Consider the following 84,320-nt stretch of genomic DNA (forward strand, 5'->3'; position numbering starts at 1 on the left):
GGCCGGCGGCGCGCATCGCGGCTCTGACAATCTCGATATGCGCGCCGCAGCGGCAGAGATTGTAGCGCAACGCCTCCAGCACCTCATGTTCGGACGGGCTTGGATTGCGCGTGAGCAGCGCCTTGGTGGTGATGATCATGCCGTTGAGGCAGTAGCCGCACTGCGCGGCCTGCTCGCGGATGAAGGCATCCTGCACGGGATCGGGATGCTCGCGCGTGCCGAGCCCCTCGAGCGTCACGACGTTGCGGCCCTCACAGCCGTCGATGGGAATCACGCAAGACCGGGCGGCGACGCCGTCGATCAGCACCGCGCAGGCACCGCACTCGCCGAGCCCGCAGCCGTATTTCGGTCCGTTCAGTTCGAGATCGTTGCGCAGCACGTAAAGCAATGCGGTGTCGGAAGCAGCGTCGACATCATGGTTCCTGCCGTTCACGGTCAGGCGCATCGCTCTGGTTCTCCCTCGTGTTTGCGCTGCAACGTCGCGCCAAAGCCGCCGCCGAAGATAACGTTTGTATACAAACGTGCAAGCGGTGGCATGCCGCGCTGCAGCGCGTGCCTGCTTTATAAACAGGGGAGCTAGGCAAATGGACTATTATTCGGCAGCGGCAGCTTTTGATTGCAAGGCCGCTTGACAGGTTTCGGGTCCGCGCGCAGGATCATTCGTGTACGAACGATATGAGCAGGCGGCCGGACCCGCAGTATGATCGGCCGCCGCCACAAGTCCAGGCTTGGTCACGATGGCTGACACAATGACCGTCGCCGCCGGCGACAAGATCCGCTGCGATGCCTGCCCGGTGATGTGCTACATCAAGCCGGGCGCGGTCGGCGCCTGCGACCGTTATGCCAATCATGACGGCACCTTGGTGCGCGTCGACCCGCATGTCGTGCTGGAACGCACGGTGGAGCATGGCGGCAAGCTGGTTCCGTTCCAGGCGAGTGGCGATTGGGACGGCAAGATCGTCCGCCAGCCCGATCTCTTCGTCACCGCGATCGGCGCCGGCACCACCTATCCGGACTACAAGCCCGCGCCCTTCATCGTGTCGTCCGAAGTCGACGGCGTCGACATGATCACCGTCGTGACCGAGGGCATCTTTTCGTATTGCGGCGTCAAGGTGAAGATCGACACCGATCGTTATCTCGGCCCTGAAACGGCAACCGTCCGCGCGCAGGGCGAGGCAGTCGGGCATGTCACGACCAGCGAATACGGCTCGCAGATGCTGTCGCTCGGCGGCGTGCATCATTTGACCGGCGGCTCGAAGAAGGAGGGCCGCGTCACCTGCGACACGCTGATGGACCTCTCCAATTGCAAGGCGGTCGAGCTGACGATCGACGGCGGCGCCACGGTGGTGGTGCAGGCCGGCCAGCCGCCGATCGTCAACGGCATGGCAGAAGAGCGGATGCGGGTCGGCTGCGGCTCGGCGACCATCGGCATGTTCGCCAAGCAGTGGCACGGCAAGGTCGACGAGGTCGTGGTGGTCGATGACCACATCACCGGCGTGCTTAGCGAGCACCAGGCCGGCAAGCTGCTCGACATCGCCGATACCGGGATCAAGATGAAGGGCCGGCGCTCGACGCCCGGGCGCTACTTCCAGGTCGCCGATCCCGGCACGGGATGGGGCGGCACCAATATCTCTGATCCGCTGTCGATCCTCGGACCCTTCAATCCGAAGGAGGCGCGGCCCGGCCTGACCATGCTGATGGTTTCGACCACAGGTGAGCATGCGTCCTATTACGTGCTCGATGAGGCGCTGACACCGGTCGCCACCGAGATGCCGCCCGACCTGAAGTTTTCGGTCGAGCGCATCCAGGAGAATTGCGAGCCGGCGCTGTGCACCGTGCTGTTCATGGGCGGCGCGGGCGGATCGCTGCGCGCCGGTGTCACCGACAATCCGGTGCGGCTGACACGCTCGGTCAAGGATTCGCTGACGCGGGTGACCAGCGGCGGCGCGCCGGTTTATGTCTGGCCGGGCGGCGGCATCACCTACATGGTCGACGTCACGCAGATGCCGGGCGGCGCCTTCGGCTATGTGCCGACACCGGCGCTGGTGGCGCCGATCGAGTTCACGATGAAGCTGTCCGATTACGCGGCGCTCGGCGGTCACATGGATTATGTCCGGCCGCTGTCCTCACTGCGGGAGAGCGCCGAGGTTCGCCCGATGCCCCATCTTCCCGGGCGGCGCGCATGAGCCGGCTACCGCAAATCGCGCTTCTTCCCGATGGCAAGCGGCTGCATTTGCAGGATGGTCCGATTGATTTGATTGTCGAGGCCAGCGGTAGGGAGGCCGATGTCCGTGCCGCCTACGGGGCCGCTGCGCGGCGCTTCACCGGTTTGCTTGATGAGCTCTGTGCCGAGTTGACCTTGCTGCGCACCGCTGCCGATCCCCGACACTGTGAATTGAAGGGCGTGGTTGCGGGGCGCATGTATGCCGCGGTTGCGCCGTTTGCTTATGACTGTTTCATCACGCCGATGGCGGCAGTCGCTGGCTCGGTTGCCGAGGAAATTCTCGGCGCGATGCTGCTGATAGCACCGCTCGATCGGGCCTATGTCAACAATGGCGGGGACATTGCGCTGCATCTGGCCCGCGGCGAACAGTTTACCGTAGGCCTGACGGATCGCCCGGACCGTTATGGCGTGATGCGCACCATGGTCATCGATGCGGACACTCCGATCCGCGGTGTCGCGACCAGCGGCCGCCACGGGCGTAGCTTCTCGCTCGGCATTGCGGATGCCGTCACGGTGCTGGCGCGGACGGCGTCGCAAGCGGATGTCGCGGCGACCGTGATCGCCAATGCGGTTGATCTGCCGGGCCATCGCGCAATCCTTCGTATTCCCGCCAACGAGCTGCAGCTGGACAGCGACCTCGGTGCGCGGCTCGTAACTCGCGATGTTGGGCCTTTGGCCGAAGATGAGATCGAGCTGGCGCTTGAAGCCGGCGCCATCCGGGCGCGCGACCTCCTGACGTCGGGATTGATCGAGGGCGCGGCATTGCGTCTACTGGGTGAAGTGCGCCTTGTCGGTGCAATCGGGAGTGTGGCGCCGGCATCGCATGCGTTTGAAAGAACAACGCTACAAAGTATGATGCATGTGTGAGCGGAAGCGAGGCTGACAAGATGAGTGCCGTCATTCGCAAGATCGTCACCGTGGTCGAGGAAACCCATCTCGAGATGGGCAAGACCATCGCACCGCCGACCCGGCGGGCGGCGGCGATCGCCGTGATCGAGAATCCCTTTGCCGGCCGCTATGTCGAGGACCTGTCGCCGCTGATTGCGATTGGCGAGGAACTCGGCGAGTTGCTGTCGAAGCGGGCAGTTGCCGCGCTCGGCATCGATGGCGCCAAGGCGCAGAGCTATGGCAAGGCGGCCGCTGTCGGCGAAAATGGCGAGCTGGAGCATGCGGCCGCGATCTTGCATCCGAAGATGGGCGCGCCGGTGCGGAAGGTGTTGAGCAAGGGTGCGGCACTGATTCCCTCGTCGAAGAAGCGCTCGGGTCCCGGCACGACGTTGGACATTCCGCTCGGCCACAAGGATGCGGCTTTCGTGCGCAGCCATTTCGACGGCATGGAAGTGCAGATCAACGACGCGCCGCGGGCCAACGAGATTATGGTCGCAGTCGCGGTGACCGATAGCGGACGGCCGTTGCCGCGCGTCGGTGGGCTGACTGTTACAGAGGTCAAGGGCGAAGACGGATTGCGATAGTCTCTTTCAAGAAAACTGGAGGTACGGGATGCGTGGTTATGTCGTAGGGGCAGGATTGGCGATCGCGGTTGCGACCATGGGGGGCAATGCCATGGCACAGAGCGGCGAGGTCAAGATCGGCGAGATCAACAGCTATTCGCTGCTGCCCGCATTCACCGAGCCCTATCGCAAGGGCTGGCAGCTCGCGGTGGAAGAGGTCAATGCCGCCGGCGGTATCAACGGCAAGAAGCTCGTCGTCGTCTCCAAGGATGACGGCGGCAAGCCGGCGGATGCGCAGACCGCGGCGAACGAGCTGGTCTCGAGCGAGAACGTTGCGATGCTCACGGGCACCTTCCTCTCCAACATCGGCCTCGCGGTCAGTGACTTTGCCAACCAGAAGAAAGTCTTCTTTCTCGCCGCCGAGCCTTTGACCGACGCCATCACCTGGTCGAAGGGCAATCGCTATACGTTCCGCCTGCGGCCCTCCAACTACATGCAGGCCGCGATGCTGGTGGAAGAGGCGGCGAAATTGCCCGCCAAGCGCTGGGCGACCATCGCGCCGAACTATGAATACGGCCAGTCTGCGGTCGCGGTGTTCAAGAAGCTGATGTCTGAAAAGCGACCCGACATTCAGTGGGTCGACGAGCAGTGGCCGCCGCAGGGCAAGATCGACGCAGGTCCCGTGGTGCAGGCGGTTGCCGCCGCCAACCCGGAAGCAATCCTCAACGTCACCTTCGGCGCCGACCTCGTCAAGCTCGTGCGCGAAGGCAATACCCGCGGTCTGTTCAAGGATCGCAAGGTGGTAAGCTTCCTGACGGGCGAACCAGAATATCTCGATCCGCTGAAGGAGGAGACGCCGGAAGGCTGGATCGTCACCGGTTACCCCTGGTACTCGCTCAAGACGCCCGAGCACGAGGCGTTCCTGAAGGCCTACCAGGCCAAGTACAACGACTATCCGCGGCTCGGTTCGATCGTCGGCTACCAGACCATCAAGTCGGCGGCGGCGATTTTGGCGAAGGCCAACTCGACCGATCCGGAGAAGCTGATCGCGGCGGCAGAAGGCATCGCGGTGCCGTCGCCGTTCGGCGAGATCACCTTCCGCAAGATCGATCACCAGTCGACGCTTGGCGCCTTCATCGGCAAGACCGCACTGAAGGACGGCAAGGGCATCATGGTCGATACGGTCTATCGCAAGGGTTCGGACTATCTGCCTGGCGATGCCGAGATCGAGAAGCTGCGGCCGAAGGATTGATGCGATTTCTCCCTCGCCCCGCTCTTGCGGGGAGAGGCACTGAATCTCTCCCTCTCCCCGTTCTTACAGGGAGAGGGTTGGGGTGAGGGGCTCTCTCCGCGAGCGAGCAAGTGGAGAGTCCCCCTCACCCGAATTCAAGCTGGCGCTTGAATTCGACCTCTCCCCGCAAGCGGGGCGAGGTGAACGAGACTCCAACACGGACCGCCCATGGCCTTCTATGTCGTCCAGTTCCTGACCGGTCTTGCCAGCGCGGCGGCGCTGTTCCTGGTCGCTTCGGGCCTGTCGATCATCTTCGGCGTGACGCGAATCGTGAATTTTGCACATGGCGCGTTCTACATGCTCGGCGCCTATGTCGCTTTCACGCTGACCGAGCGTTTCTCCGGCGCGCTCGGCTTCTGGGGCGGCATCGTCGTGGCCGCCTTGGTTGTCGCTGCGGTCGGCGTGCTGGTCGAGATGGTGCTGCTGCGCCGGATCTATCATGCGCCCGAACTGTTCCAGTTGCTCGCGACCTTCGGCCTCACGCTGATGGTCGAGGACCTCGTGGTGCTGATCTGGGGCCCGGACGATCTGGTCGGCCGCCGGGCACCAGGTTTCAGGGGAGCGGTCGATTTCTTCGGCCAGAACATTCCGAGCTACGATCTGTTCCTGATCGTGCTGGGGCCGGTCGTGCTCGGCGTCCTCTGGTTGCTGTTCCAGCGCACCCGCTGGGGCATCCTGGTGCGGGCGGCGACGCAGGACCGCGACATGGTCGCCGCCCTCGGCGTCAATCAGAAATGGCTGTTCACCAGCGTATTCGCACTCGGCGTCTTCCTCGCGGCCCTTGGCGGCGCGTTGCAGATTCCGCGCGATGCGGTGAACCACGCGATGGATTTGCGCGTCATCGTCGAGGTCTTCGTCGTGGTCGTGATCGGCGGTCTCGGCAGCATCATCGGCGCCTTCGTTGCCGCCGTGCTGGTGTCGGAGCTCAATGCGTTCGGCATCCTGATCTTTCCAAAAATCTCCATCATCCTGGTGTTCCTGGTGATGGCGGTGGTGCTGATCGTCCGGCCCTGGGGGCTGTTCGGCAAGCCGGAGGCACCGGCGCGGCGCACGCCGGGCTTGACGGTCAATCCGTGGCGGCCGTTGACGTCGAACGAACGGCTTGCGGCTATCGCGGCGCTGATCGTCGCCGCCGCGTTGCCGTTCTTCGCCGGCAATTATGCGCTCACGGTTGGCTCGGAGATCGCGATCTTCGTGATCTTCGCGGCCAGCCTGCATTTCCTGATGTCGGTCGGCGGACTCGCGTCGTTCGGCCATGCGGCCTATTTCGGGCTCGGCGCCTATGGCGTGGCGTTGCTCGCCAAGCTGGCGGGCCTGCCGATGATTGCGTGCCTGCTGCTCGGTCCGCTGCTGGGGCTGCTCGGTGCTGCCGTGTTCGGCTTCTTCGCGGTCCAGCTCTCCGGCGTCTATTTCGCGATGCTGACGCTGGCGTTTGCCCAGATCGTGTGGTCGATTGCGTTCCAGTGGGTCTCGGTCACCGGCGGCGACAACGGCATCCTCGGCGTCTGGCCTTCGAGCTGGGTGGCGAGCCCGTCGCATTTCTACTGGCTGTCGCTCGGCGTCGCCGCGCTCGCGGTCGTGATCCTGCGCATCATCGTGTTCTCGCCGTTCGGCTTTGCGTTGCGCGCGACACGAGACTCTCCTCTGCGCAGCGAAGCGATCGGCATCAACGGCAAGCGCATTCAGTGGACCGCCTTCGTGATCGCGGGCACCGTCGCCGGCCTTGCCGGCGCGCTGTTCGCCTATCTCAAGGGTAGCGTCTTCCCGGACAACATGGGCATCTCGCTCTCGGTCGACGCGCTGGTCATGGTGCTGCTCGGCGGTGTCGAGACGGTGTCGGGCGCTGTGATCGGTGCAATCGTCTACAAGGCGCTCAACATCTGGCTGATCAGCAAAACCGATCTCTCCAAGCTGGTGCTGGGCGCCTTTGTCGTGCTGATTGTCGTGGCCTTCCCGAAGGGTATCGTCGGCACGCTGGAGACGATCCTGTACCGCCGGCGCAAATCGACCTCCACGCCATCACCGCTTCTCACCTCGCGCATCGAGACTGCCGAATGAGCATGGCTCCTACATTGCTGTCGGTCGAGGGCCTGACAAAATCCTATGGCGGCGTGCATGCCATGCGCGGCGTCTCGTTCGAACTGCGCGCCGGCGAGATCCTGGCGTTGATTGGGCCGAACGGTGCAGGCAAAAGCACCTGTTTCAATGTCCTCAACGGCCAGATCATTCCGGACTCCGGACGCGTCCGGCTGCTGGGCGAGGAGACCACGGGCAAAAAGCCGCGCGCGATCTGGCGGATGGGCGTCGGGCGCACTTTCCAGATCACGGCAACGTTTCCGACCATGACGGTGCGCGAGAACGTGCAGGTCGCGCTGGTGTCACATGGCCGGCAATTGTTCAATCTGTGGGCCTCGACCGCGAACCAGGCGCGCGACGAGGCCGGGCGGCTGCTCGATCTCGTCGGCATGGGCGCCTATGCCGAGCGGCCCTGCGGCGAACTCGCCTATGGCGACCTGAAGCGGCTGGAGCTTGCGATCGCGCTCGCCAACCAGCCAAAATTGCTGCTGATGGACGAGCCGACTGCCGGCATGGCGCCGCGCGAACGCATCGAGCTGATGCGGCTGACCGCGCGGATCGCGCGCGAGCAGTCGATCGGCGTGCTGTTCACCGAGCACGACATGGATGTGGTGTTCGAGCACTCGGACCGCATCCTGGTGCTTAACCGCGGCACCTTGATCGCCGAGGGTTCGCCGCAGGAGGTCCGCGGCAACGCCCAGGTGCAGGCGATCTATCTCGGCGAGGGCCTGCTCTACGACGCGCGTCACCGCGAGGGAGCACCCGCATGAAGCTCACGGTGAACGACCTCAACAGCTTCTATGGTCCGGCGCATATCCTGTTCGACATCGCGCTCGAGGTCGGCGAGGGTGAGGTGGTCGCACTGCTTGGCCGCAACGGCGCCGGCAAGTCGACCACGTTCCGCTCGATCGTCGGCCTGGTCGAGAACCGCACCGGGCGCATCGTGTTCGAGGGCAAGGACGTGTCGCATGAGCCGACCCATGCGATCGTGCGCGGCGGCCTCGGCTATGTGCCGGAGGAGCGGCGTATCTTCACCGATCTCACGGTGGAAGAAAATCTCGAAGTCGGGCGCCAACCAAAGCGGCCCAACGCGCCGCAATGGGACCGCGATAAGCTGTTCAAGCTATTCCCCAATCTGGGCGAGATGCGCGGACGGCCGGGCGGTCGCATGAGCGGCGGCGAGCAGCAGATGCTGACGATTGCGCGCACCTTGATGGGTAACCCGTCGCTGGTATTGCTCGACGAGCCCTCGGAAGGCCTGTCGCCGAAGATCGTCGAGCAGATGGTCGAGGCGATCCTTGCGATGAAGAAAGAGGGCGTCAGCATTGTCGTCTCCGAGCAGAACCTGCATTTCGCGCGGCTGATCTCGGACCGTGCCTACATCATCGAGCGCGGCCGGATTTGCTACGGCGGCACCATGGCCGAACTTGACGCGCGTCCGGATATCCGCGACGCCCATCTGTCGCTGTAAAGGGCAAGGCGAGACAATGGCCAGGACCAGTGCCCAGAAGCGAAGCGTGAAAGCGGCGAAGCCGGCCTACGTGCTCGACGAGCAGATCGGCTTCATCCTGCGTCAGGTGTGGCAGCGCCACGCCATGATCTTCGCCCGCGAGATCGGCATCAATTTGACGCCGACGCAGTGGGCGGCGCTGTCAAAACTGTCCGAAACCGGGTCGTGTTCGCAGAATTTGCTCGGACGGCTGACGTCGATGGATGTCGCGACCATCAAGGGCGTGATCGATCGCCTGACCGCACGCGGCCTGACCGAGACATCACCCGATCCCGACGACGGCCGCCGCCTGCTCGTGAGCCTGACGCGCGCCGGTCAGCAAACGGCCGAAAAAGCCGCCCCGAATGCGCTGACGATCTCAAAGGAAACGCTGGCGCCATTGGACGCCAAGGAGCGCGACACGCTGATCGCGCTGCTGAGCAGGTTGCGGTGATCGTGCTATCGGCGCCGACGATATCCATCCTTCCGTCATTGCGAGCGTAGCGAAGCAATCCATCCCTCAGTTTGTTGCGGCATGGATTGCTTCGTCGCTTCGCTCCTCGCAATGACGCGTGGAGGCTACTTCGCCACGATCTCCGGCACTCTCCCTGCCGGCGGCGTGTTGCGGCTGCGCTGGGTGCGGACGATGCCATCGATGATGGTCATGCCGATGCCGGGGAGATCACCGAGCTGAACGCTGTGCAGGATGTTCTTGCCCGGCGAATGCTGCGCCATGTCCATCAGCACGAAATCGGCGGAGCGGCCGACCTCGATCAGGCCGCAATCGAGCCCGCGCATCCGCGCGGTGTTGCCGGTCGCGAGGCAGAACGCCAGCTCGGCGGGGAGGTCGCCAAGCGAGGACAGCAGCGAGACCATCCGCAAGATGCCGAGCGGCTGCACGCCGGAGCCGGCCGGGGCGTCGGTGCCGAGGATGACGCGGTGCAAATCGCCCATCTCGCGCGCGGTGCGCAGCGTGAACAGCGCCGAGCGCTCATTGCCGTTGTGAACCAGCTCGAGGCCGCGCTTGCAGCCCTCGCAAATGCAGCGGATCTGGTCGTCGGGCAGCGCCGTGTGGCCGCCATTGATGTGGCCCACCACATCGGTGTCGGCTTCCAGCACCACGTCCTTGTCAATCAAGCCTGAGCCGGGGATCGAGGGACCGCCGGTGTGGATCGTGCTCTGGATGCCGTATTTGCGCGCCCAGCCGACCATCTTGCGCGCGGTCGGGCCGTCCTTGACGCCGCCGAGCCCGACCTCGCCGAGCAGCTTGACGCCGGCAGCAGCCAATTCCTTGAAGTCGTCTTCGACCATTTCGCATTCGATCACCGGCGCGCCGGCGTGAACCTTCACGCCGCCGGGGCGGAGCGTCCAGAACGCGCGCTGGGCGAAGATCGCCATGGCCTTCAGCCCGACGACATCGCGGGGCCGGCCGGGCATGTGCACCTCGCCGGCGGAGATCATCGTGGTGACGCCGCCGTGAAGGTAGCTGTCGATCCAGCCGCTCTGGTTCTGTCGCGGCGTCCAGTCGCCGGCGACAGGGTGGACGTGGCTGTCGATCAGGCCAGGCGCGACTGTCGTCCCGTTGGCATCGACGATCGTGGTGGCGCCTTCGGTGTCGACATCCTTGAAGCGGCCGATAGCTGTGATCTTGCCGTTCTCGGCTGTGATCGTATCGGCATCCAGGATTGGCTTCTCCAGCGCCCCCGACAGCAGAAGCCCGATATTGCGGATCACCAGCTTGCTGGGGCCGGTGGCCTGGGGCGCGTCATGAGCCATGGAATCGTTCCTTCCGTTCACTGAATTACCGGTGAATTTGAGCCCGGCTTGACTTTTCGATCAAGCCGGATTATTCGTTTGTATACGAATGATCGTATACAAACGATCAAGCCGGTCAACGGGCTTCAAATCCTTACTGCTCCAGCAAAATCAGGGATTGGTGTGATGAGCAATTTCAACCAGGAAAGCGTTCTGAGCGTTCACCACTGGACCGACACACTGTTCTCCTTCACCACCACCCGCAATCCCACGTTCCGCTTCCGCAACGGCGAATTCACCATGATCGGCCTCAAGGTCGGCGAGAAGCCGCTGCTGCGCGCCTACAGCGTCGCCAGCGCGAACTACGAAGACACGCTCGAGTTCTTCTCGATCAAGGTGCCGGATGGCCCGCTCACCTCGCGCCTCCAGCACCTCAAGGAGGGCGACGAGATCATCGTCAGCCGCAAGGCGACCGGCACGCTCGTGATCGACAACCTCGAGGACGGCCGCAACCTCTATCTGGTCGGCACTGGCACGGGCCTTGCTCCGTTCCTCAGCGTGATCAAGGATCCCGAGACCTACGATCGCTTCGAGAAGGTCGTGCTGCTGCATGGCTGCCGCAAGGTCAAGGAGCTCGCCTATGGCGAGATGATCACCGAGAGACTGCCGAACGACGAAATGATCGGCGAACTGGTGCGGGAACAGTTGATCTACTATCCGACCGTGACGCGCGACCCCTTCCGCAACCGCGGCCGCATCACCGATCTCATCACCTCGGGCAAGCTGTTCACCGATATCGGCCTGCCGGCGCTCGATGCCGCGCATGATCGTGTCATGATCTGCGGCTCGCCGTCGCTGGTCGCCGACACCCGTACGCTGCTCAACGGCTGCGGCTTCGTCGAGGGCAACCATGGCGAGCCCGCGCAGTTTGTGGTCGAGAAGGCGTTCGCCGAGCGCTGACCTTCGCACTGATCGCCAGCCCCGTCATTGCGAAGTAGCGACGAAGCAATCCATCTTCCGGTACAGCCGGGAGCAATGGATTGCTTCGCTTCGCTCGTGAAGTGATGTGCACTCAAGGCCGGACCGCGGGCGTCTCGATCGCCATTCCTCGCGCCCGCGACATCAGATAGAGTTCGAGCGCGACCAGCTCAGGCGACCCGTAGTCATAGGGCTGCGCCCGAGTACCAGTGATGCAGGCGCGCAGCCGCCGTTGCAACGACCCGAGCGACTGCCATTCCAGCCGGTAGAGCGGATAGCCGGTCGGATGCGCTTGCGTGATCGCGGACCCCGCGAGCTTCTTGTCCCAATTGTCGTCGTGACAGTTGGTGCAGCCGAGATTGAGCTGGCCCTGCCGCTGCATGAACAGCTCGCGACCTTGTTCGACGAATGGCGCGATCTCCGGATCGTCGCCCGCTTCGATCGGCATGCCCCGCGATTGCCGCGCAACATAGGCAGTCAGTGCAAGCAACTCGCGGCTTTCATAGGCGAGCGGGGTCGCCTGCTGGTGATTGGTGCGGCAGAGATTGATGCGCTGTTCCAGATCGACCGGTTTTCCGAAGGCCTTCTCGAACGCTGGATAGTGTGACGCGACGCCCTTCATGCTGACGCGCGCGTCGTTGTGGCAATCGGCACAGGCCTTGTCCGCGACACCAGCCTTGCGCGTCCACAGGGCTTCGCCGTCGAGCACCCAGAGCATGCCGGGATTGGCGGTGTCCTCATCCTGTATCGCCCTGGTGTCCGGGCTCATGAAACTGGTGCCGGAGCGGCGTTCAGACTGCGGGATATCGGCTGCGAGCGCTGTGCCCGCGATCGCAGTGAGGATCGCAATGCAGCCGATGATCTTCATTCGACCAATATCGACGCCGACGCAGTTTCCGAGAATCCCCTGTCGCCGATCCACTCGAATTCGAACTTGCCGCTCTCGGTCACCGTCGTGAAGAAGGTGATGAACGGATTGGCTGATATTGCCGGATAGAGATCGGCGCGAAAGATCTCTGCGCCGTTGTAGCGGCAGGTGAAGCTCGTGATGATGTCACGCGGCACCACCTCGCCCGAAGCGATGTGGCGATAGCCGGTTTCCATGATGTGCGACATCAATGTCTTGATCTCGATGATTTCGCCGCGCTTGGCCCTGGCCGGCACATTGATGAGAGCGGAGGGCATCAGATCGCCTCCTCGGTACAGGCCGCCAGCGTCACCACGACATCGGCGGTTGCCGACCAGAACGTGTCGTCGGAGAGCCGCGCGATGGCTGTGACCTTCTGGCTGTCGGCAAGCCGGATGCGGGTCGACACCTGTGCGCGCCCGGCGCTCGGCTTGAGATAGAAATTGCCGATGTTCGGCTGCGGGTTCTTCTCGTTGAAGACATGGATGCTCTTCACGTAGTTATCAGCCGTCATCGGGCTATCGACGCTGACCGTCATTGGCACGGTGTTGCCGTTCTCGACCAGCGGCGGAATGTCGAGCTTGACCTTGCCGGTTCTCACATTGGCTTCGCCGACGATATTGCGGATCGCCGCCGATAGCATGGCCGGCGTCGCGTCAGCCGGTCGCACGGTCACGATCGAAACCACGCCGAGCGCGGCGGCGCTGCCGGCGAGGCCCAGAAACGTTCGGCGCGTGCTGTGATCCGAATCCGTCATCGTGCTTCCTCAGTTATGCAACGTCGCCAGATACGCCACGATATCCTCGATCTGCTCTGCCGACAGGATCGGCTTGCCGCGCCACGAGGCGCCGACGCGGGTGAGCCCGTCGACACGATAGTAGGACGGCATGATCGTCGCTGCATTGAGGCGCGAGGCGTCCACCAGGCGCAACCGCAACTGTCCTTCCGACCAGCGACCGCCGCTGCCGGCAAGGCTTGGCGCCAGATCGCCCTGGAACGCCAGTTCCGGAAATGGGCCGCCATGGCAGAGGATGCAAGTGCTGGAGCGCTCGACGGTCAAAGCGCGGCCGCGTATCGCGTCGCCCTTTGTTCCCGTCAGCGTATCCGGAATCGCATCACCCGCCACGACGTAGGGACGCAGCCCCTCTGCGCCAGCCGTCGAGCAAGCCACGAACAACGCAGCAGCAGACAATGCCATGAACAAGGGTCTAGCCAAAGGCGTCCCCCGTGATGGTCTTGAACCACTCCAATGCCTGCTCCGCCTCGCGATGGCGCACTTCGCGCGATGCCTCGACCGGGCTCGTGGTCACCTCGCTCTCGGCATACTGGTCCTGTTTCGGCTGGTAGATGCCTTTCAGCGAGAACGCATATCCCGGGGCCACCGTGTTGTAGCATGCGCCGTCGAGCCGCGGCATCTCCAGCGCCTTTCCGGCCAACGCATTGACGATCGCCGCCGCGCAGGCCTTGCCTTGCGCGCTCGCAGCAGACGCGGATTTCGGAATGCCGCCGGCAATGCAGGCATCGCCGATGACATGAACATCAGGCACGAGCTTTGAGGCAAAGCTGACCGGATCGATCGGGCACCAGCCGGTGTGGTCGGCAGCACCTGCGATCTCGGCGATGCGCCCGGCCTTCTGCGGTGGGATCACATTGGCAACCGCAGCGGTGTAGTTGCCGAAGTCGGTAACGATCTCGTTCGTCGCCGGATTGACCGAGGTCACCCTGCCGCCCTGCGACAGCGCGACCCGCTCGATCATACCGGGATAGAGCTCCTTCCAGGTGTTTTCGAACAGCTTTTGCTGCGAGTAAGTGTCCTTGGCGTCGAGCACCAGGACCTTCGAGCGGGGCTTCCGCGCTTTCAGATAATGCGCGATCAGGCTGGCGCGTTCATAAGGCGCGGGCGGGCAACGCAGCGGCGCGGCGGGGACCGCGATCACGACGAGGCCACCATCGTCCATCGATTCGAGCTGCCTGCGCAGCAGCATCGTCTGCTCGCCGGCCTTCCAGGCATGCGGCATCTGTGCGGATGCCGCCTCGTCATATCCGGGCAGGGCGTCGAAACGCAGCTCGATGCCGGGTGCGAGGATCAGCCGGTCGTAGGACAGCGTTGAGGCGTCGCCGAAGCCGATCGTGCGCGCCTGCGCATCGACTTTCTTGGCCGCCTGCGCGACAACGGCGATGCCGTCGGCCACGACTGCGTCGTAGGTGAATTGCTGTGCGGAAAGCTCGCGCAAACCCGCGATCACCTCGTTGCTGAGCGGGCAGGCGGTGAACGTCGTGTTCGGCTCGATCAACGTGATCTGCAGCTTTCGATCGAGCCGTCGCAGCGCCCGCGCGCAAGCGGCGCCGCCGAAGCCGCCGCCGATCACAGCGACGCGCGGTGAGCTTTGCGCGAGTGACGGACATGCCAGCGCCGCCGCGGCGACGACAGCGGCTCCGCGGACGACATCCCTGCGCGTCGGACGACGCGTGACGGTCATGCACGACAATCCGGAAAGAGGGGAGCGGCGGCCGATCGGGCCGCCACTTGTGTTGGATCAGGCGAAGGTGATGTTCTGGTTACGCAGTGGGAATGTCCTGATACGCTTGCCGGTCGCCGCGAAATAGGCGTTGAGCACCGCCGGCGCCGCAACGCCGATGGTCGGCTCGCCGACGCCGCCCCAGAACCCGCCGCTCGGCGCCATCACCGATTCCACCTTCGGCATTTCGTTGATGCGCATCGAGTTGTAGGTGTCGAAATTGGTCTGCTCGATGCGGCCATCCTTCACGGTGCAGCCGCCGTAGAACAGCGCGCTCAGGCCGTAGACGAAGGAGCCCGCGATCTGCCGTTCGACCTGCGCCGGATTGACGACATAGCCGGGGTCGGTGGAAGCGACGATGCGATGCACCTTGATCTTGCTGCCGTCGGTCACCGAGATCTCGGCGGCGCCGGCGACGTAGCTGCCATAGCCCATCACCTGCGCGATGCCGCGATAGACACCCTGCGGCGCCGGCGTGCCCCAGCCGATCTTCTCGGCCACGGCGTTGAGCACGGCGAGATGCTTGGGATGCGTGCCCATCAGCTTGCGGCGGAATTCGAGCGGGTCCTGGCCTGCGGCCTGGGCCAGCTCGTCCATGAAGCATTCGAGATAGATCGCGTTGTGATTGACATTGACGCCGCGCCAGAAGCCAGGCGGGACGTGCGGATTGCGCATCGCATGCTCGACCAGCAGGTTTGGCACCGAATAGCCGATCGCGGCCTCGCCGGATTGCGCGACGCCCTGGAATGCGGCGGGATCCATGCCGTTCTGCAGCGCTTCCGGGCGCACCGAGAACAGGATCGATTGCCCTGACAGCCGGTAGTGCAGCCCGACCAGATTGTTGTCGGCATCGAACGCGCCGGTCAACTTGCATTGCGTGATCGGGTGATACTTGCCGTGCTGCATGTCCTCTTCGCGCGACCACAACAGTTTGACCGGGGTACCCGGCATCTGCTTGGCGATCGCGACTGCCTGGCGGACGTAGTCGGTCATGCCGCGCCGGCCGAAGCCGCCGCCGAGCATCAGCTTGTGCACGTCGACCTTCTCCGGCGGCAGGCCGGAGGCCTCCAGCGCCGCCGCGTAGGCCGCTTCGCCATTCTGGGTCCCGCACCACACCTCGCATTTGTCAGCCGTGTAGAGCGCGGTGGCGTTCATCGGCTCCATCGTGGCGTGGTTCTGGTAGGGGTAGCTGTAGACCGCCTCGACTTTCTTTGCCGCGCTGGCAATCGCAGCTTTCACGTCGCCATTCTGCTGGCCGACATAGGCCGGCTGCGCATTGTCGAGACCTTCGGCCAGCCACTTCGCGATCGTCTCGCTGGAGACTTTTGCGTTGTCGCCTTCGTCCCAGACGATCGGCAACGCATCGAGCGCGGTCTTGGCGTGCCACCAGGTGTCGGCCACGACGGCGACGGCACTATCGCCGACCTGCACCACCTTCTTGACGCCCTTCATGCTGGCGATCTTGGCTTCGTCAAAACTCTTCAGCTTGCCGCCGAACACCGGGCAGTCCTTGATCGCGGCGTTGAGCATGCCCGGCAGCTTGACGTCGATGCCGTAGATCATTTTGCCGGTGGTCTTGTCTGATGTGTCGAGCCGCTTCAGGCCCTTGCCCGCGATGGTCCAGTCCTTCGGGTCCTTCAGCTTGACGTCGGTCGGCGGCTCGAGCTTGGCGGCGGCTTCTGCGACCTTGCCGTAGGTGGTGGTCTTGCCGGACGGCGTGTGCGTGATCACGCTGTTGGACGCCTTGCATTCCGAGACCGGCACCTTCCAGTCGTTGGCGGCGGCCTGGATCAGCATCATGCGCGCCGCTGCGCCGCCCTTGCGGACATAGTCCTGCGAGGTGCGGATGCCGCGGCTGCCGCCGGTCGAGAAGTCGCCCCAGACGCGCTTGCGGGCGACGCTCTGGCCGGGCGTCGGGAATTCGGTCGTGACCTTCGACCAGTCACATTCCAGCTCCTCGGCGACGAGCTGGGCGAGGCCGGTGAGCGTGCCCTGGCCCATCTCGGAGCGGGCGATGCGGATCACCACCGTGTCGTCGGGCTTGATCACGACCCAGCAATTGACCTCGGGCGAGCCGTCGGCGGCGCGCACCACGGATGGCCCACCGAAGGGAAGGTCGAGGCCGAGTGCGAGGCCGGCACCGGCGGTGGTCGCGCCAACCACGAAGGCGCGGCGATTGAGCTTTGGCATGATGTGCTGATTCATGGCTGCCTCCTTATGCGCTTGCGGCAGCATGGATCGCCTCGCGCACCTGCTGGAAGGTGCCGCAGCGACAGATATTGGTGATGGCGTCGTCGATGTCCTGATCGGTCGGCTTGGGGTTCTCCTTCAGGAGCGCCGCGACCGCCATGATCATGCCGCTCTGACAGTAGCCGCATTGCGGCACGTCGTTGGCGATCCAGGCCAGCTGCACCTTGTGCAGGGCGTTGTTGGCGCCGAGGCCTTCGATGGTGGTGATCGCCTTGCCTGCGGCTTCGCTGACCGTGACGCCGCAGGAGCGCATCGCGACGCCGTCGATATGCACGGTGCAGGCGCCGCATTGTGCGATGCCGCAACCGTATTTGGTCCCCGTCAGTCCGACATTCTCACGAATCGCCCACAGCAGGGGCGTGTCGTCCTCGACGTCGACGCTGATTGTCTTGCCGTTGATATTGAGGTTTGCCATCGCTTTCCCCTGATTGGTCCAATCCTCCGATTGAACTTCAGCGCGATGTTGGCCTTGAAACTGGAACGGTTCAAATCAAGAAAACGCGTTTGCAGCGCGGGAAGAGAATTGATGGGCCGGGGTTGGGAAAGGAGCGCCGTTCGCAGCGCGCAGCTATGGCTTTGCGACCCTGAACTCGTCGAGGATCTGGTGACAGACGGGTCCCGCCTTGGTGCACCATGCGCGCTGTGCCGCCGCGGCTTCCGTTTGGAGCGCCCTAATGATCGCAGGATTGGTGTCGATCGTGACGCCATTTTCGCGCATGCGCTGATAGTTGTCCTCCAACCTGCTCGACAATGTGGCCCATAGCTCAGCTTCAGTCCGGCGGCCGGCGGCGTCGACGACAGCTCTCAGGTCCGGACTGAGGCCGTCGTAGGCGGCCTGATTGACGCTCGCGACCGACATTGGCAGCGAATAGGTGATCTCGCTGAAATAGGGGAGAAACTCCCAAAGCTTGCGGCCGGCGCCACCATCTCCGGAGGATAGCACGGCATTGATGCTGCCGTCGGACAGTTTCGGCATCGTATCCGCGAAGCTGATCGACATGGCTTTGGCGCCGACGCTGGCGAAGACCTGGCTGGACGTCTTGTCGTAGGTGCGGATTGAGAGGTCGGCGAGATCGGATGGCGCCTTGAGGGAGGTTTTCGACCAGATGCCGGAGGCTGGCCATGGTGTCAGATAAAGCAGCCGCAAACCCCTCTTCTGCAGCGCGGTCGCAAGATAGGGCCGCGCCACGTCGGCAAGCCGCCTGGCGTCAGCATTCGACGTGACCAGGAATGGCAGCGAGGTCAGGGCGAAGATCGGGTCTTCGGCCTCGAGTGCGCTCGCAAAGGCGTCGCCGGCCTGCACCTTACCTTCCACAATCGCGGCGAGCATATCGGCGGATCGAATCCCGGCGCTCGCGTCGAAGCTCGGCTTGATCTGGAGTTTCCCGGCGCTGGCTTCGGCAACGTGTCCTGCGAAGGTCGTCAGGCCAAGTCCCGGCATGGCACTCCTGGGATATTCCGTCGGCATGTCCCACACCGCCTGTGCGCGGAGATGGGCCGGCAGCAGCAACAGCAGAAATGCTCCGGCGAGCAAGCGGACACGTCGCACTGGTTCCCCCTACACGTCGGCCCGCTGTCTGATCATACCGAGCGCGGCGCTCCGACCGCCAGACGCAGGAAACTCATGACGGCGCCGAGCGCCGCAAAGCCGGCGCCAAGTGCGAGCGCGACGGTCGCGCCCTCGCGGCCGGCCAGCGCAAAGCACAGCGCGGCGAGGGCGGCGCCGGTGGTCTGCCCGGTTAACCGTGCGGTTGCGACGATGCCGCTGGCGCTGCCGCTGCGGTGGGGCGGGGCGCTTGACATAATCGCCTTCATGTTGGGCGTCTGGAAGAAGCCGAATCCGAGGCCGCAGATCATCGTACGCCAGATGATGTTGGCGACGCTGGGCTCGGTCGGCAGGGTTGCCAGCAGCACCATGCCAATGCCGAGCAGCACCATGCCGATGCCGCCGAGGATGCCGGCTGGATAGCGGTCGGAGAGGCGTCCGCCGATCGGCGCCATGAAGGCGACCACCAGCGGCCAGGGCGTCATGAAGAAGCCGGTCTCGACCTGCGAGCGATGCAATATGTCCTCGAAGTAGAACGGTAACGACACGAAGGCGAGCCCCTGCACAGCAAATGAGCAGACCGCGGTCGCCGCCGACAGCGCGAAAATCGGCCGGCGGAACAGATCGATCGGCAGCATCGGCGCGGGATGATCGGCGTGCCGTCGGGTGAGGATCCAGCCAAACAGCAACGCGCCGACGAGCTCGGCGATGACAAGCGCGGGTGCGGCCTTGTGCGCGGCGCTGCCGATGCCGGTGATGAACAGGCCGAGGCAGGCGCTGGCGAGCGCCGCCCCGGTGAAATCGAACGCGTGGGTGGCGCGCGGCGTCGCCGGCAGCGTCTTCAGGCCGATCACCAGCGCGATCAGGCCGAACGGAATGTTGACCGCGAACAGCCAGGGCCATGGCCCGAATGCCAGGATGCCGGATGCGATCGTCGGCCCCAGCGTGAAGGCGGTCGCGACCACGAGTGCATTGTGGCCAAAACCGCGGCCGAGCATCCGGCTCGGATAGACGAAGCGCACCAGCGCGGTGTTGACGCTCATCAGGCCGCTGGCGCCCACTCCCTGCAGGGTGCGCGCCACAAGCAGGCTTGGCAGCGACCACGCCAGGGCGCAGCCAATTGACGCCAATGTGAACAGCAGGAGACCGCACAGATAGATGCGCTGGTGGCCGACGATTTCGCCGAGCGCGCCGAGCGGCAACAGCGTCGCGACCAAAGCAATCTGGTAGACGTTGACGACCCATACGACTTCGGCGGGGCTGACATGCAGATCGTTCGCGATCGCAGGCAGGGCGATATTGGCGATCGCCGTATCGAGCGAGGCCATCGCCAGCGCGGTGAAGATCGCAGCTACCGCCCAGCGCCGGGTCTCCCACGGCAGTCCATCGGTGACGGGCGCCGCAGCTGCGCCGGCTGTCGGGGTCTTTTCGAGCATGCCTCAGATATCTCCAAGGCCGCGATGTACTACGCCGGCCGTGCGTTCCACAGTTGTTTCGCTGCATGATGCGTATGCGATGCGGCCTTGCCTGAAGCCGTTCATGCCCGGTCACGGCCATGCAGATATCCCTCGATCGCGCGCAGCACCCGGCGGCTGGCGGCAGGCCGCGACAGGTCCTTCTGGAGCGCATGGTCGACCATCGCACGGGAGATCACGATCACGTCCTCGATCGTATCGCCATCGACGGGCTTGCCGATCTCGCTTCGGTGTCTCTCCAGCAGGGCACGGACCAACGCCTTCAGCTCTCCGGACGCCGATGAATCTGACGACGTCGGGCGCAGGCGATCTTCCTCGGTCTCCAGGATGCGGTTCAGTCCCGCCCGCTCGGCGTGCACCTCGATCTGGGCGCGAACGAGGAGCTTGAGTGCCGCCGTCAGGCTCTTTCCCTCGGATGCCGCGAACGCGTCCCGCACCTTCTCCAACAGCTCGTCTTCGAATCTGGCGATCAGGGCGAGGGTCAGCGCGTCCTTGTTCGGGAAGTACTGGTAGACCGAGCCGACGCTGATCCCGCCACGTTCGGCCACCGCATTGGTGTTGTAACCCTCGAGCCCGCGCTGCTCCAAAACGCGAGCCGCGGCCTCCAGGATGACCGCGACGGTTTCCCGCGAGCGCTGCTGAAGCGGCTGTTTCCGGGCCTTTACGCGCCGTTTCGCCGGCATGAGTTTCGCTCCTGAAACGCGAGTTGTGGAATACGAGCAATTACTCACATTATGCAGGCGAAAGGAAACCTGATCAATGACCACATTACAATCGACAACATCCGCTGTCCTCCCCGAACATGAGGACGATCCCAACACGTTTCACATCTTTGTCATGGTCAAGACCACGCGGCATTGGCTCGATCTGAAGACCGAGCAGCGCCGCGCCTTCCTGGACGAGGAAATCATCCCGCTGCTCAGGCGGCGTCCCGAACTCAGGATACGCTGGTTCGAACCGGAGGCTTTCTCGACCAGGGCGACCGACGTCATGATTTGCGAAACCCGCGACCTGACGGCTTGGGCCTGGTTCTGCGATCACCTTCGTGACACCCGGTTCTGGGACCACTATTTCGAAGTGCTCGACATCATGCCGGCGCTCGAGGGCAACTACCTGGCCTAGGATGAGCCAAGCCAGCCCGGACCTGTCCGGGCTGGCTTGTCGGCAGGTCCGGAATGAAAAAGGCTCCAGCGGCGCCCCGTTGGATGCGGTTAACGCATCCCTAATGCGCTGAAGTCGATTCAATTTTAGCGATCTGGACCCCGGTAGCTTTACGTCCCTCCGGTATCCTGCGGGCCGTATCGGGGGAAAACCATGCCGTTCGGGAGATTCAGATCTGGCGCCGCGTCGATCTCCGACGCCGTCTATCTGGAGGTTATCGGGACGCTTTACGGGACCACGGTCCCGATCCTGATTGCCGGCGGTTGTCAGGCAATCGTCGGCGCGATTTCGGTCAGCGAGACCGGGGACCGCCTCTCCGCGGCGCTGGCGATCGTCGGCGTTGTCGTCGCCGTCGTGCGGCTGTTCGGCGTGCTCGCATTCCGGAACGAAACGCGCCGGAGGCCGCTGCGCGATCGGGCCGAGGGCGTCGTCTGGGAATGGCGCTACGCGGTGGGCAGCGTGGCCACCGCCCTGACCATCGGGTTGTTTGCCGGCCGCAGCCTGTTCGTCGACGACGCGATCTGCCTGGTGATGGCGGTCGGCATCGCCTTCGGCTTCAGCGCGGGGATCGTCGCGCGGCTGTCGTTGCGGCCGGTGGTCGCGATCCTGGATTTCGCGGCGGTGGCTCTGCCCGCGGTCGTTGCGAGCTTCATGAAGGCATGGGATGCACCGCATATCGCGCTGGGCGTCATGTTCCTGGTCTTCATAGTGGCCGGTGTCGAGATGGTTCGTTTGTCTTACGACAACACGCTGAACCAGATGTCGCTGAAGCGGAAGTTCGAACAGCTGGCGCGTATCGACCCGATGACCGGCCTGCTCAACCGCTCGGTGCTCGCCACCGACCTCGCGGAGATCCTCGCAGAACGCGGTAGCGCGATGGCTGCGGTCCATGCCATCGACCTCGATCATTTCAAGGCGGCCAACGACCGCTTCGGTCATCCGGTCGGCGACGCCCTGCTGCGGCAGGTGGCGGCAAGGTTGTCGTCGCTCGCCGACGGTACCGATCTCGTCGTGCGCATGGGCGGCGACGAATTCATCCTGGTCCAGGGGCGCCGCAATCCCGCGGCGAGGCCGAAGCCATGGCGCAGCGGATTTTCGACACGATCAGCGCGCCCTATCGGATTGGCGATCATGACATCGTCATCGGGGCCAGTATCGGCATCGCGCTGTCGCCCGAGCACGGCATGACGGTCGAGGCACTGCTCTCGCGGTCCGACGCGGCGCTGTATCGTGCAAAGGAGCGTCGCGGCGGCTACGTCTTCGCGGCCGAGCCGGCACGCGTGGATGACGATCGCAGCCGGCAACGCGCCGCCTGACGATGGCAGCATCAAGATGGATGTGAGGAAGTGACCGGGGCTAGCCGTCCGCCACCAGCGCGCGGATGCTGCGGGCGAGGCCGAGGATGCGCGGGCCGCATTCGCGCTCGATCTGCTCGGCGCTGAACCGGTATGAGGGAACACCGCAATTGACCGCCAGGCACTCGCCCGATGACGTGCGGTAGAGCGGCGCGGCAACGCCGAAGATCTCGCGCCGCCATTCGCCAAGTGAGACGGCGAAGCCGCACTCCTTGCACAGCTCGATGTCAGGCAGCGTGCGCTTCTGGACGTAATCGAACTCGTCGGGACGCTCGGCCTTGACGCGCGCCACATAGGCGTCGAGCTCGTCCCCGGTGAATAGCGACAACAGCGCGCGGCCGACCGCGGTCGGCGCCAGCGTGCTGACGAAACCGACATCAGGCACATGCGGCGCCGCATCCGTCGTGCGCAGCGTCTCGACATAGATGAAGTCGAGCCCGAACGGCATCGCGATCGACACCGTGCCGCCGGCATAGGTTGCGAAGTCACGCATCAGCGGGCGCGCGAGTTGGCGCACCTTCAGGGACGACAACACCGGATAGGCCGCGGCGAGCACGCCAAGCCCGAGTACGAAGCGGCCCTTGGCATCGCGCCTGAGATAGCCGAGTTGCTCCAGCGTGTAGGTCAGCCGCGACACCGTCGGCCGCGACAGGCCCGTATGCTGGGCGAGTTCGGCGTTCGACAGCGGGCCGGCGTGACTGCGGAAGGCCGCCAGGAGGTCGAGCCCATGCGCGAGGGTGGTCGCAAAGGATGGGTCGGTTTGCGGCTCGGCCGTAATCAGCGACGTCATGCAAAATAATGGTCTCAGATTGGCATTATTGTCAATATATCGAAATGAATTTGCCAATTGTGTCGATATGGGGTTAGTTGCGCTGGAATGGCGACCAAAAGCCTGATGAGTGAGGCGCTTGCTGATGACCATGACTGACCAGCCCCGGAACGCAAAACCCTCTGCAATCGACAAGGAGCGCCTGCGCCAAAAGTATCTGGAGGAGCGCAACAAGCGGCTGCGTTCTGACGGCAACGACCAGTATCTGCAGATCAAGGGACAGCTGGCGCACTATCTCGACGATCCCTACACGCCGGTCACCCCGCGCCCGCCGAAGAGCGACCATGTCACCTTTGCCTTCATCGGTGGCGGCTTCGCAGGGCTTGCCACGGCGGCCCGGCTGACCGAGGCCGGCATCAAGGATGTTCGCATCATCGAGAAGGGCGGCGATTTCGGCGGCACCTGGTACTGGAACCGCTATCCCGGCGCGCAATGCGACACAGCTTCGATGGTCTACATGCCGCTGCTGGAAGAGACCGGCCACATGCCGTCGGAGAAATACGCGCATGCGCCGGAGATCCTCGCGCACTGCCAGCGGATCGGCAAACATTTCGGCCTCTACCACAACGCGCTGTTTCACACCGAGGTGGTGAGCCTCGACTGGGACGAGGCGCAATCGCGCTGGACGATCCGCACCACCCGAGGAGACGCCTTCACCGCGCAATATGTCGGCATCGGCACCGGTCCGCTGCACGTGCCGAAGCTTCCCGGCATTCCCGGCATCGAGAACTTTAAGGGGCATTCGTTCCACACCAGCCGCTGGGATTACGACTACACCGGCGGCAATCCCCAGGGCGCGCTGATGGAGAAGCTGGCCGGCAAGCGCGTCGGCATCATCGGGACAGGTGCAACCTCCGTGCAATGCGTGCCGCATCTCGCGCGTGCTTGCAAGGAGCTCTACGTGTTCCAGCGCACGCCTTCGTCGGTCGACGTGCGCGGCAATGTTCCGATCGATCCAAAATGGTTCGCGGATATTGCCACGCCCGGTTGGCAACTGCGCTGGCTGGAAAATTTCACTGCAAATCAGGCCGGCGGCTCCGCGGAAGAGGATCTGGTGCAGGACGGCTGGACCGATTTGTCGAAGCGGATCCGCGCCAAGGTCATGCTGCTGCCGCGCGAGCAAAGGACCGTGCAAAACATGCGGGCCGCTTTCGAGGATTCCGACTTCGAAAAGATGGAGGAAATCCGCAACCGGATCGACAGCATCGTCCGCGATCGCGAGACGGCTGCGAATCTCAAGGCTTGGTACGGCCAGCTCTGCAAGCGGCCCTGCTTCCATGATTCGTATCTTCAGGCGTTCAATACGCCCGGTGCGCATTTGGTTGATACCGAAGGCAAGGGCGTCGATGCCATCACCGAGAACGGGATTGTCGTCGCCGGCAAGGAATACGAGCTCGATTGCATCATCTATGCGTCCGGCTTCGAGGTCGGCACGGAATACAAGCGCCGCGCCGGCTTCGACCTGACGGGCCGGGATGGCGTTAAGCTGTCGGAGTATTGGGCGCAGGGCATGCGGACCAAGCACGGCATCCACGTCCATGGCTTTCCGAATGCGTTCTTCGTGCAGCCGACCCAGGGCGCCAATCTCATCTCCAATGTGCCGCACAATTTGACCGAGGCGGCAAGGACGATCGCGCAGATGGTGAGCCACGCGCAGGCGAACGGCTTTGCGCAGATCGAGGTCAGCAAGGAAGCCGAAGATCGCTGGATCGAGCTTCTGCTGACCAGCGTCGGCCGGATGATCGGCGGGCCCGATTGCACGCCCGGCTACTATAACAACGAGGGACACGAGCCCGGCCCGGCCGCCAAGCTTAACGTCGGCTATCCGGCCGGTGCCTTGGCCTACTTCAAATATATCGACGAGTGGCGCCGCAGCGGGCAGTTCGAAGGTGTGCAGTTTCGCTGAGTGACGCGCGACCAATAATAGTGCGAGGGAGTAAATGACCATGACGACAGCCGATACGTCGCAGCCAACTCCGAAGGCCGCATCCGCCTCCGTTATCGCGCAACACGAGGCGACGCTGAAGGCGCTGCCGTTCTCTGATGTCAGGGATTTCGACGATGCCGCGCGCGGCTTCCTCGGCACCATCGAGAATGCGAAGATCGCCTCCGCGCAGGGGCGGACGGTCTGGAGCCTCGAGCCTTACGGCTTTCTGTCTGACGAGAACGCGCCGCCATCCGTCGATCCCAGCCTGTGGCGGCAGTCGCGGCTCAACATGCATCACGGCCTGTTCGAGGTGGTCCCTGGCGTCTACCAGGTGCGCGGGCTCGACATCGCCAACATGACGCTGATCGAAGGCGACAAGGGCGTCATCGTCGTGGATACGCTGACCTCGATCGAGGGCGCGCGCGCGGCGATGGAGCTATATTTCCAGCACCGTGGTCGGCGGCCGGTCGTGGCCGTGATTTTCTCGCACACTCATACCGACCATTGGGGCGGCGCGCGCGGCGTGATCGATGACGAGATGCTGGCGGCGGGCGTGCCGATCATCGCGCCGAACCTGTTCATGGAGCACGCGGTCTCCGAAAACGTCATCGCCGGGCCGGCGATGCTGCGCCGCGCGCAATATCAGTTCGGGCCGTTCCTCGCCAAGGGCGTGCGCGGCCAGGTCGATTGCGGCCTTGGCAAGACCATGGCGGCGGGCTCCGTGGCGCTGCTGCGCCCGACCGACCTGATCATCGCGACCGGCGACGTCAGGATCATCGACGGCGTCGAGTTCGAATTCCAGATGGCGCCGAACAGCGAGGCGCCGGCGGAGATGCATTTCTTCCTGCCGCGCTACAAGCTGCTGAACCTCGCGGAGAACTGCACGCATAATTTCCACAATCTGCTGCCGTTCCGCGGCGCCGATGTCCGCGACGCGCTGGCCTGGTCGAAATATCTCGGCGAGGCCCTGCAGATGTGGGGCGGCAAGGCCGAGGCGATGTGCGGCCAGCATCACTGGCCGGTGTGGGGGCGCGACCGCATCGACACCATGATCCGCCAGCAGCGCGATCTCTATAAGTACGCGCACGACCAGACTATCCGGCTGATGAACCACGGACTCAATGCGGCCGAGATCGCTGAAGCCATCCGCCTGCCGCAGAGCCTCGAAGGCGCCTGGCACGGCCGCGGCTATTACGGCCATATCAGGCACAATGTGAAGGCGATCTACCAGAAGTATCTCGGCTGGTACGACGCCAATCCGGTCAACCTCGATCCACTGCCGCCGGTGGAGTCGGGCAAGAAGTATGTCGAGTACATGGGCGGCGCAGACGCGATCCTGAAACGTGCTGAAGCAGATTTCGCCAAGGGTGAATTCCGCTTCGTCGCGCAGGCGGTCAGCCATCTCGTGTTTGCCGATCCCGACAACCAGGCGGCGCGCGCGATGCTGGCTGACACGTTCGAGCAGCTGGGCTACGCCGCGGAGAGTTCGACCTGGCGCAACGCCTATCTGTTCGGCGCCCAGGAATTGCGCCAGGGCATGCCGAAGACGCCGCCGCGCGCCCCGATGCCGCGTGAGACGCTGGCCGCGCTGCGCACCGAGCAGCTGTTCGACGTGCTCGGTGTCCGCCTCAACGGTCCCAAGGCGGAGGGCAAGCGCATCGTGCTGAACTGGAATTTCACCGACACCGGCGAGAGCTTCATCCTGAATCTCGAGAATGCGGCGCTGACCTACGTCAAGGGCGCGCAGGCGGGCGATGCCCATGCCAGCTTCACGCTGGCGCGTGGCACGCTCGACGAGATCATCGCCAAGCTGACCACGTTCCCGAACGCCGTCGCCGCCGGCAAGATCAAGGCCGCGGGTGACCCGATGCGGCTCGGCGAATTGATGGCGCTGATGGATGAGTTTCCGCGGATGTTCGAGATTGTCGAGCCGAAACGGACGGTGGTGACTTAGAAGCTGTCGCCGTCATTGCGAGGAGCGACAGCGACGAAGCAATCCATCGGCCGGCATACGCGGAACTTTGGATTGCTTCGCTTCGCTCGCAATGACGGTGGAGGGTACAAACTCCACCTTAAATCCCCAGATACGCCGCCTGCACCTGCTTGTTGTTGGCAAGCTCGGTGCTGGTGCCGTGCATGATCACCTTGCCGCTTTCCAGCACATAGGCGCGCTGCACCAGCGACAGTGCGCGGCTGACATTCTGCTCGACCAAAAGGATCGCGGTGCCCATCTTGTGGATCTCGCCGATCTTCTCGAAGGTCACGTCGGTCATCACGGGTGCGAGGCCTAGCGAGGGTTCATCGAGCATCAGCAGGCGCGGTTTGAGCATCAGCCCACGGCCGACTGCGAGCATCTGCTGCTCACCGCCGCTCATGGTGCCGGCGAGCTGTTTCTTGCGATCGGCGAGGCGCGGGAAGATGTTATAGACCAGCTCCATGGTTCGGACGCGATCCGCCTTGGCCTTCGGCACATAGGCGCCGATCTCGAGGTTTTCCTGCACGGTCATCTCCGGAAAGACCTGGCGTCCTTCAGGGACATGCGCGATGCCAAGCTCGGGAATGCGATACGGCGGCAGCGTGGCGAGATCGACGCCGTCGAAGGTGACCTTGCCCGCGAACAATTTCACAAGGCCAGAGACGGCGCGCAACGTCGTGCTCTTGCCGGCACCATTGGCGCCGAGCAGGCCGACGGCCTCGCCCTCGCCGATGGAGATGCTGACATCGGTGATGGCCGGGACCGAGCCGTAGCTGGCGCTGACGCCGGTAAGCTCAAGCATGCGCGTCTCCCGGCGGATGCACGTAGGAGCCGAGATAGGCGCGGATCACTTCCGGGTTCTCCACGATCTCCTTCGGCGCACCCTCGGCGATCTTCTGGCCGTGGTCGAGCACCACGATGTGGCGGGCCACCGCCATGATCGCGCGCATCACGTGCTCGACGATCACGATGGTCAGGCCCGCGGCGGAGAGTTTCTTGATCAGCGCGACTGCCTGGTCGATTTCGGACGGATTGAGCCCGGCCATCACTTCGTCGAGCAGCAGGATTTTTGGCTGCGTCGCCAGCGCGCGGGCCATTTCCAGCCGGCGCTGGTCGATCGTGGTGAGATCCTTGGCCGCCGTCTGCTCTTTGGCGTTGAGGCCGACGAAGTCGATCGCCTCGAGCGCCTTTTGTCGCGCAGCGGCCATATGCCGGTCGCGCAGGAAGGCGCCGGTCATCACGTTGGCGAGCACCGTCATCGCACCAAACGGCTTTGCCACCTGGAAGGTGCGGGCCATTCCGAGCGCGCAGACGTCGTGCGGCCGCAGGCCCACGACCTCCTTGCCGAAGGCGAGCACCGAGCCGGAGTCCGGGCGGTGGAATCCGGTGATCAAGTGAAAGCTCGTGGTCTTGCCGGCACCGTTCGGGCCGATCAGCGCGACCGTCTCGTTCTCCTGCACGGAGAAGCTGACGTCCTGCACGGCGCGCAGGCCGCCGAAGCGCTTGCTGAGACCCTTGATGACCAATGCGTCCGCCATCGTCTGCCCTTACGCACGCGCCAGCTTGCGCCTGATATAGCGTTGATAGGCCTCACGCGCGACGCCGATCAGCCCGGTCGGGCGCCACAGGATCACGGCGATCAGGATCACGCTGTAGACGGTGAGCTGGATGCCGCCGACCGAGCTGCCGAGCCAGCTTTGCAGCAGCGCCGAGGTGGTCTCCAGCAGCACGGTGCCGATGACGGGCCCCCACAGCGTGCCGATGCCGCCGACGATCGACACCAGCGCGGCCTCGATCGAGACGCTGAAGCTGAAGGCGGTCGCGGGATCGATGAAGTAGATGTACTGGGTGTAGAAGGTGCCGGCGAGCGCGGTCAGGAACGCGCTGATCAGGTAGATGTCGCGCTTGATCTTCGGCGCGTTGACGCCGATGGCTTCCGCCGCGTCCTCATCCTCGCCGATCGCGACCAGGTAGTAGCCCATCCACGATCTCTCGATCAGATGGGTGACCCAGAGGCCAACGACGAGAAGTCCGAGGATGACGTAATAGTACGATGCCTTGTCCTCGAACTGCATCATCAGCGGCGCGCTGCCGAGGTTCGGGATCGTGGTGCCCTCGGCGCCCCAGGCGAAGTCGCGGAATTTCAGGAAGATCAGCATCAGCACCTGCGCGGTCGCAATGGTCGCGATGGTGAAATAGGGGCCGCGCAGGCGGAAGCAGAGCCAGCCGATCGGCAGGCTCGCCAGCATCGCGACCACGCCGCCGGCGATCATCCCGATCCAGGGCGAGATGCCGTAGTTCACCTGCATGATGGTCGAGGTGTAGGCGCCGAGGCCGAAATAGGCGGAGTGCCCGAGCGACAGCTGCTTGGCGTAGCCGCCCATCAGGTTCCAGGCGACGCCGATGAAGGAGAACAGCAGGATGCGGATGAGGATGTCGACTGCAAACGACGAGGTGATGAGCTGGGGCAGGGCGATCAGGACCACGGCCGCCAGCGCCAGCCACAGCCACTTCATTTTCCCGGAGGTCAGCATCAGCGGCCTCTCCTGGCGCCAAGGCCGGTGGGCTTGAAGGCGAGCGTCAGCAGCAGCATCGCGAACACCACGATCAATCCGGAATCGGCGCCGACGAACTGGATACCGAGCGATTCGGCGACGCCCATCATCAGGCTGGCGACCAGCGCGCCGATCACATTGCCGAGCGTGCCGAGCACGACGGCGACGAACGCCATCAGCACGAAGGTCTGGCCGACGAACGGATAGGCTGAATAGAACGGCATCAACAGCGATCCGGCGGCACCCGCCAGCGCCAGCGCGGCGCCGAATGCGACCGCGAACACGCGGTTGGGATTGATCCCCATCAGCATCGCGACATCGCGGTTCTGCGATGCCGCCCGCATTGCCCGGCCGAGATCGGTGGTGTGCAGGAACAGCCAGAGCAGGCCGCTGAGTGCCATCGCGACGCCGAATGCGATCAGTTTTGCCACGGGAACGTAGAGCCCGCCGAAATGGAAGGCTTCGTCCGAATAGGAGGTGTGGACGGTGCGGTAATTCGCGGTGAAGAGCATCAGCGCAAGGTTCAAGAGCAACAACGACAGCGCGAAGGTCAGGAATATCTGCGGCATGTCGTTCGGCCCCAGCACCCTGCGGATCAGGAAATGCTGGATCAGCACGCCTACGACAAACAGCACCGGCATCGAGACGACGAGTGAGACCAAGGGATCGATGCCGAACTGGGTGGCGAGGAAGAACGAGATGTACATCCCGATCATCACGAATTCGCCCTGCGCGAAATTGACGATCTTGACCACGCCGAAAATCAGCGTGACGCCGATGCTGACGAGCGCGTAGATGCCGCCGATGAGCAGGCCGTTGATCACGGCCTGGGCCAGTGTCTCCCACATGCGAGGCGACCGCCGTTCAGGTTTTCATCAGCGGGGCGCGGGCGTCTTCCTTCGGGAAGACGCTGACCAGATCGGTGTTCTGCCACTGCACGCCGACCGGGCGGCCGTAGACGTTCTTGCCGTCGGGCCCGAACTTGACCTTGCCGCCGGGTGCCATCGCCGCATACCCCGACGACACATCGAGCGTCGAGAGAGCTTCCCGGACCTTCTTGGGATCGGCAGACGCCGCCCGTTCCAGCGCGTCGGCCAGCATGAAGGTCTGCGCGACCAGGCCGCCGGCATATTCGAACGCGAAATCCCCGGTCCGCTTCTTGAACTCGACGTTGACCTTCTGGGCCTCGTCGCTGACGTCATGGTTCCAGTGCGCAACGCCCTGCAGGCCCTCGGCCGCCTTGCCGACATTCTTGTAGAAGTCCGGCATTACGAAGCCGCCGGAGCCGCCGTTGATCGCGACGTTGAGTCCGACCTGCTTGACGGTGCGGACGATCAGGATGAGGTCGTTGAGATAGGAGAGCGAGAACAGCGTGTTGGCGCCGGAGGCTTTGACCTTGTTGATCAGCGGGCTCGCATCGGTAAAGCCGGCCGAGTAGGGCTCGAACATCACGATCTCGACGCCTTCGCCGGCTGCCTGTTCCTTCAGGCCGTTCGAGGTCGAGGTGCCGAACGCGGTGTTCTCGAAGATGACCGCGACCTTGGCCTGATCGCTGACCAGCTTGGCCATCTGCAATTGCGCCTTGGCGAACTGCGAGGCACGCGCAAACGGCGTGAAGGTGTAGGTGCGTCCCTTGTTGAGCTGGTCGGAGCTCGAGCCGGTGATGATCGGGACCTTGGCGCGCTCGCAGACTTCGCTTGCGATCAGCGTCAGCGCGCTGGCATAGCAGCCGTGGATCGCCGAGAGCTTGTTGCCTGATATCAGGCGGTCGGTCTCGGTGCGGGTCACCGTGGTGTCGCTCTGCACGTCTGAAATGGTCAAGTTGAGCTTGGCGCCGCCGAGCGACTTGATGCCGCCGGCCTCGTTGACCATTTCGACCGCGAGCTTGGCAGCCGCCACGCAGCCAGTGCCGATCTGCGCCATGCTGCCGGTGGTCGGATAGAGCGCGCCGATGTTGATGGGGTCGGCGGCCCAGCCTCGCAGCGGGACGGCACCGAATGCGCCGGCGGCGAGGACACCACCGGTCTTGACCAGGAATTTGCGTCGATTCAGCTTCTTCTGTGAGGCTTTGGCCGGAACGGCATTATTAATGGCCGAAGGCCTGCGGTTCCCTGTCATGGTGTTCCCCCTGCGCGACCGCGGTACGGCTGTTCCGTCCGTTCGCTTTTTTATTTTTGATCAAGCGGGCGCATAAGAGCACGTAACCCGGCATTCGCAAAGCCGGTATCAGCACGAAGCGTAACAACCGCGTGCATCGCAGCAATCATGGAGGACGTAGCCACCGGCGGCGCTATTATTGACAATCGAACGACCCGACGAGCCGGAACGCAAGGTGCGCCGGCCCGCCGGATCATTCGATCGGCCGCTGCAACTTCTACTCGGCGCTCGCCACCAGTTTGAAGCGTGGCTTGGCTTCCATCAGGCTGCGATAGGCGGCGAGATAGTCGAGCGCCATGCGGCGTGCCGTGAAGCGGGTTTCGAACTGCTTGCGGATCGCATTGCGGTCGAGCGTGGCGAGACGGCCGACGGCCGAGATGGCGCTGAGTTCGTCCTCGACGATGAAGCCGGTGAGGCCGTCGTCGATCACTTCAGGCACCGAGCCGCGGTTGTAGGCGATGACCGGCGTGCCGCAGGCCATGGCCTCGATCATGACGAGACCGAACGGCTCCGGCCAGTCGATCGGAACCAGCAGGCCGATTGCGCCACTGAGAAAATCCGGTTTCTCGCGGTCGCTGATCTCGCCGATGAAATCGACCAGCGGATTGTTCGTGATCAGCGGCTTGATCAATTCGTCATAATAATCCTGGTCGGCACGATCGACCTTTGCCGCGATCTTCAGCGGAATGCCGCAGCGGGTCGCGATCTTGATGGCGCGATCGACGCCCTTCTCCGGCGCGATGCGCCCGAGCACCGCGAGATAGGACGGCTTGGCCGGCTGCGGCGTCAGCAGGTTCTCCGGCAGGCCGTGGTGAATGGTGCGCACCCAATGCGCCTGCGGCACTGGCCGCCGCTGCGCATTGGAGATCGAGATGACCGGGATTTTGGAGAACGTGTTGAAGACGGGTTGATGCTCGGGCAGGTCGAGCCGTCCGTGCAACGTGGTCAGGAACGGCGTCGGCTGCCGGTGGAACAGCGACCACGGATAGTAGTCGAGATGGAAGTGCAGGAAGTCGAACTCGTCATCGTCGCATTTCTGCCGGACGCGCTCCAGCATCACCATATGCAGCGCGTTGGCATCGCGGACGGAACCGTCGAGGCGTAGTGCCTTGGGCCAGGTCGCATCGAGCTTCGCTGATGTCTGGGAATCGCCGCTGGCGAACAAAGTGACGTCATGGCCGAGGGCCACAAGTTCTTGCGTTAACCAGTGCACGACCCGTTCGGTGCCGCCGTAGAGTTTGGGGGGAACAGCCTCCGTCAGCGGGGCCACCTGCGCGATGCGCATGTCTCCGTCTCCTGTGTGTGATGTGGATGAACAAGAACCCTCAGCCCTTTGATGGCACCGGTATGCCGAGACGGGAACGTTCTCGCACGTGCGAGGTTCCTTATGTGTGTGAGATCTGCCGCTCCTTCCTTCCTTCACACTCTGGTCTTGCTGATGCCATCCCGCTCCAACACCTTTTGCCGACGGCACCGTTGCAAAATTGTTGCGCAGTGATGGCTGCACCAAGGATTCGACGCGCCGCTCTTCACGTCATCGTGCACGGGAAACTTAAGTAAAAAGATCTCGTTCACCCTCAACGGGTCGCTCAACAGGCTTTGCAGGACGTCATGGATCATCTGTCAGGATATGCGCATCGTCCCCTTCCCTTCGTGCTGCGCTATCTGCGCCGGCGTCTCAGCGCGCATGTTGTAATTTTGTCGGCCGTCGTTGCGGCTGTTGCCTGTTCGGTGGGCACGCAATACGGCGTGAAGAGTCTGGTGGATGCCCTGTCCGCCGGTCCGTCATACGCAGGTGGCGTATGGCTGGCATTCGCTCTGCTCATGTCGCTGATCGCCGCCGACAACTTCCTGTGGCGGATTGCTAGCTGGACCGGGAGTTTCACCTTTGTCGGCGTCACGGGCGACCTTCGCCGCGACATGTTCCGTCATCTCACCGGCCACGCGCCGAGCTATTTCTCGGATCGCCTGCCGGGCATGCTGACCAGCCGCATCACCGCGACGTCGAATGCGGTCTTCACTGTCGAGAACATGTTCGTCTGGAACGTGTTGCCACCGTGCATAGCGACCTTCTCGGCGATCGCGCTGATTGGAACCGTCAGCCTGACGATGTCGGCCGTGCTCGTGCTGATATCGGGAACCATGGTGCTGGCAATGTTCCATCTGGCGGCTGCCGGCAAGCCGTTGCATGACGAATTCGCCAACAAGGCTGCGGCGGTTGACGGCGAAATGGTCGATGTGATCAGCAATTTGCCGTTGGTGCGGGCGTTCTGTGGGCTTCGCTACGAGCACGATCGCTTCGATGCGACGGTGAATCGCGAAGTCGTCGCGCGCGGCCGTTCCCTGCGCTATCTGGAGAAACTCCGCCTCACTCACGCCGCCGTGACCGTGGTGCTGACCATCGCAATGCTGGCCTGGGCCATCAATCTCTGGCAGCAGGGCGCGGCGACCACCGGCGATGTCGTGCTGGTCTGTACGCTCGGCATCTCGATCCTCAGCGCCACCCGCGATCTCGCCGTCGCGCTGGTCGACGTCACCCAGCATGTCGCGCGGCTGACCGAGGCGCTCGCAACGCTGCTGCAGCCGCATGAGCTGAACGATCACCCGGAGGCCGAGCCTCTGGTGAAGAGTGGTGCTGCGATCGCTTTCAACAACGTGACGTTCGGTTATCCCGGCGGCATGCAGGTGTTCGAACGCTTCAGCCTGCGCATCCAGCCCGGCCAGAGGGTCGGCCTGGTCGGTCAGTCCGGCGGCGGCAAGTCCAGCCTGTTCACGCTGCTGCAGCGCTTCTACGACGTCGAGCAGGGCAGCATCACGATCGACGGCCAGGACATTTCCCGTGTCACCCAGCTCAGCCTGCGCGAGGCGATCTCCGTGGTGCCGCAGGACATCTCGCTGTTCCATCGCTCGATCATGGAGAACATCCGCTACGGCCGGCCGAACGCCTCCGACGACGAAGTGCTGCGGGCGGCGGTCGCGGCACGCTGCGACTTCATCGAAACCCTGCCGGAGGGCATGGACACCATCGTCGGCGATCGCGGCATCAAGGTTTCCGGCGGCCAGCGGCAGCGGATCGCGATCGCGCGCGCTTTCCTGAAGGATTCGCCGATCCTGCTGCTGGATGAAGCCACCGCCGCGCTCGACGCAGATTCCGAGGAAGCGATCCGCGAGGCGTTGTCGCGGCTGATGCGCGGGCGTACGGTGGTAGCGATCGCGCACCGCCTCGCGACACTGCGCAATTTCGACCGCGTGGTGATGCTGCAGGGCGGCCACATCATCGAGGATGGTCCGCCTGACCTGCTCGTGAAGGGCAAAGGGCCGTATCGCGACCTGGTTGCGCGCGAAATGGGCCGTCTCTCTGCCAGCGCGGCCTGAGCCTGCGTCATCCAGCGTCCTTGCGTCCCGGTGCGTTCGTCGCAGCAATAAAGTCGCCCGAGGTTCAGATGGCAGCCGACGTCGTTACGCAGATCAGCGCTCGCATCACCGAGCAGATCGTCATGGAATCGCCGTTCTACATTCCGATGACCGGGCCGGCGGCGCGGCCGCGGCGTTCGCTCAAGCACGATGACACCTTCATCGTGCTCGACAGCCATGGCGACATCGGCGCTTCCGCGGGCGGCCCGGACGGCCTGTTCAACGCCGATACGCGCTACCTCGCGCGGCTGGAGATGGTGCTGGACGAGGTGCAGCCGCTGCTGCTCGGCTCCAACATGCGCGACGACAATTCGGCGCTGACGGTCGACCTCACCAATTCCGACGTCTACCGCGACGGTCGCCTGGTGCTGCAAAAGGACACGCTGCACATCGTGCGCTCGATCTTCCTGTGGCGCGGCACCGCCTATCAGCGCATCGGCGTGCAGAATCACGGTGAAAGTCCCGCGAGCGTCGATCTCACTTTGCTGTTCGACAACGACTTTGCCGATCTGTTTGAGGTGCGCGGCGAGCGCCGGCCACGGCGCGGCGTGGGCGCGAACAAGCTGCTGGGGCCGACCGATGTCGTGCTGGAATATTGCGGCCTCGACGATCAGTCGCGGATAACCGCGCTGCATTTCGAACCGCGGCCGACCCGGCTGTCGGTGAACGCGGCGACCTATCATCTGGAGCTCGCGCCGGCGCAGGTGACCTCGCTGTTCGTCGCGGTGTCCTGCAACAAGCCGATCATGCAGAAGCCGGTGCCGTTCTTCCGCGGTCTGCTGGCGCATCGCCGCGAGATGCGGACATTGACGGCAGGTGCTGCCAGTATCGAGACCTCGAACAACATCTTCAATGAGGTGCTGTGCCAGGCGATGGCCGACCTCAACATGCTGATGACCGAGACACCGCAGGGCCGCTATCCCTATGCCGGCATTCCCTGGTACTCGACGACGTTCGGCCGTGACGGCCTGATCACGGCGATGCAGATGCTGTGGATCGATCCGCGGATCGCCAAGGGCGTGCTGAAGCGGCTGGCCTTCTTCCAGGCGAAGACGGTCGATCCGCTGGCCGATGCCGCGCCCGGCAAGATCCTGCACGAGATGCGCGGCGGCGAGATGGCGGCGCTGCGCGAGGTGCCGTTCGCGCAATATTACGGCAGCGTCGATTCGACGCCGCTGTTCGTGCTGCTGGCCGGGCTCTATCTCGAGCGCACCGGCGACGAAGAGACGCTGCGCGAGCTGTGGCCCGCGGTCGAGGCCGGACTGCAATGGATCGACGGGCCGGGCGATCCGGACCGCGACGGCTTCGTCGAATATCAGCGCGCGACGGAGCAGGGCCTTCAGAATCAAGGCTGGAAGGACTCTTTCGACGCCATCTTCCATGCCGACGGACGGCTGGCCGAGGGGTATATCGCGCTTGCGGAAGTGCAGGGCTATGTGTTTGCCGGCAAGCGGCTCGCCGCGCGTGCGGCGCGCCGGCTTGGCATGCCCGAGAAAGCCGCGAAGCTGGACGCCGAGGCCGAACGCCTCCGCGAACGCTTTGAAGAGGCCTTCTGGTGCGAGGAACTGGGCACCTATGCGCTGGCGCTCGACGGCGCCAAGCAGCAGTGCAGGGTGCGTACGTCCAATGCCGGCCAGCTGCTGTTCTCCGGCATCGTGCGCGAGGACCGCGCGCGATTGGTCGCGGCCGACCTGATGAGCCCAAAGTTCTTTTCGGGCTGGGGCATCCGCACCGTCGCGGTCGGTGAAGCGCGTTACAATCCGATGTCCTATCATGACGGCTCGATCTGGCCGCATGACAACGCGCTGATCGCGCTGGGTTTAGCGCGTTATGGTCTGAAGCATTCGGTCGCGCATCTGTTCAAGGGATTGTTCGACGCTGCCAGCTATATGGAGCTGCGGCGGCTGCCGGAGCTGTTTTGCGGCTTCCGTCGCGAGCGCCGGCGCGGCCCGGTGCTTTATCCGGTCGCCTGCGCGCCGCAGGCCTGGGCGAGTGCAACGCCCTTTACCCTGCTGGAGGCGGCGCTTGGGCTCGAATTCGACACCTCACGCGGTGAGATTCGCCTGCGTAACCCGCGGCTACCGGAATTCCTCAACGAGGTGGTGTTGCGTGACCTCAGGCTCGGCGCCTCCAGCGTCGACTTAAGGCTGCGCCGTCACAATGGCGAAGTGTCGCTCGAAGTGTTGCGCACGCGCGGGCAGATCCAGGTCTCGATTGTGCTGACGCATTGAGCGTCGTCGCGCCGCTGCCTCGCGTGAGGCCAGAAATATCGTGGGAGAATTTGATGCGTTCGAGAATACTGTTCGCGCTCGTCGCTGTGGCGTTGCTGGCATCTGCCGGCGTCCGCGCGGCTGATGATTTGACGCCCCCACCGGCAACGGCTGTGCCGAAGGAACAGGCCAAGGAACCGGCGAAGGAACCGACGCCGCCGCCGTCCGTTACTGTGATTGGAGCCCGCGACGCGCACGGCATTCTCGGGCGCGCCGTGCTTGGTGCGGCCAATGAGGACATGGGCCGTATCGTCGACGTCATCGTCGACCGCGACGGCAAGGTTCGCGCCGCCGTGATCGATTTTGGCGGATTTCTCGGCGTCGGAAGCCGCAAGATTGTCGTCGATTGGGACGCGTTGCACTTCGCCGGCGTTTCCAACAAGAGCGACAGCATCTCGCTGGATTTGACCAAGCAGCAAGTGAGCGCGGCACCCGAATACAAGGAAGATACGCCGCTGATCGTGCTGGGTGCGGCTGGAAGCCTCCACCCGTGGGATTCCGAACATTAGGGGGAATGAAGCTGGTCGCGCGTCCGAACTCCGTCGAGACGGTTGGCGAAGGTCGTGGCAAGGGATCAGCCGGCGGCGGCAACATTGTGCCGCTGGTTCTGGATAAGCCCGGGCCCCAAGAGCCGCGTACGCCGTCGCGCGAAAGCCAGCACGGGCTCGACTGGTTCATCTTTTTCCTGGCCGACGTGCAGACCGGCTTCGGCCCGTTCGTCGCGGTCTACCTGACAACGCAGAAATGGACCCAGGTCGAGATCGGCTTCGTGCTCTCGATCGGCGGCGTCATCGGCTTGCTCTGTCAAATGCCCGGTGGCGCGATCGTCGATGCGGCGCGCTCGGAGCGCGTCGTCGCGGGGTGTGCGGTCGCCACCATCGGCATCAGCGCGCTGGCCTATGCGCTGTGGCCGATCTTCCCCGTGGTGGCGCTGGCTGCGACACTGCACGCGCTCGCAAGCTGCGTGCTCGGTCCTGCGATCGCCGCCATCAGCCTTGGTCTGGTCGGGCCGCTTGCAATCGGGGAGCGGTTGGGCCGCAACGCGCGTTTCGCCTCCCTTGGTAACGGTTCTGCCGCGGCGCTGATGGGCGCCTGCGGCTACCTGCTGTCGAGCCGCTCGGTATTCCTCGTCACCTTCATTCTCGCGATCCCAACCTTGCTATCGCTGTCGCGGATCCGCGAACGCGAGATCGACATTGCGCAAGCGCATGGCGCGGTGACGCGCGAAAAGCCGGACAAGAAGGCGACCAGCGTCTGGAGCCTGGTGTGCCAGCGGCCGCTGCTGATCTTTGCCGGCAGCATGCTGCTGTTCCAGCTCGGCAACGCCGCGATGCTGCCGCTGATGGCCGGCGTGGTCACGACACGGTCGAGCCAATGGGCGCCGATCCTGATCGCCGCCTGCATCATCGTGCCGCAGGCCATCGTCGCGCTGGCGTCGCCATCGGTCGGCCGCAAGGCGCAGGCCTGGGGCCGGCGGCCACTGCTGCTGATCGCGTTCGCTTCGCTCGCGATCCGCGGTCTGCTGTTTGCGACGGTGACCGATCCCTATCTGTTGGTCGCCGTGCAGGTCTTCGACGGCATCACCGCGGCTGTCTTCAGCGTGATGGTGCCGCTGGTGGTCGCCGACGTCGCTTTCGGCAGCGGCCATTTCAACCTGGCGCAGGGCATCGTTGGTACGGCGGTTGGCGTCGGCGCGTCGCTCAGCACGATCCTGGCCGGCTATGTCAGCGACAAGCTCGGCAGCAGCACAGCCTTCATGGGGCTCGCCGGGGTCGCCGCGCTTGGGCTTGTGGTGATCTGGCTGGCAATGCCGGAGACACGGCGCACGGCGTGAGGACCAACGTTAGAGCGTCAGCTTGTAGCCTATGTGGCTATCGACGAAGCCCAGCCTGTCATAGAAGCGGTGGGCATCAGAGCGTGTCTTGTCGGTCGTCAGCTGAACGAGATTGCAGCCTCTGGCTCTGCACTGGTCGATCGCCCACTCGAACATCTGCTGCCCAACGCCGGATCCCCGGTGCGTCTCCGCAATTCTGACCGCCTCGATCTGTCCGCGCCAGGCGCCCTTACGCGCCAGTCCGGGGATGAAAGTAAGCTGAAGGGCGCCAATCACCTCGTCGCCTGAGGTCGCCACCATCTGCAACTGGTTCGGATCGGCAAGAATGGCCTGAAACGCGTCGACATAGTTCGGGTTCAGTGGAGAGCTGGCGTCCTCGCGCCCCTGTCCCAGGATATCGTTTGCCAGGAGAGCGACGATTGCCGGAAGATCGGCCGGCTGAGCGCGGCGGAAAGCAATGTGCGTCATTGAGCAGATCTCCGCGGAGACAAAGGACTGAGTTTCCCTATCATCTCTCGCGAGGAAGTCGCTTCTAACTTTTTCGGGATCGCGCTCTACGCCGCGCGTGGCATCACCAACCGCTTGTACAGCGCGCCGTAGCAGGCGGCCGAGAGGTCCCAACTGTAGGACTTGGCCATCGCGCTGCTGCGCATGGTATTGAGGCGGTCCTTGGTGCGGTAGGCGTCGAACGCGCGCCTGACACCGCCGAGGAAGGATTCGGCAGAAGGCTGCGGAAACAGGAAACCGGTCTCGCCGTCGGTGATGGTCTCGGCAAGCCCGCCGGTCTGGTGGCCGATCGGCAGCGAACCGAAGCGCTGCGCATACATCTGGCTGAGCCCGCAGGGCTCGAAGCGCGACGGCATCAGGGTGAAATCGCTGCCGGCAAAGATGCGGCGCGCCTGCGCGTCGTTGAAGCCGATTACGACGCCGATGGCGTCCGGCCGGCGCCGGTGCGCGGCCACCAGCGCGTCCTCGAGGGCCGGCTCGCCGCTGCCGGTCACGATGATCTGGCCGCCGGCTTCGATGATCTGGTCTGCGGCCGACAGCACGAGGTCGACGCCTTTCTGGTGCACGAGACGGGCGACGAGGCCGAAGATCGGTCCGCGCGACAGCGCCAGCCCGAACTGCCGGCGGACGTAGTCGGCGTTGGCCTGCTTGCCCTTCCAGTCGCCGGCGCCGAAGGGTTTTGCGAGCTGCGCGCAAAAGCGTGGATCCCAGCTCTCGTCGATGCCGTTCAGGATACCGGTCAACTGGTCGGCCTCGGAGCGGACGCGCAGCAGGCCCTCCAGCCCGCAGCCGAGCCCTGTGGTCGTGATCTCCCTCGCATAGGTCGCGCTGACCGTGGTCAGGTGCGAGGCGTAGACGAGCCCGCCCTTGAGGAAGGAGAGCTTGTCGTAGAATTCCAAGCCGTCGATATGGAAGGAGCTTTCCGGTGCGCCGATCCGTCGCAGCGAGTCCTTCGGAAACAGGCCCTGATAGGCGAGGTTGTGGATGGTCAGGATCGAGGGAATCTGCGCGCCGCGCCAGGCGAGGTAAGCGGGTGTGAGCGCCGCCTGCCAATCATTGGCGTGAACAAGGTCTGCTGCCCAATTCTTGTCCAAAGTCCCGGCTGCAAGTTCGGCAGCGGCGGAGGCAAAGCGGCCGAAGCGGATGTCGTTGTCGGGCCAGTCGCGGCCGGACTCGTCACCGTAGGGATTGCCCGGACGGTCGTAGAGTTGCGGGCACAACAGCACATAGACCGGCAGTCCGTCCTTGGTCGATGCGCGCCCGAGCGTGCAGGCCGGCATCTCCGCGAGCGGAGGGCATTGTCCAACGATTTCAATATGAGTGAACTGTTCGATCACGTCCCGATAGCCGGGAAGCATGATCCTGACGTCGCTCCATGGGCGCAACGCCCGGGGCAGAGCAGCGGAAACGGCGGCGAGCCCGCCCACGCGGACGAAATCGTCCATTTCCGTTGTGACGAACAAGACCTTCAACAAGCGCCCTCGTTCCAGCCCGTGAAGGGCTATGCAAGATTAGGTCCAGTTTGGTGTTGATTAAAATGCAAGATGGCCGGCGGCCTGGTCTGGACGAGACGCTTTCCTGTCCGTGCGGCTCACTTTAGGGTCGCGCGGCGTCGAGCAATCAAGAACCGCGCGTGCAGGAAACGTTGGAGGAAGCCTTGAACACGAGAATAGCCGGCAACGATGAGGGGAATTTGACACGGAGCTTCGGCGGCCTTCGCGTGCTCGATTTTTCGACCACGATCGCCGGCCCTCATTGCACGCGCATGCTCGCCGACATGGGCGCGGAGGTGATCAAGATCGAAACCACTGAGGGCGAGACGATGCGAACGCGTCCGCCGGTCAGGAACAACTGCTCGACGGCGTTCGGCCAGCTCAACGTCGGCAAGAACAGCCTTGTGCTCGACCTGAAGTCGCCTGAGGGCGTCGAGGCGGTGCGCCGATTGCTCCCGACCGCTGACGTGCTGGTCGAGAATTTCCGTCCCGGCGTGATGCGGCGGCTGAAGCTCGACTATGCTTCGATCCAGGGCATCAATCCGAAGCTGATCTATTGCTCCATCTCCGGCTACGGCCAGACCGGACCATCGGCGGAGTTGCCGGCCTATGCGCCGGTGATCCACGCCGCCTCCGGCTACGAGATGGCGCATCTCGCCTACCAGCCGGGCCGCAGCCGGCCGGACTATTGCGGCATCTACCACGCCGACGTGCTGACCGGCGTCTACGCTTTTGGTGCAATCTCGGCGGCGCTCTATCAGCGCAGCGGGAGCGGCAAGGGGCAGCACATCGACGTCTCGATGTTGGAATCGATGCTGAGCCTGACCTTGAACGAACTGCAGTGGTCGCAATTCGAGGTGAAGCCGGCGCAGCGGCCGATGTTCGGGCCGATCGAGACCACCGACGGCTATGTGATGGTGGCGATCGCCAGCGAGAAGACGTTCAAGAACTTGATGCAGGTGATCGGCCGGCCCGAATGGGTCGCCGATCCGCGCTTTGCGAAATATTCCGATCGGCGGGAGAATTGGGCTGGTCTGATGGAGGGCGTGGAAGCCTGGTCGCGCGCGATCAGCACGCAGGCCTGCCTTGTTGCCCTCAATGAATATGGTGTGCCGTCGTCGGCCTATCGCACCGTGAGCGAGGCGCTTGCCGATCCGCAGATCGCGCATCGCGGCGGTTTGGCCGAGGTCGAGGATGGCGGCGGCACCTTCAAGGTGCTCAATCTGCCGTTCCGGATGTCCGGAGCGACGGTCGCTGCCGGCAAGCGGATGTCGACGCTCGGCGAGCACACGCTGTCCTATCTGAAGGAGATCGGCCTCTCCAAGGACGAGATCGCAGGGTTCGCGGTGTCGAAGACCGCGCGCGCCTAGAGCGTTTTCGAGCGAAGTAGACGCCGGTTCGCGTGAAGGAAACGCGTCAAAACAGGAATCTGGAGCATCGGTTCTGAACCGATGATCTAGCCTGCCGCCTTTCATCCTTCTTACGGTCTTGCGCGCGCGGCAATTCCAGACAATGTTGTCGCCTATCACATGACGATCCGGAACACCGGACGTTGCCGACCTCGGAGGGAGCATCGATGAAGCCGGTCATCCGCACGCAAGCACTTGCGCGTTTATTTCTTGTCGCGGGATTTGCTTCGGCGGCGTTCGCGATGCCCGCCAGCGCGCAGAAGTCGGGCGGTACGCTGACCGTCGGCCAGGAACTCGATATTCCCGGCTTCGATCCGCTCAAGGTCGGCGTCTACGACACATCGGCCAACACCGCGGCGGCCGCGATCTTCGACACGCTGATGACGCTCGACGACAAGGGAGAGCCGCAGCCGAAGCTCGCTTTGTCGTGGGCACATTCGGATGACTTCAAGACCTGGACCATCAAGCTGCGGCCGGGCGTCAAATTCCACGACGGCACGCCGTTCAATGCGCAGGCAGTGAAGGAGAATTTCGACCGCCAGAAGGATCCGGCCAACAAATGCCGCTGCGCCTTCTACATCACCAGCATCACCAGCGTGCAGGTGGTCGACGACCTCACCGTCGTCTATAATTTCAGTGACCCGTCGGTGAACTTCCCGGCGACGCAGTCGATCCAAAGCTCCAACAACGTCATGCAGTCGCCGACAGCATGGAAGACCAAGGGCGACGACTATAACCGCAACCCGGTCGGCACCGGTCCCTACGTCCTGAAATCATGGAATGCCGGCGACCGCATGGTGCTGGAGAAGAACCCGGACTATTGGGACAAGGGCAAGCCGTACCTCGACCGTGTCATCCTGAAGCCGTTGCCGGACGCGCAATCGCGCTTTGCGTCGCTGCAATCGGGCGAAGCCGACGTTATCTGGGATGACGAATACGACGCCGACAACATCCTCAAGGCCCAGAAGGATCCGAGCCTCGCCGTGCTCACCTATGCCGGCTCGGGCGCGCAGGTCTATGCCTTCAACACCAAGGCGCCGCCGCTCGATGACGTGCGGGTGCGCCAGGCGCTGGTGATGGCGCTCGACCGCAAGAAGATGTCGCAGGCGATCACCAACGGTCTGGCGCGGCCGGCCAGCAATCCCTATGGCGACGGCTCCTGGGTCAAGTGCAAGGACGACGGCGCACTGCCGGAAGACGTCGCCAAGGCCAAGGAACTGATCAAGGATTACGGCAAGCCGGTCGAGTTCAAGATGATCATATCCGCGACGCCGCGCGGGCGCACCGTCGGCCAGGTGATGCAGCAATTCTGGAAGCGGGTCGGCGCCAACATGGAGATCGAGCAGATCGATCAGGCCACCATCGTGCCGCGGGCCTTCATGCGCCAGTTCCAGCTGACGCCGTGGCGCATCGTCGATCTCGCCGATCCCGATCCGCAGATGTACGCGAATTTCCACACCGGCAGTCCGGTGGCGCTGGCGAACTTCTCCGATCCGGAGCTCGACCGGCTGCTCGAGCACGCGCGGACCACCGCCGACGTCGCCAAGCGCACCGAGGATTATTGCGCGGTCAGCCGCCTGATCAACAAGGAGGCGATCTGGTTCTGGACCTTCCAGAATACTTATTACGCGATCACGAGCGCGAAGGTGAAGGGCGTGGCGAAGATGTTCAACGGGGTGCTCGACGTTTCGACCGCGTGGAAGGAATAAGACCTTCATGCTGTTCTTCGTCGCGCGGCGGCTCTTCTACCTGATACCGGTGCTGATCGCCGTCTCGGTGCTGACCTTCGTGATCGCCTCGCTGCTGCCGGGCGACCTTGCTTACGTAATCCTGGGCGACCAGGCGACGCCGGAGAACGTCGCGGCCTTGCGCCATGACATGGGGCTCGATCAGCCGATCTGGCTGCGCTATTTCGGCTGGCTCTGGCACATCCTGCAGGGCGATTTCGGCCGCTCGTTCCGCACCGGCCAAACGGTATTGCAGGCGGTCAGCGATCGCGTGCCGGTCTCGTTCGAGCTGATGATCTTCGCCGAGCTGATCGGGCTTGCGATCGGCGTGCCGCTCGCGATCGCCTGCGCGGCGAAGGCCGGCAGCGTATTCGACCGCTTCATGACCGGCTCGGCGTTCGGCATGCTGTCGGTGCCGACCTTCCTGTCCGCGATCCTGCTGATCTATTTGTTCGCGGTCGAGCTGCGCTGGCTGCCGGCGACCGGCTATGTGCCGTTCACCGAGGACCCGCTCTCCAACCTGCGCTTCATGGTGCTACCGTCGCTGACCTTGGCGCTTGCGGAGTGGCCGGGCATCATGCGCGTGCTGCGCTCCGACATGATTGCGGCGTTGCAGGAGGACTATATCGCGCTGGCCAAGGCGAAGGGCCTGAAGCCGTCGCGCATCCTGTTCGTTCATGCGCTGAAGCCCTCGTCGCTGACGCTCGTCACCATCACCGGCATCAATATCGGCCGCCTGATCGGCGGCGCCGTGATCGTGGAGTCGATCTTTGCGTTGCCGGGGATCGGCCGTCTTTTGGTCGGTGCGATCTACACCCGCGACCTCATCATCCTGCAGGGCGTGGTGCTGCTGGTCGCCGCCGGCTTCGTGCTCATGAACTTCATCGTCGACTTGCTCTACGCCGTTCTCGATCCGAGGATCCGCCATGGCCACGCTTGAGCTCAGCCTCGAGGACGAGGCCGGTGCACGACCGGCGCGGCGCGGACGCCGGCTCGGACTGCTGTTCTGGTTCGCGATCGGCTGGATGGTGCTGGTGTTTGCGGTTGCGATCTTCGCCGATCTGCTGCCGCTACCAAGCCCGACCGACATGGATATGCTGGAGCGGCGGGCGCCGTTCTCGGTCGAGCATTGGCTCGGCACCGACGGGCTCGGCCGTGATGAACTGTCGCGGCTGATCTATGGCGCGCGGATTTCGCTGATCGTCGGCCTCTGCGCGCCGGTGATCGGGGTAACGATCGGCGGCGCGCTCGGCATGCTCGCGGGCTATTTCCGCGGCCGTTTCGAATCGCTCGTGGTCGGCAGCATGGATGTGCTGCTGGCATTTCCACCGCTGATCCTGGCGCTGGCGGTGACGGCCTTTCTCGGCCAGTCAATCTTCAACCTGACCTGCATCCTCGGCGTGCTCGGCGTTCCCGCCTTCATGCGGGTGGCGCGGGCCTCGACGCTGACGCTGGCGCGGCGCGAATTCGTCATTGCCGCGCAGGCGCTCGGTGCGTCGCACGCCCGCATCCTGCTGCGTGAGCTTCTGCCGAACGTGCTGCTGCCGCTGCTTGCCTTCTTCCTGCTCGGCGTCGCCGTCACCATCGTGGTCGAGGGCGCGCTGTCTTTCCTCGGGCTCGGCGTGCCGCCGCCGATCTCGAGCTGGGGCAGCATGATCGGTGAGGGGCGTGAGAGCCTCGACGTGGCGCCGCGGCTCGCCTTTATCCCCGCGATTGCGATGTTCCTGACCGTGCTCGCGTTCAACCTGATCGGCGACACCATGCGCGCGCTGACCGACCCGCGGCAGGGTGCGCTGTGAGCGACGCGCTGCTCTCGGTTGAGGATGCGGTGGTCGACCTGCCGACGCCGCGCGGCAATCTGCGGGCGGTCGATCATGTCGATCTCGCCGTCGGTGCAGGCAAGACGCTCGGCATCGTCGGTGAGTCCGGCTGCGGCAAGACCATGCTGTCGCGGACGATCCTCCAGCTGCTGCCGAAAAAGGCGAAACTGTCCGGCCGCGTGATGTTCGACGGGCAGGACCTCCTGAAACTGCCGCCGGAGAAACTGCGCAAGCTACGCGGCCGCTCGCTCGCGGTCGTGTTCCAGGATCCGATGACCTCGCTCAACCCAGTGTTGACCATCGGCACCCAGTTGATCGAGACCATCCAGGAGCATCTCGAGTTCGATCTGGCCAAGGCCAGACAACGCAGCGTCGAACTGCTTGCGGCCGTCGGCATTCCCGCGCCCGAGCAGCGCCTGACCCAATATCCGCATCAGCTCTCCGGTGGCATGCGCCAGCGCGTGGCGATCGCGATCGCGCTGTCCTGCGAGCCGAAGCTGTTGATCGCGGATGAACCGACCACCGCGCTCGACGTCACGATCCAGGCCCAGATCCTCGATCTGCTGGCGCGCGAGCAGCAGCGCCGCCACATGGCGATGATCCTCATCACGCATGATCTCGGCGTGGTCGCCGGCCGTGCCGACGAAGTCGCCGTGATGTATGCGGGACGGGTGGTCGAGCGCGCGCCGACGCCGGCATTGTTCAAGCAGATGCGGATGCCTTACACCGAGGCGCTGCTCGCGGCACTGCCCAAGCTCGACGCCGCGCCGCATACGCCGCTGCCGGCGATCTCGGGACGGCCGCCCGATCCGACCCGGCCGCTGAGGGGATGCTCGTTTTCGCCGCGCTGCCGTTATGCCACTGAGCGCTGCAGCACCGAGAAACCGCCGCTCCGCACGGCGGAGACGCCGGACCATCTCTACGCCTGCTTCCATCCGATTGCGGCGCGAGTCCCCGCATGATGCAACAGGTCCCGTCCGATCCGCTGCTGAAGGTGGAAAAACTCGTCGTCGAATACGCCGTCGGGGGCAAGACCGTTCACGCGGTGTCCGGTGTCAGCCTCGAGATCGCCCGTGGCGAGACGCTGGGTCTGGTCGGCGAATCCGGCTGCGGCAAGTCCACCCTCGGCCGTGCCGTGCTGCAATTGCGCAAGGCCGTATCGGGCAAAGTGCTGTTCGACGGCCACGATCTCACCGCCATGCAGGGCGATGCGCTGCGCAAAATGCGCCGGCGCGTGCAACTGATCTTTCAGGACCCGATCGCTTCGCTCAACCCGCGGCGGCGGATCGGCGATATCGTCGCCGAGCCGCTGGTGATCTCCGGCGTCGCCGATCCAGCCAAGCGCAAGCAGATCGTTGACGACGTGCTGTCGGCGGTCGGCCTTGATCCGGCGCTCGTCGGTGGACGCCTGCCGCATGAATTCTCCGGCGGACAATGCCAGCGCATCTGCATCGCCCGCGCGCTGGTGCTGAACCCGGAATTCATCATCTGCGACGAGCCGGTCTCCGCGCTTGACGTCTCGATCCGCGCGCAGATCCTCAATTTGCTGGAGGAGATGAAGGCGCGCTACGGCCTGACGCTGCTGTTCATTGCCCATGATCTCGCGGTCGTGAAGTCGGTCAGCGACCGCGTCGCGGTGATGTATCTCGGCCGGCTCTGCGAGGTCGGCCCGTCCGAGCAACTGTTTGCACAACCGGCGCATCCCTATACCGCGCTGCTGATCGAGGCCATCCCGGTGCCTGATCCGGATGTGCGCCCTCACAGCAGCGTGCCGGTCGGCGAGCCGCCGTCGCCGATCGCGCCGCCATCGGGCTGCCGCTTCCGCACCCGCTGTCCGCGGGCGGACGCGCGCTGCGCCGATGAGGTGCCGGAACTTGCTATGGTCGCGCCCGGACAGTTCGCGGCTTGCCATCACCCGCTGATCTAAATACTCAGAGGCAAGAAGTACGTTTGTCCCGAGCGGGCAGGCGTGGCAAGGTCCGCCGCAAGAACAGTATCCCGGGAGAACAGTGATGAAGAGTTTCCAGGTCGTCGATTTCCATGCCCCGCTGCAAGAGGTCGATCATCCGACGCCGCAACCCTCGGGCACCCAGGTGCTGGTCAAGGTCAAGGCCGCCGGCGTCTGCCACAGCGACCTGCATATCTGGGAAGGCGGCTACGATCTTGGCCACGGCCGCAAGCCGCTGTCGCTGAAAGATCGCGGCGTGTCGCTGCCGCGTACGATGGGGCATGAGACGGTCGGCGAGGTCGTGGCGTTCGGGCCCGACGTGACCGAGGCTGACAAGGCCGGTCTCAAGATCGGCGACGTCGCGCTGGCCTATCCCTGGCTCGGCTGCGGCAAATGCCCGACCTGCCTCGGTGGCGACGAGAACATGTGCGCGGTCAAGCCGAATGCGCTCGGCGTCTACTGCGACGGCGGCTATGCCGATCACATGACCGTGCCGCATCCGAAATATCTGCTCAACCTCAGGGGGCTCGATCCCATCACGGCGGCGCCCTACGCCTGCTCCGGCGTCACGACCTACAGCGCGCTGAAAAAGGTCGAGAAGGATTTCGACTCGCCGATCGTGATCTTCGGCGCTGGCGGCCTCGGCCTGATGGCGCTGTCGCTGTTGAAGGCAATGGGCGGCAAGGGCGCCATCGTGGTCGATATCGATGCCAGGAAGCGCGAGGCGGCCGAGGCCGCCGGTGCGCTCGCGACCGTCGACGGAAACGCGCCAGATGCGTTGGAGCAGCTGACGAAGAAGGCGGGCCAGCCGATCCGCGCCGCGATCGATCTGGTCGGCAATGCCCAGACCGCGCAACTCGGCTTCGATTGCCTGACCAAGGGCGGCAAGCTCGTGATGGTCGGCCTGTTCGGCGGCGGCGCCCCCTGGGCGCTGCCGCTGATCCCGATCAAGGCGGTCACGATCCAGGGCAGCTATGTCGGCAACCTCCGCGAGACGCAGGAGCTGCTCGACCTCGTGCGCACGAAGAAAATTCCGGCGATCCCGGTGACGCCGATGCCGCTTGCCAAGGTCAACGAGGCGCTGACGGATCTGCAGAAGGGCAGGCTGGTCGGGCGTGCGGTATTGACGCCGTAACTCTCAGCCGTCATTCCGGGATGGTCCGAAGGACCAGACCCGGAATCTCGAGATTCCGGGTTCGCTTCGCGCCCCGGAATGACAGTCGTGTTCTGGAGATCCCCATGTCCGCCAACAACGCACTTCACATCGCAGTCCTCGGCGGCGACGGCATCGGGCCGGAGGTGATGGCGCCTGCGCTCGAGGTGCTGCGCAAGATCGAGGCGAGGACGGACCTCAGATTCCGTTTCACCGAGGCGGCGGCCGGCGCCACGAATTACAAGGAAACCGGCAAGTCGATGCCGGAGAGCACGATCAAGCTGTGTGAGGAGGCAGATGCGATCCTGCTCGGTGCCTGCGGCCTGCCGTCGGTGCGTTATCCTGACAATACCGAGATCGCGCCGCAGATCGAGCTCCGCATGATCTTCGACCTCTATGCCGGCGTGCGTCCGGCGCGGCTGATTCCGGGGGTGCCGAGCACGATTGTCGGCGCCGATCAGAAGGGGATCGATCTGGTCGTGATCAGGGAATCCACCGAGGGCCTGTTCGCCTCGATGGGCAAGGGCGTCGTCACCGACAGCGAGGCGCGTGAAACCATGGTGATCACGCGGCACACCTCCGAGCGGCTGTTCGAATTTTCCTTCCGCCTCGCCGAACGCCGCAAGGCGCGCGGCCGGGTCAATGGCAGGCTGACCTGCGTCGACAAGGCGAACGTGTTCAAGGCGTTTGCATTCTTCCGCGAGATTTTCGACGAGACCGCAAAACGTCATCGCGACGTGAAGGCCGACCACCTCTACATCGATGCGACCGCAGCGGCGTTGGTGAAGCGTCCGTGGGACTTCGACGTCATGGTCACCGAGAACATGTTCGGCGACATCCTGTCCGACCTCACCGCCGGCCTGATCGGCGGCATGGGCATGGCGCCGTCGGCCGACATCGGCGACCGCTATGCGGTGTTCCAGCCGTGCCACGGCACCGCGCCCGACATCATGGGGCAGGGCAAGGCCAACCCGACCGCGATGATCCTCTCGGTCGCGATGATGCTGGATTGGCTCGCCGACAAACACGGTCTGGAAGGTGCGACTGAGGCGGCTGAAAGCATCGAGCGCGCCGTCGACAAGGTCTATGCCGACGGCATCAAGCCGTTTGAGTTCGGTGGCCGCAATGGCACCGCCGACGTCGCGAAGGCGGTGCTGGCGGCGCTGTAGAGTAGGGGTGGCCGGACGCTCGATCTTCATTCCGTCATGCTGAGGTGCTCGCGGAGCGAGCCTCGAAGCATGTACGGCCACAGCCGGGCCGTCGACCCTTCGAGACGCGCTACGCGCTCCTCCAGCGACAAAGGCGAAGCCTTTGCGCGGGGGTGACGGGAAGAGGAGGCCGAAGCCCCCTCGCTGACCATTGTTTGAGCATGATCTCCGCGCAAACGCGATGCGTTTGTCGCGAGGGAAAACCGCTACGCACTTTTCCGGATCATGCTTTAGCGGCGGTGTCCGCCGCCGTGATGTCCACCATGACCATGTCCACCGTGGTGGCGCGGCCCCTGATGATGGGGGCGCTGGAAATGCGGACGCTGATGCCATCCGTGATGGCGCGGTCCGGCGTAACCATAGGCGCCGTAAGCGCCCGGACGCCAGTGGCAGCGGCCCCAGGAATCGCAGACATAGCGCACCTGGTCGACACCGGCCGTTTCGCCTGCGATGTGGCTGGCTTGCGGAAGCCCGTTCGGCATCGCCGACGCCGCGCCCGGCATCAAGGCTGCGCTTCCCAAAGCGGCCAGTCCAATAACAGCAAGCTTGATATTCATTGCGATCTCCTTGGTTGAAGTCTGAAAACGTCCATGCGGCCGCTTCGTTGCTGCGACAAAAAGACGAGCCCGTGCATTTGGTTTCACGGACGTAAGTTCAACAGGGAGAATGCGGAGTTCTAAAGTCGCTTCGACTGTCGGGCGACAATTGGCCGCGCGACAGAATGGCGAAGCGTTGCGTTACTGCGCGAGATGCGCGGTCAGCGGATGTTCGACGGCCTTGTTGAAGAAGGCCGCTTCCTCGGCGGTGGCTTCCAGCAATTGCTGGTCCTGGTCGTAGATGTCGTTGCGGAACTGGACGGTCTGGTCCTTCGTCATCCATGCCGTGAGATAGATCCAGGCGACCGGGACCTTCTTCAGCATCCGGACGTCCTGACGTTGTCCGGTGGCGATCGCCGCATCGATGGAGGTACGCGTCCATTGCGGCTGGTCCTTGAGCAGCCACGCCGCAAGGTCGCGGACGTTGTCGACACGCGAGCAACCATGCGAATCGAAGCGGTAGTCGTCGCTGAACAGGCTGTGCTGGTTGGTGTCGTGCATGTAGACCGAATAGGAGTTCGGCATATCGATCTTGACCGCGCCGAGCGCGTTCCACGTGCCGTTCTGCTGACGCACCGTGACGTTCGGCGTGTGGTTGCCGGACCAGTCGACCGAATTCGGATCGACCGGGTTGTCGTGGGCGTCGAGCACCTCCATGTGCATGCGCGACAGGTAGGTGGGGTCCTTGCGCATATGCGCCGAGATTTCCGTCTTCGTGATCGACGACGGCACCGTCCAGGTCGGATTGAGATTGACGCTGGTGATCTCGGCGGTGAGCGTCGGCGACGGCTTTTCGGTCTTGCCGACGATGACGCGATAGCGCCGCACGACCTTGTCGTCCTCGACGGCCTCGGCGAAGGTGGCAGGGATGTTAACGACGACGTAGCGCTGCCCGAATTGGAAATCGGTCTGGGCGAGCCGCTCCAGCGACGCCTCGAGTTGCTTGATCCGCTTCTGGACGGGAACGTTGAGCGCGGCCAGCGTTCGCGGCGTCACCGTGCCTGTTGCGGCTAGGCCGTGGCGCACCTGGAAGCGCTTCACCGCCTCGGCGAGAGCCTCATCATAGGGGCCGGTGGCCTTGTCGGTGGCGAGGTCGCCGGTGATGATCAGGCGCTTGCGCAGCAGGTCGTCATTGGCCCCCTCGACACCCAATGCGAATTTCGCGTCCGCCGGAATCGTCGGCCATCCGCCGCGGACGGCGAGATCGGAATAGCTGAGCGCCGCCTCGCGAATGCGTTGCGCGGTGCCCTGGTCGTAGGTCGGTTCGTGGGAGAGCGCGAGCGCGGCGGCTGACCGCGATTCGGGAGTGGAGGCGGGTGCGGCCGGCTTTGCCTGGTTTGCTTGCGTGGCCGCCGGAGTTGCCGCGGGCGTAGCATGATGAGGTTGGGGTGCCGCGGCCGGTCCGGGTGCGCCAGCGGTCTGGGCGAATGCCGGCAGAGCCGAAAGCATCGTGGCCAAGGCAACGAGTGTCACTCTCTGCATATCGCGTTTCCCCGGATTGCGCGTGGCGCTGGAGTCAAAATCGGCCCTTTGGCCGGACGTAAGAAATGGCGGCAAGTTCGAGCGGGCGTGATGGTTTATCCCAAGAGCGTTGCGTCTTGATTAAGTTTTGGTTGCGGCTGTTGCAGCGCCGCAACCTTCCGACCACGCTGGCGCCCCGAATCGGTTTCTTGTTTCGCTGATATGTCGTGTTGGCGGATAGTATGGTTCGCAACATGCCAAGAAAAAGAGCAGGGGGAATGCCGGAGGAAATGCCATGTCACAGACACGTCGGAATGTCCTCGCAGGAAGCGGCGCGCTGCTGCTGCTGGCCGACCTGCCGGCGCTGGCGGTGGGCGTCTATCCAAATCATGCGATCAAGCTGATCGTGCCGTATCCGGCCGGCGGTACCACGGATCTGCTGGGCCGGCTGGTCGCCGACCATCTGAAGGGCGGGCTTGGCGTGAGCGTCACGGTCGAGAACAGACCCGGTGTTGGAACCACGCTCGGCGCCGAGTTGGTCGCCAAATCCGATCCGGACGGGTACACGCTGCTGATGGCGACCTCGACGACGCTTGCCATCAACAAGGCGCTGTACAAGGAGTTGCCTTACGATCCCGTCAAGGATTTCGCGCCGATCGCCCTGATCGCCGGCGTCCCCTTCGTGCTGGTCGTCAATCCTGCGATTCCGGTGAAATCGCTGACCGAATTCATCGCCTATGCCAGGTCGAAACCGGGATTGGCCTACGGATCCGCTGGTAACGGGAGTCCGCAGCATCTCGGTGCGGAGATGCTGAAGGCGGCATCAGGCATCGACATCCGCCACGTGCCTTATCGTGGCAGCATGCCGGCGCTGCTTGATGTCGTCGCCGGTCACATTCCCTTCATGGTGGTCGACCTGCGTCCGGCGCTGCAACAGATTCGCGAGGGCAAGGTGAGGGCGCTTGGCGTCACCACGGCGAAGCGCGTCGCAGCAGCGCCGGATCTTCCGACTCTTGCGGAGAGCGGGTTGCCGGGCTTCGACCTGGTGGCGTGGCAGGGCGTGGTTGCGCCTGCAGGCACGCCGCGCGGCATCGTCGATCAGCTCGCGGGGCAGATCGGCCGGCTGACCACCGATCCGGCGACCCGAGCCAAGCTCACGTCGCTCGCGCTCGAGCCGTTGCCTGCATCGACGCCGGATAGTTTTGCAGCCTACATCAGGGCCGAGGTCGATCGCTGGGCCGTGATCGTGCAGAAATCCGGTGCCCAGATCCACTAGTGCCATTTCCGTTCCGATGGAATCGGAACGGGGTTCTAGATTCTTGGTTTGACGCGTTTTCCCAGCGCGAACCGGTATCCACTTCGCTGGAAAACGCTCTAGCAACAAAAAAAAGCGCCGCCATCTGCGATGGCAGCGCTGTGATATTCTTCCGGCTGCGATCAGCGCACCACGTTGCGGTCACGGCGGATCCGTCCGGTCGATCGCCTTCGTGGCGCAGCGATCCGACCTAGGACGCCGCTCAGGCTTCGTTGGCGGCAATCGATTCCATCAACGAGACCAGCTGACGCTGGACGGTCTGGTCCTTGATCTTGCTGTAGGCGCGCAGCAACCGCAGGCTGAACGCGCTGTCCAGGAACAGAAGGCTTTCGACTTCGCGGGCCTTGCCGTCACCGTCGTAGAAGAAGGTGACCGGCACATCGAGCGCGCTCGCGATCGACTGAAGGCGCGCGGCGCCGACGCGGTTGACACCCTTTTCGTACTTCTGAACCTGCTGGAAGCTGACGCCAAGCTTGTCGCCGAGCTCGGCCTGCGAGATCTTCTGCTCCACACGCCGCAGGCGAATCCGCTTGCCCAACTCAATGTCCGGTTTGCCGGCACTGCGCTGCTTCATCTTCTTTGCTGCTGATCTGTTCATTCTGGTGACCCGTCCTTCAATCAGGAATCCCTGGCCCGGATAGGTCAGGGACTCGTCCATGATGTACCGCGTTAAAGCTCATGTGCTTCGTCAGTTCATCGTGAGAACGACGAAAACCCAGTCGTGGATCATACCCAAGCGCATCTGCGCAAAGGAATCATCCTGACACCGACGTGGCCGACTACCTAAAGTCGATCGCGCCAAGGTGCCTCTCGACACCCCGCCTTCCACATTTGGCAAAATATTGACCGAACCACAACTAGCGCGAGTTTGATCGTCACAGATTTTGCGCGCATGCTTACCGGCGGCACTGACACGCGGCCCGTATTTCTACGGGCGCACATCTATCTTACGGGCATCCATGTTTGGATGCAACCCCTGCTGGTGGCCGAAATCGAGGGGCCGCGCCGCGACGAGACTCCGCAAAACTTTGGCGTAAGTCCAAATCAGGCTTCCGGAAGTTGCTGGACAATTGCCCAAAAGTTCTGAATCATCCAGAGCGCGCGTGCGCCTGACCACAAGCCGGCGAGCCCTTGCGGGAGAGGCCAATGAAGCGAAAGAGGGAAACGCCTCGACTCTACCTCGCGGCTTCGGGAGTGGAAGATATGCCGGTCGCAAGTACGGAAGAAAGGTTGCTGTCGCTTCTGGCGACCCTGGAGGAGTGCCAGGCATTTCTGCTCGACCGGGCAAGCGCGGAGACCGCGCGGCTTCTGTCTCTCGCCATCCTTGAACTTCGGATGGAGCTCCACAAGGTGACCGATTCCGAGCTGAAAGCATTGTGCGACATGATGGCATCGGACGAGCAGCAGTCGGCCAAGCCGCTGCCGCCCTATTTGAAGCTCGTCAAGTAAACCCTCCTTCAATCGTCGGTTGAATCACATTGACGTGTGCGCGATTTGGTCGCACCCCCCGCGGTGCGCGCGGGGGGCCGTTTGTCCGAACCGTTGCCTCAGCCCGCGGTCACATCCACCGTCTCGGCGCCGTCGAGCACCCGGTGGGCCTGGTCACGGTCGAGGTCACCCTCCCATGCCGCGACGACGACGGTGGCGACGCAGTTGCCGATCAAATTGCCGAGCGCGCGCGCCATGCCGATGAACCAGTCGACCGACAGCACCAGCACGAGGCCGATCGCCGGAATGCTCGGGACCGCATTGAGCGTCGCCGCCAGGATGACGATCGCCGAGCCCGGCACGCCATGCGCGCCTTTCGAGGTGATCAACGAGACGCCGAGCACCAGGAGCAGGTCGCCAAATGACAGCGGGGTGTTGGTCGCCTGCGCGATGAACACGACCGCCAGCGTGAGGTAGATCGAGAAGGCGTCAAGGTTGAACGAGTAGCCGGTCGGAATCACGAGACCCACGACGGACTTCTTGACGCCGAGCGCTTCGAGCTTGCGCATGATCTGCGGCAGCACGGCGTCCGACGACGCCGTCGCCAGCACGATCGTCAGCTCCTCGCGCAGGTAGCCGAGGAGTTTGAGGATGTTGATCCCGGCGAGCGCCAGCACCCCGCCGAGGACGCCGAGCACGAAAATCGCGAGTGAGACATAGTACAGCGCGACCAGCGACAGCAATTGCTGGAGTGAGCCGACGCCGTATTTGCCGACCGTGTAGGCGACCGCGCCGAGCACGCCAAGCGGGGCGACGCGCACGATCAGGCCCATGGCGCGAAACAGCACGGTCGATATTGCGTCGATGAAGGAGGAGATCTTCTCGCTCTTCTCGCCGCCGACCAGCGCCAGGCTGGTGCCGAAGATGATTGCGAAGAACAATACCTGCAGCACGTCGTTGCGCGACAGCGCGTCGAACGAGGTGGTCGGAATGATGTTCATCAGGAAGCTGCCGACGCCTTCGCCCTTCAGCTTCTGCGCATTGCTGGCGTAGCTGGAGAGCGCCTTGGCATCCAGCGTCGAGGTGTCGATGTTCATGCCGTGGCCGGGGCCAAACAGGTAGGCCAGGACCAGACCGACCACGAGCGCGACGGTCGTCATCGTCTCGAAATAGACCAGCGCCTTGACGCCGACGCGTCCGACCTTCTTGAGGTCGCCGGCGCCCGCGATGCCGTGCACCACCACGCAGAACACGATTGGCGCCACGATCATCGAGATCAGTTTCAGGAAGGCGTCGCTGAGGATCTTCAGGCTGATGGCGAAATCCGGCACGGCCATGCCGAGCACGATGCCGAGCAGGAGCGCGACCAGCACTTGGACGAACAACGACGAGTAAAGTGGTTTGCGCGTTTCGGTGGCTACCGCTGCAATGGTCGACATGAATTCCCCCTGATTTAAGCCGGCCCGAACCGGCAATATCGTAGCAACTTACGTGCCAAAATGGTCGCATGAAGTCTCGTGCCGACGGACCGCAATGCTGGTTGCGGCGGCAACCTCGTGGGCCGAGCAAGCCTTTCCAGATGTTGCGGAATCTGTCCGGATCAGCCGTCGTTTTCGAGCGTGCAGGTCAGGGTATAGACGACGCCGCGGGGCAGGAAATCGACCGTGGCTTCGCCGCCAAGCTGATCGCGGGCGCTGCGCTCGATCAGCCGCGAGCCGAAGCCGCGCTGGATCGGAGCCGTCACAAGCGGGCCGCCCGCCTCCGTCCAGATCATCCCGAGTTTCCGGTCCGAGCCGTCCTCGCGGATGTCCCAATCCAGCGTCACGGTGCCGGTCTCGTTGGACAGCGCGCCATACTTGGCGGCGTTGGTCGCCATCTCATGCACGATCATCGACAGCACCACGGCCAGCCGCGGCGACAGCGGTACACGCGGTCCAAACATCCTGACCCGCTCGGGAGCGTTGAGCAGATAGGGTTGCAGCACGCGGCCGATCACGTCCTGAAGGTCGGAGCCCTGCCATTTCTCCGTGCTGAGCAGATTGTGCGCCTCGGCCAGCGCGCCGAGCCGTCCCTCGAATTTCGAGCGCTCGGCGCGGCTGGCGCTGCGGAAAGTCTGCGTGGCGATCGACTGCAGCAGCGCCAGTGTGTTCTTGACGCGGTGGTTGAGCTCCTCGATCAGGAGATCGTGCAGCATCTCGCCGCGCGCGATCGTGGTTGCCATCCGCAACGCAAAGCCGAGGCCGACCAGGAGCAGCACGCCGCCGATCACGCTGGTGATCGCCAGTGTGCGCCAGAGCGGCGCCACCAGCGAGCCTTCCGCGATCCCCGCGGCCACTGTCCACCCGGTGATCTGCGATCGTGCGACGCTGGTGATCAGGTGCACACCCTCGAGCGACACTGTCGGAAAGGTCGCCTCGTCGTGGCGGGACATCTCGGCCTGGAGCGAGGGCGAGGCGCGCTGGCCGACGCCGTCATGCGCGCTCGGGACGCGCGCAAAGTTGACGCCTTCGCCGTCGAAGATCGAAATGGTCCAGTCCTGGCTCGGACGCTGTTTCTCGACAATGGTCTGGAAGATATCGATCGGCGGGCTGAAGCAAACGTCGTAGAGCACTTCGCCGTCGCGCATGACCGGCACTTCGACGGTGACGACCGGGCGCTTCTTCACCGCGCCGACGAACAAATTGGAGTATTGCGGGCGCTTGGTCGAAAACACCTTTTCGACGATAGCGACGTTGTTGCGCAGCGGCAGGCTCGCGGTATCTGACGTGACCGAGGAAAATAGCTGGCGCCCCTGACGATCCGCGACGATCAGCACGCCGTCCTTGCCGTACTGGTCGAGGAAGCCATTGGACATGCGGCGGAAGCGGTCGAAGTCGCCGTTGCGCAGGGATTCGGTCAGCGCCAGCACCTGCACCCCGCCGGTCATGCGCTGCATCTCGGCGTCCAGCACGAGGCGGATGCTGCGGACGGTTTCGAGCACGCGCTGGGTGGCGTCCTTGCGGTCCTGTCCGTAATTGTGGAAGACGATTCCGACCGCGAACACGATCAGCGGCAACATCGTTCCCGCCACCAGCAGCGCGAGACGGACTGGCAATGTCAGTTTCGGCACGGGGGTCCCAGGTCGATGCCCATTGGCGCGAGCTTAGGAGAAGCGGGCTAGATTCACGAAGGAAATAGCTAGAGCCTTTTCCGTTCCGATGGAATCGGAACCGGGCTCTAGAATCTTGTTTTGACGCGTTTTCTTCACGCGAACCGGTATCCACTTCGCTCGAAAACGCTCCAGTTGTCAGGAAAGTTCCACGGCGCCCGGTGTGCGCCGCGGAATCGCAGATGTCAGAGATTGCTCTCGGTGATCGCCGCGTAAACCATCGTGCGAAGTTCGCGCCGCAGCGGATAGGCGCTCGACGGCAGCACCTGCGTCATGAAGATCGTAATCAGCTCTTCGGCCGGATCGATGAAGAACGACGTCGTCGCAGCGCCTCCCCAGTTGAATTCGCCCGGGCTGCCGGCGATCAGGGTCTGCGACGGGTTCATGGTGACGGCGAAGCCGAGGCCGAACCCGATGCCGTTATAGGCGGCTTCACTGAACAGCGAACGCGACATCGCCGGCAGGTCGACGCCACCCGGCAGATGGTTCGAGGTCATCAGCTTCAGCGTCTTCGGGCCCAGCAGCCTGATGCCGCCGAGTTCGCCGCCATTGAGCAGCGCCCGGCAGAAGGTGAGGTAATCGGCCGCGGTCGAGCACAGCCCGCCGCCGCCCGAGATCAGCGAGGGCGGCGACAGGAACGAACTCGTGGTCGGGTCGTCCTGCAGCGTCAGCGAGCCCTTGCGCTCGGTGGCGTGAAAGGTCATGCCGCCCTGCGGATCGGCCGAATAGCAGGCGGCAAAGCGATGCGCCTTGTCGGCCGGTACAAAGAAGTCGGTGTCGTTCATGCCGAGCGGCTTGAAGATACGCTCCTTGAGGAACTGCTCGAACGGCACGCCGGAGATCTTGCCGACGAGATAGCCGAGCACGTCGGTGGCGACCGAATAGTTCCAGGCCTCGCCCGGCGAGAACTCCAGCGGGATTTTCGCGAGATCTTCGATCATGCCGTCGAGCGTGCCGGCCTTGATGACCTCGCCGATCTTCTTTTCGCGGTAGGCCGCATCGACGTTGGACCGCTGCTGGAAGCCGTAAGTGAGACCCGACGTGTGCCGCAGCAGGTCGACGATCAGCATTGGCCGGGTCGGCGGGCGCGTCATGAAAGCCGGCGCATTGCCGGCGACGAAGACGCCGAGATTCTTCCACTCCGGAATGTATTTGGCGACCGGCTCGTCGATCGCGACGCGGCCTTCCTCGACCAGCGTCATGAAGGCGACAGACGTGATCGGCTTGGTCATCGAATAGATGCGGAAGATGGTGTCGTCCTTGACCGGCACCTTGCGCTCGAGATCGGCAAAGCCCTGGACCGCCGAATGGACGATCTTGCCGCGGCGGTAGATCAGGGTCTGGGTCCCGGGAAATCGGCCGGAATCGATGTAGCGGGTCTTCAGATGCGCTTCGAGGCGGTTCAGCGCTGTGGTCGACATTCCCGCGGATTCGGGCGAGGCAGGGGTGGGGGCTAACATCGGGCTTATCTCCGGCTGGCAAAGGGGGCCTTGATAGCCGAAAAGTGTCTGTTGCACCAACCGGCCGCCGCTTACCTGCACTGCGGCGGTGGTGTAGGCTGCCGCCTGCAATCGCGCCCCCCAAGGGACTTCAACCCCCAAGGGACTTCAACAAGCGACCTCAACGGAAACGCAGAGATGACAGAGTTCAACGACACCGAGCTCACCGCCGCCGTGATCCACAGCTTCGACAAAACGCCCGATCCGCGGGCCAAGTTCCTGCTGCAGGAACTGGTGAGGTCGCTGCACGACTATGTGCGCAAGACCGATCTCACATTCGAGGAGTGGGATTACGCGATCGATTTCCTGACCCGGACCGGCCAGAAGTGCACCGATATCCGCCAGGAGTTCATCCTGCTCTCCGACGTGCTCGGCGTGTCGATGCTGGTCGACGCGGTCAACCACAGGGATCGCGACGGCGCCACCGAGACCACGGTGCTCGGTCCGTTCTATGTCGGCGAGCACAAGGTGGCGCCGCACGGCACCGATATCTCGGCGAGCCTGCCTGGCGAGCGCATGTTCGTGCAGAGCCGCGTCACCGACCTCGAGGGCAAGCCGCTGGCCAATGTACCGGTCGACATCTGGCACGCCGATGACGATGGGTTCTATGACTCGCAGAAGCCGAGCTACGCCACGGAAGGCCCGTCGTCGCGCGCCCGCTTCGTCACCGATGCCGATGGCCGCTTCTTCTTCCGCACCATCGTGCCGTGCAGCTATCCGATCCCGACCGACGGCCCGGTCGGGCAGATGATCACCCAGACCAACCGTCACCCGATGCGGCCGGCACATGTCCACTTCCTGGTCAACGCCAAGGGCTACGAGCCGCTGATCACGCATGTCTTCATGGAGGGCGACAAGTACATCGACTCCGACGTCGTGTTCGGCGTGAAGAATGAGCTGATCGCCAAGGTCGAGAAGCGCACCGATCCGGTGATGCCGGACGGCAAGACGTCCGACGGTCCGTGGAATTTGATGACCTATGAGTTCCGCGTGAAGCCCGGTGGCGGAATGGCGCCTGCGCCGCTCGGGACCAAGGTAGCCGAGCCCGCTTGAAGCGGGATCGGTGCCATCAGCCGAAACGACGGCAAGCGATGAGGGGCCGCACCCTATCCGGGCGCGGCCCCTTCTTTAGGCGCAGTCGATCAGGCCGCAGCGCGGGTCGCAGCCGTCTTGGCGGGTTCGCGCTTTGGCTGCGTCAGGACGTGGGTCGCGTAGAGAGTTAGTCCAGTGAAGGCGAGGCCGCCGACCAGATTGCCCAGTACGGTCGGGATTTCGTTCCAGATGAAGTAGTCCAATATCGAGAACTTCGCGTGCAGCATCAGCCCCGACGGGAACAGGAACATGTTCACCACGGAATGCTCGAACACCATGTAGAAGAACACCAGGATCGGCATCCACATCGCGATGACTTTGCCGGGCACCGAGGTAGAGATCATGGCGCCGACGACGCCGGTGGAGACCATCCAGTTGCACAGCATGCCGCGGATGAACAGCGTCGCCATGCCGGCGGCACCATGCGCGGCGTAGCCCAGCGTTCGGCTTTCACCGATGTTTCCGATGGCCGCGCCGACCTTATCGGGATCCTGGGTGAAGCCGAACGTCGTGACGAAGGCCATCATGAACGCCACCGTCAGCGCGCCGGCAAAGTTGCCGATGAACACGAGGCCCCAATTGCGCAGAACGCCGCCGATCGTGACGCCGGGGCGCTTGTCGAGCAGCGCAAGCGGCGAGAGCACGAATACGCCCGTCAGCAGATCGAAGCCCAGCAGATAGAGCATGCAGAAGCCGACCGGAAACAACAAGGCTCCGACGATCGGCTGGCCCGTGTTGACGTTGATGGTCACGGCGAACCAGGCTGCCAGCGCGAGGATTGCGCCGGCCATGTAGGCACGGATGACCGTATCCCTGGTGGACATGAAGACCTTGGACTCACCCGCGTCCACCATCTTGGTGACGAATTCGGAAGGTGCGAGATAGGACATCGTGATTCCTCTTGCGTCTGATGAAAGAGAGCACCGATTGCTCAGCGCGGAGCTGCGCCGCGGATAACCGCGGGGACCGGCGCAATGGTGCGAATGCCCTGTGAAATGGCGTCACGACGACTGCACCGAGATCTCTCGGCAAAGCGGCTTGGAAGCCGCCGGGAGCCTCGGCCAAATGCTGGCCTCGACAATCCGGCTGACCTGTAGTCCTCGTTGACTGATACGATTCAAAGCAACGCTTATGCCAACGGACGCCCAAGGGACGACCAAGCGAAGTCGTCGAAGTTTCCGGTTATTTCTGTGCGCGGATCGCTTGATAGCAGGCCTCGCTCACGCCTCGCGTTCCCTGCCTTGCTCATTTCATAAGCGGTGTGCTTGATGATTGTGCGACGCACAACGATTGAGCGAATCGCCGGTTTTCAATGCGCGACATGATCCGTCAGAGATTCGTGCGACTGAAGCAACCCATTGTAACTGTTCGTATTTCGTTGCGCGTGCGATTTGGCACGAAGCTTGAATGAGTCAGCCTGACGCCATTGACGCCGTCCTTCGAAACCAATCATCCGAATTTTGACACCGCAAACGCTGGGGCCTTCCCGGAGCGTGTCTCCGCGCGTTCGAGCGACAGCGACCAGAAAGGAATTTGTAATGAGCAAGGAGAACCCGACCTGGATTTCCGATTGGAATCCCGAGGACGAGGCGTTCTGGAATTCCAAGGGCAAGGTCGTCGCCCGGCGTAACCTGATCTGGTCAATCGTGGCCGAGCACATCGGATTTTCCGTCTGGCTGATCTGGAGCATCGTCGCGACCAAATTACCGGCGGCAGGCTTCCACTACACCACCGATCAGCTGTTCCAGCTCGTCGCCATCCCGGGCTTGATCGGCTCGTTGATGCGATTTCCCTACACCTTCGCCGTGACGATGTTCGGCGGCCGCAACTGGACGATCTTCAGCGCGACGGTGCTGTTCATTCCGACTTTCGGGCTCGCCTATTTCGTCAGCCAGCCCGAGACGCCGTTCTGGCTGATGCTGCTGGTCGCTTCCACCGCCGGCCTCGGCGGCGGCAACTTCGCCTCGAGCATGGCCAACATCTCGTTCTTCTATCCGGACCGGATGAAGGGCTGGGCGCTCGGCCTCAACGCGGCCGGCGGCAATATCGGCGTCAGCAGCGTGCAGTTGCTCACGCCGATCCTGATGGGCATCGGCATTTTCAACCTTTACCAGGCGACGCCGGTCTCCGGAGTCTACCTGCAGAATGCCGGGCTGATGTGGGTGATCCCGATTTGCATCGCGGTGTTCGGTGCGGTGTTCTTCATGAACAACCTCACCTCGGCGAAGTCCTCGTTCAAGAACCAGCTCGCGATCGTCGGCCGCAAGCATACCTGGATCATGGCCTTCATCTATATCGGCACCTTCGGCTCCTTCATCGGCTACTCGGCGGCGTTCCCGCTGCTGATCAAGACGCAGTTTCCGGCCGTCACGATCGCCATCGCGTTCCTCGGACCGCTGGTTGGTTCGCTGTCGCGCCCGCTCGGCGGCCTGCTCGCCGACAAGGTCGGTGGCGCGATCGTGACGTTCTGGAATTTCATCGCGATGGGAGCGGCGACGATCGGTGTGCTGTACTTCGTCGGGATCAAGGACTTCACCGGCTTCCTCGTGATGTTCCTCATCCTGTTCGTCACCACCGGCGTCGGCAACGGATCGACCTACCGGATGATCCCGTCGATCTTCCGCGAAGAGAACCTGCAGAAGGCAAAAGGCAAGGGCGAAGCCGGCAAGGCGCTGGCGCTGAAGACGGCGAGCATCGAGAGCGGCGCCGCGCTCGGCTTCATCGGCGCCATCGGAGCCTGCGGTGGCTATCTGATCCCGACCGGGTTCGGCAAGTCGATTGCTGTGACCGGTGGACCGCAGCTCGCGCTGGAAATCTACCTCGTGTTCTACGCGGTCTGCCTCGCCCTGACCTGGTTCTACTACCTGCGCCGCAGCTCTGCTTCGTCCAGCGTGTCGAGCCTCGCGGGAGCGCGGATCTGACGGGACCTGTGCGGCGCGCCGAGCCGCAGACGCCAGTGACCTCTCCCTGGCTCACAGGGGGAGGAATCCTAAACAGCAGGAGGAAATGATGACACCCGATCAAGTGACGCTGGTACAGGAGTCCTTTTCCAAGGTGGCGCCGATCTCGGAGCAGGCCGCAATCATCTTCTATGACCGGCTGTTCGAGGTCGCGCCTGGCGTCAAGGCGATGTTTCCATCTGACATGACCGAGCAGCGCAAGAAGCTGATGGCGACGCTGGCTGTCGTCGTCAACGGACTGACCAATCTCGAAGCGGTGCTTCCGGCCGCGAGCGCGCTCGCCAAGCGCCACGTCGGCTACGGCGCCAAGCCCGAGCACTATCCGGTGGTCGGCGGCGCGCTGTTGTGGACGCTCGAGAAGGGCCTCGGCGAGGCCTGGACGCCCGAGGTGGCCGCCGCCTGGACCACCGCCTACGGCACGCTGTCCAGCTACATGATTTCCGAAGCCTATGGCAGCGCGCAGGCTGCCGAGTAGGGAGTTGTTATGAGCGAACCGCTCGTCATCATCGGCAATGGCATGGCCGCGGTGCGTCTGGTCGACGAATTGTCGAAGGTCGCGCTCGGCCGCTATGCCATCGCCGTGATCGGTGACGAGCCGCGGCTCGCCTATAATCGCGTGCTGCTGTCGTCGGTGCTGGCCGGCGAGGCCGCCTCGCACGAGATCGAGCTGAAACCCGCATCGTGGTGGCGCGAGCGCGGCGTTACGCTGAAGTACAATTGCATGGCGACCGAGGTCGATGTCGGCCGTCGCGAGATCAAGATCGCCAACGAAGAGAGCGTCAGCTTCTCCAAACTGGTGCTGGCGACGGGATCCTCGGCGCTGCGGCTCAACGTCCCCGGCGCCGATCTCGCCGGCGTCCATACCTTTCGCGACACCCGCGACGTCGACCTGCTGCTGACGCTCGCCGCGCAGAAAAAGCGCGTCGTCGTGGTCGGCGGCGGCCTGCTCGGGTTAGAGGCGGCCTACGGCCTCGCCAAGGCGGGGGCCACGGTGACGCTGCTGCATCTGATGGACCGGTTGATGGAACGTCAGCTCGACGGGCCAGCGGCGGCGCTGTTGAAGTCGCTGGTCGAGCGCAAGGGCATCGAGATCCTGCTCAATGCCAGCACCGCACGTATCCATGGCGAAGCCAGCGTGACCGGTGTCGAACTTGTGGATGGACGGCTGATCGATGCCGATGCCGTGATCTTCGCCGCCGGGATCCGGCCGAACACAGCGCTTGCACGTGACGCCGGCATTCCCGTCAACCGCGGTGTCATGGTCGACGACCATTTGCAGGCGGGTGTGCCCGATGTGTTTGCGATCGGCGAATGCGCCGAACATCGCGGCATCTGCTACGGCCTGGTCGAACCGGCCTATGAACAGGCGCGCGTGCTGGCAAGGCATCTCGCCGGCACCGATGCGGCCTATACCGGCAGCGTCGTTGCGACCAATCTGAAGGTCTCCGGCGTCGGCGTGTTCTCGGCGGGCGATTTCACGGGCGCCGACGGCAGCGAGAGCCTCGTGCTCCGCGACGTCAACCATGGCACCTACAAGAAGCTCGTGATTTCAGAGGGACGGCTCACCGGCGCGGTGCTGATCGGCGACACCGCCGATGCGCTCTGGTATCTCGACCTGATCCGCAACAGGAAACCGATCGCGCAGATCCGCGCCGACATGATATTCGGCCGCTCGCTCGCGATGCAGTCGGAGGCGGCGTAAGATGACTGCAGTCGATCCCGCCCTCCGCGCCGTCAGGACGACCTGCGCCTATTGCGGCGTCGGCTGTGGCGTGCTGGCGACGCCGGATGGCCGCGGAGGGGCGGCGATCTCGGGCGATCCCGAGCATCCCGCCAATTTCGGTCGGCTGTGTTCGAAGGGCTCCGCGCTCGGCGAGACGCTGGGGCTGGAGAGTCGTCTGCTGCATCCGATGATCCGCTGTGGCGACGCCATGCAGCGGGTCGACTGGAGTGACGCGCTCGATCACGTCGCGCACCGCTTCCAGCACATCGTCGCCCGCGACGGCCCCGGCGCGGTGGCGTTCTATCTCTCCGGCCAGTTGCTGACCGAGGATTATTACGTCGCCAACAAGCTGATGAAGGGCTTCATCGGCAGCGCCAATGTCGACACCAATTCGCGGCTGTGCATGGCCTCGTCGGTCGCCGGCCATCGCCGCGCCTTCGGCGCCGACACCGTGCCCGGCTGCTACGAAGATCTCGACGAGGCGGATCTCCTGGTGCTCGTCGGTTCGAATGCGGCTTGGTGCCATCCGGTGCTGTTCCAACGGATGCTCGCCAACAAGCAGAAGCGCGGTGCCCGTTTCGTCGTGATCGATCCGCGCCGCACCGACACGGTCGGCGACGACGACCTCTTCCTTGGGTTGAAGCCCGGCACCGACAGCGCGCTGTTCAATGGCCTGCTGGTCCATCTCGCCGACAACGGCGCGCTCGATCCTGATTATATCGAGCGTTTTACCTCGGGCTTTGATGACACGCTGGCGCGGGCGCGCCGGATGGCCGGCAGCCTGGCGGCGACGGCACTCGCGACCGGCCTCACTGAGCGGGACGTCGCGGCGTTCTTCCAGATGTTCGCCAAAACGACGCGGGTGGTGACGCTGTACTCGCAAGGCGTCAATCAATCCGCGCAGGGCACCGACAAGGTCAACGCCATCCTCAACTGCCATCTCGCCACCGGGCGGATCGGCAGGCTGGGCGCCTCGCCGTTCTCGCTGACTGGCCAGCCCAATGCGATGGGTGGCCGCGAGGTCGGTGGCCTAGCCAACCAGCTCGCCGCGCATATGGGCTTTACCCCGCCGGATATCGACCGCGTCAAGCGGTTCTGGAAAGCGCCGCGCATCGCAACCCATGAAGGGTTGAAGGCGGTGCAGATGTTCGAGGCGATCGGGCGCGGCGAGATCAAGGCGCTCTGGGTGATGGGCACCAATCCGGCGGTATCGCTGCCGAACGCCGACGTCGTTCGCGAGGCGCTGAAGAAGCTCGACCTGTTTGTCGTCTCCGAGAATGTACTCTCCAACGACACCGTCGTGGCGGGCCCGCATGTGCTGCTGCCGGCGGAGGCCTGGGGCGAGAAGTCGGGCACGGTGACCAACTCCGAGCGGCGGATCTCGCGACAACGCACATTCCTGAAAGCACCCGGCGAAGCAAAGCCGGACTGGTGGATCCTCAGCGAGGTCGCAAGGCGTCTCGGCTTCGGCGCCGCCTTCGACTTCAAGTCGGCCGCGGATATCTTCCGCGAGCACGCCGCGCTCTCGGCGTTCGAGAACAACGGGGCGCGCGACTTCGATATCGGTGGATTGAAGGCGGTCTCCGACGAAGGCTTTGACGCCATGGCGCCGGTGCAATGGCCTGTTAGCCGCGATGCGCAGCCACAGGCGCGCTTCTTTGCCGAGGGCGGCTTCTACAGCAACGATCGCAAGGCGCGCTTCGTCGCGCCGGAGATGCCGGCGCTGCGCACGGAGACGACGCCGGCGCGGCCGCTGCGGCTCAACACCGGCCGGATCCGCGACCAGTGGCACACCATGACGCGCACCGGTATGAGCCCGCGGCTCGGCCAGCACCTTCCTGAGCCGTTCATCGAAGTCCACCCCGACGATGCGCTCAAATACAGCGTTGCCGACGGCGGCTTTGCGCGCATCACTACGGACTATGGTCAATGCACGCTGCGCGTCGTCGTCAGCGAGCGCCAGCAGCGCGGCATGCTGTTCGCACCGATCCATTGGAGCGGAGCGAACGCGACCGGTGCGCGTGTCGGCTCGCTGGTAGCGCCATATACCGATCCGTTCTCGGGTCAGCCCGAGAACAAGGCGACACCGGCTTCGATCGCGCCCTACGAATATGTGTTCCGCGGTTTTGCGCTCTCGCGTATGCCGATGGAGCTGCCCGGTCATGCCTGGGTTGCACGCGTCGCCGTCACCGGTGGCCACGGCTATCTGTTCGCCGACAATGCCGATTTGAAGGGTTGGCAAGCCTGGATGCACGCCGCGGCGAGCGACGACCTTGCGGAGTACAATGATTTCGGCGGCGGCATTTACCGTGCGGCCTCCTTCCGAGGCGATCGCATCGAAGCGTGTCTGTTTGTCGGAGCGGCAGGAGACGCCGGCGACTGGAACGTCGTTAAGAGCCTGTTCGCGGCGGATGCGTTGAGCGATATGCAACGCCGCATGCTGCTGTCGGGCAAATCGGCGGAGGGTGTGGCGAGCGCGGGCCCGGTGATCTGCGCCTGCTTCGGCGTCGGCCGCGACACGATCTGCAATGCGATTGCGGCCGGCGCGCGATCGGCGGCGGAGATCGGCGTGAAGCTGAAGGCCGGCACCAATTGCGGCTCCTGTATCCCCGAACTGAAGCGGTTGATTGCGCAGACGCCGGTCGAGGTCGACAAGCGCAAGCTGGCCGTTGCGAACTGAACTCTCTCCACGTCATTGCGAGCGATCCGGCGGCGCGTTGCGCCGACCGGGTGGCTCGCAATGACGGCGAGAACCCGATATGGTCCAACCCGTTCCACCAACGGGTGAACCAAAAAAATGATGTATCTGGAAACGCCGCCCAAACTGATTCCAACCGGGATATTCTCCGCCGTCCCCGCCGAATTCCGCCGCAAGGTGGCGACCGAGTGGGCCGATGCCAACCGGCCGGGCGCGGTGACCGACTGCTTCATCGAGGGCCCGTCGTTCGATGCGTCGGGCAATCTCTATATCGTCGATATCCCGTTCGGCCGCATCTTTCGGATCGCACCGGACAAGACGTGGTCGCTGGTCGCCGAATATGACGGTTGGCCGAACGGGCTGAAGATCGACGCCAAAGGCCGCATCCTGATTGCCGATTACAGGCTTGGGCTGGTGGAGCTCGACGCCGTCTCGGGCAAGGTCACGCCGCTTTTACGCTCGCGCAATTCGGAATCGTTCCGCGGCTGCAACGACCTGCATATCGCATCCAATGGCGACGTCTATTTCACCGACCAGGGCCAGACCGGCCTGCACGATCCGACCGGTCGGGTCTATCGGCTGCGCAGCAACGGGCAACTCGATTGCCTGATCCACACCGGCATCAGTCCCAACGGCCTGGTGCTCGATCCGCATGAAGCCGTGCTGTTCGTCGCGATGACGCGCGACAACGCGGTCTGGCGCGCGCCGTTCATGAAGGACGGCAGCGTCTCGAAGGTCGGACGTTTCTGCACCATGTTCGGGCCGAGCGGACCCGACGGCATGACGATGGATATGAAAGGGCGGCTGTTCGTCGCGCACGCTTCGCTCGGCCATGTCTTCGTCTTTGCGCCGAACGGTGAATGCATCGCGCGGATCAAATCCTGCGCCGGGCAGAGCTGCACCAATGTCGCGATCGGTGGCGTCAACCATGACCGGCTGTACATTACGGAGTCGGTGACGGGCTCGGTGCTGGTGGCTGATATTAGCGGGCTGGATGGGTAGCGAAGCGGCCTTAAACGTTACCTCGCCCCGCTTGCGGGGAGAGGTCGGATCGCATGCAGCGAAGCGCAATGCGATCCGGGTGAGGGGGAGCTACCGCGAGTCGATTTGTTATCGAGTTTGCGGAGAAAGCCCCTCACCCCAACCCTCTCCCCGCAAGAGCGGGGCGAGGGAGAAGGAAACCTCACCCCTTCCGGTGTCTTGCATTCACCGCGATTGCCGCCGCGGCGGTGCGGTTCTCGACGCCGAGCTTGGAATAGATCTGCTCCAGATGCTTGTCCACCGTGCGCGGGCTGAGGCCCAGGATCTGCGCAATGTCGCGGTTGGTCTTGCCCTTGGAGAGCCAGGACAGCACCTCGCCTTCGCGGGTGGTCAGGCCAAGCTCGCTGGAGAATTCGGCGGGCATGTCGCCTGAGGTGTCCTTGGCAAGCCGCAGCAGGAATTCGTTGGGGCCAAGCTTGCCCATGAATTGCAGGCGGAGCTGCTCGTTGCCGGGGAGGGACGCCATGGTCGCAGTCTTCGCGCCCGATTTGCCCTTCTGCGCCTGGTCCAGCCATTGCGGCATCGGGTCCGGCAACACGAAATCCTCGGCGTCATCGGCCAATGTATCCGACAACAGTTTCTGCGCTTGCGGCGTCGCCCATAGCAGCTTGCCGGCGCTATTGACCGCCAGCAGATAACGGCCGGAGACGTCGAGCGCGGCGCGGGCGCTCTGGGTCATCCGCGCATTGGCAAGGTGGACGCGAATGCGTGCCAGCATCTCCTCGACCACGATCGGCTTGGCGACATAGTCGACGCCGCCGGCTTCCAGCCCGCGCACGATGTGCTCGGTCTCGGCCAATCCGGTCATGAAGATGATCGGCACGCCATCGAGCCCGGCGTCGCGCTTGAGCCGCCTGCAGGTCTCGAACCCATCCATGCCGGGCATCACAGCGTCGAGCAGCACGATATCGGGCGTGATCTGCTCGACGATCCGCATCGCCGACGCGCCGTCGAGCGCCACCATGACCGTCATGCCGGCGCCGTCGAGGGCGTCGGTCAGGAGTCGCAGCGTTTCAGGAGAGTCGTCGACGACGAGGGCGACGTCGCGCTTTTTTTGTTCAATGGTCATAGCTGTGCAATGTCTTTAACGTCGCCATGTACTGGTCGAGATCGAAGCGGTCGATCAGCGTGCGCATTTGTCCGACGAAGTCGGCATGCTCGGGGAGTTCATTGCCGATCTCGTCGAGCTTGAGCTGGATCGCCCTGATATAGCCGAGTTGCCCGAGGCCGATCAGCTCTTCGACATATTTCACCGGTGGCCGCGTGCCGCTCTCGGGCTTCCATTGCGGGGCCACGACCTGCGTGGCCTCGTACTGCCATTCGATCTTCAGCAGTTGGCGGATGGTTTCGAGCAGCCGCGGGATGTCGATCGGCTTCATCAGATACCCGTCGTGGAACGGCTGCGCCATCGGCGCGCCGTGCGCTTCCAGCGCGCTCGCCGAGACCATCAGGATGCGCGCCTGGTGATGGCCGGCGGTGCGCAGGGTTTCAGCAACCGTCCAGCCGTCCATGCCGGCCATGGAAATGTCGAGCAGGAACAGATCGGGCCGGCAATGCTGCGCGAGCGCGAGGCAGCCCGGTCCATCAGGGGCGCTGAGCAGGATGAAGCCGAGCGGTGTCAGCACCTCGCGCAGCAGGTCGCGATGGGTCGGGTCGTCGTCGGTGACCAGGATGGTCTTGCGCGGACCGAGATAGCCATAAACGGGGGCATCGACCGGCGCATCGCGCCGCGGGTTGGTGACTTCGGAGAGCAGCAGCTTGACGCGGAACGTGCTGCCGGTGCCGACCGTGCTTGATACCTTGATGTCGCCGCCCATCACGCCGGCGAGCAGGCGGCTGATGGTCAGGCCGAGGCCAGTGCCGGTCTGCGGCTGCGAGACGCCGAGCGCGCCGCGCTCGAACGGCGCGAAGATGCGCTCGAGATCGTCGGACTTGATGCCCGGCCCGGTATCGGTGACCTCGAACTCGGCCACTGGGCTGCGATAATGCACGATGAAGCGCACGCTGCCGCGTTGGGTGAACTTGATCGCGTTGGAGAGCAAATTGATCAGGATCTGGCGCAGCCGCTTCTCGTCGGCATAGACGACGACGGGAAGCACGTTCGGCCGTTTGAACACGAAGTCGACGCCCTTGGCGGTGGCCTGCAGGCGGAACATGCCGACGAGCTGGTCGAGGAAATCGGTCAGCCGTACCTCGTCGCGCGAGAGATAGAGCCGTCCCGCCTCGATCTTCGAAATATCGAGGATGCCGTCGATCAGGCCCGAGAGATGATCGGCGCTGCGGCGGACCACGCGCACCTGGTCGCGCGGCCGCGTCTGCAGGCTGTTGTCCTGCTCCAGCAGCTGCGCATAGCCGGAGATCGCGTTCAGCGGCGAGCGCAGCTCGTGGCTCAGGCCGACGACATAGCGGCTCTTGGCGAGGTTGGCTGATTCCGCCACCTCCTTGGCGCGCTGCAACTCGGCATCGGTGCGCTTGTGGGCGTCGATTTCCTGGATCAACAGCGTTGTTTGCCGCCTTGTTTCCTCTTCCGCTGCGCGGCGGCTCTGCTGCGCCAGCACGAACAGCCAGGCGACCACGCCGATGATGAGGATCAGCGCAAAGAACACTTTCAGGAGCACGTCGCCCAAAGACGGGCCGGCATGCACGGTCGCTGAGGTCTGCAGATAGATCAGCCCGAGCACCAGTCCGACAAGCCCGGCGGAGACCAGGAACACGCCAAGATAATGCCCGAGCTGCGAATTGATGCGGGCGTAGATCGGCTGCGGCAGCAATTTGCCCAGCGTCTCCGACAGCTGCGCCTGGACACGCGCATGCGGCTTGCAGAGGTCATGGCAGCGCGCGTCGAGCGAACAGCACAGCGAGCAGATCGGGCCCGCATAGGCCGGGCAGGAGGCCATGTCCTCCGGCTCGAACGAGTGCTCGCAGATACAGCACTGGATCGACTCGAGGTATTGCCAGCTCCGCTTCGGCTTGCGCGCGATGTAGTATTTGCCGTCGGTGGCCCAGGCGATCAGCGGCGCGGCGATGAAGGCGGCCGCGAGGGCTACGAACGCCGACAGCGCCTTCGCGGTCGGCCCGAACAGGCCGTAGAACGCGCTGATCGAGACCACGGTAGCGATCGTCATCGCGCCGACGCCGACCGGGTTGACGTCGTAGAGATGCGCGCGCTTGAACTCGATGTGCTGCGGCCGCAAGCCGAGTGGCTTGTTGATGACGAGGTCGGCGACCAGCGCGCCGACCCAGGCGATCGCGACGTTGGAATAGAGCGCGAGCGTCTGCTCCAGCGCCTTGTAGACGCCGATCTCCATCAACAGCAACGCCACCACGACATTGAACACCAGCCACACCACGCGGCCAGGATGGCTATGGGTGAGGCGGGAGAAGAAGTTCGACCAGGCGATCGAGCCCGCATAGGCGTTGGTGACGTTGATCTTGACCTGCGACAGAATGACGAAAGTACCCGTCAGCGCCATCGCCAGATCGGGCTGCGACAGCACGTAACGGAACGCCTCGAGATACATGTTCGCCGGCTCGGCAGCGTGCTCGGCGGGGACGCCGTGGCTGAGCGCGAAGAAGGCGAGGAACGAGCCGGCCAGCAGCTTCAGTGCGCCGAGCACGATCCAGCCGGGGCCGGCGCTGAGCAACGCGATCCACCAGGCTTTTCGCGAGGTACGGCGGTCGCGCGGCAGGAAGCGCAGGAAGTCGACCTGCTCGCCGATCTGCGCCACCAGCGCGAACACAACAGACGCCGCGGTGCCGAACAGCAGGAGGTCGAGATGGCCGGATGGGTCGCCGTGCTCGCCGGCGAATTTGCGCCAGTCCGCGAATGAATGCGGATTGGCCCAGGCGATCGCCGCGAACGGCATGATGTGGAGGATGATCCACAGCGGCTGGGTCCAGAGCTGGAACCGGCTGATCAGCGTGATGCCGTAGACCACCAGGGGGATGATCACGACCGCGCTAATCAAATAGCCGATCGGGCGGGGAATGCCGAAACACATGTCGAGCGCGCTCGCCAGGATCACGGCCTCGATCGCGAAGAAGATGAAGGTGAACGAGGCGTAGATCAGCGAGGTGATGGTCGAGCCGATATAGCCGAAGCCAGCGCCGCGGGTCAGCAGGTCGATGTCGATGCCGCATTTGGCGGCGTGGTAGGCGATCGGCAGCCCGCACAGGAAAATGATCACGCTGACGACCAGGATTGCGGCCGAGGCGTTCATCGCGCCATAATTCAGCGTGATGGTGCCGCCGATCGCTTCCAGCGCCAGGAAGGAGATCGCCCCGAGCGCGGTATTGGCGACGCGGGCGGCCGACCATCGCCGCGCGCTCTTGGCGGTGAAGCGGAGCGCGTAGTCTTCCAGCGTCTGGTTTGCAACCCACTGGTTGTACTGGCGCCTGACGCGGTCAATCCGCTGCCGCCCTGCCACTGCACCCCACTCCTGATCCGGGAAAGTCCTCTTGTTGCTGGCAAATCCCGTACCAGAAACCTACGTCGCTATTTTGCGGTGCAGTATACGCGATCTCACGTATCAGTGCGCTGCACAAAAGTAAGCAATCCTTGCCCCACCAATAAGCGTTCTCGAACCAATGGGGTGCTCATGTCAGACGTATCAAAACCAGGCCTGAAGTCGCCACTTCGGCGCAAGCTCTTGATGGGAATGGCCGCGCTGCCGGCTATTACGATGTTGCCGCGTCCCTCGTTCGCGGACGTCCCTGCAACTTCCGTGGTCAACACCACAGGCCTTGCAGTCACCGATAGCGAAGTCACGGTCGGCATCCTGCACTCCGTCACCGGCACCATGGCGATCTCCGAGACCGGGTCGGTGGAGGCCGAGAAGCTCGCGATCGAGCAGATCAACGCCGCCGGCGGCGTGCTCGGCCGCAAGATCAAGTTCATCCAGGAAGACGGCGCCAGCGACTGGCCGACCTTCGCGGAAAAGGCCAAGAAGCTGCTGGTCAACGACAAATGCGCCGCCGTGATGGGCTGCTGGACCTCGGCCTCGCGCAAGGCGGTGTTGCCGGTGTTCGAGCAGTACAACGGCATGCTGTACTACCCGACCTTCTATGAAGGCCTCGAGCAGTCCAAGAACGTCATCTACACCGGCCAGGAAGCGACCCAGCAGATCATCGCTGGCCTCGACTGGGTCACCAAGACCAAGGGCGCGAAGAGCTTCTATCTGCTTGGTTCCGACTACATCTGGCCGCGCACCTCGAACAAGATCGCGCGCAAGCACATCGAGGGCCATCTGCAGGGCTGCAAGGTGGTCGGCGAAGAATACTTCCCGCTGGGCAGCACGCAGTTCAACTCGGTCATCAACAAGATCAAATTGACAAAACCCGACGTGATCTACGCGATCATCGTCGGCGGCTCCAACGTCGCTTTCTACAAGCAGCTCAAGGCGGCCGGCATCGATCTGTCGAAGCAGACGCTCTTGACCATCTCGGTGACCGAGGACGAAATCGACGGCATCGGCGGCGAGAACATCGCGGGCGCCTATGCCTGCATGAAGTACTTCCAGTCGCTCGACAATGCCAACAACAAGGCCTTCGTGCCCGCCTTCAAGAAGATGTGGGGTGAGAAGACCGTGATCGGCGACGTGACGCAAGCTGCTTATCTCGGCCCGTGGCTGTGGAAGTTAACGGCGGAGAAGGCCGGCTCCTTCGACATCGACAAGATCGCGGCGGCCTCACCCGGCGTCGAGTTCAAGGGCGCACCGGAAGGCTATGTCCGGATCCACGAGAACCATCACCTCTGGTCGAAGACCCGCGTCGGACGCGCCAAGGCCGACGGCCAGTACGAGCTGATCTTCGAAACTGCCGACCTCGTCGAGCCGGATCCGTTCCCGAAGGGCTACCAGTGAGATCGCGCGCCTAAGAGCGCGCCCTCTCTCAACGCATCGCGGCGTGGACGGTCCCCGTCCACGTCCCACGATCGGGCGACGCGTCGCGGCGCCAGCCCCCTGGAATGACGGAGAACGGCATGCTCGGCGACTATTCAATTGGCGATCTCGGCGCCATCCTTGCGATGCAGGGCTTTGCCGGGCTCATCCTGTTTTCCGTTTACGTTCTGATGGCGCTGGGGCTCGCCATCATCTTCGGCCAGATGGGCGTCATCAACATGGCCCATGGCGAGTTCATGATCCTCGGTGCCTACGTCACCTGGATGACGTCGACGACCGTCCAGCACTACGCGCCCTCGCTGTTTCCCGGCTACTTCTTCCTGGCGATGATACTGGCGTTCATCGCCTCGGGCGCGCTCGGCATGCTGGTCGAGTGGGCGCTGATACGCCATCTCTACAAACGCCCGCTCGACACGCTGCTGGCGACCTGGGGCCTCAGCCTGATCCTGCAGCAGGCCTATCGTTCGATTTTCGGCGCGCGCGAGGTCGGTGTCGAACTGCCCGACTGGATGATGGGCTCCTGGCCGGCCACCGACTCCATCCAGATCCCGATCAACGGCATGTTCGTGATGGCGTTGACCATGCTGATCACCATTGCGGTGGCCTATGTGCTGTACTGGTCGAAATGGGGCAAGCAGGTCCGCGCCGTGGTGCAGAACCGCGTGATGGCTGGTGCCGTCGGCATCAACACCGAGAAGGTCGACTGCTACACCTTCGGCCTCGGCTGCGGCATCGCCGGAATCGCAGGCTCAGCCTTCACCATGATCGGCTCGACCGGACCGACCGCCGGCCAGCTTTACATCGTCGACACCTTCCTGGTCGTCGTGTTCGGCGGCGCCGCCAGCCTGCTCGGGACCATCGCCTCGGCCTTCTCGATTTCGCAGACCCAGTCGACGCTGGAATTCTTCCTGTCGGGATCGATGGCCAAGGTCATCACGCTGCTGACGATCGTCGGGATCCTGATGGTGCGGCCGCAGGGACTCTTCGCGCTCAAGGTCCGCAAGTAAGAACAGGCAGGCGATAAAAGTCATGGTCATCAACTCGCGCTTTTTCAATCGCTCCGAACTCATCGGCTTCTTCGCGCTGGCGCTCGTACTCTTTGTCATTCTCCCGCTGTTCTTGGATATCTTCCGCCTCAATCTGGTCGCCAAATATCTGACCTACGCCTTCGTCGGCATCGGCCTCGTGCTGTGCTGGGGCTATGGCGGCATTCTGAGCCTGGGGCAGGGCGTGTTCTTCGGCCTCGGCGGCTACTGCATGGCGATGTATCTGAAGCTCGAGGCCTCCAGTGTCGCGAACACCAAGATCCAGTCGACGCCGGGCATCCCTGATTTCATGGACTGGAACCAGATCACGCAAATACCGCTGTTCTGGAAGCCGTTCCATAGCTTTCCACTGACGATTATTGCGATCCTTGTGGTGCCCGCGTTCTTTGCCTTCATCATTGGTGCTGCGATGTTCAAGCGCCGGGTCGGCGGCGTCTACTTTGCGATCATCACGCAGGCGATCGCGGCGATCCTCACCATCCTGATCGTCGGGCAACAGGGCTACACCGGCGGCATCAACGGGATCACCGACCTGCGCACGCTACACGGCTGGGATATCCGCACCGACCACGCCAAGTTCATCCTGTACTTCGTCGAGGTCGTGCTGCTGTTCGGTTGTATTACCGCCGCGCAATTCATCCGCCTGACAAAACTCGGGCGCATCCTGGTGGCGATGAGGGACCAGGAGGACCGCGTGCGCTTCTCCGGATACAGCGTTGCAAACTTCAAAATCTTCGCGTTTTGCGCCGCGGCGGTGTTCGCCTCGATCGGCGGCGCGCTGTTCACACTCGAGGTCGGCTTCATGTCGCCGTCCTTCGTCGGCATCGTGCCCTCGATCGAGATGGTGATCTACACCGCGGTCGGTGGCCGGATGTCGATCTTCGGCGCGGTCTGGGGCTCGCTGCTCGTCAACTTCGCCAAGACGAGTCTCTCGGAATCCTTCCCGCAGCTCTGGCTGTTCGGCCTCGGCGCGCTGTTCATCGCGGTCGTGCTGGCCTTCCCGAACGGCCTGTCCGGGATCTGGGCGGACTATGTCCAGCCGCGCATCGACCGCTTGCTGGCATCACGCAAACCGAAATCGGCGCCCGGCTATGTCGCCGACGGCGCACCGGCCGAGTGAGGAGGGATCACTATGCTCATCGGTCATCAGCCAAAAGACTTCCTGCTCGCGGTTTCCGGCCTCACCGTCTCCTTTGACGGCTTCAAGGCGGTCAACGATCTGTCGTTTTACGTCGAAGAGAACGAGATCCGCGTCATTATCGGCCCGAACGGCGCCGGCAAGACCACGGTGCTCGACCTGATCTGCGGTAAGACCAGGGCGACATCGGGCTCGATCCAGTTCCGCGGCCAGGAACTGACCAGGCTGCGCGAGAACGAGATCGTGCAGGCCGGCGTCGGGCGCAAGTTCCAGACGCCATCGGTGTTCGAGGACCTCACCGTGTTCGAGAACCTCGAAATCTCCTACCCGCGCGGCCGCACCGTGTTCGGGTCGCTGGCCTTCAAGCGCGACGACGCGGTCAAGCAGCGGGTCGAGGAGGTCGCCGAGATGATCTTCCTGAAGGATCGGCTCAACACCTATGCCGACCAGCTCAGCCATGGCCAGAAGCAGTGGCTCGAGATCGGCATGCTGCTGATCCAGGACCCGGATCTGCTGATGCTCGACGAGCCCGTCGCCGGCATGAGCGTGTCCGAGCGCGCCAAGACCGCCGAGTTGCTCAACCGCATCATCAAGGATCGTTCGGTGCTGGTGATCGAGCACGACATGAAGTTCGTCGAGGACATCGCCCACAAGGTCACCGTGCTGCATCAGGGACAGATCCTGTCCGAGGGCACCATGGAGCACGTCAAGAACGACCCGAAGGTGATTGAAGTCTATCTGGGGCACTAGCGCATGATCCCGGAAAGTGGCGTCCGGTTTCCGGACAAGATCATGCGCAGGAAATAGGAACGCAGCCATGCTGGCAATCTCCGATCTCCACGTCGCTTACGGCCAGAGCGAGGTGCTGCACGGCCTCAATGTCCAGGTCGCGTCCAATGAGATCGTCGCGATCATGGGTCGCAACGGCATGGGCAAGACCACGCTGATGAAATCGCTGATGGGCATCCTGCCGACCAAGAGCGGCTCGGTGACCATGGACGGCACCGAGCTCGGCACGATGAAGAGCTATCAGCGGGTTGCCAAGGGCCTCGCCTATGTGCCGCAGGGCCGCATGATTTTCTCCACCATGACGGTGAAGGAGAACATCGAGACCGGGCTTGTCGTCTCCGGTGGCTCTGAGGTGCCTGGCGATATCTACGAACTGTTCCCCGTGCTTTTGGAGATGAAGGGCCGCCGCGGCGGCAATCTCTCCGGCGGGCAACAGCAACAATTGGCGATCGCCCGTGCGCTCGCGACCAAGCCTAAGGTGCTGCTGCTGGACGAGCCGACCGAAGGCATCCAGCCGTCGATCATCAAGGACATGGCGCGGACCTTGAAGCGCATCCGCGACGAGCGGGGACTTTCTATCGTCGTCTCCGAGCAGGTCTTGAGCTTCGCACTCGACATCGCCGACCGCGTGCTCGTCATCGAGAACGGCGAGATCGTCCGCGACGATCCGCGCGCCAACGTCGATGCCGCGCAGATTTCGAAATATTTGTCCGTCTAACCAGTAAACCAAGGGGAGCATCGCGATGCCTGATACACTGATCAAGGTCGATCTGAACAAGTCGGCCTATGAAAACGACAAGATCCACAACCGCTGGCATCCGGAGGTTCCGATCGTCGAGTGGGTCAGCCCGGGCGACGACTTCATCATCGAGACCGTCGACTGGACCGGCGGCTTCATCAAGAACAACGACTCGGCCGACGACGTACGCGACATCGACCTCTCGATCGTGCACTTCCTGTCCGGCCCGATCGGCGTCAAGGGCGCCGAGCCCGGCGATCTCCTGGTCGTCGACCTGCTCGACGTCGGCCCGCTCAAGGAGAGCCTGTGGGGTTTCAACGGCTTCTTCTCCAAGCAGAATGGCGGCGGCTTCCTGACCGATCACTTCCCGCTGGCGCAGAAGTCGATCTGGGACATCAAGGGCCTCTACACCTCGTCGCGTCATATCCCCGGCGTCAACTTCGCCGGACTGATCCATCCCGGCCTGATCGGCTGCCTGCCCGATCCGAAGATGCTGGCGACCTGGAACAAGCGCGAAGCCGAGCTGATCGCGACCGACCCGACCCGCGTGCCCGGCCTCGCCAATCCGCCGTTCGCGCCGACCGCACATGCCGGCCAGGCCAAGGGCGACGTCAAGGCCAAGATCGGTCTTGAGGGCGCTCGTACCGTGCCGCCGCGCGAACATGGCGGCAATTGCGACATCAAGGATCTGTCGCGCGGCTCGAAGATCTACTTCCCGGTCTACGTGCCGGGTGCCGGCCTCTCGATGGGCGATTTGCATTTCAGCCAGGGCGACGGCGAGATCACCTTCTGCGGCGCCATTGAAATGGCCGGCTGGCTGCACATCAAGGTCGACATCATCAAGGACGGCGTGGCGAAATACGGCATCAAGAACCCCGTGTTCAAGCCGTCGCCGATCACCCCGAACTACAAGGACTATCTGATCTTCGAAGGCATCTCGGTCGACGAGGCCGGCAAGCAGCATTATCTCGACGTTCACATCGCCTATCGCCAGGCCTGTTTGAACGCGATCGAGTATCTGAAGAAGTTCGGCTACTCCGGCGCCCAGGCCTATTCGATCCTCGGCACCGCGCCATGCCAGGGCCACATCTCCGGCGTGGTCGACGTTCCCAATGCCTGCGCCACGCTGTGGCTGCCGACGGAGATCTTCGACTTCGACGTGATGCCGTCATCGGCCGGGCCGATCAAGCACATCAAGGGCGACATCCAGATGCCGATCTCGCCCGACAAGTGATCCCTGCGCGAAGGGTGCGGGACGGCTGCGTATTGGCCGCCCCGCACCCGCCGCCAGACGCACGTCACTCGATTGCGCAAGGATAGCAAAATGCCGGTCTACGAATATCTCTGCAACGATTGCGGCCCGTTCACCGACATGCGGCCGATGGCCGAATGCGACCTGCCGCAGGACTGTCCGCAATGCGAAACAGAAGCGCCGCGCGTCATCCTGACTGCGCCGGCGTTCTTCTGCATGCCCTCGGACAAGCGCAAGGCGCACGCCACCAACGAACAGAGCCGTCATGCGCCGAAGACGCTCGATCAGTACAAGGCCTCGCACGGTCCGGGCTGCGGCTGCTGCTCCACGGGGAAGAAGAAACCGGCGCGGCTGGTGACAAAGACCAAGAGCGGCGCGAAGGGATTCCCGACTGCGCGCCCGTGGATGATCAGCCACTAGTTGAGGCCACGGACAGCGCCACAAACACCGCTGTCGTCCCGGGCTTGACCCGGGACCCATAACCACGAATGCAAGTTGATGCGCAACGCTGGGGCCACAGCCTGCCTCAACAACGCAACCCTGTGGTTATGGGTCCCGGCCCCCCGTGCGCAATTGCGCACTAGGCCGGGACGACGATGTGGAGGCATCGTCGCCCGCTTTGTTCACCGTCATTCCGGCGAAGCGCGTTGCGGCTCAACGGTCGGAATGCATCCTGTCGAGAAAATCCTTCACGCCGCTGACCGCGCCGGTATTCGACGCGATATAGCCGGGCAGGGCGCCCACGGCTTTGTGAAACTCGCCGCTCTTCATGATATCGAGCACGCGCTGCATCGGCTCGGTCTCGAGGAAAGCGCGCTTGCAGACGAAGAAATAATCCTCGGTGAGCAGCCGGATGAAGTCGAGGCCGAACTGCCGCGCCGCCGCCTCGACGCCGAAGCTCGCATCGGCCATGCCGCTCGCAACATAGGCCGCGACCGCGGCGTGGGTGAATTCCATCTGCTGCGCGCCGTTGATCCGGCTTTCGGGAATCTTGTGCAGCGCCAGCAACTGGTCGAACAGCAGCCGCGTGCCGGAATCGTGGTCGCGGTTGACGAAGCGGGCCTTGCGCTCGACCAGGTCGTTCAGCGAGGCGATCTTCAGCGGGTTGCCGCGCTTGACCATCAGGCCCATCTCGCGGGTCACGAAATTGATCACCCGGTCCTCGCGCGGATCGAGCCATTCCGCGCAGGCCTTGATGCCCTGCGCGCGCAACTCGCCGCGCGGCAGATGCACGCCGGAGAGATCGCAGGCGCCCTGGGCCAGCGACACCAGCGAGTTCTGGTTGCTGACATAGCGCAGGTCGACGCCGATGCCGCTCTCGCGATCGAGAAACTCGCGCAGCTTCGACACCGCAAAGCCATGGCTGGCGTGGACGCGGATCACGGAAGGCCGCTGCTCCAGGAACGGCTTGATCTCGGTGACCAGCTCCTGCGCGAGATTTTCGAGCTGCAGGCCGAGCCGGGCCTGCATGCGCTCGCCGGCCCACACCAGCTTCTCGCCGAACGGCGTCAGTTTCGAGCCCTTGCCGCGCTGGGTCTCGACCACAGGCACGCCGAAGAACTCCGACCACTGCTCGATCAGGTTCCAGACATGGCGATAGGACAGATGCGCGTGACTGGCGGCGCTGGTGATCTTCCCGGTCTTTCGGATCTCGTTGAGGATGCCGAGCATCACGACTGTTGTCTGCGGGCTGTTCTCTTTCCGAAAACGCCAGACGGTCTCGATCTCGATCTGCAGCATTTTGGTTCGCCACTTATGAAGTACACTTCATATCCTGGTATACCAATAGGTACAAGATATCATATTTACTGGCGGAGAATGCCTCCTACGTTGGGGTAACAACACCAGGAGGAAATATGATGTCAGTTGCATATGACCATGACGCCCGCCAGGCGCCGACCGTCAGGGACGAACTGCTGCTGATCGACGGCGCCAGGGTCCGCTCGCTGTCCGGCCGCACCTTCAAATCCCTCAATCCCGCCACCGAGCAGGTGATCGCGACCGCTGCGGAGGGCAATGAGGCCGACGTCGATCGTGCGGTCGCCGCCGCCCGCCGCGCCTTCGAGGGGCCATGGCGCACCATGCGCGCCGCGGAGCGCGGCCACATTCTCCTGAAATGGGCCGAGCTGCTGAAGCAGCACACCGACGAGATCGCAGCGCTCGAGAGCCTCGATGCCGGCAAGCCGATCTCAGGCGTGCTGCGTCAGGATTTTCCGGCCGCCATCGACACGCTGATCTACTACGCCGGCTGGGCCGACAAGATCAGCGGCGAGGTGGTCTCCACCCGCGACGACGCGCTGACCTATACCGTCCGTGAACCGGTCGGCGTCGTCGCCGCGATCGTGCCGTGGAATTTTCCGCTGATGATCGGGATGTGGAAGCTCGCCCCGGCGCTGGCCTGCGGCTGCACGATCGTGATGAAGCCCGCCGAGCTGACCTCGCTGTCGGCGCTGCGGATCGCCGAACTCGCGCTGGAGGCCGGCCTGCCAAAGGGTGTGCTCAACATCGTGACCGGTCCCGGCCGCGTCGTCGGCGACGCGCTGGTCAATCATCCCGACATCGACAAGGTGACGTTCACGGGCTCGCCCGGCGTCGGCCGCGGCATCATGAAGGGCGCCGCCGGCAATTTCAAACGGGTGTCGCTCGAGCTCGGCGGCAAGTCTGCCAACGTCATCTTCGACGACGCCAATCTCGAAGCCGCGTCCAAGGCTGCGGCAGCCGGCATCTTCTTCAACGCCGGGCAGGTCTGCTCGGCCGGCTCGCGCGTGCTGGTGCAGGAGAAGGCCTATGACGAGGTGGTCGAGCGCCTGGTCGCCCGCGCCGAGAGCTTGCGCATTGGCGATCCAGCGGATCGCGCCACGGTGCTAGGACCGGTGATCTCCGAGAAGCAGATGCGCTCGATCCTCGACTATGTCGAGATCGGAAAACAGGAAGGTGCGCAACTTGCGACCGGCGGCGAGCGCGTCGGCGACTGCGGCTATTTCATCCGCCCGACCGTGTTCGCCAATGTCGAACACGAGATGCGCATCTCGCAGGAAGAGATCTTTGGTCCCGTCGTCAGTGTGATCAAATTCAAGGACGAGGCCGATGCGCTGCGCATCGCCAACGGCACCGCCTATAGCCTTGCGGCCGGTGTCTGGAGCGCCGACATCGGGCGCGTTCAGCGTTTCGCCAGGAAGGCGCGCGCCGGAACGGTGTGGATCAACACCTATGGCTATACCGATGTGCGGTTGCCGTGGGGCGGCGAACGCGACTCCGGCCTCGGCCGCGAACACGGCACCGCCGCGATCGACAACTTTACGGAGCCCAAGGCGGTGTGGATGAACCTCAACGTTTGAGGTGGTAAATAAGCGCGAGAGCACACCACACAACAGGTGTCGTCCCGGCGCAGGCCGGGACCCATAACCCCAAATGCGAATTGCTTTGCGACGCTGGGGCCACAGCGTGCCTTGATAATGCAATCCTGTGGTTATGGGTCCCGGCCTGCCAGGCTGTGTGAAAACCTGATCGGCTATTGTTGTCGGGATCGGGCTTTGATTCGAGGTTATGATGGCGCATGTGACGGGCCAGTCGCGGTATCAAACGACGCTTTTTCCTGAGGTTCTGGACGAGGTGGTGGGGCGCGACGATCCGGTTCGGGTGATCGATGCGTTTGTAGATACGCTGGCTCTTGCGGAGTTGGGATTTTCGAAGGCTGCGGCCGAGGAACTGGGTCGGCCGCCCTATGCGCCGGGCGACCTGCTGAAGCTTTACATTTACGGCTATTTGCACCGGGTGCGGGCGAGCCGTCGG

74 protein-coding genes (1 of these 74 only partly in view) are annotated in these 84,320 nt (G+C 63.8%); 43 read left to right on the top strand and 31 right to left on the bottom strand.

Annotated elements, in window-relative coordinates; translation table 11 throughout:
• Positions 1-445: the 5' portion of a (2Fe-2S)-binding protein gene (locus UP10_RS11205; RefSeq protein ID WP_044587401.1), read on the bottom strand. Its footprint begins 23 nt before the window's first position; only the first 445 of its 468 coding nucleotides appear in the window; it begins with the start codon at positions 443-445; its stop codon lies off the left edge, out of view.
• 292 nt (positions 446-737) lie between these two features.
• On the opposite strand from UP10_RS11205, the gene UP10_RS11210 reads away from it, so the two are divergent.
• The 8 genes from UP10_RS11210 (at position 738) to UP10_RS11245 (ending at position 8,985) form a co-directional block, all read left to right on the top strand.
• The gene (locus UP10_RS11210) at positions 738-2,186 is read left to right on the top strand and encodes a hypothetical protein (RefSeq protein WP_044587402.1); all 1,449 of its coding nucleotides are present in this window, start codon (positions 738-740) and stop codon (positions 2,184-2,186) included.
• Positions 2,183-3,091, top strand: coding sequence for a UPF0280 family protein (locus UP10_RS11215; RefSeq protein ID WP_050043625.1), 909 nt, complete (start codon positions 2,183-2,185; stop codon positions 3,089-3,091). The genes UP10_RS11210 and UP10_RS11215 overlap by 4 nt, the downstream gene beginning before the upstream one ends.
• A gap of 20 nt (positions 3,092-3,111) precedes the next feature.
• Positions 3,112-3,696, top strand: coding sequence for an amino acid synthesis family protein (locus UP10_RS11220; protein ID WP_044538508.1), 585 nt, complete (start codon positions 3,112-3,114; stop codon positions 3,694-3,696).
• Positions 3,697-3,724: 28 nt separating this feature from the next.
• Positions 3,725-4,927, top strand: coding sequence for an ABC transporter substrate-binding protein (locus tag UP10_RS11225; RefSeq protein WP_044587403.1), 1,203 nt, complete (start codon positions 3,725-3,727; stop codon positions 4,925-4,927).
• A gap of 207 nt (positions 4,928-5,134) precedes the next feature.
• Positions 5,135-7,024, top strand: a complete 1,890-nt coding sequence (locus tag UP10_RS11230; protein ID WP_044587404.1) for an ABC transporter permease — start codon at positions 5,135-5,137, stop codon at positions 7,022-7,024.
• Positions 7,021-7,812, top strand: coding sequence for an ABC transporter ATP-binding protein (locus tag UP10_RS11235; RefSeq protein WP_044587405.1), 792 nt, complete (start codon positions 7,021-7,023; stop codon positions 7,810-7,812). The genes UP10_RS11230 and UP10_RS11235 overlap by 4 nt, the downstream gene beginning before the upstream one ends.
• Complete coding sequence (locus UP10_RS11240; RefSeq protein WP_044587406.1) at positions 7,809-8,513, top strand: ABC transporter ATP-binding protein; 705 nt, start codon at positions 7,809-7,811, stop codon at positions 8,511-8,513. The genes UP10_RS11235 and UP10_RS11240 overlap by 4 nt, the downstream gene beginning before the upstream one ends.
• Before the next feature lie 16 nt (positions 8,514-8,529).
• On the top strand, positions 8,530-8,985 hold the full coding sequence (locus UP10_RS11245; protein WP_044587407.1) for a MarR family winged helix-turn-helix transcriptional regulator: 456 nt from the start codon (positions 8,530-8,532) through the stop codon (positions 8,983-8,985).
• Positions 8,986-9,110: 125 nt separating this feature from the next.
• On the opposite strand, the gene UP10_RS11250 is transcribed toward UP10_RS11245, so the two are convergent.
• Entirely contained in the window at positions 9,111-10,307 is a 1,197-nt protein-coding gene (locus UP10_RS11250; RefSeq protein WP_044587408.1) for an amidohydrolase family protein, read from the bottom strand.
• A 165-nt stretch (positions 10,308-10,472) separates the two neighbouring features.
• On the opposite strand from UP10_RS11250, the gene UP10_RS11255 reads away from it, so the two are divergent.
• Positions 10,473-11,246 (top strand): ferredoxin--NADP reductase, encoded by a 774-nt coding sequence (locus UP10_RS11255; protein ID WP_044587409.1) that lies wholly within the window; start codon positions 10,473-10,475, stop codon positions 11,244-11,246.
• A gap of 112 nt (positions 11,247-11,358) precedes the next feature.
• Here the strand turns inward: UP10_RS11255 and soxA are convergent, their stop codons facing one another.
• From soxA to UP10_RS11305, 10 genes are all read right to left on the bottom strand, one after another.
• Positions 11,359-12,132: a sulfur oxidation c-type cytochrome SoxA gene (soxA, locus tag UP10_RS11260; protein WP_044587410.1), complete on the bottom strand. Its 774-nt coding sequence runs from the start codon at positions 12,130-12,132 to the stop codon at positions 11,359-11,361.
• Positions 12,129-12,449, bottom strand: a complete 321-nt coding sequence (soxZ, locus tag UP10_RS11265) for a thiosulfate oxidation carrier complex protein SoxZ (protein ID WP_044587411.1) — start codon at positions 12,447-12,449, stop codon at positions 12,129-12,131. Before soxZ ends, soxA begins: the two co-directional genes overlap by 4 nt.
• Positions 12,449-12,928 carry a SoxY-related AACIE arm protein gene (locus UP10_RS11270; RefSeq protein ID WP_044587412.1) on the bottom strand — a complete coding sequence of 160 codons (480 nt, stop codon included), beginning with the start codon at positions 12,926-12,928 and terminating at the stop codon, positions 12,449-12,451. The genes soxZ and UP10_RS11270 overlap by 1 nt, the downstream gene beginning before the upstream one ends.
• Before the next feature lie 9 nt (positions 12,929-12,937).
• Positions 12,938-13,369 carry a sulfur oxidation c-type cytochrome SoxX gene (gene soxX / locus UP10_RS11275; RefSeq protein WP_044587413.1) on the bottom strand — a complete coding sequence of 144 codons (432 nt, stop codon included), beginning with the start codon at positions 13,367-13,369 and terminating at the stop codon, positions 12,938-12,940.
• Positions 13,370-13,379: 10 nt separating this feature from the next.
• On the bottom strand, positions 13,380-14,651 hold the full coding sequence (locus tag UP10_RS11280) for an NAD(P)/FAD-dependent oxidoreductase (protein WP_044587414.1): 1,272 nt from the start codon (positions 14,649-14,651) through the stop codon (positions 13,380-13,382).
• A 57-nt stretch (positions 14,652-14,708) separates the two neighbouring features.
• A complete protein-coding gene (locus tag UP10_RS11285) occupies positions 14,709-16,895 on the bottom strand; it encodes a xanthine dehydrogenase family protein molybdopterin-binding subunit (protein ID WP_044587475.1) in 2,187 nt (728 codons plus the stop codon).
• Positions 16,896-16,905: 10 nt separating this feature from the next.
• Positions 16,906-17,355, bottom strand: a complete 450-nt coding sequence (locus tag UP10_RS11290) for a (2Fe-2S)-binding protein (RefSeq protein WP_044587415.1) — start codon at positions 17,353-17,355, stop codon at positions 16,906-16,908.
• 153 nt (positions 17,356-17,508) lie between these two features.
• Positions 17,509-18,489: a TRAP transporter substrate-binding protein gene (locus UP10_RS11295; RefSeq protein WP_050043626.1), complete on the bottom strand. Its 981-nt coding sequence runs from the start codon at positions 18,487-18,489 to the stop codon at positions 17,509-17,511.
• 32 nt (positions 18,490-18,521) lie between these two features.
• On the bottom strand, positions 18,522-19,922 hold the full coding sequence (locus UP10_RS11300) for an MFS transporter (protein WP_044587417.1): 1,401 nt from the start codon (positions 19,920-19,922) through the stop codon (positions 18,522-18,524).
• A gap of 101 nt (positions 19,923-20,023) precedes the next feature.
• On the bottom strand, positions 20,024-20,644 hold the full coding sequence (locus UP10_RS11305) for a TetR/AcrR family transcriptional regulator (protein WP_044587418.1): 621 nt from the start codon (positions 20,642-20,644) through the stop codon (positions 20,024-20,026).
• A 76-nt stretch (positions 20,645-20,720) separates the two neighbouring features.
• Between UP10_RS11305 and UP10_RS11310 the strand changes: the two genes are divergently transcribed.
• The 3 genes from UP10_RS11310 (at position 20,721) to UP10_RS46340 (ending at position 22,438) form a co-directional block, all read left to right on the top strand.
• Positions 20,721-21,083, top strand: a complete 363-nt coding sequence (locus UP10_RS11310; RefSeq protein ID WP_044587419.1) for a darcynin family protein — start codon at positions 20,721-20,723, stop codon at positions 21,081-21,083.
• Positions 21,084-21,275: 192 nt separating this feature from the next.
• Positions 21,276-22,310, top strand: a complete 1,035-nt coding sequence (locus UP10_RS46335) for a GGDEF domain-containing protein (protein ID WP_283807647.1) — start codon at positions 21,276-21,278, stop codon at positions 22,308-22,310.
• Positions 22,202-22,438 carry a diguanylate cyclase domain-containing protein gene (locus tag UP10_RS46340; protein ID WP_283807648.1) on the top strand — a complete coding sequence of 79 codons (237 nt, stop codon included), beginning with the start codon at positions 22,202-22,204 and terminating at the stop codon, positions 22,436-22,438. The genes UP10_RS46335 and UP10_RS46340 overlap by 109 nt, the downstream gene beginning before the upstream one ends.
• Positions 22,439-22,478: 40 nt before the next feature.
• Here the strand turns inward: UP10_RS46340 and UP10_RS44070 are convergent, their stop codons facing one another.
• Positions 22,479-23,267, bottom strand: coding sequence for an IclR family transcriptional regulator (locus tag UP10_RS44070; RefSeq protein WP_044587420.1), 789 nt, complete (start codon positions 23,265-23,267; stop codon positions 22,479-22,481).
• A 124-nt stretch (positions 23,268-23,391) separates the two neighbouring features.
• Here UP10_RS44070 and UP10_RS11325 point away from each other — a divergent pair, with 124 nt between their 5' ends.
• Together UP10_RS11325 and UP10_RS11330 are read left to right on the top strand one after the other, a co-directional pair.
• A complete protein-coding gene (locus UP10_RS11325; RefSeq protein WP_082077053.1) occupies positions 23,392-25,212 on the top strand; it encodes a flavin-containing monooxygenase in 1,821 nt (606 codons plus the stop codon).
• A gap of 34 nt (positions 25,213-25,246) precedes the next feature.
• Positions 25,247-27,187 carry an alkyl/aryl-sulfatase gene (locus UP10_RS11330; RefSeq protein ID WP_044587421.1) on the top strand — a complete coding sequence of 647 codons (1,941 nt, stop codon included), beginning with the start codon at positions 25,247-25,249 and terminating at the stop codon, positions 27,185-27,187.
• A gap of 118 nt (positions 27,188-27,305) precedes the next feature.
• On the opposite strand, the gene UP10_RS11335 is transcribed toward UP10_RS11330, so the two are convergent.
• The 6 genes from UP10_RS11335 to UP10_RS11360 all read right to left on the bottom strand — a co-directional run bounded on the left by UP10_RS11335 (position 27,306) and on the right by UP10_RS11360 (position 33,205).
• Positions 27,306-28,010 carry an ABC transporter ATP-binding protein gene (locus tag UP10_RS11335; RefSeq protein WP_044587422.1) on the bottom strand — a complete coding sequence of 235 codons (705 nt, stop codon included), beginning with the start codon at positions 28,008-28,010 and terminating at the stop codon, positions 27,306-27,308.
• Positions 28,003-28,746 (bottom strand): ABC transporter ATP-binding protein, encoded by a 744-nt coding sequence (locus UP10_RS11340; protein WP_044587423.1) that lies wholly within the window; start codon positions 28,744-28,746, stop codon positions 28,003-28,005. Before UP10_RS11340 ends, UP10_RS11335 begins: the two co-directional genes overlap by 8 nt.
• Positions 28,747-28,755: 9 nt before the next feature.
• Complete coding sequence (locus tag UP10_RS11345; RefSeq protein WP_044587424.1) at positions 28,756-29,742, bottom strand: branched-chain amino acid ABC transporter permease; 987 nt, start codon at positions 29,740-29,742, stop codon at positions 28,756-28,758.
• Positions 29,742-30,611: a branched-chain amino acid ABC transporter permease gene (locus UP10_RS11350; protein WP_044587425.1), complete on the bottom strand. Its 870-nt coding sequence runs from the start codon at positions 30,609-30,611 to the stop codon at positions 29,742-29,744. Before UP10_RS11350 ends, UP10_RS11345 begins: the two co-directional genes overlap by 1 nt.
• A 16-nt stretch (positions 30,612-30,627) precedes the next feature.
• Entirely contained in the window at positions 30,628-31,881 is a 1,254-nt protein-coding gene (locus tag UP10_RS11355; RefSeq protein ID WP_044587426.1) for an ABC transporter substrate-binding protein, read from the bottom strand.
• A gap of 256 nt (positions 31,882-32,137) precedes the next feature.
• Positions 32,138-33,205 carry a glycosyltransferase family 4 protein gene (locus UP10_RS11360; RefSeq protein WP_044587427.1) on the bottom strand — a complete coding sequence of 356 codons (1,068 nt, stop codon included), beginning with the start codon at positions 33,203-33,205 and terminating at the stop codon, positions 32,138-32,140.
• A gap of 326 nt (positions 33,206-33,531) precedes the next feature.
• On the opposite strand from UP10_RS11360, the gene UP10_RS11365 reads away from it, so the two are divergent.
• From UP10_RS11365 to UP10_RS11380, 4 genes are all read left to right on the top strand, one after another.
• Positions 33,532-35,295 (top strand): ABC transporter ATP-binding protein, encoded by a 1,764-nt coding sequence (locus UP10_RS11365; RefSeq protein WP_044587477.1) that lies wholly within the window; start codon positions 33,532-33,534, stop codon positions 35,293-35,295.
• Positions 35,296-35,363: 68 nt separating this feature from the next.
• Complete coding sequence (locus UP10_RS11370; protein WP_044587428.1) at positions 35,364-37,565, top strand: amylo-alpha-1,6-glucosidase; 2,202 nt, start codon at positions 35,364-35,366, stop codon at positions 37,563-37,565.
• 53 nt (positions 37,566-37,618) lie between these two features.
• Positions 37,619-38,113 (top strand): PRC-barrel domain-containing protein, encoded by a 495-nt coding sequence (locus UP10_RS11375; RefSeq protein ID WP_082077054.1) that lies wholly within the window; start codon positions 37,619-37,621, stop codon positions 38,111-38,113.
• Positions 38,114-38,118: 5 nt separating this feature from the next.
• Entirely contained in the window at positions 38,119-39,438 is a 1,320-nt protein-coding gene (locus tag UP10_RS11380; protein ID WP_082077055.1) for an MFS transporter, read from the top strand.
• Positions 39,439-39,447: 9 nt separating this feature from the next.
• Here the strand turns inward: UP10_RS11380 and UP10_RS11385 are convergent, their stop codons facing one another.
• Together UP10_RS11385 and glgA are read right to left on the bottom strand one after the other, a co-directional pair.
• Complete coding sequence (locus UP10_RS11385) at positions 39,448-39,906, bottom strand: GNAT family N-acetyltransferase (protein WP_044587429.1); 459 nt, start codon at positions 39,904-39,906, stop codon at positions 39,448-39,450.
• 86 nt (positions 39,907-39,992) lie between these two features.
• On the bottom strand, positions 39,993-41,417 hold the full coding sequence (gene glgA / locus UP10_RS11390; protein ID WP_044587480.1) for a glycogen synthase GlgA: 1,425 nt from the start codon (positions 41,415-41,417) through the stop codon (positions 39,993-39,995).
• Positions 41,418-41,602: 185 nt separating this feature from the next.
• Between glgA and UP10_RS11395 the strand changes: the two genes are divergently transcribed.
• From UP10_RS11395 to UP10_RS11430, 8 genes are all read left to right on the top strand, one after another.
• Entirely contained in the window at positions 41,603-42,808 is a 1,206-nt protein-coding gene (locus UP10_RS11395) for a CaiB/BaiF CoA transferase family protein (protein ID WP_044587481.1), read from the top strand.
• Positions 42,809-43,014: 206 nt separating this feature from the next.
• On the top strand, positions 43,015-44,556 hold the full coding sequence (locus UP10_RS11400; protein ID WP_044587430.1) for an ABC transporter substrate-binding protein: 1,542 nt from the start codon (positions 43,015-43,017) through the stop codon (positions 44,554-44,556).
• 7 nt (positions 44,557-44,563) lie between these two features.
• Complete coding sequence (locus tag UP10_RS11405; protein ID WP_044587431.1) at positions 44,564-45,514, top strand: ABC transporter permease; 951 nt, start codon at positions 44,564-44,566, stop codon at positions 45,512-45,514.
• A complete protein-coding gene (locus tag UP10_RS11410) occupies positions 45,501-46,373 on the top strand; it encodes an ABC transporter permease (protein WP_044587432.1) in 873 nt (290 codons plus the stop codon). The genes UP10_RS11405 and UP10_RS11410 overlap by 14 nt, the downstream gene beginning before the upstream one ends.
• Positions 46,370-47,356, top strand: a complete 987-nt coding sequence (locus tag UP10_RS11415; RefSeq protein WP_044587433.1) for an ABC transporter ATP-binding protein — start codon at positions 46,370-46,372, stop codon at positions 47,354-47,356. The genes UP10_RS11410 and UP10_RS11415 overlap by 4 nt, the downstream gene beginning before the upstream one ends.
• Complete coding sequence (locus tag UP10_RS11420; protein ID WP_044587434.1) at positions 47,353-48,321, top strand: ABC transporter ATP-binding protein; 969 nt, start codon at positions 47,353-47,355, stop codon at positions 48,319-48,321. The genes UP10_RS11415 and UP10_RS11420 overlap by 4 nt, the downstream gene beginning before the upstream one ends.
• 85 nt (positions 48,322-48,406) lie before the next feature.
• Positions 48,407-49,477 carry an alcohol dehydrogenase gene (locus UP10_RS11425; RefSeq protein WP_044587435.1) on the top strand — a complete coding sequence of 357 codons (1,071 nt, stop codon included), beginning with the start codon at positions 48,407-48,409 and terminating at the stop codon, positions 49,475-49,477.
• Between the two features lie 104 nt (positions 49,478-49,581).
• Positions 49,582-50,664 (top strand): isocitrate/isopropylmalate dehydrogenase family protein, encoded by a 1,083-nt coding sequence (locus UP10_RS11430; RefSeq protein WP_044587436.1) that lies wholly within the window; start codon positions 49,582-49,584, stop codon positions 50,662-50,664.
• Between the two features lie 269 nt (positions 50,665-50,933).
• Here UP10_RS11430 and UP10_RS45175 read toward each other — a convergent pair whose 3' ends face one another.
• Both UP10_RS45175 and UP10_RS11440 read right to left on the bottom strand, forming a co-directional pair.
• Positions 50,934-51,260: a hypothetical protein gene (locus UP10_RS45175; protein WP_082077056.1), complete on the bottom strand. Its 327-nt coding sequence runs from the start codon at positions 51,258-51,260 to the stop codon at positions 50,934-50,936.
• A gap of 180 nt (positions 51,261-51,440) precedes the next feature.
• Entirely contained in the window at positions 51,441-52,781 is a 1,341-nt protein-coding gene (locus UP10_RS11440) for a L,D-transpeptidase family protein (protein WP_044587438.1), read from the bottom strand.
• Positions 52,782-53,055: 274 nt separating this feature from the next.
• On the opposite strand from UP10_RS11440, the gene UP10_RS11445 reads away from it, so the two are divergent.
• Entirely contained in the window at positions 53,056-54,036 is a 981-nt protein-coding gene (locus tag UP10_RS11445) for a Bug family tripartite tricarboxylate transporter substrate binding protein (protein ID WP_044587439.1), read from the top strand.
• A gap of 241 nt (positions 54,037-54,277) precedes the next feature.
• Here UP10_RS11445 and UP10_RS11450 read toward each other — a convergent pair whose 3' ends face one another.
• The gene (locus tag UP10_RS11450) at positions 54,278-54,673 is read right to left on the bottom strand and encodes a helix-turn-helix domain-containing protein (protein WP_156164579.1); all 396 of its coding nucleotides are present in this window, start codon (positions 54,671-54,673) and stop codon (positions 54,278-54,280) included.
• A 548-nt stretch (positions 54,674-55,221) separates the two neighbouring features.
• Here UP10_RS11450 and UP10_RS11455 point away from each other — a divergent pair.
• The gene (locus UP10_RS11455) at positions 55,222-55,524 is read left to right on the top strand and encodes a hypothetical protein (RefSeq protein ID WP_063775373.1); all 303 of its coding nucleotides are present in this window, start codon (positions 55,222-55,224) and stop codon (positions 55,522-55,524) included.
• A gap of 98 nt (positions 55,525-55,622) precedes the next feature.
• Here the strand turns inward: UP10_RS11455 and UP10_RS11460 are convergent, their stop codons facing one another.
• From UP10_RS11460 to UP10_RS11470, 3 genes are all read right to left on the bottom strand, one after another.
• Positions 55,623-56,942 (bottom strand): dicarboxylate/amino acid:cation symporter, encoded by a 1,320-nt coding sequence (locus UP10_RS11460; protein WP_044587441.1) that lies wholly within the window; start codon positions 56,940-56,942, stop codon positions 55,623-55,625.
• 161 nt (positions 56,943-57,103) lie between these two features.
• Entirely contained in the window at positions 57,104-58,561 is a 1,458-nt protein-coding gene (locus tag UP10_RS11465; protein ID WP_156179786.1) for a sensor histidine kinase, read from the bottom strand.
• 275 nt (positions 58,562-58,836) lie between these two features.
• Positions 58,837-60,111 (bottom strand): serine hydrolase domain-containing protein, encoded by a 1,275-nt coding sequence (locus UP10_RS11470; RefSeq protein WP_044587443.1) that lies wholly within the window; start codon positions 60,109-60,111, stop codon positions 58,837-58,839.
• Between the two features lie 177 nt (positions 60,112-60,288).
• On the opposite strand from UP10_RS11470, the gene UP10_RS11475 reads away from it, so the two are divergent.
• Positions 60,289-61,203 carry an intradiol ring-cleavage dioxygenase gene (locus UP10_RS11475; RefSeq protein ID WP_044587444.1) on the top strand — a complete coding sequence of 305 codons (915 nt, stop codon included), beginning with the start codon at positions 60,289-60,291 and terminating at the stop codon, positions 61,201-61,203.
• An 89-nt stretch (positions 61,204-61,292) separates the two neighbouring features.
• Here the strand turns inward: UP10_RS11475 and UP10_RS11480 are convergent, their stop codons facing one another.
• Positions 61,293-62,132, bottom strand: a complete 840-nt coding sequence (locus UP10_RS11480; protein WP_044587445.1) for a formate/nitrite transporter family protein — start codon at positions 62,130-62,132, stop codon at positions 61,293-61,295.
• Between the two features lie 648 nt (positions 62,133-62,780).
• Here UP10_RS11480 and UP10_RS11485 point away from each other — a divergent pair.
• The 5 genes from UP10_RS11485 to UP10_RS11505 all read left to right on the top strand — a co-directional run bounded on the left by UP10_RS11485 (position 62,781) and on the right by UP10_RS11505 (position 69,625).
• Complete coding sequence (locus tag UP10_RS11485; RefSeq protein WP_044587446.1) at positions 62,781-64,163, top strand: MFS transporter; 1,383 nt, start codon at positions 62,781-62,783, stop codon at positions 64,161-64,163.
• A gap of 88 nt (positions 64,164-64,251) precedes the next feature.
• Complete coding sequence (locus UP10_RS11490; RefSeq protein ID WP_044587482.1) at positions 64,252-64,677, top strand: globin family protein; 426 nt, start codon at positions 64,252-64,254, stop codon at positions 64,675-64,677.
• 9 nt (positions 64,678-64,686) lie between these two features.
• Positions 64,687-65,904, top strand: coding sequence for an NAD(P)/FAD-dependent oxidoreductase (locus tag UP10_RS11495; RefSeq protein ID WP_050043627.1), 1,218 nt, complete (start codon positions 64,687-64,689; stop codon positions 65,902-65,904).
• A 1-nt stretch (position 65,905) separates the two neighbouring features.
• The gene (locus tag UP10_RS11500; protein ID WP_044587447.1) at positions 65,906-68,605 is read left to right on the top strand and encodes a nitrate reductase; all 2,700 of its coding nucleotides are present in this window, start codon (positions 65,906-65,908) and stop codon (positions 68,603-68,605) included.
• Positions 68,606-68,722: 117 nt separating this feature from the next.
• Positions 68,723-69,625 carry an SMP-30/gluconolactonase/LRE family protein gene (locus tag UP10_RS11505; RefSeq protein ID WP_197086781.1) on the top strand — a complete coding sequence of 301 codons (903 nt, stop codon included), beginning with the start codon at positions 68,723-68,725 and terminating at the stop codon, positions 69,623-69,625.
• Between the two features lie 181 nt (positions 69,626-69,806).
• Here UP10_RS11505 and UP10_RS11510 read toward each other — a convergent pair whose 3' ends face one another.
• Together UP10_RS11510 and UP10_RS11515 are read right to left on the bottom strand one after the other, a co-directional pair.
• Entirely contained in the window at positions 69,807-70,733 is a 927-nt protein-coding gene (locus UP10_RS11510; protein ID WP_044587449.1) for a response regulator transcription factor, read from the bottom strand.
• The gene (locus UP10_RS11515) at positions 70,723-74,091 is read right to left on the bottom strand and encodes a hybrid sensor histidine kinase/response regulator (protein ID WP_044587450.1); all 3,369 of its coding nucleotides are present in this window, start codon (positions 74,089-74,091) and stop codon (positions 70,723-70,725) included. Before UP10_RS11515 ends, UP10_RS11510 begins: the two co-directional genes overlap by 11 nt.
• A 225-nt stretch (positions 74,092-74,316) precedes the next feature.
• On the opposite strand from UP10_RS11515, the gene urtA reads away from it, so the two are divergent.
• The 7 genes from urtA (at position 74,317) to UP10_RS11550 (ending at position 80,948) form a co-directional block, all read left to right on the top strand.
• Positions 74,317-75,525 carry an urea ABC transporter substrate-binding protein gene (gene urtA / locus UP10_RS11520; RefSeq protein ID WP_502692176.1) on the top strand — a complete coding sequence of 403 codons (1,209 nt, stop codon included), beginning with the start codon at positions 74,317-74,319 and terminating at the stop codon, positions 75,523-75,525.
• A 119-nt stretch (positions 75,526-75,644) separates the two neighbouring features.
• Positions 75,645-76,571, top strand: a complete 927-nt coding sequence (urtB, locus tag UP10_RS11525) for an urea ABC transporter permease subunit UrtB (protein ID WP_044587484.1) — start codon at positions 75,645-75,647, stop codon at positions 76,569-76,571.
• A 22-nt stretch (positions 76,572-76,593) separates the two neighbouring features.
• Complete coding sequence (gene urtC / locus UP10_RS11530) at positions 76,594-77,730, top strand: urea ABC transporter permease subunit UrtC (RefSeq protein WP_044587452.1); 1,137 nt, start codon at positions 76,594-76,596, stop codon at positions 77,728-77,730.
• A 12-nt stretch (positions 77,731-77,742) separates the two neighbouring features.
• Complete coding sequence (gene urtD, locus UP10_RS11535) at positions 77,743-78,498, top strand: urea ABC transporter ATP-binding protein UrtD (protein WP_044538471.1); 756 nt, start codon at positions 77,743-77,745, stop codon at positions 78,496-78,498.
• Positions 78,499-78,565: 67 nt separating this feature from the next.
• Positions 78,566-79,255, top strand: coding sequence for an urea ABC transporter ATP-binding subunit UrtE (urtE, locus tag UP10_RS11540; RefSeq protein ID WP_044587453.1), 690 nt, complete (start codon positions 78,566-78,568; stop codon positions 79,253-79,255).
• Between the two features lie 25 nt (positions 79,256-79,280).
• A complete protein-coding gene (gene fmdA, locus UP10_RS11545; protein ID WP_044587454.1) occupies positions 79,281-80,510 on the top strand; it encodes a formamidase in 1,230 nt (409 codons plus the stop codon).
• Positions 80,511-80,600: 90 nt separating this feature from the next.
• Positions 80,601-80,948: an FmdB family zinc ribbon protein gene (locus tag UP10_RS11550; protein WP_044587455.1), complete on the top strand. Its 348-nt coding sequence runs from the start codon at positions 80,601-80,603 to the stop codon at positions 80,946-80,948.
• 234 nt (positions 80,949-81,182) lie between these two features.
• Here the strand turns inward: UP10_RS11550 and UP10_RS11555 are convergent, their stop codons facing one another.
• Entirely contained in the window at positions 81,183-82,268 is a 1,086-nt protein-coding gene (locus UP10_RS11555) for a substrate-binding domain-containing protein (RefSeq protein WP_044587456.1), read from the bottom strand.
• Positions 82,269-82,387: 119 nt separating this feature from the next.
• Between UP10_RS11555 and UP10_RS11560 the strand changes: the two genes are divergently transcribed.
• Entirely contained in the window at positions 82,388-83,866 is a 1,479-nt protein-coding gene (locus UP10_RS11560) for an aldehyde dehydrogenase family protein (RefSeq protein WP_044587485.1), read from the top strand.
• 211 nt (positions 83,867-84,077) lie between these two features.
• The coding region (locus tag UP10_RS11565) for a transposase (RefSeq protein WP_502692175.1) at positions 84,078-84,320 on the top strand (243 nt) is incomplete at its 3' end.

This window comes from Bradyrhizobium sp. LTSPM299, assembly GCF_000938235.1.
GTDB lineage: Bacteria > Pseudomonadota > Alphaproteobacteria > Rhizobiales > Xanthobacteraceae > Bradyrhizobium.

Coding starts and splice junctions, on each gene's coding strand:
- UP10_RS11245 (WP_044587407.1), top strand. CDS start 8,530: ATGGCCAGGACCAGTGCCCAGAAGCGAAGCGTGAAAGCGGCGAAGCCG.
- UP10_RS11430 (WP_044587436.1), top strand. CDS start 49,582: ATGTCCGCCAACAACGCACTTCACATCGCAGTCCTCGGCGGCGACGGC.
- UP10_RS11560 (WP_044587485.1), top strand. CDS start 82,388: ATGTCAGTTGCATATGACCATGACGCCCGCCAGGCGCCGACCGTCAGG.
- UP10_RS11445 (WP_044587439.1), top strand. CDS start 53,056: ATGTCACAGACACGTCGGAATGTCCTCGCAGGAAGCGGCGCGCTGCTG.
- UP10_RS11420 (WP_044587434.1), top strand. CDS start 47,353: ATGATGCAACAGGTCCCGTCCGATCCGCTGCTGAAGGTGGAAAAACTC.
- UP10_RS11425 (WP_044587435.1), top strand. CDS start 48,407: ATGAAGAGTTTCCAGGTCGTCGATTTCCATGCCCCGCTGCAAGAGGTC.
- UP10_RS11365 (WP_044587477.1), top strand. CDS start 33,532: ATGGATCATCTGTCAGGATATGCGCATCGTCCCCTTCCCTTCGTGCTG.
- UP10_RS11440 (WP_044587438.1), bottom strand. CDS start 52,781: ATGCAGAGAGTGACACTCGTTGCCTTGGCCACGATGCTTTCGGCTCTG.
- UP10_RS11465 (WP_156179786.1), bottom strand. CDS start 58,561: ATGTTGCCGCTGATCGTGTTCGCGGTCGGAATCGTCTTCCACAATTAC.
- UP10_RS11240 (WP_044587406.1), top strand. CDS start 7,809: ATGAAGCTCACGGTGAACGACCTCAACAGCTTCTATGGTCCGGCGCAT.
- urtB (WP_044587484.1), top strand. CDS start 75,645: ATGCTCGGCGACTATTCAATTGGCGATCTCGGCGCCATCCTTGCGATG.
- UP10_RS11360 (WP_044587427.1), bottom strand. CDS start 33,205: ATGCGCATCGCGCAGGTGGCCCCGCTGACGGAGGCTGTTCCCCCCAAA.
- UP10_RS11385 (WP_044587429.1), bottom strand. CDS start 39,906: ATGACGCACATTGCTTTCCGCCGCGCTCAGCCGGCCGATCTTCCGGCA.
- UP10_RS11345 (WP_044587424.1), bottom strand. CDS start 29,742: ATGCTGACCTCCGGGAAAATGAAGTGGCTGTGGCTGGCGCTGGCGGCC.
- UP10_RS11480 (WP_044587445.1), bottom strand. CDS start 62,132: ATGTCCTATCTCGCACCTTCCGAATTCGTCACCAAGATGGTGGACGCG.
- UP10_RS11400 (WP_044587430.1), top strand. CDS start 43,015: ATGAAGCCGGTCATCCGCACGCAAGCACTTGCGCGTTTATTTCTTGTC.
- UP10_RS11500 (WP_044587447.1), top strand. CDS start 65,906: ATGACTGCAGTCGATCCCGCCCTCCGCGCCGTCAGGACGACCTGCGCC.
- UP10_RS11380 (WP_082077055.1), top strand. CDS start 38,119: ATGAAGCTGGTCGCGCGTCCGAACTCCGTCGAGACGGTTGGCGAAGGT.
- UP10_RS46335 (WP_283807647.1), top strand. CDS start 21,276: ATGCCGTTCGGGAGATTCAGATCTGGCGCCGCGTCGATCTCCGACGCC.
- UP10_RS11450 (WP_156164579.1), bottom strand. CDS start 54,673: ATGAACAGATCAGCAGCAAAGAAGATGAAGCAGCGCAGTGCCGGCAAA.
- UP10_RS11215 (WP_050043625.1), top strand. CDS start 2,183: ATGAGCCGGCTACCGCAAATCGCGCTTCTTCCCGATGGCAAGCGGCTG.
- UP10_RS11235 (WP_044587405.1), top strand. CDS start 7,021: ATGAGCATGGCTCCTACATTGCTGTCGGTCGAGGGCCTGACAAAATCC.
- UP10_RS11350 (WP_044587425.1), bottom strand. CDS start 30,611: ATGTGGGAGACACTGGCCCAGGCCGTGATCAACGGCCTGCTCATCGGC.
- UP10_RS11230 (WP_044587404.1), top strand. CDS start 5,135: ATGGCCTTCTATGTCGTCCAGTTCCTGACCGGTCTTGCCAGCGCGGCG.
- UP10_RS11555 (WP_044587456.1), bottom strand. CDS start 82,268: ATGCTGCAGATCGAGATCGAGACCGTCTGGCGTTTTCGGAAAGAGAAC.
- UP10_RS11280 (WP_044587414.1), bottom strand. CDS start 14,651: ATGACCGTCACGCGTCGTCCGACGCGCAGGGATGTCGTCCGCGGAGCC.
- UP10_RS11220 (WP_044538508.1), top strand. CDS start 3,112: ATGAGTGCCGTCATTCGCAAGATCGTCACCGTGGTCGAGGAAACCCAT.
- UP10_RS11485 (WP_044587446.1), top strand. CDS start 62,781: ATGAGCAAGGAGAACCCGACCTGGATTTCCGATTGGAATCCCGAGGAC.
- UP10_RS11455 (WP_063775373.1), top strand. CDS start 55,222: ATGAAGCGAAAGAGGGAAACGCCTCGACTCTACCTCGCGGCTTCGGGA.
- UP10_RS11270 (WP_044587412.1), bottom strand. CDS start 12,928: ATGACGGATTCGGATCACAGCACGCGCCGAACGTTTCTGGGCCTCGCC.
- UP10_RS11305 (WP_044587418.1), bottom strand. CDS start 20,644: ATGCCGGCGAAACGGCGCGTAAAGGCCCGGAAACAGCCGCTTCAGCAG.
- UP10_RS11410 (WP_044587432.1), top strand. CDS start 45,501: ATGGCCACGCTTGAGCTCAGCCTCGAGGACGAGGCCGGTGCACGACCG.
- urtA (WP_502692176.1), top strand. CDS start 74,317: ATGGGAATGGCCGCGCTGCCGGCTATTACGATGTTGCCGCGTCCCTCG.
- UP10_RS11310 (WP_044587419.1), top strand. CDS start 20,721: ATGACCACATTACAATCGACAACATCCGCTGTCCTCCCCGAACATGAG.
- UP10_RS11490 (WP_044587482.1), top strand. CDS start 64,252: ATGACACCCGATCAAGTGACGCTGGTACAGGAGTCCTTTTCCAAGGTG.
- UP10_RS11210 (WP_044587402.1), top strand. CDS start 738: ATGGCTGACACAATGACCGTCGCCGCCGGCGACAAGATCCGCTGCGAT.
- UP10_RS11505 (WP_197086781.1), top strand. CDS start 68,723: ATGATGTATCTGGAAACGCCGCCCAAACTGATTCCAACCGGGATATTC.
- UP10_RS11495 (WP_050043627.1), top strand. CDS start 64,687: ATGAGCGAACCGCTCGTCATCATCGGCAATGGCATGGCCGCGGTGCGT.
- UP10_RS45175 (WP_082077056.1), bottom strand. CDS start 51,260: ATGAATATCAAGCTTGCTGTTATTGGACTGGCCGCTTTGGGAAGCGCA.
- UP10_RS11470 (WP_044587443.1), bottom strand. CDS start 60,111: ATGTTAGCCCCCACCCCTGCCTCGCCCGAATCCGCGGGAATGTCGACC.
- UP10_RS11355 (WP_044587426.1), bottom strand. CDS start 31,881: ATGACAGGGAACCGCAGGCCTTCGGCCATTAATAATGCCGTTCCGGCC.
- UP10_RS11510 (WP_044587449.1), bottom strand. CDS start 70,733: ATGACCATTGAACAAAAAAAGCGCGACGTCGCCCTCGTCGTCGACGAC.
- UP10_RS11325 (WP_082077053.1), top strand. CDS start 23,392: ATGACCATGACTGACCAGCCCCGGAACGCAAAACCCTCTGCAATCGAC.
- UP10_RS11340 (WP_044587423.1), bottom strand. CDS start 28,746: ATGGCGGACGCATTGGTCATCAAGGGTCTCAGCAAGCGCTTCGGCGGC.
- UP10_RS11250 (WP_044587408.1), bottom strand. CDS start 10,307: ATGGCTCATGACGCGCCCCAGGCCACCGGCCCCAGCAAGCTGGTGATC.
- UP10_RS46340 (WP_283807648.1), top strand. CDS start 22,202: ATGGCGCAGCGGATTTTCGACACGATCAGCGCGCCCTATCGGATTGGC.
- UP10_RS11290 (WP_044587415.1), bottom strand. CDS start 17,355: ATGGCAAACCTCAATATCAACGGCAAGACAATCAGCGTCGACGTCGAG.
- UP10_RS11285 (WP_044587475.1), bottom strand. CDS start 16,895: ATGAATCAGCACATCATGCCAAAGCTCAATCGCCGCGCCTTCGTGGTT.
- urtE (WP_044587453.1), top strand. CDS start 78,566: ATGCTGGCAATCTCCGATCTCCACGTCGCTTACGGCCAGAGCGAGGTG.
- UP10_RS11255 (WP_044587409.1), top strand. CDS start 10,473: ATGAGCAATTTCAACCAGGAAAGCGTTCTGAGCGTTCACCACTGGACC.
- UP10_RS11370 (WP_044587428.1), top strand. CDS start 35,364: ATGGCAGCCGACGTCGTTACGCAGATCAGCGCTCGCATCACCGAGCAG.
- UP10_RS11550 (WP_044587455.1), top strand. CDS start 80,601: ATGCCGGTCTACGAATATCTCTGCAACGATTGCGGCCCGTTCACCGAC.
- UP10_RS11375 (WP_082077054.1), top strand. CDS start 37,619: ATGCGTTCGAGAATACTGTTCGCGCTCGTCGCTGTGGCGTTGCTGGCA.
- UP10_RS11330 (WP_044587421.1), top strand. CDS start 25,247: ATGACCATGACGACAGCCGATACGTCGCAGCCAACTCCGAAGGCCGCA.
- soxA (WP_044587410.1), bottom strand. CDS start 12,132: ATGAAGATCATCGGCTGCATTGCGATCCTCACTGCGATCGCGGGCACA.
- soxX (WP_044587413.1), bottom strand. CDS start 13,369: ATGGCATTGTCTGCTGCTGCGTTGTTCGTGGCTTGCTCGACGGCTGGC.
- soxZ (WP_044587411.1), bottom strand. CDS start 12,449: ATGCCCTCCGCTCTCATCAATGTGCCGGCCAGGGCCAAGCGCGGCGAA.
- urtC (WP_044587452.1), top strand. CDS start 76,594: ATGGTCATCAACTCGCGCTTTTTCAATCGCTCCGAACTCATCGGCTTC.
- UP10_RS11405 (WP_044587431.1), top strand. CDS start 44,564: ATGCTGTTCTTCGTCGCGCGGCGGCTCTTCTACCTGATACCGGTGCTG.
- UP10_RS44070 (WP_044587420.1), bottom strand. CDS start 23,267: ATGACGTCGCTGATTACGGCCGAGCCGCAAACCGACCCATCCTTTGCG.
- UP10_RS11475 (WP_044587444.1), top strand. CDS start 60,289: ATGACAGAGTTCAACGACACCGAGCTCACCGCCGCCGTGATCCACAGC.
- UP10_RS11300 (WP_044587417.1), bottom strand. CDS start 19,922: ATGCTCGAAAAGACCCCGACAGCCGGCGCAGCTGCGGCGCCCGTCACC.
- fmdA (WP_044587454.1), top strand. CDS start 79,281: ATGCCTGATACACTGATCAAGGTCGATCTGAACAAGTCGGCCTATGAA.
- UP10_RS11460 (WP_044587441.1), bottom strand. CDS start 56,942: ATGTCGACCATTGCAGCGGTAGCCACCGAAACGCGCAAACCACTTTAC.
- urtD (WP_044538471.1), top strand. CDS start 77,743: ATGCTCATCGGTCATCAGCCAAAAGACTTCCTGCTCGCGGTTTCCGGC.
- UP10_RS11335 (WP_044587422.1), bottom strand. CDS start 28,010: ATGCTTGAGCTTACCGGCGTCAGCGCCAGCTACGGCTCGGTCCCGGCC.
- UP10_RS11225 (WP_044587403.1), top strand. CDS start 3,725: ATGCGTGGTTATGTCGTAGGGGCAGGATTGGCGATCGCGGTTGCGACC.